General features: G+C 59.6%; 103 protein-coding genes and 1 pseudogene (2 of these 104 running past the window's edge). 37 read left to right on the top strand and 67 right to left on the bottom strand.

What is annotated here, in order from left to right:
* A protein-coding gene (mutS, locus tag J2Y86_RS23975) for a DNA mismatch repair protein MutS (RefSeq protein ID WP_253437270.1) crosses the window boundary here: on the top strand, positions 1 to 2,374 show its 3' portion. It extends 206 nt beyond the left edge of the window; the window shows 2,374 of its 2,580 coding nt (coding positions 207-2,580); its start codon lies off the left edge, out of view; it ends in the stop codon at positions 2,372 to 2,374.
* A gap of 143 nt (positions 2,375 to 2,517) precedes the next feature.
* Positions 2,518 to 2,841, top strand: coding sequence for a ferredoxin FdxA (gene fdxA / locus J2Y86_RS23970; RefSeq protein WP_054047139.1), 324 nt, complete (start codon positions 2,518 to 2,520; stop codon positions 2,839 to 2,841).
* 475 nt (positions 2,842 to 3,316) lie between these two features.
* Here the strand turns inward: fdxA and rpoS are convergent, their stop codons facing one another.
* The 8 genes from rpoS to J2Y86_RS23930 form a co-directional block, all read right to left on the bottom strand.
* Positions 3,317 to 4,324, bottom strand: coding sequence for an RNA polymerase sigma factor RpoS (gene rpoS, locus J2Y86_RS23965; RefSeq protein WP_008154012.1), 1,008 nt, complete (start codon positions 4,322 to 4,324; stop codon positions 3,317 to 3,319).
* 105 nt (positions 4,325 to 4,429) lie between these two features.
* Positions 4,430 to 5,287: a peptidoglycan DD-metalloendopeptidase family protein gene (locus J2Y86_RS23960; protein ID WP_253437267.1), complete on the bottom strand. Its 858-nt coding sequence runs from the start codon at positions 5,285 to 5,287 to the stop codon at positions 4,430 to 4,432.
* Between the two features lie 202 nt (positions 5,288 to 5,489).
* Complete coding sequence (locus J2Y86_RS23955; RefSeq protein ID WP_174602683.1) at positions 5,490 to 6,125, bottom strand: protein-L-isoaspartate(D-aspartate) O-methyltransferase; 636 nt, start codon at positions 6,123 to 6,125, stop codon at positions 5,490 to 5,492.
* Between the two features lie 38 nt (positions 6,126 to 6,163).
* A complete protein-coding gene (surE, locus tag J2Y86_RS23950) occupies positions 6,164 to 6,913 on the bottom strand; it encodes a 5'/3'-nucleotidase SurE (RefSeq protein ID WP_253437265.1) in 750 nt (249 codons plus the stop codon).
* Positions 6,901 to 7,959 carry a tRNA pseudouridine(13) synthase TruD gene (gene truD, locus J2Y86_RS23945; RefSeq protein ID WP_253437262.1) on the bottom strand — a complete coding sequence of 353 codons (1,059 nt, stop codon included), beginning with the start codon at positions 7,957 to 7,959 and terminating at the stop codon, positions 6,901 to 6,903. Before truD ends, surE begins: the two co-directional genes overlap by 13 nt.
* The gene (gene ispF / locus J2Y86_RS23940; protein ID WP_253437259.1) at positions 7,956 to 8,429 is read right to left on the bottom strand and encodes a 2-C-methyl-D-erythritol 2,4-cyclodiphosphate synthase; all 474 of its coding nucleotides are present in this window, start codon (positions 8,427 to 8,429) and stop codon (positions 7,956 to 7,958) included. The genes truD and ispF overlap by 4 nt, the downstream gene beginning before the upstream one ends.
* Before the next feature lie 43 nt (positions 8,430 to 8,472).
* The gene (gene fghA / locus J2Y86_RS23935) at positions 8,473 to 9,318 is read right to left on the bottom strand and encodes an S-formylglutathione hydrolase (protein ID WP_253437255.1); all 846 of its coding nucleotides are present in this window, start codon (positions 9,316 to 9,318) and stop codon (positions 8,473 to 8,475) included.
* A gap of 8 nt (positions 9,319 to 9,326) precedes the next feature.
* Positions 9,327 to 10,439 (bottom strand): S-(hydroxymethyl)glutathione dehydrogenase/class III alcohol dehydrogenase, encoded by a 1,113-nt coding sequence (locus J2Y86_RS23930; RefSeq protein ID WP_253437252.1) that lies wholly within the window; start codon positions 10,437 to 10,439, stop codon positions 9,327 to 9,329.
* Positions 10,440 to 10,546: 107 nt separating this feature from the next.
* Between J2Y86_RS23930 and J2Y86_RS23925 the strand changes: the two genes are divergently transcribed.
* Complete coding sequence (locus tag J2Y86_RS23925; RefSeq protein WP_253437249.1) at positions 10,547 to 11,443, top strand: LysR substrate-binding domain-containing protein; 897 nt, start codon at positions 10,547 to 10,549, stop codon at positions 11,441 to 11,443.
* 164 nt (positions 11,444 to 11,607) lie between these two features.
* Here J2Y86_RS23925 and ispD read toward each other — a convergent pair whose 3' ends face one another.
* The 23 genes from ispD to rpsB form a co-directional block, all read right to left on the bottom strand.
* Positions 11,608 to 12,315 (bottom strand): 2-C-methyl-D-erythritol 4-phosphate cytidylyltransferase, encoded by a 708-nt coding sequence (gene ispD / locus J2Y86_RS23920; RefSeq protein ID WP_253437245.1) that lies wholly within the window; start codon positions 12,313 to 12,315, stop codon positions 11,608 to 11,610.
* Positions 12,312 to 12,590, bottom strand: coding sequence for a cell division protein FtsB (ftsB, locus tag J2Y86_RS23915; RefSeq protein ID WP_008028992.1), 279 nt, complete (start codon positions 12,588 to 12,590; stop codon positions 12,312 to 12,314). Before ftsB ends, ispD begins: the two co-directional genes overlap by 4 nt.
* A gap of 172 nt (positions 12,591 to 12,762) precedes the next feature.
* The gene (gene eno, locus J2Y86_RS23910; RefSeq protein WP_008039408.1) at positions 12,763 to 14,052 is read right to left on the bottom strand and encodes a phosphopyruvate hydratase; all 1,290 of its coding nucleotides are present in this window, start codon (positions 14,050 to 14,052) and stop codon (positions 12,763 to 12,765) included.
* Positions 14,053 to 14,208: 156 nt separating this feature from the next.
* The gene (gene kdsA / locus J2Y86_RS23905) at positions 14,209 to 15,054 is read right to left on the bottom strand and encodes a 3-deoxy-8-phosphooctulonate synthase (protein WP_253437242.1); all 846 of its coding nucleotides are present in this window, start codon (positions 15,052 to 15,054) and stop codon (positions 14,209 to 14,211) included.
* Between the two features lie 5 nt (positions 15,055 to 15,059).
* Positions 15,060 to 16,691 (bottom strand): CTP synthase, encoded by a 1,632-nt coding sequence (locus tag J2Y86_RS23900; RefSeq protein WP_084322285.1) that lies wholly within the window; start codon positions 16,689 to 16,691, stop codon positions 15,060 to 15,062.
* A 274-nt stretch (positions 16,692 to 16,965) separates the two neighbouring features.
* Positions 16,966 to 18,294, bottom strand: coding sequence for a tRNA lysidine(34) synthetase TilS (tilS, locus tag J2Y86_RS23895; protein WP_253437238.1), 1,329 nt, complete (start codon positions 18,292 to 18,294; stop codon positions 16,966 to 16,968).
* A gap of 136 nt (positions 18,295 to 18,430) precedes the next feature.
* Entirely contained in the window at positions 18,431 to 19,378 is a 948-nt protein-coding gene (locus J2Y86_RS23890) for an acetyl-CoA carboxylase carboxyltransferase subunit alpha (RefSeq protein ID WP_253437235.1), read from the bottom strand.
* Positions 19,379 to 19,518: 140 nt separating this feature from the next.
* Positions 19,519 to 23,040: a DNA polymerase III subunit alpha gene (gene dnaE / locus J2Y86_RS23885; protein ID WP_253437232.1), complete on the bottom strand. Its 3,522-nt coding sequence runs from the start codon at positions 23,038 to 23,040 to the stop codon at positions 19,519 to 19,521.
* Between the two features lie 74 nt (positions 23,041 to 23,114).
* On the bottom strand, positions 23,115 to 23,741 hold the full coding sequence (gene rnhB, locus J2Y86_RS23880) for a ribonuclease HII (protein WP_253437229.1): 627 nt from the start codon (positions 23,739 to 23,741) through the stop codon (positions 23,115 to 23,117).
* An 11-nt stretch (positions 23,742 to 23,752) separates the two neighbouring features.
* A complete protein-coding gene (gene lpxB / locus J2Y86_RS23875) occupies positions 23,753 to 24,883 on the bottom strand; it encodes a lipid-A-disaccharide synthase (RefSeq protein WP_253437226.1) in 1,131 nt (376 codons plus the stop codon).
* A 2-nt stretch (positions 24,884 to 24,885) separates the two neighbouring features.
* Positions 24,886 to 25,662, bottom strand: a complete 777-nt coding sequence (lpxA, locus tag J2Y86_RS23870; RefSeq protein ID WP_214380969.1) for an acyl-ACP--UDP-N-acetylglucosamine O-acyltransferase — start codon at positions 25,660 to 25,662, stop codon at positions 24,886 to 24,888.
* Positions 25,659 to 26,099, bottom strand: a complete 441-nt coding sequence (gene fabZ, locus J2Y86_RS23865) for a 3-hydroxyacyl-ACP dehydratase FabZ (protein ID WP_008028982.1) — start codon at positions 26,097 to 26,099, stop codon at positions 25,659 to 25,661. Before fabZ ends, lpxA begins: the two co-directional genes overlap by 4 nt.
* 108 nt (positions 26,100 to 26,207) lie before the next feature.
* Entirely contained in the window at positions 26,208 to 27,263 is a 1,056-nt protein-coding gene (gene lpxD, locus J2Y86_RS23860; RefSeq protein ID WP_253437224.1) for a UDP-3-O-(3-hydroxymyristoyl)glucosamine N-acyltransferase, read from the bottom strand.
* Positions 27,264 to 27,266: 3 nt separating this feature from the next.
* Complete coding sequence (locus J2Y86_RS23855; protein WP_008028980.1) at positions 27,267 to 27,770, bottom strand: OmpH family outer membrane protein; 504 nt, start codon at positions 27,768 to 27,770, stop codon at positions 27,267 to 27,269.
* 45 nt (positions 27,771 to 27,815) lie between these two features.
* A complete protein-coding gene (bamA, locus tag J2Y86_RS23850; RefSeq protein ID WP_253437220.1) occupies positions 27,816 to 30,191 on the bottom strand; it encodes an outer membrane protein assembly factor BamA in 2,376 nt (791 codons plus the stop codon).
* A 75-nt stretch (positions 30,192 to 30,266) separates the two neighbouring features.
* A complete protein-coding gene (rseP, locus tag J2Y86_RS23845; protein ID WP_253437217.1) occupies positions 30,267 to 31,619 on the bottom strand; it encodes a sigma E protease regulator RseP in 1,353 nt (450 codons plus the stop codon).
* A 53-nt stretch (positions 31,620 to 31,672) separates the two neighbouring features.
* Positions 31,673 to 32,863, bottom strand: coding sequence for a 1-deoxy-D-xylulose-5-phosphate reductoisomerase (ispC, locus tag J2Y86_RS23840; protein ID WP_253437214.1), 1,191 nt, complete (start codon positions 32,861 to 32,863; stop codon positions 31,673 to 31,675).
* Positions 32,860 to 33,666: a phosphatidate cytidylyltransferase gene (locus tag J2Y86_RS23835; RefSeq protein ID WP_253437211.1), complete on the bottom strand. Its 807-nt coding sequence runs from the start codon at positions 33,664 to 33,666 to the stop codon at positions 32,860 to 32,862. The genes ispC and J2Y86_RS23835 overlap by 4 nt, the downstream gene beginning before the upstream one ends.
* Positions 33,666 to 34,421, bottom strand: coding sequence for a polyprenyl diphosphate synthase (uppS, locus tag J2Y86_RS23830; protein WP_253437207.1), 756 nt, complete (start codon positions 34,419 to 34,421; stop codon positions 33,666 to 33,668). The genes J2Y86_RS23835 and uppS overlap by 1 nt, the downstream gene beginning before the upstream one ends.
* Positions 34,422 to 34,434: 13 nt before the next feature.
* Complete coding sequence (gene frr, locus J2Y86_RS23825; RefSeq protein WP_007907979.1) at positions 34,435 to 34,992, bottom strand: ribosome recycling factor; 558 nt, start codon at positions 34,990 to 34,992, stop codon at positions 34,435 to 34,437.
* Positions 34,989 to 35,732, bottom strand: coding sequence for a UMP kinase (gene pyrH, locus J2Y86_RS23820; RefSeq protein ID WP_003172271.1), 744 nt, complete (start codon positions 35,730 to 35,732; stop codon positions 34,989 to 34,991). Before pyrH ends, frr begins: the two co-directional genes overlap by 4 nt.
* A gap of 210 nt (positions 35,733 to 35,942) precedes the next feature.
* On the bottom strand, positions 35,943 to 36,806 hold the full coding sequence (gene tsf, locus J2Y86_RS23815; protein ID WP_253437204.1) for a translation elongation factor Ts: 864 nt from the start codon (positions 36,804 to 36,806) through the stop codon (positions 35,943 to 35,945).
* Positions 36,807 to 36,998: 192 nt separating this feature from the next.
* Positions 36,999 to 37,736, bottom strand: coding sequence for a 30S ribosomal protein S2 (gene rpsB, locus J2Y86_RS23810; protein ID WP_003219330.1), 738 nt, complete (start codon positions 37,734 to 37,736; stop codon positions 36,999 to 37,001).
* A 372-nt stretch (positions 37,737 to 38,108) separates the two neighbouring features.
* On the opposite strand from rpsB, the gene map reads away from it, so the two are divergent.
* From map to J2Y86_RS23785, 5 genes are all read left to right on the top strand, one after another.
* Positions 38,109 to 38,891 carry a type I methionyl aminopeptidase gene (map, locus tag J2Y86_RS23805; RefSeq protein ID WP_253437201.1) on the top strand — a complete coding sequence of 261 codons (783 nt, stop codon included), beginning with the start codon at positions 38,109 to 38,111 and terminating at the stop codon, positions 38,889 to 38,891.
* Between the two features lie 39 nt (positions 38,892 to 38,930).
* Entirely contained in the window at positions 38,931 to 41,633 is a 2,703-nt protein-coding gene (locus J2Y86_RS23800; protein ID WP_253437199.1) for a [protein-PII] uridylyltransferase, read from the top strand.
* A gap of 176 nt (positions 41,634 to 41,809) precedes the next feature.
* On the top strand, positions 41,810 to 43,009 hold the full coding sequence (gene dapC / locus J2Y86_RS23795; RefSeq protein WP_253437196.1) for a succinyldiaminopimelate transaminase: 1,200 nt from the start codon (positions 41,810 to 41,812) through the stop codon (positions 43,007 to 43,009).
* A 372-nt stretch (positions 43,010 to 43,381) separates the two neighbouring features.
* The gene (locus J2Y86_RS23790; RefSeq protein ID WP_253437193.1) at positions 43,382 to 44,029 is read left to right on the top strand and encodes a hypothetical protein; all 648 of its coding nucleotides are present in this window, start codon (positions 43,382 to 43,384) and stop codon (positions 44,027 to 44,029) included.
* Between the two features lie 62 nt (positions 44,030 to 44,091).
* A complete protein-coding gene (locus tag J2Y86_RS23785; RefSeq protein WP_253437190.1) occupies positions 44,092 to 44,847 on the top strand; it encodes a M12 family metallopeptidase in 756 nt (251 codons plus the stop codon).
* Between the two features lie 12 nt (positions 44,848 to 44,859).
* Here J2Y86_RS23785 and J2Y86_RS23780 read toward each other — a convergent pair.
* Positions 44,860 to 45,039: pseudogene (locus J2Y86_RS23780) on the bottom strand (Na+/H+ antiporter); the annotation flags it as partial.
* A 124-nt stretch (positions 45,040 to 45,163) separates the two neighbouring features.
* Between J2Y86_RS23780 and J2Y86_RS23775 the strand changes: the two are divergent.
* The 4 genes from J2Y86_RS23775 to J2Y86_RS23760 all read left to right on the top strand — a co-directional run bounded on the left by J2Y86_RS23775 (position 45,164) and on the right by J2Y86_RS23760 (position 48,355).
* Positions 45,164 to 45,526, top strand: coding sequence for an ArsC family reductase (locus J2Y86_RS23775; protein ID WP_301308785.1), 363 nt, complete (start codon positions 45,164 to 45,166; stop codon positions 45,524 to 45,526).
* A gap of 33 nt (positions 45,527 to 45,559) precedes the next feature.
* Positions 45,560 to 46,594, top strand: a complete 1,035-nt coding sequence (gene dapD / locus J2Y86_RS23770; protein WP_253437187.1) for a 2,3,4,5-tetrahydropyridine-2,6-dicarboxylate N-succinyltransferase — start codon at positions 45,560 to 45,562, stop codon at positions 46,592 to 46,594.
* 148 nt (positions 46,595 to 46,742) lie between these two features.
* Positions 46,743 to 47,948, top strand: a complete 1,206-nt coding sequence (locus J2Y86_RS23765; RefSeq protein ID WP_253437184.1) for an aminotransferase class V-fold PLP-dependent enzyme — start codon at positions 46,743 to 46,745, stop codon at positions 47,946 to 47,948.
* Positions 47,945 to 48,355: a SufE family protein gene (locus J2Y86_RS23760; protein ID WP_253437181.1), complete on the top strand. Its 411-nt coding sequence runs from the start codon at positions 47,945 to 47,947 to the stop codon at positions 48,353 to 48,355. Before J2Y86_RS23765 ends, J2Y86_RS23760 begins: the two co-directional genes overlap by 4 nt.
* Positions 48,356 to 48,437: 82 nt before the next feature.
* Here the strand turns inward: J2Y86_RS23760 and tcdA are convergent, their stop codons facing one another.
* Positions 48,438 to 49,247: a tRNA cyclic N6-threonylcarbamoyladenosine(37) synthase TcdA gene (gene tcdA, locus J2Y86_RS23755; RefSeq protein WP_253437178.1), complete on the bottom strand. Its 810-nt coding sequence runs from the start codon at positions 49,245 to 49,247 to the stop codon at positions 48,438 to 48,440.
* A 277-nt stretch (positions 49,248 to 49,524) separates the two neighbouring features.
* Here tcdA and J2Y86_RS23750 point away from each other — a divergent pair, with 277 nt between their 5' ends.
* From J2Y86_RS23750 to J2Y86_RS23735, 4 genes are all read left to right on the top strand, one after another.
* Positions 49,525 to 52,116, top strand: coding sequence for a glycosyltransferase (locus tag J2Y86_RS23750; protein ID WP_253437175.1), 2,592 nt, complete (start codon positions 49,525 to 49,527; stop codon positions 52,114 to 52,116).
* A gap of 240 nt (positions 52,117 to 52,356) precedes the next feature.
* The gene (gene dapE / locus J2Y86_RS23745; protein ID WP_253437171.1) at positions 52,357 to 53,508 is read left to right on the top strand and encodes a succinyl-diaminopimelate desuccinylase; all 1,152 of its coding nucleotides are present in this window, start codon (positions 52,357 to 52,359) and stop codon (positions 53,506 to 53,508) included.
* Positions 53,508 to 54,317 (top strand): putative RNA methyltransferase, encoded by an 810-nt coding sequence (locus tag J2Y86_RS23740; protein WP_253437166.1) that lies wholly within the window; start codon positions 53,508 to 53,510, stop codon positions 54,315 to 54,317. The genes dapE and J2Y86_RS23740 overlap by 1 nt, the downstream gene beginning before the upstream one ends.
* A gap of 76 nt (positions 54,318 to 54,393) precedes the next feature.
* Complete coding sequence (locus J2Y86_RS23735; RefSeq protein ID WP_253437162.1) at positions 54,394 to 54,771, top strand: hypothetical protein; 378 nt, start codon at positions 54,394 to 54,396, stop codon at positions 54,769 to 54,771.
* A 137-nt stretch (positions 54,772 to 54,908) separates the two neighbouring features.
* On the opposite strand, the gene J2Y86_RS23730 is transcribed toward J2Y86_RS23735, so the two are convergent.
* Positions 54,909 to 55,118, bottom strand: a complete 210-nt coding sequence (locus J2Y86_RS23730) for a cold-shock protein (RefSeq protein ID WP_017336686.1) — start codon at positions 55,116 to 55,118, stop codon at positions 54,909 to 54,911.
* Between the two features lie 502 nt (positions 55,119 to 55,620).
* On the opposite strand from J2Y86_RS23730, the gene plsB reads away from it, so the two are divergent.
* The 3 genes from plsB to J2Y86_RS23715 all read left to right on the top strand — a co-directional run bounded on the left by plsB (position 55,621) and on the right by J2Y86_RS23715 (position 59,366).
* The gene (gene plsB / locus J2Y86_RS23725) at positions 55,621 to 58,122 is read left to right on the top strand and encodes a glycerol-3-phosphate 1-O-acyltransferase PlsB (protein ID WP_253437159.1); all 2,502 of its coding nucleotides are present in this window, start codon (positions 55,621 to 55,623) and stop codon (positions 58,120 to 58,122) included.
* Between the two features lie 115 nt (positions 58,123 to 58,237).
* On the top strand, positions 58,238 to 58,636 hold the full coding sequence (locus J2Y86_RS23720) for a YbaY family lipoprotein (RefSeq protein ID WP_253437156.1): 399 nt from the start codon (positions 58,238 to 58,240) through the stop codon (positions 58,634 to 58,636).
* A 40-nt stretch (positions 58,637 to 58,676) separates the two neighbouring features.
* On the top strand, positions 58,677 to 59,366 hold the full coding sequence (locus tag J2Y86_RS23715; protein WP_017336683.1) for a DUF4197 domain-containing protein: 690 nt from the start codon (positions 58,677 to 58,679) through the stop codon (positions 59,364 to 59,366).
* Positions 59,367 to 59,477: 111 nt separating this feature from the next.
* On the opposite strand, the gene J2Y86_RS23710 is transcribed toward J2Y86_RS23715, so the two are convergent.
* The 3 genes from J2Y86_RS23710 to J2Y86_RS23700 form a co-directional block, all read right to left on the bottom strand.
* On the bottom strand, positions 59,478 to 60,824 hold the full coding sequence (locus J2Y86_RS23710) for a Fic family protein (protein ID WP_253437153.1): 1,347 nt from the start codon (positions 60,822 to 60,824) through the stop codon (positions 59,478 to 59,480).
* A gap of 179 nt (positions 60,825 to 61,003) precedes the next feature.
* Positions 61,004 to 64,069 carry an efflux RND transporter permease subunit gene (locus tag J2Y86_RS23705; RefSeq protein WP_253437150.1) on the bottom strand — a complete coding sequence of 1,022 codons (3,066 nt, stop codon included), beginning with the start codon at positions 64,067 to 64,069 and terminating at the stop codon, positions 61,004 to 61,006.
* A 6-nt stretch (positions 64,070 to 64,075) separates the two neighbouring features.
* The gene (locus J2Y86_RS23700) at positions 64,076 to 65,176 is read right to left on the bottom strand and encodes an efflux RND transporter periplasmic adaptor subunit (RefSeq protein ID WP_253437147.1); all 1,101 of its coding nucleotides are present in this window, start codon (positions 65,174 to 65,176) and stop codon (positions 64,076 to 64,078) included.
* A gap of 93 nt (positions 65,177 to 65,269) precedes the next feature.
* Here J2Y86_RS23700 and J2Y86_RS23695 point away from each other — a divergent pair, with 93 nt between their 5' ends.
* Positions 65,270 to 65,914 (top strand): TetR/AcrR family transcriptional regulator, encoded by a 645-nt coding sequence (locus J2Y86_RS23695; protein ID WP_253437144.1) that lies wholly within the window; start codon positions 65,270 to 65,272, stop codon positions 65,912 to 65,914.
* 117 nt (positions 65,915 to 66,031) lie between these two features.
* On the opposite strand, the gene J2Y86_RS23690 is transcribed toward J2Y86_RS23695, so the two are convergent.
* Positions 66,032 to 66,814 (bottom strand): class I SAM-dependent methyltransferase, encoded by a 783-nt coding sequence (locus J2Y86_RS23690; RefSeq protein WP_017336679.1) that lies wholly within the window; start codon positions 66,812 to 66,814, stop codon positions 66,032 to 66,034.
* Between the two features lie 93 nt (positions 66,815 to 66,907).
* Between J2Y86_RS23690 and J2Y86_RS23685 the strand changes: the two genes are divergently transcribed.
* Positions 66,908 to 67,528, top strand: a complete 621-nt coding sequence (locus J2Y86_RS23685; protein ID WP_253437141.1) for an energy transducer TonB — start codon at positions 66,908 to 66,910, stop codon at positions 67,526 to 67,528.
* Positions 67,529 to 67,545: 17 nt separating this feature from the next.
* Here J2Y86_RS23685 and J2Y86_RS23680 read toward each other — a convergent pair whose 3' ends face one another.
* From J2Y86_RS23680 to ppc, 7 genes are all read right to left on the bottom strand, one after another.
* A complete protein-coding gene (locus J2Y86_RS23680) occupies positions 67,546 to 68,241 on the bottom strand; it encodes an extensin-like domain-containing protein (protein WP_253437138.1) in 696 nt (231 codons plus the stop codon).
* Between the two features lie 2 nt (positions 68,242 to 68,243).
* Positions 68,244 to 69,065, bottom strand: a complete 822-nt coding sequence (locus tag J2Y86_RS23675; RefSeq protein WP_253437135.1) for an isocitrate lyase/PEP mutase family protein — start codon at positions 69,063 to 69,065, stop codon at positions 68,244 to 68,246.
* A 33-nt stretch (positions 69,066 to 69,098) separates the two neighbouring features.
* The gene (locus J2Y86_RS23670) at positions 69,099 to 69,959 is read right to left on the bottom strand and encodes a DUF72 domain-containing protein (RefSeq protein ID WP_253437132.1); all 861 of its coding nucleotides are present in this window, start codon (positions 69,957 to 69,959) and stop codon (positions 69,099 to 69,101) included.
* Positions 69,959 to 70,264, bottom strand: a complete 306-nt coding sequence (locus J2Y86_RS23665; protein WP_150630839.1) for a hypothetical protein — start codon at positions 70,262 to 70,264, stop codon at positions 69,959 to 69,961. Before J2Y86_RS23665 ends, J2Y86_RS23670 begins: the two co-directional genes overlap by 1 nt.
* 259 nt (positions 70,265 to 70,523) lie before the next feature.
* Positions 70,524 to 71,198 (bottom strand): tRNA (adenosine(37)-N6)-threonylcarbamoyltransferase complex dimerization subunit type 1 TsaB, encoded by a 675-nt coding sequence (tsaB, locus tag J2Y86_RS23660; protein WP_253437130.1) that lies wholly within the window; start codon positions 71,196 to 71,198, stop codon positions 70,524 to 70,526.
* 87 nt (positions 71,199 to 71,285) lie between these two features.
* Positions 71,286 to 71,933, bottom strand: coding sequence for an adenylate kinase (gene adk / locus J2Y86_RS23655; protein ID WP_218437095.1), 648 nt, complete (start codon positions 71,931 to 71,933; stop codon positions 71,286 to 71,288).
* A 288-nt stretch (positions 71,934 to 72,221) separates the two neighbouring features.
* Entirely contained in the window at positions 72,222 to 74,852 is a 2,631-nt protein-coding gene (gene ppc / locus J2Y86_RS23650) for a phosphoenolpyruvate carboxylase (RefSeq protein ID WP_253437127.1), read from the bottom strand.
* Between the two features lie 202 nt (positions 74,853 to 75,054).
* Between ppc and J2Y86_RS23645 the strand changes: the two genes are divergently transcribed.
* The 3 genes from J2Y86_RS23645 to J2Y86_RS23635 all read left to right on the top strand — a co-directional run bounded on the left by J2Y86_RS23645 (position 75,055) and on the right by J2Y86_RS23635 (position 77,025).
* A complete protein-coding gene (locus J2Y86_RS23645) occupies positions 75,055 to 75,399 on the top strand; it encodes a pilin assembly protein (protein ID WP_084321934.1) in 345 nt (114 codons plus the stop codon).
* Between the two features lie 375 nt (positions 75,400 to 75,774).
* Positions 75,775 to 76,188 carry a DUF4398 domain-containing protein gene (locus J2Y86_RS23640; RefSeq protein WP_253437124.1) on the top strand — a complete coding sequence of 138 codons (414 nt, stop codon included), beginning with the start codon at positions 75,775 to 75,777 and terminating at the stop codon, positions 76,186 to 76,188.
* A gap of 45 nt (positions 76,189 to 76,233) precedes the next feature.
* Positions 76,234 to 77,025: an OmpA family protein gene (locus J2Y86_RS23635; protein WP_253437121.1), complete on the top strand. Its 792-nt coding sequence runs from the start codon at positions 76,234 to 76,236 to the stop codon at positions 77,023 to 77,025.
* A gap of 113 nt (positions 77,026 to 77,138) precedes the next feature.
* Here J2Y86_RS23635 and J2Y86_RS23630 read toward each other — a convergent pair whose 3' ends face one another.
* From J2Y86_RS23630 to J2Y86_RS23560, 15 genes are all read right to left on the bottom strand, one after another.
* Positions 77,139 to 77,468 carry a hypothetical protein gene (locus tag J2Y86_RS23630; RefSeq protein ID WP_253437119.1) on the bottom strand — a complete coding sequence of 110 codons (330 nt, stop codon included), beginning with the start codon at positions 77,466 to 77,468 and terminating at the stop codon, positions 77,139 to 77,141.
* Entirely contained in the window at positions 77,465 to 78,379 is a 915-nt protein-coding gene (locus J2Y86_RS23625) for an alpha/beta hydrolase (protein WP_253437116.1), read from the bottom strand. The genes J2Y86_RS23630 and J2Y86_RS23625 overlap by 4 nt, the downstream gene beginning before the upstream one ends.
* Positions 78,380 to 78,527: 148 nt before the next feature.
* On the bottom strand, positions 78,528 to 79,805 hold the full coding sequence (locus J2Y86_RS23620; RefSeq protein WP_253437113.1) for a flavohemoglobin expression-modulating QEGLA motif protein: 1,278 nt from the start codon (positions 79,803 to 79,805) through the stop codon (positions 78,528 to 78,530).
* Between the two features lie 35 nt (positions 79,806 to 79,840).
* Positions 79,841 to 80,395, bottom strand: a complete 555-nt coding sequence (locus J2Y86_RS23615) for a hypothetical protein (RefSeq protein ID WP_253437109.1) — start codon at positions 80,393 to 80,395, stop codon at positions 79,841 to 79,843.
* 149 nt (positions 80,396 to 80,544) lie between these two features.
* Positions 80,545 to 81,261 carry a TetR/AcrR family transcriptional regulator gene (locus J2Y86_RS23610; RefSeq protein ID WP_253437106.1) on the bottom strand — a complete coding sequence of 239 codons (717 nt, stop codon included), beginning with the start codon at positions 81,259 to 81,261 and terminating at the stop codon, positions 80,545 to 80,547.
* 102 nt (positions 81,262 to 81,363) lie between these two features.
* Positions 81,364 to 82,866 carry a lysine--tRNA ligase gene (lysS, locus tag J2Y86_RS23605; protein WP_253437103.1) on the bottom strand — a complete coding sequence of 501 codons (1,503 nt, stop codon included), beginning with the start codon at positions 82,864 to 82,866 and terminating at the stop codon, positions 81,364 to 81,366.
* Between the two features lie 102 nt (positions 82,867 to 82,968).
* Positions 82,969 to 84,064 (bottom strand): peptide chain release factor 2 gene (gene prfB / locus J2Y86_RS23600; RefSeq protein WP_139272976.1). Its coding sequence is split into 2 segments (ribosomal slippage): positions 82,969 to 83,991 and positions 83,993 to 84,064, totalling 1,095 coding nucleotides; the frame shifts between segments, so codons are not numbered across the junction.
* Between the two features lie 287 nt (positions 84,065 to 84,351).
* The gene (locus J2Y86_RS23595) at positions 84,352 to 85,353 is read right to left on the bottom strand and encodes a response regulator (RefSeq protein ID WP_253437100.1); all 1,002 of its coding nucleotides are present in this window, start codon (positions 85,351 to 85,353) and stop codon (positions 84,352 to 84,354) included.
* A 48-nt stretch (positions 85,354 to 85,401) separates the two neighbouring features.
* Positions 85,402 to 86,412 (bottom strand): chemotaxis response regulator protein-glutamate methylesterase, encoded by a 1,011-nt coding sequence (locus J2Y86_RS23590; protein ID WP_253437097.1) that lies wholly within the window; start codon positions 86,410 to 86,412, stop codon positions 85,402 to 85,404.
* Positions 86,409 to 88,718: a hybrid sensor histidine kinase/response regulator gene (locus J2Y86_RS23585; protein WP_253437093.1), complete on the bottom strand. Its 2,310-nt coding sequence runs from the start codon at positions 88,716 to 88,718 to the stop codon at positions 86,409 to 86,411. The genes J2Y86_RS23590 and J2Y86_RS23585 overlap by 4 nt, the downstream gene beginning before the upstream one ends.
* Complete coding sequence (locus J2Y86_RS23580) at positions 88,715 to 89,398, bottom strand: chemotaxis protein CheW (RefSeq protein ID WP_253437090.1); 684 nt, start codon at positions 89,396 to 89,398, stop codon at positions 88,715 to 88,717. Before J2Y86_RS23580 ends, J2Y86_RS23585 begins: the two co-directional genes overlap by 4 nt.
* The gene (locus tag J2Y86_RS23575; protein WP_253437087.1) at positions 89,395 to 90,663 is read right to left on the bottom strand and encodes a CheR family methyltransferase; all 1,269 of its coding nucleotides are present in this window, start codon (positions 90,661 to 90,663) and stop codon (positions 89,395 to 89,397) included. Before J2Y86_RS23575 ends, J2Y86_RS23580 begins: the two co-directional genes overlap by 4 nt.
* Entirely contained in the window at positions 90,660 to 91,196 is a 537-nt protein-coding gene (locus tag J2Y86_RS23570; protein ID WP_253437084.1) for a chemotaxis protein CheW, read from the bottom strand. Before J2Y86_RS23570 ends, J2Y86_RS23575 begins: the two co-directional genes overlap by 4 nt.
* A complete protein-coding gene (locus J2Y86_RS23565) occupies positions 91,196 to 92,818 on the bottom strand; it encodes a methyl-accepting chemotaxis protein (protein WP_253437080.1) in 1,623 nt (540 codons plus the stop codon). The genes J2Y86_RS23570 and J2Y86_RS23565 overlap by 1 nt, the downstream gene beginning before the upstream one ends.
* A 235-nt stretch (positions 92,819 to 93,053) precedes the next feature.
* Positions 93,054 to 93,776, bottom strand: coding sequence for a tellurite resistance TerB family protein (locus J2Y86_RS23560; protein WP_253437075.1), 723 nt, complete (start codon positions 93,774 to 93,776; stop codon positions 93,054 to 93,056).
* A gap of 186 nt (positions 93,777 to 93,962) precedes the next feature.
* Here J2Y86_RS23560 and J2Y86_RS23555 point away from each other — a divergent pair, with 186 nt between their 5' ends.
* The 8 genes from J2Y86_RS23555 to J2Y86_RS23520 all read left to right on the top strand — a co-directional run bounded on the left by J2Y86_RS23555 (position 93,963) and on the right by J2Y86_RS23520 (position 103,998).
* On the top strand, positions 93,963 to 94,877 hold the full coding sequence (locus tag J2Y86_RS23555) for a LysR family transcriptional regulator (protein ID WP_008072897.1): 915 nt from the start codon (positions 93,963 to 93,965) through the stop codon (positions 94,875 to 94,877).
* Between the two features lie 129 nt (positions 94,878 to 95,006).
* The gene (locus J2Y86_RS23550) at positions 95,007 to 96,464 is read left to right on the top strand and encodes a gamma-aminobutyraldehyde dehydrogenase (RefSeq protein ID WP_253437072.1); all 1,458 of its coding nucleotides are present in this window, start codon (positions 95,007 to 95,009) and stop codon (positions 96,462 to 96,464) included.
* Positions 96,465 to 96,546: 82 nt separating this feature from the next.
* Complete coding sequence (gene ydcS / locus J2Y86_RS23545; RefSeq protein ID WP_253437069.1) at positions 96,547 to 97,698, top strand: putative ABC transporter substrate-binding protein YdcS; 1,152 nt, start codon at positions 96,547 to 96,549, stop codon at positions 97,696 to 97,698.
* A gap of 190 nt (positions 97,699 to 97,888) precedes the next feature.
* The gene (locus J2Y86_RS23540) at positions 97,889 to 98,926 is read left to right on the top strand and encodes an ABC transporter ATP-binding protein (protein ID WP_253437065.1); all 1,038 of its coding nucleotides are present in this window, start codon (positions 97,889 to 97,891) and stop codon (positions 98,924 to 98,926) included.
* Position 98,927: 1 nt separating this feature from the next.
* Complete coding sequence (locus tag J2Y86_RS23535; protein ID WP_253437062.1) at positions 98,928 to 99,875, top strand: ABC transporter permease; 948 nt, start codon at positions 98,928 to 98,930, stop codon at positions 99,873 to 99,875.
* Positions 99,865 to 100,674 (top strand): ABC transporter permease, encoded by an 810-nt coding sequence (locus tag J2Y86_RS23530; RefSeq protein ID WP_253437058.1) that lies wholly within the window; start codon positions 99,865 to 99,867, stop codon positions 100,672 to 100,674. Before J2Y86_RS23535 ends, J2Y86_RS23530 begins: the two co-directional genes overlap by 11 nt.
* Before the next feature lie 177 nt (positions 100,675 to 100,851).
* Positions 100,852 to 102,276 (top strand): gamma-aminobutyraldehyde dehydrogenase, encoded by a 1,425-nt coding sequence (locus J2Y86_RS23525; protein ID WP_253437055.1) that lies wholly within the window; start codon positions 100,852 to 100,854, stop codon positions 102,274 to 102,276.
* Positions 102,277 to 102,510: 234 nt separating this feature from the next.
* The gene (locus tag J2Y86_RS23520) at positions 102,511 to 103,998 is read left to right on the top strand and encodes an APC family permease (RefSeq protein ID WP_253437052.1); all 1,488 of its coding nucleotides are present in this window, start codon (positions 102,511 to 102,513) and stop codon (positions 103,996 to 103,998) included.
* A 91-nt stretch (positions 103,999 to 104,089) separates the two neighbouring features.
* Here J2Y86_RS23520 and J2Y86_RS23515 read toward each other — a convergent pair whose 3' ends face one another.
* The gene (locus J2Y86_RS23515) at positions 104,090 to 104,647 is read right to left on the bottom strand and encodes a hypothetical protein (protein ID WP_253437049.1); all 558 of its coding nucleotides are present in this window, start codon (positions 104,645 to 104,647) and stop codon (positions 104,090 to 104,092) included.
* Positions 104,648 to 104,652: 5 nt separating this feature from the next.
* Positions 104,653 to 105,234, bottom strand: a complete 582-nt coding sequence (locus J2Y86_RS23510) for a ComF family protein (RefSeq protein WP_253437046.1) — start codon at positions 105,232 to 105,234, stop codon at positions 104,653 to 104,655.
* Positions 105,235 to 105,547: 313 nt separating this feature from the next.
* Here J2Y86_RS23510 and J2Y86_RS23505 point away from each other — a divergent pair, with 313 nt between their 5' ends.
* On the top strand, positions 105,548 to 106,060 hold the full coding sequence (locus tag J2Y86_RS23505; protein WP_253437043.1) for a BRO-N domain-containing protein: 513 nt from the start codon (positions 105,548 to 105,550) through the stop codon (positions 106,058 to 106,060).
* A gap of 159 nt (positions 106,061 to 106,219) precedes the next feature.
* Positions 106,220 to 106,504, top strand: coding sequence for a hypothetical protein (locus J2Y86_RS23500; protein ID WP_253437040.1), 285 nt, complete (start codon positions 106,220 to 106,222; stop codon positions 106,502 to 106,504).
* Between the two features lie 22 nt (positions 106,505 to 106,526).
* Here the strand turns inward: J2Y86_RS23500 and J2Y86_RS23495 are convergent, their stop codons facing one another.
* The gene (locus tag J2Y86_RS23495; protein WP_110966589.1) at positions 106,527 to 106,712 is read right to left on the bottom strand and encodes a hypothetical protein; all 186 of its coding nucleotides are present in this window, start codon (positions 106,710 to 106,712) and stop codon (positions 106,527 to 106,529) included.
* Between the two features lie 416 nt (positions 106,713 to 107,128).
* On the opposite strand from J2Y86_RS23495, the gene J2Y86_RS23490 reads away from it, so the two are divergent.
* The gene (locus tag J2Y86_RS23490; protein WP_253437037.1) at positions 107,129 to 108,754 is read left to right on the top strand and encodes a glucan biosynthesis protein D; all 1,626 of its coding nucleotides are present in this window, start codon (positions 107,129 to 107,131) and stop codon (positions 108,752 to 108,754) included.
* A 192-nt stretch (positions 108,755 to 108,946) separates the two neighbouring features.
* Here the strand turns inward: J2Y86_RS23490 and J2Y86_RS23485 are convergent, their stop codons facing one another.
* The 3 genes from J2Y86_RS23485 to J2Y86_RS23475 all read right to left on the bottom strand — a co-directional run bounded on the left by J2Y86_RS23485 (position 108,947) and on the right by J2Y86_RS23475 (position 112,645).
* The gene (locus J2Y86_RS23485) at positions 108,947 to 110,053 is read right to left on the bottom strand and encodes an NADH:flavin oxidoreductase/NADH oxidase (RefSeq protein WP_253437034.1); all 1,107 of its coding nucleotides are present in this window, start codon (positions 110,051 to 110,053) and stop codon (positions 108,947 to 108,949) included.
* Positions 110,054 to 110,334: 281 nt separating this feature from the next.
* Positions 110,335 to 112,044, bottom strand: coding sequence for a single-stranded-DNA-specific exonuclease RecJ (gene recJ / locus J2Y86_RS23480; protein ID WP_253437032.1), 1,710 nt, complete (start codon positions 112,042 to 112,044; stop codon positions 110,335 to 110,337).
* A 58-nt stretch (positions 112,045 to 112,102) separates the two neighbouring features.
* Positions 112,103 to 112,645 (bottom strand): YaeQ family protein, encoded by a 543-nt coding sequence (locus J2Y86_RS23475; RefSeq protein ID WP_007944886.1) that lies wholly within the window; start codon positions 112,643 to 112,645, stop codon positions 112,103 to 112,105.
* 137 nt (positions 112,646 to 112,782) lie between these two features.
* Here J2Y86_RS23475 and J2Y86_RS23470 point away from each other — a divergent pair, with 137 nt between their 5' ends.
* Both J2Y86_RS23470 and J2Y86_RS23465 read left to right on the top strand, forming a co-directional pair.
* Positions 112,783 to 113,982, top strand: coding sequence for a CaiB/BaiF CoA transferase family protein (locus J2Y86_RS23470; RefSeq protein ID WP_253437029.1), 1,200 nt, complete (start codon positions 112,783 to 112,785; stop codon positions 113,980 to 113,982).
* Positions 113,983 to 114,040: 58 nt separating this feature from the next.
* The gene (locus J2Y86_RS23465) at positions 114,041 to 114,901 is read left to right on the top strand and encodes a TIGR02285 family protein (RefSeq protein WP_253437026.1); all 861 of its coding nucleotides are present in this window, start codon (positions 114,041 to 114,043) and stop codon (positions 114,899 to 114,901) included.
* A gap of 175 nt (positions 114,902 to 115,076) precedes the next feature.
* On the opposite strand, the gene J2Y86_RS23460 is transcribed toward J2Y86_RS23465, so the two are convergent.
* Positions 115,077 to 115,343: the 3' portion of a DUF3509 domain-containing protein gene (locus J2Y86_RS23460; RefSeq protein ID WP_253437023.1), read on the bottom strand. Its footprint extends 18 nt past the window's final position; only the last 267 of its 285 coding nucleotides appear in the window; its start codon lies off the right edge, out of view; the stop codon is at positions 115,077 to 115,079.

The raw sequence follows: 115,343 nt of genomic DNA, 5'->3' as shown, positions 1-115,343 counted from the left end.
GTGTGGGATTCCTTACCACGCCGCGGAAGGTTACCTGGCGAAACTGGTGAAGCTCGGCGAATCGGTGGTGATCTGTGAGCAGGTTGGCGATCCGGCGACCAGCAAGGGGCCGGTGGATCGTCAGGTGGTGCGGATTATCACGCCGGGCACCGTCAGCGATGAAGCGCTGCTGGATGAGCGTCGGGATAACCTGATCGCGGCGGTGCTGGGTGACGAGCGCCTGTTCGGGCTGGCGGTGCTGGACATCACCAGCGGCAACTTCACCGTGCTGGAGATCAAGGGCTGGGAAAACCTGCTGGCGGAACTGGAGCGGGTCAATCCGGTGGAGCTGATGATCCCGGATGACTGGCCGAAGGATTTGCCGGCGGAGAAACGCCGTGGGGTTCGTCGTCGTGCGCCGTGGGATTTCGAGCGCGACTCGGCGCTGAAAAGTTTGTGCCAGCAATTCTCGACCCAGGACCTGAAAGGTTTCGGTTGCGAGAACCTGACCCTGGCCATCGGCGCCGCCGGTTGCCTGCTCAGCTACGCCAAGGAAACCCAGCGCACCGCCCTACCCCATTTGCGCAGCCTGCGCCATGAACGCCTGGACGACACCGTCGTGCTGGATGGCGCGAGCCGTCGCAACCTGGAACTGGACACCAACCTCGCCGGCGGTCGCGATAACACCCTGCAATCGGTGGTCGATCGCTGCCAGACCGCGATGGGCAGTCGCCTGCTGACCCGCTGGCTGAACCGCCCGCTGCGGGATCTGAAGGTTTTGCTGTCACGCCAGACCTCGATCACTTGCCTGCTCGACGGCTACCGTTTCGAAAAGCTGCAACCGCAGCTCAAGGAAATCGGCGACATCGAGCGGATTCTGGCGCGGATCGGTTTGCGCAATGCCCGTCCTCGCGACCTCGCTCGCCTGCGCGATGCTCTCGGTGCACTGCCTGAATTGCAAATGGCAATGACCGAGCTGGAAGCGCCGCACATCATTCAACTGGCCAAGACCACCAGCACCTACCCGGAACTGGCGGCACTGCTGGAAAAAGCCATCATCGACAACCCGCCTGCGGTAATCCGCGATGGCGGCGTGTTGAAAACCGGTTACGACAGCGAACTCGACGACCTGCAATCCCTGAGCGAAAACGCCGGGCAGTTCCTGATCGATCTGGAAGCACGGGAAAAGGCCCGCACCGGCCTGTCGCACCTGAAGGTCGGTTACAACCGCATTCATGGCTACTTCATCGAGTTGCCGAGCAAGCAGGCCGAATCGGCGCCGGCCGACTACATCCGCCGCCAGACGCTGAAAGGCGCCGAGCGTTTCATCACGCCGGAACTCAAGGCGTTCGAGGACAAGGCACTGTCGGCCAAGAGCCGCGCCCTGGCTCGCGAAAAGATGCTATACGAAGCGCTGCTCGAAGACCTGATCGCCCAGTTGCCACCGCTGCAAGACACCGCCGCGGCACTGGCCGAACTGGACGTGCTGAGCAACCTCGCCGAACGCGCATTGAATCTCGATCTGAATTGCCCCCGCTTCGTCGACGAGCCCTGCATGCGCATCAGCCAGGGTCGTCACCCGGTGGTCGAGCAAGTGCTGACCACGCCGTTCGTGGCCAATGACCTGAGCCTCGACGACAGCACCCGCATGCTGGTGATCACCGGTCCGAACATGGGCGGTAAATCCACCTACATGCGTCAGACCGCTTTGATCGTGTTGCTGGCGCACATCGGCAGCTTCGTACCGGCGGCCAGTTGCGAATTGTCGCTGGTGGACCGGATCTTCACCCGGATCGGTTCCAGCGATGACCTGGCCGGTGGACGCTCGACCTTCATGGTCGAAATGAGCGAAACCGCCAACATTCTGCACAACGCCACCGAACGCAGCCTGGTGCTGATGGACGAAGTCGGTCGCGGCACCAGCACCTTCGACGGTCTGTCCCTGGCCTGGGCCGCGGCCGAACGCCTGGCGCACCTGCGGGCTTACACCTTGTTTGCCACGCACTACTTTGAGCTGACAGTGCTGCCGGAAGCCCAGCCGCTGGTGGCCAACGTGCACCTCAACGCCACCGAGCACAAAGAGCGCATCGTGTTCCTGCACCACGTGCTGCCAGGGCCTGCCAGCCAGAGTTATGGCCTGGCCGTTGCGCAATTGGCCGGCGTGCCGAGCGAAGTGATTGTGCGCGCTCGCGAGCACCTGGGTCGGCTGGAAGCCACCGCGCTGCCCCATGAAGTGCCGAAGCCCGCCAAAGGCAAACCGGCCGCGCCGCAACAGAGCGACATGTTCGCCAGCCTGCCGCATCCGGTGCTCGATGAACTGGCCAAACTGGACCTGGATGACCTGACGCCGCGTCGCGCGCTCGAAATGCTCTATACACTAAAGACACGGATCTAACGCACTTGCCTGCAAGCTGTTAGAATCTCGCGCGGTTTGGGATGCTGCAGGCTAAATAGCCTGGTCTGCAGACTATCGCTCCCGAACCTGGCGACCCCAACGTGAAGGGGCTCCGCTGCCGCCGCCTGAGGAGAAAATTAGAAATGACCTTCGTCGTCACCGACAACTGCATCAAGTGCAAGTACACCGACTGCGTAGAAGTCTGTCCGGTGGACTGCTTTTACGAAGGCCCGAACTTCCTGGTGATTCACCCGGATGAGTGCATCGACTGCGCACTGTGCGAACCAGAATGCCCTGCCGTGGCCATCTTCTCTGAAGATGAAGTCCCGGAAGAGATGCAGGAATTCATTCAGCTGAACGTTGAGCTGGCCGAAATCTGGCCGAATATCACCGAGAAGAAAGAATCGATGCCCGATGCCGAAGAGTGGGATGGCGTCAAAGGCAAGATCAAAGACCTCGAACGCTGATTTTCCGCGCGTTCCCGAAAAGGCCCCTTGCGGGCCTTTTTGCTTTTCTGCAGGCAAAAAAAAGGGGCGGTTTGACCCGCCCACATTTTTTCCCTATTCCCTGTGTTCCTTTTCATCGTCCTGATGAATCGCGTCCTGCAATGTCCTTTCCCCTCATCCTTGAAGGGCGTGTCTGTCCGTCGACACAACCTGAATACTAGAGAATTCCCGGGCGAGCGCAATTGCCTTCCCAAGCCAAAACCGGCTGTCACATGCGCTTAACTTTTATAAATATCTATAGATATCAGCTAGATAAAACAAGTGAGAACAAACAATAGTCGTCTGCCAAGGTGTAAAAATAACGAACACTTACGAAAGAGTAAGCAAAGACTTACAACGCAAGACTACAAACCTGAGGTGATGTGCGACGCTTCAGCCAGGCAACAAAAAGCCCCGAACCAGTCGGGGCTTTTTGCTTGCTGCTCAAGCGATTGGCTTATTGAAACAGCGACTCGCTGGACAGACCATTCTTCTCCAGAATCTCCCGCAGACGTTTCAGGCCTTCCACCTGGATCTGTCTGACGCGTTCGCGGGTCAGGCCAATTTCCAGGCCTACGTCTTCCAGCGTGCTGCTCTCATGACCGCGCAGACCGAAGCGGCGTATCACCACCTCGCGCTGCTTGTCGGTCAGTTCCGAGAGCCATTGATCGATGCTCTGGGACAGGTCGTCGTCCTGTAGCAGTTCACACGGATCGGTTGGACGGTCATCGGTAAGGGTGTCCAGCAGGGTTTTATCCGAATCCGGACCCAGCGAGACGTCGACCGAAGAAACCCGCTCGTTCAGGCCGAGCATGCGCTTGACCTCGCCCACCGGTTTTTCCAGCAGGTTGGCGATTTCTTCGGGTGAGGGTTCATGATCGAGTTTTTGCGTCAGCTCCCGTGCGGCCCTCAGGTACACGTTGAGCTCTTTGACCACATGGATCGGCAACCGGATGGTCCGGGTCTGATTCATGATCGCGCGCTCGATGGTCTGACGAATCCACCAGGTTGCGTAGGTCGAAAAGCGGAAGCCACGTTCGGGGTCGAACTTCTCTACCGCCCGGATCAGCCCGAGGTTGCCCTCTTCGATCAGGTCCAGCAGCGACAAGCCACGATTGACATAGCGTCGGGCGATTTTCACCACCAGCCGCAGGTTGCTTTCAATCATGCGTTTGCGCCCGGCCGGATCGCCACTTTGCGACAAGCGTGCAAAGTGAACTTCTTCTTCGGGGGACAGCAGAGGGGAAAAGCCGATTTCATTGAGGTACAACTGCGTGGCATCGAGCGCACGCGTGTAATCGATGTACTTGTGTTGCTTTAACGAGGCGGAGTGTTTGGATTTGGCACGAACGGAAGGTGGAGCAGCCCCTTCATCATTCGACATCGAATCCGTACCGATGCCGGTCTCCATCAGGAGAACCTCATCGTCGATGTCAAACTCCGGCACTTCTTTACTGAGAGCCATTGTTATAGTCCTTTGGTGAGTTCGACCTCAGGCTCAAGCGGCGCCTCTATCCTTGGCAACGCTGGAGCCTGTTCCCTCTACGTGACGGAACAGGCTGGTAACAAATCAACGACGTGGCAGGAACTGCAGCGGATCTACAGGTTTACCTTGTCGGCGAATCTCAAAATGCAGTTTCACCCGGTCTGTACCCGTTGACCCCATTTCGGCAATTGTCTGTCCGACCTTGACCTGCTGCCCCTCCCGAACCAACAGCCTGCGGTTGTGACCGTAGGCACTGACGTAGGTATCGCTGTGTTTGATGATGACTAATTCGCCGTAGCCCCTTAAGCCACTCCCGGCGTATACCACCGTCCCATCAGACGCAGCTAAAACAGGCTGTCCCAAATCTCCGGCGATATCAATTCCTTTATTCAAACTACCGTTTGAAGAGAATTTTCCAATCAAGATGCCATTAGAAGGCCATCCCCAGCCGGTCGGGGCCGGGCCTGCCGGAGGCATCGGAGCGGGTGCCGGCTTGTTGGCGACGGACGGTGCAACCACCGTTGTCGTCGTAGTTGCGCCATTTGGCTGGCGCCGGATTACGGTGGTTTTACTCGATGACGAAGGCGATGAACTGGACGAACTGACCACCGCCGCCGGCGTTGAATCGGTGCGACCGTCAAAGCGAATCGTCTGACCCGGATGTATCGTGTATGGCGTAGGAATGTTGTTGCGCGCCGCGAGGGCTTTGTAGTCCCACCCGTAGCGAAAGGCGATCGAGAACAGGGTGTCTTTAGGTCGAACCACGTACTGACCCGTGGTCACTGCCGGACGCTGGGCGACGGCGTTGTTGCGATCGACGACGCGCACGTCGCTCGATTTGGTGCTGGAACAACCGACCAGCAAGGTACTCAAGACAAGGCCAGTCACCAGGCGCTGAAAGCTCGTTATACCCATTCGCTGCGCAATGACTGTGAGACTCACCCGCCGCTCCCTTTGTGGTGGCTGAAATGTTGAATTGCCGTACTCCCGGCATGAAGTGTCGCAAGTATAACGGGCTGTGCAGGCTTTACCTTTAATGAAGCGAAGCACACGTTTGCTACCTGACGATGAATCCCGTTTAACGGATCGACGCCGCTGTAAGACAGAGCCGATCGAAGAGAATTCACCGCGACGAAACAAATGCTCAGGCCAGAGGCCCGTTGAGCAATGGAACGAAACGTACCGCCCCCAGAACACGCCTGGAAAACCCGTGTTCTTCACGGATGATCAGCATCAACTGTTGAACCTCACCCGACCCGACCGGTATCACCAGTCGCCCTCCGGGCGCCAACTGGTCGAGCAATGCCTGAGGCACATCCGTCGCCACCGCCGTCACGATGATGCCGTTGTACGGTGCCAGCGCGGGCCAGCCTTCCCAGCCATCGCCCCAGCGGAAGACCACGTTGCGCAGGTTGAGGTCGACCAGGCGTTCCTTGGCCCGGTCCTGCAGAACCTTGATGCGCTCGACGGAAAAAACCCGCTCGACCAGTTGCGACAGGATCGCGGTCTGATAGCCCGATCCCGTACCGATTTCCATCACCTTGTCCAGCGGGCCCGCTTCCAGCAGCAGCTCGCTCATGCGGGCCACCATGTAGGGCTGGGAGATCGTCTGGTTGTTGCCGATCGGCAGCGCCGTGTCTTCATAGGCGCGGTGGGCCAGCGCCTCGTCGACGAACAGGTGACGCGGCGTGCGGCGGATCACTTCCAGCACCTTGGCGTTGGAAATGCCTTCCTCATACAACCGCTGGATCAGACGCTCGCGAGTGCGTTGCGAGGTCATCCCGATGCCACGATGCATCGGGTCTTGTTCACGAGCCATTAGCGCAATCCCTCCAGCCAGCCATCGAGGCTTCGGAAGGCATCATTGAAGGTGCGATCCAGTTGCAGTGGCGTGATGGACACATAGCCTTGCATCACCGCATGGAAATCCGTTCCCGGACCGCCGTCTTCAGCATCCCCGGCCGCAGCAATCCAGTAACCGGACTTGCCACGCGGGTCGACCACTTTCATCGGCGCCGCCGCGCGGGCGCGATGACCGAGGCGGGTCAGCTGGATTCCACGGATGTGGTCGAGCGGCAAATTGGGAATGTTCACGTTCAGTACCGTGCGCGGTGGCAGGTCAAGGTCGGCGTGGGCTTCCACCAGTTTGCGCGCGTAGTAAGCGGCTGTGGGAAGGTTATCGACTTGCCGTGAGACCAAGGAAAAGGCAAACGAAGGAAGCGCAAGGAAACGCCCTTCAAGCGCCGCGGCCACGGTGCCGGAATACAACACATCGTCCCCTAGGTTGGCGCCCAGGTTGATACCGGAAACCACCATGTCCGGTTCGCGTTCCAGCAAGCCGTTGAGGCCCAGGTGCACGCAATCGGTCGGTGTGCCATTGAGGCTGATAAAGCCGTTGGCCAGGGTCTGCGGGTGCAACGGACGGTCGAGCGTCAGCGAACTGCTGGCGCCGCTTTTGTCCTGGTCCGGGGCGATAACCACGCATTCGGTGTAATCCGCCAGCGCAGCATAAAGCGCGGCGAGACCGGGTGCGGTTACCCCATCGTCGTTAGAAATCAGAATACGCATGGGCTGTCCGTCTGCCCCACCGGCACCAGATCAACGAGCTCACGCACCAATACGGTGGCGAAGCATCCGGCCGGCAGGACGAATTCCAGTTGCAGAATGTCAGGCTCGGGATAATGCCACGTCAACCCACCAATGGGCAGTCGCAGGATGCGACGTTCGTGGCTCATACCGGCGTTAATCAACCAATCGCGCAGATCCGCTTCGCGCGCGGCGATTGCCTGCTCCAGTTCATGGACTGCGCCCGTCGCCGGCGAGTCACCTTCGCCCCACTGCGGGCCGGTCGGGTGCAGGTCGAGAATTGCCAGGCGCGGGTCGCTGCACTCGGCCTCACCGGCCGGAAAGAAGCTTCGGCTGTCGGTGAACGCCAACAGATCACCGACCTGCGCCTGCTGCCAGGTGCCATCTTCCACACGCGCTGCCAACACCTGGTTGAACAGAAAACTGCGAGCAGTAGAAAGCAAACGCGAACGGACGTTGCGCTGCTCCGGCAAGGCCTTGCGCGCGGCCCAGCCACGGGCGTCGACCACGTTGCCGCCGTCAAAGCCGAACCGCTGGGTGCCGAAATAATTGGGGATGCCTTGTTTGGCGATCAGTTGCAGGCGCGCTTCGATGGCCGCTTTGTCGCCCGCGAATTGCGTCAGGCGCAAGGTGAAACCGTTGGCCGAATGGGCACCGCGTTGCAGCTTGCGTTTATGTCGACCGGTCTTGAGGATTTTCAGCGTATCGTTTTCCGCCGACGACAAATCAGGATCGGCCTTGCCCGGCAGTTGCACGCTGAACCACTGGCGGGTCAGCGCCTGGCGATCCTTGAGGCCGGCGTAGCTGACAGTGCGCAATGGCACGCCCGCTGCCTTGGCAATTCGCCGTGCCGCTTCTTCGGTATTCAGTCCGCGTTTTTCCACCCAGATCCACAGGTGTTCGCCATCGCCACTGAGCGGGATGTCGAGCACTTCATCGACCTGGAAGTCTTCCGCCGTGGCTTTCAACACCGCGGTGCCGAGGGCTTCACCGTAGGCACGCGGGCCGAGCAATTGCAGTTCGTTCATGCGCGCAGCAACAAGGCTACGGAGTGGACAGCGATGCCTTCTTCGCGACCGACAAAGCCAAGCTTTTCGGTGGTGGTAGCTTTCACGTTCACTTGATCCAACTCAACTTGAAGATCCGCGGCAATCTGCGCGCGCATCGATTCGATATGCGGGGCCATTTTCGGCGCCTGGGCGACGATGGTGTTATCGACGTTGCCGACTTTCCAGCCCTTGGCGTGGACCAGTGCGACGACGTGACGCAACAGCACACGGCTGTCGGCGCCCTTGAATTTTGGGTCGGTGTCCGGGAAGTGCTTGCCGATATCACCCAGCGCAGCGGCGCCGAGCAAGGCATCGCTCAAGGCGTGCAGCAGGACGTCACCGTCGGAGTGAGCGAGCAGCCCGAAGCCGTGTGCAATGCGCACGCCGCCCAGAGTAATGAAATCGCCTTCAGCGAAACGGTGCACATCATAGCCGTGGCCAATACGCATAAAAAAACGCCCCGATTTTTGTCAGGGCGTGATTCTACCTGCATTAAACGCCTAGAGCGCGTCCGTGATGTTGCAAGTGGTCGTCGATGAAGCTGGCGATGAAGAAATAGCTGTGGTCGTAGCCCGGTTGCAGGCGCAACGTCAGCGGATGACCGGCCAGTTTGGTCGCTTGTTGCAAGGCTTCGGGCTTGAGTTGCGTGGCCAGGAAATCATCACGATCACCTTGGTCGACCAATAGCGGCAGCTTCTCGTCGGCCTCGGCGATCAACGCGCAGGCATCCCATTCACGCCATTTCGAACGGTCTTCGCCCAGGTAACGGGAAAAGGCTTTCTGACCCCACGGGCAATCCATCGGATTGTTGATCGGCGAAAACGCCGACACCGACTGATACCGACCCGGATTGCGCAATGCGCAGACCAGCGCGCCGTGGCCGCCCATGGAGTGACCGCTGATGCCGCGCTTGTCGGACGCAGGGAAATGGGCTTCGACTAACGCCGGTAATTCCTGCACGACATAGTCATGCATCCGATAGTGGCGCGACCACGGTTCCTGCGTGGCATTCAGATAAAACCCGGCGCCGAGACCGAAATCCCAGGCGCCATCCGGGTCACCCGGCACGTCGGGGCCGCGAGGACTGGTATCCGGTGCAACAATGATCAGCCCCAGCTCGGCAGCCATGCGCAGAGCGCCGGCCTTGTGCATGAAATTCTCGTCGGTGCAGGTCAGGCCGGACAACCAGTACAGCACCGGCAGCTTGCCGCCCTGCTCCGCTTGCGGCGGCAGGTACACGGCAAACACCATGTCGCAGCCGAGCACGTCGGAGCGGTGCCGGTAGCGTTTGTGCCAGCCGCCGAAGCTTTTCTGACAGGAGATATTTTCCAGGCTCATGGCGGACCTCAGAAATGGATGACGGAACGGATGCTTTTTCCTTCATGCATCAGGTCGAAAGCCTTGTTGATATCTTCCAGGCCCATGGTGTGGGTGATGAACGTATCCAGCGGGATTTCGCCGGTTTCGGCCATTTCGACATAGCTTGGCAATTCGGTGCGACCACGCACACCGCCGAACGCCGAACCGCGCCAGACGCGACCGGTGACCAACTGGAATGGACGGGTCGAAATTTCCTGGCCAGCACCGGCCACACCGATGATGACCGACTCGCCCCAACCTTTGTGGCAGCACTCAAGTGCGGCGCGCATCAATTGGACGTTGCCGATGCATTCGAAGGAAAAGTCGACGCCGCCATCGGTCATGTCGACGATGACTTCCTGGATAGGACGGTCGAAGTCTTTCGGGTTCACGCAGTCGGTTGCACCGAGCTGCTTGGCGATCTCGAATTTGGCCGGGTTGATGTCGATGGCAATGATCCGCGCCGCCTTGGCTTTGACTGCGCCGATCACCGCCGACAGACCGATGCCGCCGAGGCCGAAAATGGCCACGGTATCACCCGGTTTTACCTTGGCGGTATTGAGCACCGCACCGATGCCGGTGGTGACGCCGCAACCCAGCAGGCAGACTTTTTCCAGCGGTGCTTCTTTAGGAATCCTGGCGACGGAGATTTCCGGCAACACGGTGTACTCGGAGAACGTCGAGGTGCCCATGTAGTGGAAAATCGGCTGGCCTTTGTAGGAAAAACGCGTAGTGCCATCGGGCATCAGGCCTTTGCCTTGGGTCGCACGAATGGCTTGGCACAGGTTGGTCTTGCCCGACAGGCAGAATTTGCACTGGCGGCATTCCGGGGTGTACAGCGGGATGACGTGATCGCCGACCGCCACGGAGGTCACGCCCTCGCCGATGGCTTCGACCACCGCGCCACCTTCGTGGCCGAGGATCGACGGGAAGATGCCTTCCGGATCAGCACCCGACAGCGTGTACGCATCGGTATGGCAGACACCGGAGGCAACCACACGCAGCAGAACTTCACCGGCCTTGGGCATGGCAACATCGACTTCAACGATCTCGAGGGGTTTCTTGGCCTCGAAGGCAACGGCAGCGCGCGACTTGATCATGTGGATTCTCCAGTGAATAAAAACGAGACAGGGAGTGTAATACAGCGCTTTACGATGAATAATCCAGACAAAAGCAAAACATTATTGCCGCACAGGGATAATCCTAGATGTCCGAGAACCGTTGGGAAGGTATCGACGAATTCATCGCCGTGGCCGAGTGCAGCCAGTTCACGGCTGCCGCTGAGCGTCTTGGGGTTTCTTCTTCCCACATCAGTCGACAAATAGTGCGCCTCGAAGAGCGCCTTCAGACGCGACTGCTGTACCGCAGCACCCGTCGCGTCACGCTGACCGAAGCCGGGCAGACTTTTTTGCAGCATTGCCAGCGTTTGCAGGACGGCCGTGAAGAAGCGCTGAGAGCGGTCGGCGACCTGACCAGCGAACCCAAAGGCATGTTGCGCATGACCTGCGCGGTGGCGTACGGCGAGCGCTTCATCGTGCCGCTGGTGACACGCTTCATGGGACTTTATCCACAACTTCGAATCGATATCGAGCTGAGCAACCGGCAACTGGATCTGGTGCATGAAGGGCTGGACCTGGCGATCCGCCTCGGCCGCCTTCAGGACTCGCGGCTGGTGGCAACGCGGCTGGCGCCACGGCGCATGTATCTGTGCGCGTCACCGTCCTACCTGGAACGGTACGGTCGCCCACACAGCTTGTCGGAACTGAGTCGCCACAACTGCCTCATCGGCAGCTCGGATCTCTGGCAACTGGAACAGAACGGGCGGGAATTTTCCCAGCGAGTGCAGGGAAACTGGCGCTGCAACAGTGGGCAAGCGGTGCTGGATGCGGCGTTACAGGGTGTCGGGCTGTGTCAGTTGCCGGATTACTATGTGCTGGAATACCTGAAAAGCGGCGAACTGATTTCGCTGCTGGATGCTCACCAACCGCCGAACACTGCGGTGTGGGCGCTTTATCCGCAGCAGCGGCACCTTTCGCCGAAGGTGCGCAAGCTGGTGGATTACCTGAAGGAAGGGTTGGCCGAACGGCCGGAGTATCTGTATTAAATCGGCATCGCACATCAGTGAGCGATTTGTTATCTGAACTACCGCTTTCGCGAGCAAGCCCGCTCACACATTTGATTGTGGTTGGTCACCTATTTTGGGTCTGGCGCAGAACCAGTGTGGGAGCGGGCTTGCTCGCGAAAGCAATCTGACAGACACCACAGCAGTCAGCGGCGATTAGCCCAACGCTGGCGCAACCATTCGAGGTCTTCCGGGCGAGTGACTTTCAGGTTGTCCGCGCGCCCTTCAATCAGGCGCGGCGCCAAACCGGCCCACTCCATCGCCGACGCTTCGTCAGTGATAACCGCGTCAGCCACCAGGCTGTCGGCCAAAGCCCGATGCAAGGCGCCAAGGCGAAACATCTGCGGCGTATAAGCCTGCCAGATCACACTGCGATCCACGGTTTCAACGACGCGACCGTGCTTGTCGATTCGTTTAAGCGTATCGCGAGCAGGAACTGCCAACAGCCCGCCGACAGGATCATCCGCCAACTCACTGAGCAATTTGTCCAGATCATCACGGCTCAGATTGGGCCGTGCCGCATCGTGCACCAACACCCAATCCTCATCGTCAGCACCCAGCGCATGCAAATGCAGCAAGGCATTGAGCACTGACCCGGAACGCTCGGCGCCGCCGTCAACGCGTTGAATACGCGAATCGCCAGCGCACGCCAGGTTCGGCCAGTAAGGATCATCAACAGCAAGACTGACCACCAACCCCTTCAGGGAAGGATGATCAAGGAAACAGCCGAGGCTGTGTTCGAGAATAGTGCGCCCGCCCAGTTGCAAGTATTGCTTGGGACGGTCCGCGGCCATACGGGCACCGACGCCCGCGGCAGGAATCACGGCCCAGAAGGCCGGTAACGGGGAATTCATTGAGCCAACTGGTAAAGGGTTTCACCGTCCTTGACCATGCCCAACTCATGGCGAGCCCGCTCTTCAACGGTCTCCATGCCCTTTTTCAACTCACTGACTTCAGCGTCCATGACCCGATTGCGCTCAAGCAGCCCTTCGTTCTCAGCGTGTTGATCCGCGATCTGCTGAGTCAGCTCGGCCACTTGCGCCAGACTGCCATTACCCACCCACAGGCGGTATTGCAGGCCAGCCAGCAACAGGAGCAAGACGAGGAACAACCAATTGGGACTGCGCATCGAATATCAGGTATCCAGTGAAAAAAGACAGCCATGCCAAAACTTTGAAGCGTCTGATAGCACGAAGCCTGGAATATCCAGGCTTGTGCTCTTAAGGCATCAGATTAGTGGCAAATCCATCGTTGGCACGACTTTTCCGACACAATCCGGTGTCTTTTTTACCTTGTAGCAATCAGCCGCGGAACTCGCTGCGACCGTTGTACTTGGCTTTGCCGTTCAACTGCTCTTCGATACGCAGCAGTTGGTTGTACTTGGAAACGCGATCGGAACGGCACAGGGAGCCGGTCTTGATCTGGCCAGCCGAAGTGCCCACGGCCAGGTCGGCAATGGTCGAATCTTCGGTTTCGCCGGAGCGGTGCGAGATCACGGCGGTGTAACCGGCAGCCTTGGCCATCTGGATGGCTTCCAGGGTTTCGGTCAGGGTGCCGATCTGGTTGAACTTGATCAGGATCGAGTTGGCGATCTTCTTGTCGATGCCTTCTTTCAGGATCTTGGTGTTGGTCACGAACAGGTCGTCGCCCACCAGCTGGGTCTTCTCGCCGATCTTGTCGGTGAGGATTTTCCAGCCAGCCCAGTCGGATTCGTCCAGGCCATCTTCGATGGAGATGATCGGGTAACGCTCGGTCAGGCCTTTCAGATAGTCGGCGAAACCTTCAGCGGTGAACACCTGGCCTTCGCCGGACAGGTTGTACTTGCCGTCTTCGTAAAATTCGCTGGCCGCGCAGTCCAGTGCCAGGGTCACGTCGGTGCCCAGCTTGTAACCGGCGTTGGCCACGGCTTCGGAGATCACTTTCAACGCGTCTTCGTTGGATGCCAGGTTCGGCGCGAAACCACCTTCGTCACCGACGGCAGTGCTCAGGCCACGGGCCTTCAGAACGGCTTTGAGGTGATGGAAAATCTCGGTGCCCATGCGCAGACCTTCCGAGAAAGACTTGGCGCCAACCGGCTGGACCATGAATTCCTGGATGTCGACGTTGTTATCGGCGTGTTCGCCACCGTTGATGATGTTCATCATCGGAACCGGCATCGAGTAGACACCCGGGGTGCCGTTCAGGTTGGCGATGTGTGCGTACAGCGGCAGGTCCTGGTCCTGTGCTGCTGCCTTGGCCGCAGCCAGGGAAACGGCGAGGATCGCGTTCGCGCCCAGAGAACCTTTGTTTTCAGTACCGTCGAGCTTGATCATCGCGTGATCGAGGGCTTTCTGGTCGCTTGGGTCAGTACCTTTCAACAGGTCGCGAATCGGACCGTTGATGTTGGCGACGGCTTTCAGAACGCCTTTGCCCAGGTAACGGCTCTTGTCGCCATCACGCAGCTCGAGCGCTTCACGCGAGCCAGTGGAAGCACCGGACGGCGCGCAAGCGCTGCCGATGATGCCGTTATCGAGAAGCACGTCCGCTTCCACGGTGGGGTTGCCACGGGAGTCGAGAACTTCACGACCTTTGATGTCGACGATTTTTGCCATTGTTGTAAACACTCCAAAGTTGACGAAAACGACGCAGCTGAAGGAAATCTTTTATCGCCGGCAAGTGATGTGCAACGGGCAGACTTGCGGACGATAAGGCTCAGACCCGAGGGCCTGAGCAACAAATCGTGCGGTACTTTACCGGAGAAATGAGGATTACGCGGTTTCTACCGTCGGAAAACTCTTCACCAGTTCGTCCAAAGCTTTGAGCTGGGCCAGGAATGGCTCCAGTTTGTCCAGACGCAAGGCGCAAGGGCCGTCGCATTTGGCGTTGTCCGGATCCGGGTGGGCTTCGAGGAACAAACCGGCCAGCGACTGGCTCATGCCAGCCTTGGCCAGATCGAGGACCTGGGCGCGACGACCGCCAGCGGAATCGGAGCGACCGCCGGGCATTTGCAGCGCGTGGGTCACGTCGAAGAACACCGGGTATTCGAACTGCTTCATGATGCCGAAGCCGAGCATGTCGACGACCAGGTTGTTGTAGCCGAAGCTCGAACCGCGTTCGCAGAGGATCAACTGATCGTTACCCGCTTCCACGCACTTGTTCAGGATGTGTTTCATTTCCTGAGGCGCGAGGAACTGGGCTTTCTTGATGTTGATCACCGCACCGGTCCTGGCCATCGCGACCACGAGGTCGGTCTGGCGCGACAGGAAGGCCGGCAACTGGATGATGTCGCAGACTTCAGCGACGACCGCGGCCTGCTCAGGCTCGTGGACGTCGGTGATGATCGGCACGCCGAAGGCTTGCTTGATGTCCTGGAAAATCCGCATGCCCTCTTCCAGGCCGGGGCCACGGTAAGAGGCCACGGAGGAACGGTTGGCCTTGTCGAAGCTGGCCTTGAACACGTAAGGGATACCGAGTTTCTCGGTGACCTTTACGTATTCTTCGCAGACCTGCATCGCCATGTCGCGGCTTTCCAGCACGTTCATGCCACCGAAAAGCACCATTGGCTTGTCGTTGGCAATCTCGATATCGCCTACACGGATGATCTTCTGCGCCATCGGATTTACGCCTTCTTCTGGTGTTGAACCAAAGCTGCTTTAACGAAACCGCTGAACAACGGGTGACCGTCGCGAGGTGTCGAGGTGAACTCAGGGTGGAACTGGCAAGCGACGAACCATGGATGATCCGGGGCTTCAACCACTTCTACCAGCGCGCCATCACCGGAACGACCGGAGATTTTCAGGCCGGCTTCCATGATTTGCGGCAGCAGGTTGTTGTTCACTTCGTAGCGATGACGGTGACGCTCGACGATCACGTCCTTGCCGTAGCAGCCGTGAACCAGGGAACCCGGCTCCAGCAGGCAATCCTGCGCGCCGAGGCGCATGGTGCCGCCCAGATCGGAAGTTTCGGTACGGGTTTCGACGGCGCCGGTGGCATCTTCCCACTCGGTGATCAGACCCACGACCGGGTGACCGCTTGCACGATCGAACTCGGTGGAGTTGGCGTCTTTCCAGCCCATGACGTTACGAGCGAACTCAATCACGGCCACTTGCATGCCCAGGCAGATGCCGAGGTACGGAACCTTGTTTTCGCGAGCGTACTGGACGGCGGTGATCTTGCCTTCCACGCCACGCAGACCGAAGCCGCCTGGAACCAGGATCGCGTCAACACCTTCCAGCAGCGCGGTGCCCTGGTTTTCGATGTCTTCGGAATCGATGTAGCGCAGGTTGACCTTGGTGCGGTTGCTGATGCCGGCGTGACTCATCGCTTCGATCAGCGACTTGTAGGCGTCCAGCAATTCCATGTACTTGCCGACCATCGCGATGGTGACTTCGTGCTCAGGGTTCAGCTTGGCGTCAACCACGGCTTCCCACTCGGACAGATCCGCGCCGCCACATTGCAGGCCGAAACGCTCGACGACAAAATCATCCAGGCCCTGGGAGTGCAGGATGCCCGGGATCTTGTAGATGGTGTCGGCGTCTTCCAGCGCAATCACCGCACGTTCTTCAACGTTGGTGAACTGCGCGATCTTGCGACGCGAAGAGATGTCGATCGGGTGATCGGAGCGGCACACCAGCACGTCAGGTTGCAGGCCGATGGAACGCAGTTCCTTGACCGAGTGCTGGGTTGGCTTGGTTTTGGTTTCGCCGGCGGTGGCGATGTACGGCACCAGCGTCAGGTGCATCAGCATCGCGCGCTTGGCGCCGACTTCGAAGCGCAACTGACGGATGGCCTCGAGGAACGGTTGCGATTCGATGTCACCCACGGTGCCACCGATCTCGACCATCGCGACGTCGGCATCGCCGGCGCCCTTGATGATCCGGCGCTTGATTTCGTCGGTGATGTGCGGGATCACCTGGATGGTGGCGCCCAGGTAATCACCACGGCGCTCTTTGCGCAGGACGTGCTCGTAGACACGGCCGGTGGTGAAGTTGTTGTTCTGGGTCATGGTCGTGCGGATGAACCGCTCGTAGTGGCCCAGGTCCAGGTCGGTCTCGGCGCCGTCGTGGGTGACGAACACTTCACCGTGCTGGAACGGGCTCATGGTGCCCGGGTCGACGTTGATGTACGGATCCAGCTTCAGCATGGTGACCTTAAGTCCCCGCGCCTCCAGGATGGCCGCCAATGAAGCCGATGCAATGCCTTTCCCCAATGAAGAAACAACACCGCCCGTGACGAATATGTAGCGCGTCATGAAAAACCCTAGAAGTCTGCGTTAAAGCGGTCCGAGCCGCCGGGGAAAGCGAAGGAAGGCCGAAGCCCCCGATCACCTGCATTAATCACAGTGCACCTTTCAAAAAAACCGCCGCGTTGGGACAGACCGGGAGATGAAACACCGGTACGTTGCTCGCTACACATTTTTTGGAATCGCCCAGCAAAGACTGCTTGGTAATCGGCAACTCCTGCAATTCAGGCGAATCCACAGAAGTTGTATCAAGAAGGGAGCGTAGTCTACCGGAAAGCCCCTTTCAGCTCAAACCTTGATCTTCGTCCGGTGGCTGCCAATGCAAATTCCAGCCGTCCTGCACACTGCCATCCAGACCCCGCAGGTTGGCCACCGCCAGCAATTGCTCGCCTTGGAACAGCAGCGGCAATCTGCCACGGACGAACCCTGGAACCCCGCGCTCATTGAGCAAGCGCTTCAGGTCCCGATGGCCGCGAGCGGGCAGGTTCATGGCCTCGCCTCCCTCACGATAGCGGATATGCAGCGGACCTTCGGGGATTTTTCCGGTGAGCGTGAGGACGCCGTTGTCCGGCAAAACCAATGCTTGCGAGGGATCGGGCCATCTCCCGACGTCCGGTGCAGCTCTTAGCCAATGACTGGATAACCACCAGATGCGTCCGCCCGCCCGATGCAGCTCGCCATCCGCCAACCGCCAGATCGGACGGGCATCGCCGGTAGCATCCCGTAAATCCTCCCAACCCGACCAATGGTCACTGTCCGGCAGACGCGTCAGCGCGGCGAGCCAGTGACTCAGTGCATTTCGTTGGCGGGAATCGGACAGTTTCACAAGCGTCGACAGCTCAAGTGAAGGCACACCCAGCCAATCGAATTCACCGACGGTGCGGGCATGCGCCAGATCGATTTGCGCCAGTTCATCAAGCAACCCACGGGCCTCGCTCAGATGCGCGGCGCTGCGGGCCATGTTCGCCACGGCTTGAGGCCAGCGCCGGGTCATGACTGGAAACACCTGATGCCGCAGGTAATTGCGCGAGAATTGATGATCCTGGTTCGAAGGGTCTTCGATCCACCTCAACTGATGCTCGGTCGCGTAAGCCTCAAGTTCTGCGCGCGAGACATCGAGCAGCGGTCGCAGCAGATGCCCCCGACCCAACGGGCGCTGGCTCGGCATCCCCGACAAGCCTCTGACTCCTGCCCCACGCAGCAATCGGAACAACAAGGTTTCGGCCTGATCATCGCGGTGTTGCGCGGTCAGCAGCACTTCATGGGTTTGAGTCGCCTCGATGAACGCGCCATAGCGCGCATCCCGGGCCGCACGCTCAAGGCTGGCGCCGGGTTGAACCTGGACGCGAACCACCTGCAAAGGCACACCCAGCCCATCACAGACAGACTGGCAGTGTTCCGGCCACGCATCAGCCACAGCCTGAAGGCCGTGATGAATGTGTATGGCTTTGAGCTCGGGGAGGTTTTCGGTTTTTGCAAGATGGGCGAGAAGGTGCAGCAGGACGGTGGAGTCGAGACCGCCGGAGAAGGCGATACGCCAGGCCGGGGCGTTGCGCCACGGTTTCAGATTCAGCAAAAGCCGGGCAGACAGAGCAATCATGGGCTGACTCATATCGATCACTTCGCACAAAACAAATGTGGGAGCGGGCTTGCCCGCGAAGACGGACTAACACTCAACACATATGCTGACTGTTATACCGCTTTCGCGAGCAAGCCCGCTCCCACATTGAAGCCAAGGTCAGATCAGATCAGAGACCGTAGCTCATCAGACGCTCGTAACGACGGGCCAGCAGCGCCTCGTTATCGAACTTCTTCAACATCGCCAGTTGCGAGCTCAGCTCGGCACGGATCGATGCAGCGGCCGCAGCCGGATCACGATGAGCGCCGCCCAAAGGCTCGCCGATCACTTTGTCGACGATGCCCAGGCCTTTCAGGCGCTCGGCCGTGATGCCCATGGCTTCAGCGGCATCCGGTGCTTTTTCCGCGGTTTTCCACAGAATCGAAGCACAACCTTCCGGCGAGATCACCGCATAGGTCGAGTACTGCAGCATGTTCAGCTGATCGCACACGCCGATGGCCAGAGCGCCGCCAGAACCACCTTCACCGATCACGGTGGCGATGATTGGGGTTTTCAGGCGAGACATGACGCGCAGGTTCCAGGCAATCGCTTCGCTCTGGTTGCGCTCTTCAGCGTCGATGCCCGGGTAGGCGCCCGGCGTATCGATGAAGGTCAGGATCGGCATTTTGAACCGTTCGGCCATTTCCATCAGGCGGCAGGCCTTGCGGTAGCCTTCCGGACGCGGCATGCCGAAGTTGCGGCGAACCTTCTCGCGCACGTCGCGGCCTTTCTGGTGACCGATGATCATCACCGGCTGGTCATCCAGACGGGCGACGCCGCCAACGATGGCAGCGTCGTCGGAGAAGTGACGGTCGCCGTGCAGTTCGTCGAACTCGGTGAAGATGTGTTCGATGTAGTCCAGGGTGTATGGACGTTTCGGGTGACGCGCCAGACGCGCGATCTGCCAGCTGGTCAGCTTGCCGAAGATATCCTCGGTCAATGTGCTGCTTTTGTCCTGCAGGCGGGAGATCTCATCGCCGATATTCAGCGAATTGTCGTTACCGACCAAGCGCAACTCTTCGATCTTGGCTTGCAGGTCGGCGATCGGCTGTTCGAAATCTAGAAAATTCGGGTTCATAGGCGTCCGTCTAGGGTCGACGTCCAAGAGAGCTTGGGCCGGCCGGTTGTCTATTCGCGCCCTACCTTAAGGGACAGGCGCGTTCAGGTCGAGATTAAAAATTCAGGTCGAGATCAGGGCGTATGAAAGGCACCTGACCGTCAACGGTATTGGAGGAAGACGTTGTCTCGCCCGAACTGGTCACGCAGGGCTTGAATCAACGCATCCGCCGGGTCGATTCGCCAGGTCTCGCCGAACTGCAGCAAGGCCTTCGCATCGGGACTCGTGTATTCCATGGTAATCGGGCACGCACCGCGGTGACGCTTGAACAACTCACCCAGCCAGCGTAGCTGATCGCCCTTCAAATCCTTGGTCTGCAGCTTCAATCGCAGGCTTTCGGCCAGGTTGGTGCGCGCATCTTCCATGCTCATCACCCGCTTGACCCGCAAACGCAAACCACCGGAGAAGTCATCGTTGCTGACCTCGCCTTCGACCACCACCATGGCGTCAGTCTGCAACAGCGACTGCGCTGAATGGAACGCGTCGGCGAACAGCGAGGCTTCGATCCGGCCAGAACGATCGTCGAGGGTGATGAAACCCATCTTGTCGCCCTTTTTGTTCTTCATCACCCGCAGGGCGATGATCATGCCCGCGACGGTCTGTGTATCACGCGCCGGCTTCAAGTCGATGATGCGTTGACGGGCGAAACGGCGGATCTCGCCTTCGTATTCGTCAATCGGGTGACCGGTCAGGTACAGGCCCAGGGTGTCTTTTTCACCTTTCAGGCGTTCCTTCAGGGTCAGCTCTTTCGCCTTGCGGTGATTGGCGTAGACATCGGCGTCCGCTTCGACGAACAGCCCGCCAAACAGGTCGGCGTGGCCACTGTCGTGGGTGCGCGCGGTTTGCTCGGCAGCCTTGATCGCCCCTTCCATCGCATTCAGCAAGACTGCGCGGTTCTGGTCGATGCTCGCTTGATAGGCCTTCGGTTCGTCATGGAAATAGGGTCCCAGACGATCCAGTGCACCGCTGCGGATCAAACCGTCGAGCGTGCGCTTGTTGATTCGCTTGAGATCGACCCGGGCGCAGAAATCGAACAGGTCCTTGAACGGCCCATCCTGACGCGCCTCGGTAATGGCCTCGACCGGCCCCTCGCCCACACCCTTGATCGCGCCGAGGCCATAAATAATCCGGCCTTCGTCGTTTACCGTGAACTTGAACTCCGAAGTATTCACATCCGGCGCGTCGAGACGCAGCTTCATGGTGCGAATTTCTTCGATCAAGGTCACGACCTTGTCGGTGTTGTGCATATCCGCCGACAGTACCGCCGCCATGAACGGCGCCGGGTAGTGCGTTTTCAGCCACGCGGTCTGGTACGAAACCAGGCCGTAGGCAGCGGAGTGGGATTTGTTGAAGCCATAACCGGCGAATTTTTCCACCAGGTCGAAAATGTTACCGGCCAGGTCGGCTTCAATATTGTTGGTCTTGCAACCTTCAATGAAACCGCCGCGCTGCTTGGCCATTTCCTCGGGCTTTTTCTTACCCATGGCCCGCCGCAGCATGTCCGCACCACCGAGGGTGTAACCGGCCATGACCTGGGCAATCTGCATCACCTGTTCCTGATACAGGATGATGCCGTACGTCGGTGCCAGTACGGGTTTCAGACCTTCGTACTGGTAGTCCGAGTGCGGGTACGCAAGTTCGGCGCGACCGTGCTTACGGTTGATAAAGTCGTCAACCATGCCGGATTGCAAAGGGCCCGGACGGAACAGGGCCACCAGTGCGATCAAGTCTTCCAGGCAGTCGGGCTTGAGCTTTTTGATCAGCTCTTTCATGCCGCGCGACTCGAGCTGGAACACCGCCGTGGTTTCAGCTTTTTGCAGCAGCGTGTAGGTCGGCTTGTCGTCCAGCGGAATGAACGCGATGTCCAGCGGTGGTTCGTTGACCTTGGCGCGATCGCGGTTGATGGTTTTCAACGCCCAGTCGATGACCGTCAGGGTCCGCAGACCGAGGAAGTCGAACTTCACCAGGCCGGCGGCTTCAACGTCGTCCTTGTCGAACTGGGTTACCAGGCCATCACCGGCCTCGTCGCAATAGATCGGCGAAAAGTCAGTCAGCTTGGTCGGCGCGATCACCACACCACCGGCGTGCTTGCCGACGTTACGCACAACGCCTTCAAGCTTGCGCGCCATTTCCCAGATTTCCGCGGCTTCTTCATCGACCTTGATGAAGTCACGGAGGATTTCTTCCTGCTCGTAGGCTTTTTCCAGGGTCATGCCGACTTCGAACGGAATCATCTTCGACAGACGATCCGCCAGACCGTAGGACTTGCCCTGCACCCGCGCCACGTCACGGACCACAGCCTTGGCGGCCATGGAACCGAAGGTGATGATCTGGCTTACGGCGTTGCGGCCGTACTTTTCGGCCACGTAGTCGATCACCCGGTCACGACCGTCCATGCAGAAGTCGACGTCGAAGTCGGGCATCGATACCCGTTCCGGGTTAAGGAAACGTTCGAACAGCAGGTCATATTCCAGCGGATCGAGGTCGGTGATCTTCTGCACATAGGCCACCAGCGAACCGGCACCCGAACCACGGCCCGGACCAACCGGCACGCCGTTGCTCTTGGCCCACTGGATAAAGTCCATAACGATCAGGAAGTAACCCGGGAACCCCATCTGGATGATGATATCCAGCTCGAAATTCAACCGGTCGACGTAGACCTGACGCTTGGCTTCGTAGTCTTCGGTGGTGTCCCTGGGCAGCAGAACGCTGAGGCGATCTTCCAGACCATCGAAGGACACCTTGCGGAAATACTCGTCGATGGTCATGCCATCGGGAATCGGGAAGTTGGGCAGGAAGTGCGTGCCCAGCTTCACTTCAATGTTGCAGCGCTTGGCGATCTCGACGGTGTTTTCCAGCGCTTCGGGAATGTCGCTGAACAGCTCGGCCATTTCCTCGGCGCTTTTGAGGTATTGCTGATCGCTGTAATTCTTCGAGCGCCGCGGATCGTCGAGGGCGCGGCCCTCACCGATGCAGACGCGGGTCTCGTGAGCGGCGAAGTCTTCCTGCTTGATGAAGCGCACATCGTTGGTCGCGACCAGTGGCGCGCCGATTTTCTCCGCCAGGGCCACGGCGCCGTGCAGTTGTTCTTCATCGTTGGGGCGATTGGTGCGCTGGATTTCCAGGTAAAAGCGATCCGGGAACACCGCCATCCATTCGCGCGCGAGGTTTTCCGCTTCAGCCGGATTGCCGCTGAGCATGGCCAGGCCGATCTCGCCTTCTTTTGCCGCCGACAACATGATCAAGCCTTCGCTGGCCTCGGCTACCCACTCGCGCTCGATGATGACCGAGCCATTGCGCTGACCGTCGATGAAGCCGCGGGAAATCAGTTCGGTCAGGTTGCGATAGCCGACCGCGTTCATTGCCAGCAGGCTGATCCGGCTCAGGGCGTTGTCCGGATCCTTGTTCGACAGCCACAGGTCGGCGCCGCAGATCGGCTTGATACCTGCGCCCATGGCGGCTTTATAGAATTTGACCAGGGAACACATGTTGTTCTGGTCGGTAACCGCTACGGCAGGCATGTTCATGCCGACCAGGGTCTTGACCAGCGGCTTGATCCGCACCAGACCGTCGACCAGGGAATATTCAGTGTGCAGGCGTAGATGAACGAATGAAGCCGGCATAGTGATCCTGCGTTATGTCATGAAAACAACAAGGCCCGGATTGTACCGGGCCTTGGCGAAAACATCAGCTGCGACTAGCTCACGATCAGGTTTTCCCGGGCTTCATACGCGAGGCGCACCGGGGCGAACGAGCGACGGTGAATCGGGGTCGGGCCCAGACGGGCCAGTGCTTCCAGATGAACGGGCGTCGGGTAGCCTTTGTGACCGCCGATGCCGTAACCCGGATAAATCAATTCGAAAGCGGCCATTTCGCGGTCGCGGCTGACCTTGGCCAGAATCGATGCCGCCGCGATGGCCGGAACCTTGCCGTCGCCCTGCACCACCGCTTCGGCACGCATGGACAGTTTCGGGCAGCGGTTGCCGTCGATCATCGCCAGTTTCGGCTGGATGTGCAGGCCTTCAATCGCACGCTGCATGGCCAGCATGGTGGCGTGGAGAATGTTCAGCTCGTCGATTTCTTCGACTTCCGCACGTGCGATGCACCAGCTCAGGGCCTTCTCGCAGATTTCGTCGTAGAGCTTTTCGCGGCGGGCTTCGGTGAGCTTCTTCGAATCATTGAGACCGAGGATCGGACGGTTCGGATCGAGGATCACAGCCGCCGTCACTACGGCACCACAAAGCGGGCCGCGACCGACTTCGTCAACACCGGCAACCAGATCTTCGACTTCAGCGACCAAGGTGAAATCCAGCCCCATTTGCATGCTTGTTTTACTCATTGTACTTGGCCGATCAGCTTCAGCACTGCATCCGCAGCCTGGTTGGAGGCATCCAGACGCAAGGTCCGGTGAATTTCGTCGAAGCCACGTGTCTGCTCTTCGCCACCTTCGATCAAGGGCGACAGCGTCTGGGCCAGCGCTTCAACCGTCGCATCGTCCTGCAGCAGCTCGGGCACCAACAGGCGCTGGGCCAACAGGTTCGGCAACGAGACGTAAGGGCTCTTGACCATGCGCTTGAGAATCCAGAACGTCAGCGGTGCCAGGCGATAGGCAACGACCATCGGCCGCTTGTACAACAACGCTTCAAGGGTAGCCGTTCCGGAGGCGATCAACACCGCGTCGCAGGCAGCGAGCGCCAGATGGGACTTGCCGTCGAGCAGGGTCAGCGGCAAATCGCGACCCGCCAGCAACTCTTCAAGCTGCACGCGGCGCTGGGGACTGGCGCAAGGCATGACGAACCGCACGCCAGGACGCAAGGCACGCAGACGCTGGGCGGTATCGAGGAACAACGCCCCCAGCCGACCCACTTCGCCGCCGCGACTGCCGGGCATCAGCGCGACCAACGGTCCGTCCGGCAGACCGAGCTCGGCCCGTGCAGCGGCGCGATCCGCTTCAAGCGGAATCGCATCGGCCAGGGAGTGCCCGACAAACCGCACCGGCACGCCCTTCTCTTCATAGAATTTCGCTTCGAACGGAAACAGCGTCAGCATCAGGTCGCAGCCTTCGCGAATCTTCAGCACCCGCTTTTGCCGCCACGCCCACACCGACGGGCTGACGTAATGCACGGTCTTGATCCCGGCCTGACGCAGCTTGAGTTCGATATTCAGGTTGAAGTCCGGCGCATCGATACCGATGAACACATCCGGCTTCTCGGCGATCAGGTCGGCGATCAGCTTCTTGCGGCGCTTGAGCAACTCGCGCAGCCGACCCAGCACTTCCACCAGGCCCATGACCGAAAGACGTTCCATCGGGAAACACGAGGTCAGGCCTTCGGCCTGCATCAGCGGACCACCGACACCGATGAACTCGACCGCCGGATGCTGTGCCTTGAGCGCACGCATGAGACCGGCGCCCAGAATGTCACCGGAAGCCTCACCCGCCACCAGCGCAATACGCAGATTAGCCATGATTAACGCGTGATGCCGCGGGTCGAAGACTGGATGGAATCACGGAACACCGCGACTTCCGGAAACTGCGCCGAGGGTTCGGCCAGTTCGGCGAGCGCTTGCTCGACGGTCAGGCCCTGGCGGTAAACCACCTTGTAGGCACGACGCAAGGCGTGGATCGCGTCTTCGCTGAAACCACGGCGACGCATGCCTTCGAAGTTCATGCTGCGCGCTTCGGCCGGGTTGCCGAACACGGTGACGTAGGCCGGAACGTCCTTGCCGATGGCGGTGCCCATGCCGGAAAAGCTGTGGGCGCCAATATGGCAATACTGGTGAACCAGGGTGAAACCGGACAGGATCGCCCAGTCCTCGACGTGCACATGGCCCGCCAGCGCGGTGTTGTTGACCAGGATGCAGTGGTTGCCGATGACGCTGTCGTGGCCGATGTGGGCATAGGCCATGATCAGGTTGTGATCGCCCAGGGTGGTTTCCGAACGGTCCTGCACGGTGCCACGGTGAATCGTCACGCCTTCACGGATGACGTTGTGGTCACCGATGACCAGGCGGGTTTCTTCACCTTTGTATTTCAGATCGGGCGTGTCCTCGCCTACCGAAGAAAACTGGTAGATGCGATTGTGCTTACCGATTCGGGTCGGGCCCTTGAGAATCACATGCGGCCCGATCACTGTCCCCTCGCCGATTTCCACACCTGCGCCGACGATCGACCATGGGCCGACCTCGACGCCGTCGGCCAGGATGGCCGACGGATCGATGATTGCGCGAGGGTCAATCAAACTCATACTTTTTGTTCCGCACAGATGATCTCGGCCGAGCAGACTGGCTTGCCATCAACCGATGCCTGGCATTCAAACTTCCAGATCTTGCGCTTGCAGCTGATGAAGGTGGCTTCCAGGATCAACTGGTCGCCCGGCTTGACCGGCTGACGGAAACGCAGCTTGTCGGAGCCGACGAAGTAGTACAGGGTGCCATCGGCCGGTTTCACGTCAAGCATCTTGAAACCAAGGATCCCGGCAGCCTGGGCCATCGCTTCGATGATCAATACGCCTGGCATGATTGGATGCGCAGGGAAGTGACCGTTGAAGAACGGCTCATTGATGCTGACATTCTTGTAGGCGCGAATGCGCTTGCCTTCCACGTCCAGATCCACAACCCGGTCCACCAGCAGGAACGGGTAACGGTGAGGCAGGTATTCGCGAATCTCGTTGATGTCCATCATTTCGGGGGGAAGCCTATGTAAAGATTGGGAGCGCGCGACTGACGCGCGCCCCTCCAGCAAATCAAGGAGGCAGTCTAGCGGCTGTGCACACTTGATATGAAAATGGTATCAGCCATCTGATGAAGCATTACCGTCAGGGGTCACTTCCCCTGTCCGCTTTTCCAGCTGTCGCAGACGTCGCGCGATGTCATCGAGCTGACGGATGCGTGCCGCGCTTTTGCGCCACTCGGCAGCCGGTTGCATGGCTGTACCGGAAGAATAGGAACCCGGCTCGGTAATCGAGTGGGTCACCATGGTCATCCCGGTAATGAAAACCTTGTCGCAAATTTCGATATGCCCCACCAGCCCTACGCCACCGGCGAGCATGCAATGCTTGCCGATTTTGGTGCTGCCGGAAATGCCCACGCACGCGGCCATGGCAGTGTGATCACCGACCTGGACGTTGTGAGCGATCTGAATCTGATTGTCTAGCTTGACGCCATTACCGATGACAGTATCGGCCAGCGCACCGCGGTCGATAGCGGTATTCACGCCGATCTCCACATCGTCACCGACCAGAACACCACCGATCTGGGCGATTTTCTGCCAGATGCCTTTCTCGTTGGCAAAGCCGAAGCCTTCGCCACCCAGTACCGCACCGGATTGAATCACCACCCGCTTGCCGATGCGCACGTCGTGATACAGCGTGACTTTCGGGGCCAGCCAACCGCCCTCGCCAATCTCGCTGCGGGCACCGATAAAGCAGTGCGCGCCGACAGTCACACCTGCGGCAATGCGCGCTGCGCTTTCGATCACCGCAAAGGCACCAATGCTTGCAGCCGGGTCAACCACCGCATCTTCGGCCACAACGGCTGTCGGGTGAATACCGACAGCCGCTTTCGGCTTGGGATCAAACAAATGGGAAATCCGTGCATAAGCCAGATACGGGTCAGGCACGACGAGCGCATCCCCGGCAAAACCTTCGGCGTCAGCGGCTTTCAGCAACAAGGCTGCAGCCCGGCTGTCGGCCAGGTATTTACGGTATTGAGGATTTGCCAGAAAGCTCAACTGAGCTGGGCCAGCCTCTTGCAAAGTGGCTAGCCCAGTAATTTCCTTCTCCGGGTCGCCACGCAGGGTGGCGCCGAGGAACTCGGCCAACTGGCCGAGTTTTATGGTCGCTGTCATGGATTACTTCAGCTGATTCATGCGCTCGATAACCTGGCGAGTGATGTCGTACTGAGGTTTGACATCAATCACTGCGCCACGCTCGAAGACCAGGTCAAAAGCACCTTTCTTGATGACTTCTTCCACAGCACTGTCCAGTTTCGGCTTGAGCTGCTTCAGCATTTCACGGTCAGCAACGGCTTTGGCTTCGTTCAGTTCCTTTGACTGGAACTGGAAGTCACGGGCCTTTTGCTTGAATTCAAGTTCCAGACGCTCACGCTCGCCTTGCTGCATCTTGTCGCCGCCCGCCATCAGACGGTCCTGGATGCCCTTGGCACTGCTTTCCAGTGTCTTGAGCTTGGTCAGTTGCGGACCGAACTTCTTCTCGGCATCCACGGCGTATTTCTTGGCCGCATCGGATTCCAGCAGAGCCATCTGATAGTTCAGAACGGCGATTTTCATGTCGGCAAAAGCCGGACCTGCTACCAGTACGGTCGCCAGGAGAACCAATTGAGTCAACTTACGCACGATGCACTCCTACAAAATCCATTGTCGTTATCTTGGGTCAGACGCTTAGAACGTCTGGCCGAGGGAGAATTGGAACACTTGGGTTTCAGCCTCATCCGGTTTCTTGATCGGCATGGCCAACGCGAAACTCAGAGGACCCAGTGCGGTGACCCATGTCACACCTACACCGACAGAGCTGGCCATGTTGCTCAGGCTGATGTCGTTGCACTTGGTATTGGACGACGAACCGTTTGCATTGGTGGCGTCCTTGCACTGCGAGTCGAAAACGTTACCCACATCCCAGAATACCGAGGTACGCAGGGAGCGCTGATCCTTGACGAACGGCAGAGGGAACAGAAGCTCTGCACCACCCTGTATCAGGACGTTGCCACCAAACGGCAGTGGATCCTGGTCCGGATCGAACGCGGTCCCCGGGTTCGTGCCACGGCTAGGCGTACTACGCGGGCCCAGGGTGCTGTCCTTGAAGCCACGAACCGAGTTGAAACCACCAGCATAGTAGTTTTCATAGAACGGCAAGCCATCGGTTGAACCGTAGCCGTCGCCATAACCCAGTTCAGTGTGCAGGCGCACGGTGTAGTTATCAGACAATGGCTGGAACAACTGGCCACGGTAGTCGAGTTTGAAGAACGACAGATCACTGCCCGGTGTCGTGGTTTCCAGCACAAGGCTTTGAGAGTGACCACGGGTCGCCAGTACACCTTTGTTCAGGGTCGATTCGGACCAGCCGGCCGAAGCCTTGAAGTTCAGGTAGTTGTCGCCTTCCTTGTTAACGAAGTCGAAAATCTCGTCAACGGTGTACAGGCCAGTCTTGATCTTGTCCTGTTGCGCAGTCAGGCCGAAGGTCAGACGCGACGTTTCACTGATCGGGTAACCGACGCTCACGCCTGCACCCAGGCTGTCTACGGCATAGCTGGCTACGTCGACGTCCAGATCGTCATAGTCGGTGGTGCGATAGAATGCGTTGTAGCCCAGGCTCACACCGTCAGCAGTCCAGTACGGGTCGACATAACCGAAGTTATAGCGGCTCTGGTATTCACTGCGGGTCAAGCCGACGCTGACCTTGTTACCGGTACCCAGGAAGTTGTTCTGGGTGATCGAACCACCGAGGATCAGACCGGCGCTCTGTGCGAAACCGACGCTGGCAGTAATCGAACCGGAAGCTTGTTCTTCAACGCTGTAGTTCACGTCAACCTGGTCATCGACACCCGGTACAGCAGGGGTTTCGACGTTCACTTCTTTAAAGAAGCCCAGACGCTCAAGACGGGTCTTGGACTGGTCGATCAGGTAGGTCGAAGCCCAGCCACCTTCCATCTGACGCATTTCACGGCGCAGCACTTCGTCTTCGGACTTGGTGTTGCCACGGAAGTTGATGCGGTTGACGTAGGCACGCTTGCCCGGATCGACAGCGAACGTGATATCGACGGTGTGATCTTCATCGTGTGGCTGAGGCACGCCGTTGACGTTGGCGAAGGTGTAGCCCTCGTTACCCAGACGACGGGTGATCAGTTCGGACGTGGTGGTCATCAGCTTGCGCGAGAACACCTGGCCTTTCTGCACCAGCAGCAGGGACTTGACCTGGTCTTCAGGGACTTTCAGGTCGCCGCTCAGCTTGACGTCACGAACGGTGTACTTCTCGCCTTCGTTGACGTTGACGGTGATGTAGACGTGCTTCTTGTCCGGGGTGATGGATACCTGGGTCGAAGCGATGTCCATGTTGATATAGCCACGGTCCAGGTAGTAGGAACGCAGACGCTCCAGGTCACCGGAAAGTTTTTCACGAGCGTACTTGTCGTCGTTCTTGAAGAACGACAGCCAGTTGGTGGTCTTGAGTTCGAACAGGTCGATCAGGTCTTCATCAGGGAAGACCGTGTTACCCACCACGTTGATGTGCTGGATAGCAGCGACGGTGCCTTCGTTGATATTGACCTTCAGGCCGACGCGGTTGCGCGGCTGCGGCACCACTTCGGTGTCGACGGTAGCGGAGTAGCGACCCTGAGCGACGTATTGGCGCTGCAGTTCGTTACGCACACCTTCGAGGGTGGCACGCTGGAAGATCTCGCCTTCGGCCAGACCGGATTGTTTGAGGCCTTTCATCAGGTCTTCAGTGGAGATCGCCTTGTTACCCTCGATCTCGATACTGGCGACCGACGGACGCTCGACTACCGTGATGACCAGGACGTTGCCATCGCGGCCCAGCTGGATATCTTGAAAGAACCCGGTTTTGAACAGCGCACGAGTGGATTCCACCAGGCGACGATCATCCGCCTGTTCACCGACGTTCAACGGCAAGGCACCAAAGACGCTACCCGCGGAGACCCGCTGGAGGCCATTGACGCGAATATCAGAGATAGTGAAGGACTCGGCGTGAACTTCGGCGATCATCAATACGGTGAGAACCGCAGTTAGCAGCAGACGTTTCATGAAGTCCTTTCTTATTCCAACTGGCAATAAACAAACTGCCGCAAAATGCGGCAGATTCGCAATATCAGCGAAGTGTTACAGACGACCCAAATCATTGACCAGAGCAAGCAACATCACCCCGACCACCAAACTGATGCCGATCTGTATCCCCCAACCCTGCACCCGATCCGACAAGGGACGACCACGCGCCCACTCGATCAGATAAAACAACAAATGCCCCCCATCCAGTACAGGAATGGGCAACAAATTCAGAACTCCCAGGCTAATACTCAGATAAGCAAGGAAATTCAGGAAATCAGCGACGCCCGACTGGGCAGAAGCGCCCGCCACTTTAGCAATGGTTATCGGTCCACTCAAGTTTTTTACCGAGAGCTCGCCGAACAACATTTTCTTGAGTGAATCGAGGGTCAGTATGCTCATGGTCCAGGTGCGTCGAGCCCCCTCGCCAATCGCGGCCAAAGGACCGTAGCTGACCTCGCGAATCATCTCCGGTGGCCAGTCGATCGCTTTCACCCCAGCCCCCAGATAACCGCTGGGTGCCTTCTTCTCGCCACGAGCGGCCAGCGTCACAGGGATGTCGATTTGAGCACCATCACGCTCGACGCGCAGCATGATTTTGGTATCCGGTTGCGTACGGACGGTGTCGACCACTTGCTGCCAGTCATCCAGCGCCTTGCCATCAAGTGCCAGCAACCGGTCACCGGTTTTCAGGCCAGCCGCCTGCGCCGGACCTTTCGGGTCGAGCTCGGCCAGAATCGGCGGCAGTGCCGGACGCCAAGGGCGAATACCCAGCGAACGAATCGGATCCGGCTCGTCGGCGCCCTTGAGCCATTTATCGAGGACCAGCTCACGAGGCGAATCCGCCGTGGAACCCTGCTCGCGGACCTGCACCTGAAGCGAACCGCTCTCGCCAAGGCGACGAACCAGCTGCAGATTCACTGCACCCCAGCCCGACGTCGGCTCACCATCGATGGCGACAATTTCCTGACCAGGGCTCAAACCGGCCTTGGCGGCCATACTGCCGGACTCAACGGCACCGATGACAGGCCGAACCTGCTCGCTGCCGAGCATGGCGAGCACCCAGAAGAAAATCATCGCCAATAAAAAGTTGGCAATCGGTCCCGCCGACACAATTGCGATGCGCTGACGGACGGATTTGCGATTGAAGGACTGATCGAGCTGATCGGCCGGCACTTCGCCTTCGCGCTCGTCGAGCATCTTCACGTAGCCGCCCAGCGGGATCGCGGCGACAACGAACTCAGTGCCTTTCTTGTCGTGCCAGCGCAGCAATGGCATGCCGAAGCCCACGGAGAAGCGCAGCACTTTGACCCCACAGCGACGCGCGACCCAGAAATGGCCGAATTCGTGGAAGGTGACCAGCACGCCCAGGGCTACCAGGGTGCCGACAATCATATAGAGCGCGCTCATCTACTTTCTCCGCAATCCTATCCAGTGCTGCATGGGCCAACGTGTTGCAGCACTTACCGCCCGTGACGACTCAACCATTGTTCGACCAGGACTCGCGCTTTCGCGTCAGCCGTGAACACCGCCTCGAGATCATTCACCGCAACCACAGGCTCGAGATTCAAGACCTCTTCGATGATACTCGCGATTTCCAGATAGCGAACCCGCCCGTCGAGAAAGGCCGCGACGGCCACTTCATTCGCCGCATTGAGCATGGCGGGCGCGCTATTGCTCGCCTCGGCAGCCTGACGCGCCAGTCGCAGACAAGGAAAACGCTCTTCATCGGGCGCCTGGAAGTCCAGGCGTGCGATGGCGAACAGATCCAGGGGGGCGACCCCCGAATCGATACGCTCCGGCCAGGCCAGGGCGTTGGCGATCGGTGTGCGCATGTCGGGATTGCCCAGCTGAGCCAATACCGACCCGTCGACGTAGTCGACCAGCGAATGAATCACACTCTGCGGGTGAATCACCACTTCCACCTGGGACGGCTTGGCGTCGAACAGCCAGCAGGCCTCGATCAGCTCGAGCCCCTTGTTCATCATGCTCGCCGAATCCACGGAAATCTTGCGCCCCATGGACCAGGTCGGGTGCGCACAGGCCTGCTCAGGCGAAACATCGGCCAGCTCAGCCAAAGGCGTCTGTCGGAACGGACCGCCAGAGGCTGTCAGCAAGATCCGACGAACCCCCACCGCCCCGAGCCCACGGGAAAAATCCTGTGGCATGCACTGGAAAATCGCGTTGTGCTCGCTGTCGATCGGCAGCAGCACCGAACCGCTTTGGCGTACGGCCTGCATGAACAGCGCGCCGGACATCACCAGCGCTTCTTTATTGGCCAGGAGAATTTTCTTCCCGGCTTCAACGGCCGCCAGGGTCGGACGCAAGCCCGCCGCACCGACGATAGCCGCCATGACCGTATCGACGTCAGGGTCGGACGCGACCTGACACAGGCCCTCCTCCCCCACCAGCACGCGAGTCGACAGACCGGCTGCACGCAAATCGTCCTGCAAGACCCGGGCGGCGTTCTGCTCTGGCACGACGGCGAACCGTGGCACATGCCGGACGCAAAGCGCGTGCAACTCGCTCAGACGCGTGAAGCCGCTCAAGGCAAAAACCTGATAACGCTCGGGATGACGGGCAATGACGTCGAGTGTGCTCAGACCGATCGAACCGGTCGCACCCAGAACGGTAATCTGCTGTGGGCGGCTCACGGTGCCGCCATCCACAACAGCACAGCGAATACAGGGATCGCAGCCGTCAGACTGTCGATGCGATCCAGCACACCACCGTGACCGGGCAGCAGATTACTGCTGTCCTTGATCCCCGACTGGCGCTTGAACATGCTTTCGGTGAGGTCACCCACCACCGAGACGAACACGATAATTGCCGCACCGATCAAGCCTTTGAAAAGCTGGGCAACCGTCCAGTCGCGAACCAGGCCGACAATCACGGTGATGACCAGGCTCAGCGCCAGGCCGCCATACACGCCTTCCCAGCTCTTGCCGGGACTGACCAGCGGCGCCAGTTTGCGCTTGCCGAAAGCCCGACCGGAAAAGTAGGCGCCGATATCGGCACCCCAGACCAGCACCATCACCGCCATGATCAACCAGTTGCCCAACGGCTCCTGCTTGATCTGCACCAGGCCTTGCCAGGCCGGCAACAGGATCAGCAGCCCGATCACCAGCTTGCAAGCAGCACTGGACCAAAGCTCGCTGGAGCGCGGATAAGTCAGAACCAGATACGTCGCCACGCCCCACCAAAGCACCGAGGCGCCTAACACCCAAGGCGAGAGACCCGGCAGGATGTACATGACAAACAACATCAACGCGACGACCGCTGCGTAGGCGACGCGAATCGGTTGAGCGGCGAAACCCGCCAGGCGCGCCCATTCCCAGGCACCGAGGGTTACGACAAACCCGATGAACAGCGCAAAGCCGGAACCTTCGAGCAGGAAAAACCCGCACAAGGCAATCGGCAGCAGTATCAGCGCGGTGATGATTCGTTGTTTAAGCATTAAACCCGGGCTCCAGCCTCGACCTGCTCGCTCGTTTTACCGAAGCGACGCTGACGAGAAGCGAAATCGGCCAGCGCAGTGCGCATGGCGTCGTGTTTGAAGTCCGGCCAGAACAGGTCGGAGAAGTACAACTCGGCGTAGGCCAGTTGCCACAACAGGAAGTTACTGATGCGGTGTTCGCCACCGGTGCGGATGCACAGGTCCGGCAACGGCAGGTCACCGGTGGCCAGGCAGGTTTGCAACAGTTCCGGGGTAATGTCTTCCGGACGCAGATGACCGGCCTGAACTTCCCGAGCCAGACGCTGCGCGGCTTGCGCGATGTCCCACTGACCGCCGTAGTTGGCGGCGATCTGCAGGACGAAGCGATTGGCGCCCGCCGTCATGGCTTCAGCCTCGCGCATGGCGGCCTGAAGCTCTGGATGAAAGCGCGAACGGTCGCCAATGATGCGCAGACTGATGTTGTTTTCGTTGAGGCGCTTGGCCTCGCGACGCAATGCCTTGAAGAACAGGTCCATCAAGGCACTGACCTCATCGGCCGGGCGCTGCCAGTTCTCGCTGGAGAAGGCGAACAAGGTCAGTACCTCGACCTTGGCCTCGGCACACACCTCGATCACTGCACGAACCGCATCCACACCCGCTTTATGCCCGGCGACACCCGGCATAAAGCGTTTTTTCGCCCAGCGATTGTTGCCATCCATGATGATCGCGACATGGCGCGGCACCGCGGACGGCGCAATCTGCTTGGTCTTTTCCATGAAAACGCGACCCTTATACGGCCATCAGGTCTTTTTCTTTCTGCGCCAGATTCGCGTCGATTTCAGCCACGTACTTTTTGGTCAGATCATCGATCTCGCCAGTAGCGCGACGCTCTTCGTCTTCGCTGATTTCCTTTTCCTTGACCAGATCCTTGAGCTGGCTGTTCGCGTCACGACGGATGTTGCGCACGGCAACACGGGCATCTTCCGCGACATCACGAGCCTGCTTGGTGAAGCCCTTGCGGGTTTCTTCGGTCAGGGCCGGCATGGAGATCAGCAGCAACTCACCAAGGTTGGTCGGGTTGAGGTTCAGACCCGCGCTACCGATGGCTTTGTCGACAGCACCGAGCATGTTGCGCTCAAAGGCGACGACTTGCAGGGTACGAGCGTCCTTGACGGTGATGTTCGCCACTTGCTTGATCGGAGTGTCGGAACCGTAGTACGGCACCATCACGCCTTCCAGAATGCTCGGGTGCGCCTGGCCAGTACGGATACGGCCGAAGTTGTGCGCCAGCGATTCGACGGATTTCTTCATGCGCTCTTGAGCGTCTTTCTTGATTTCGTTGATCATTGTTGGCCTTCCTCGATCAGGGTCCCTTCAGCGCCGCCATGCACGATGTTCAGCAGGGCGCCGGGCTTGTTCATGTTAAATACGCGCAACGGCATCTTGTGGTCGCGGCACAGGCAAATGGCCGTCAGATCCATCACGCCCAGCTTGCGATCCAGTACTTCATCGTAGGTCAGATGATCGAACTTCTCGGCATGCGGGTCCTTGAATGGATCTGCGGTGTAGACACCATCGACCTTGGTCGCTTTCAGCACGACGTCGGCGTCGATTTCGATCGCACGCAAGCAGGCTGCCGAATCCGTGGTGAAGAACGGATTGCCGGTACCGGCCGCGAAAATCACGACTTCCTTGGCGTTCAGGTGGCGCATGGCTTTGCGGCGATCATAGTGATCAGTCACGCCAACCATGGAGATGGCCGACATCACGATGGCCGAGATATTGGCACGTTCCAGTGCGTCTCGCATGGCCAGGGCGTTCATCACAGTGGCCAGCATGCCCATGTGGTCGCCCGTGACCCGATCCATGCCGGCTGCGCTCAGCGCTGCACCACGGAACAGGTTGCCGCCGCCGATCACCAGACCGACCTGAACACCGATGCCGACCAGTTGGCCGACTTCCAGCGCCATGCGATCCAGAACTTTCGGATCGATCCCGAACTCTTCCGAGCCCATCAGGGCCTCGCCGCTAAGCTTGAGTAGAATGCGTTTATAGCGAGCCTGATAACCACTGCCCTGCTGAGCCATTGCGAATCTCTCCTGCGGCGTATTTTAAAAATTCTTTGCGAGCTGTTTACAGCTGGCGTTCACTCTAGCTTGGCACTGCTTCAGCGCCATCGGAACATGGCTTTGTAAGCCAGTTCCGAAGGGAAACCAATAAAAAATTGGTACCCCATCTGAAAAGAGGCTGCGCGCGTAAGCGGGCAGCCTCTTCAGGGCGACAGTTAAAAAACCGTCTTATTGCTTGGCGGCAGCCAGCTGGGCAGCAACTTCTTCAGCGAAGTTGTCGACCGGCTTCTCGATGCCTTCGCCTACTTTGAAGTAGGTGAAGGAAACGATTTCAGCACCGGCTTTCTTGGCCAGTTCGCCAACCTTGATTTCAGGGTTCTTGACGAACGCCTGCTCAACCAGGCTCGCTTCGGCCAGGAACTTGCTGATACGGCCTTTGACCATGTTTTCAACAATGTTTTCTGGCTTGCCTTTGATTTTTTCTTCGTTCAGCTGCAGGAACACGGCTTTTTCGCGTTCGATAGCTTCAGCAGAAACTTCCGATGGCAGCAGGAATTCAGGGTTGCTCGCCGCTACGTGCATGGCGATGTCTTTGGCCAGCTCAACGCTGCCGCCCTTCAGAACAACTGCAACACCGATCTTGTTGCCGTGCAGGTAGCCACCAACAACATCACCTTCAACGCGAACCAGGCGACGGATGTTGACGTTTTCGCCAACCTTGCCGACCAGGATCAGGCGATCGGCTTCTTGAGCTTCGATCAGCGGAGCAACGTCAGTCAGTTTGTCAGCGAACGCTTTTTCAACGCTGGAAGCGACAAATGCCTTGAAGTCGTCCTGCAGAGCCAGGAAGTCGGTCTGCGAGTTCACTTCCAGCAGAACGGCGGTTTTACCGTCTTCTTTCAGAGCGATAGCGCCTTCAGCAGCTACGTTGCCTGCTTTCTTGGCAGCCTTGATGGCGCCGGAAGCACGCATGTCATCAATGGCTTTTTCGATGTCGCCGCCGGCCTTGGTCAAGGCCTTTTTGCAATCCATCATGCCTTCGCCAGTACGCTCACGCAGTTCTTTAACCAACGCTGCAGTAATCTCTGCCATTTCAAAATCCTCTTGGATAGGTTTTCAACCATTCCACCCGATCAAACGGGCGTTCAATTCTTCCCGAACCACCCTTGTTAGCAGCTGCAGGTTACAAATGCTGTAAATGCGCCACCGGACAAATGGTTTTCGAGGTGGCAAAAAGGGGGCCAAGCCCCCTTTTTGCTTACTGAGTCAACGCCGAGGCGTCAATTACTCAGCTGCTGCTACCGGAGCTTCTTCAACGAACTGCTCGGTGCCGCCAGCAACGTGGTTGCGACCGCGGATGACTGCGTCAGCCATCGAACCCATGTACAACTGGATAGCGCGGATTGCGTCATCGTTGCCTGGGATGATGTAGTCAACGCCTTCCGGGCTGCTGTTGGTATCGACTACGCCGATAACCGGGATGCCCAGCTTGTTGGCTTCGGTGATCGCGATGCGCTCGTGATCAACGTCGATAACGAACAGAGCGTCTGGCAGACCGCCCATGTCCTTGATACCACCCAGGGAACGATCGAGCTTCTCAAGATCGCGAGTGCGCATCAGCGCTTCTTTCTTGGTCAGCTTGGCGAAAGTACCGTCTTCGGCTTGTACTTCAAGGTCACGCAGACGCTTGATGGAAGCACGGATGGTTTTGAAGTTGGTCAGCATGCCGCCCAACCAGCGGTGATCGACGTACGGCGAACCGCAACGTGCTGCTTCTTCAGCAACGATCTTGCCAGCGGAACGCTTGGTGCCGACGAACAGAATCTTGTTTTTGCCCTGGGCCAGACGCTCTACGAAAGTCAGAGCTTCGTTGAACATTGGCAGGGTTTTTTCAAGGTTGATGATGTGGATCTTGTTACGCGCGCCGAAAATGTACTTACCCATTTTCGGGTTCCAGTAACGGGTCTGGTGACCGAAGTGCACACCGGCCTTCAGCATATCGCGCATGTTGACTTGGGACATGATAGTTCCTTAATAAGTCGGGTTTGGCCTCCACGTATCCCAATGACCAACCAGCAGCATCAGCTGAAGGCACCCAGGTCATCGTGTCGACACGTGTGTGGATTTAAGCCTTTCGGGGTATCCCCGGAAAGCGGCGCATTTTATATCACAAGGCTCGCAAAAACGGAACCCGGATTCTCAATTCCTGACGCGCGCCTTTATCCGCGCCCTTGGAATCCCTCAAGAATGCGCCTATCTATAGAGAGAAGCGATGCACAGAGGCTCAGATTTGCGCTGATCGTCTGTTAGAATCGCGTTTTTCAGGGCGGCGCGACCAATCGCACATTGCCCATTCCGTGTTAGCAAGCGCCATCGAGCGCAGAGAGAGCCTGTATGACCGTCACCCTCAAAACCCCGGAGGACATCGCAAAAATGCGTGTCGCCGGCAAACTGGCCGCCGATGTGCTGGAAATGATTGCTGAACACGTCAAGCCAGGCATCACCACTGAAGAACTGGACCGCATCTGCCACGACTACATCGTCAACGTGCAGCAGGCCATTCCTGCCCCGCTCAACTACAAGGGCTACCCGAAGTCGATCTGCACCTCGATCAACCACGTGGTCTGCCACGGCATTCCGAACGAGAAGCCATTGAAGGACGGTGACACGCTGAACATCGACGTCACCGTGATCAAGGATGGCTACCACGGCGACACCAGCCGCATGTTCCACGTCGGCACCGTGCCGGTCTGGGCCGAGCGCCTGTCGCAAGTGACCCAGGAATGCATGTACAAGGCCATCGAAATCGTCAAACCCGGCTGCCGTCTGGGCGACATCGGTGAAGTGATTCAGAAGCACGCCGAAAAGAATGGTTTCTCGGTGGTTCGCGAGTTCTGCGGCCACGGCATCGGCAAGGTGTTCCACGAAGAGCCGCAGATCCTGCACTACGGCCGTGCCGGCACCGGCATGGAACTGAAAGCCGGCATGACCTTCACCATCGAACCGATGATCAACCAGGGCAAGGCCGACACCAAAGTGCTGGGCGACGGCTGGACCGCGATCACCAAGGATCGCAAGTTGTCGGCGCAGTGGGAGCACACACTGGTGGTGACCGAGACCGGTTACGAGATCTTCACCTTGCGCAGCGATGACACCATCCCGCGCGTATCGGCCTGACCCGCGCCGCTCCCAGCCTACAGAAAGGAAAGCCAATCGATGCCGCAGGTGGATCCCGAACTCTTCGACCGTGGCCAGTTCCAGGCTGAACTGGCCCTGAAGGCCAGCCCGATCGCGGCTTTCAAGAAGGCGATCCGCCAGGCTCGCGAAGTCCTTGACGGGCGCTTTCGCAGCGGCCGGGAGATTCGCCGGCTGATCGAGGATCGCGCCTGGTTCGTCGACAACATCCTGCAAAAGGCCTGGGAGCAATTCGACTGGAGCGAAGACGCCGACATCGCGCTGGTCGCGGTCGGTGGCTACGGTCGCGGTGAGTTGCACCCTTATTCCGATATCGATCTGCTGATCCTGCTGGACAGCGCCGACCACGAAATTTTCCGTGATTCCATCGAGCGTTTTCTGACGCTGTTGTGGGACATCGGCCTGGAAGTCGGTCAGAGCGTTCGCTCCGTCGACGAATGCGCGATAGAAGCCCGCGCCGACCTGACGGTTGTCACCAACCTGATGGAAAGCCGCACCATCTGCGGCCCCGAGCGTTTGCGCCAGCGCATGCTCGACGTCACCAGCACCGCACACATGTGGCCGAGCAAGGACTTCTTCCTGGCCAAGCGCGCCGAGCAGAAAGCCCGGCACCACAAATACAACGACACCGAGTACAACCTGGAACCCAACGTCAAAGGCTCGCCCGGCGGACTACGGGATATCCAGACGATTCTGTGGGTGGCCCGGCGCGAGTACGGCACCCTGAACCTGCGGGCACTGGCCGGGGAAGGTTTCCTGGTCGAAAGCGAAAATGCCCTGCTGGCCTCCTCCCAGGAATTCCTGTGGAAAGTTCGCTACGCGCTGCACATGCTCGCCGGTCGTTCCGAAGACCGCTTGCTGTTCGACCACCAGCGCTCGATTGCCGGCCTGCTGGGTTTCGAGGGCGATGACGCCAAACAAGCCATCGAAAACTTCATGCAGCAGTATTACCGGGTGGTCATGAGCATCGCCCAGCTCAGCGACCTGATCATCCAGCACTTCGAGGAGGTCATCCTCGCGCCGGAAGATGAAGCGCCGCCGCAACCGATCAACTCTCGGTTCCAGTTGCACGACGGCTACATCGAGGCGCGCAACGACAACGTATTCCGCCGCACGCCGTTCGCCATGCTCGAGATCTTCGTGCTGATGGCCCAGCAACCGGAAATCAAGGGCGTGCGCGCCGATACCATTCGTCTGTTGCGGGAAAACCGCCATCTGATCGACGATGATTTCCGCAACGACATTCGCAACACCAGCCTGTTCATCGAGCTGTTCAAGTGCAAGATCGGCATCCACCGCAACCTGCGCCGGATGAACCGTTACGGCATTCTCGGGCGTTATCTGCCGGAATTCGGCTTCATTGTCGGGCAGATGCAGCACGACCTGTTTCACATCTATACGGTCGACGCGCACACCCTGAACCTGATCAAACACCTGCGTAAGCTGCAATACACGCAAGTGTCGGAAAAATTCCCGCTGGCCAGCAAGCTCATGGGCAAGCTGCCCAAGCCTGAACTGATCTACCTTGCGGGTCTGTACCACGACATCGGCAAGGGCCGGCACGGCGATCACTCGGAAATCGGCGCGGTGGATGCCGAGGCCTTTTGCCAGCGCCACCAATTGCCCGTGTGGGACAGCCGCCTGATTGTCTGGCTGGTGCAGAACCACCTGGTGATGTCGACCACCGCCCAGCGCAAGGACTTGTCCGACCCGCACGTGATCCACGACTTCGCGCAGATCGTCGGTGACGAAACCCGCCTCGATTACCTGTATGTGCTGACCGTCGCCGACATCAATGCCACCAACCCGACGCTATGGAACTCCTGGCGCGCCAGCCTGCTGCGCCAACTCTACACCGAGACCAAGCGAGCGTTGCGCCGCGGCCTGGAGAACCCGGTGGATCGTGAAATGCAGATCCGCCAGACCCAGAGCGCCGCCCTGGATATTCTGGTACGCGGCGGGAACGACCCGGACGATGTCGAACAGTTGTGGTCGCAACTGGGCGATGATTATTTCCTGCGCCACACCGCTGGCGACGTGGCCTGGCACACCGACGCGATCCTGCAGCAGCCGGCTGATGGCGGGCCTTTGGTGCTGATCAAGGAAACCACCCAGCGCGAGTTCGAGGGCGGTACGCAAATCTTCATTTATGCACCGGACCAGCACGACTTCTTCGCCGTGACCGTGGCGGCGATGGATCAACTGAACCTGAACATTCACGACGCCCGGGTCATCACGTCCAGCAGTCAGTTCACCCTCGACACCTATATCGTGCTCGACACCGATGGCGATTCGATCGGCGATAACCCGGCACGGGTCAAACAGATCCGCGAAGGCCTGACCGAAGCCCTGCGCAACCCGGACGATTACCCGACGATCATCCAGCGTCGGGTGCCGCGTCAGCTCAAGCATTTCGCGTTTGCGCCACAGGTGACGATCCACAACGATGCCCAGCGTCCGGTGACCGTGCTGGAGCTCAGCGCACCGGATCGGCCGGGCTTGCTGGCGCGGATCGGTACGATCTTCCTGGAGTTCGACCTGTCACTGCAGAACGCCAAGATCGCCACCCTCGGCGAACGTGTGGAAGACGTGTTCTTCATCACCGACGCCAATAACCAGCCATTGTCCGACCCGTTGCTGTGCAGCCGCTTGCAGGATGCGATTGTTGAACAGCTGACTGTCAGCAATGAACCCGATATCAAGTTGTCGCGAATCAGTATCTGAATTAACAAATTTCCCCCTGTGGAATCGAGTCTGTGTGGTGAGGGGATTTATCCCCGTTCGGCTGCGAAGCAGTCGTAAACGCGGTTTAACTTTGAAATGCCGGGGCCGCTTCGCGCCCCAACGGGGATAAATCCCCTCGCCACACAGGCTCGCCCCCACATTGAAAGAGGCCCCCGATGAACAACGCTCTGACCCAGCTCCAGCCCTACCCGTTCGAGAAGCTCCGCGCCCTGCTCGGCAGTGTCACGCCAAACCCGGACAAACGCCCTATCGCGCTGTCCATCGGCGAGCCGAAACACCGTTCGCCAAGCTTTGTCGCCGAAGCCCTGGCAAGCAATCTGGATCAGATGGCCGTGTACCCGACCACCCTCGGCATCCCGGCCCTGCGTGAAGCTATCGGCGCCTGGTGCGAACGCCGCTTCAACGTCCCGAGCGGCTGGCTCGACCCGGCGCGCAACGTGCTGCCGGTCAACGGCACCCGTGAAGCGCTATTCGCCTTCACCCAGACCGTGGTCAACCGCGGCGACGACGCGTTGGTGGTCAGCCCGAATCCGTTCTATCAGATCTACGAAGGCGCGGCGTTCCTGGCCGGGGCCAAGCCGCATTACCTCCCGTGCCTGGACGAAAACGGCTTCAACCCGGACTTCGATGCCGTTTCCCCGGACATCTGGAAACGCTGCCAGATCCTGTTCCTCTGCTCGCCAGGTAACCCGACCGGCGCGCTGATTCCGGTTGAAACCCTGAAGAAACTGATCGCCCTGGCCGACGAATACGATTTCGTGATCGCCGCCGACGAGTGCTACAGCGAACTGTACTTCAACGAACAAACCCCGCCGGCCGGCCTGCTCAGCGCCTGTGTGGAACTGGGCCGCAAGGATTTCAAGCGTTGCGTGGTGTTCCATAGCCTGTCCAAGCGTTCCAACCTGCCGGGCCTGCGTTCGGGTTTCGTAGCCGGTGACGCCGACATTCTCAAAGGCTTCCTGCTGTACCGCACCTATCACGGCTGTGCGATGCCGGTTCAGACCCAACTGGCCAGCGTGGCCGCATGGAATGACGAAGTGCATGTGCGGGCCAACCGTGCGCTGTATCGCGAGAAGTATGATGCGGTGCTGGAAATCCTCAGCCCGGTGATGGATGTACAGCGTCCGGATGGCGGCTTTTACTTGTGGCCGAACGTTGAAGGTGATGACGAAGCCTTCTGTCGCGACCTGTTCGTCCAGGAACATGTGACTGTGGTTCCGGGCTCTTACCTGTCTCGGGAAGTTGATGGGTTCAATCCGGGTGCTGGCCGGGTGCGGATGGCGCTGGTTGCGCCATTGGCTGAATGCGTGGAAGCAGCAGAGCGTATTCGCGCGTTTATTACCCGCAAGCAGTAATCCATGAAGCCGTGCCAGATAATCTGGCACGGCAACTTTCAATACATGGCCAACATCAATACAACCAACCCTGCCACCCAACAAGACACCGAAACCCTTATAAAGTCATATTGTTCGCCAAGTGCAATGCCGCGAACTTACCAACACCAAGTAACACACACTTCAAGCCTTCCACTTTACGAAACAACCCCTCTACACTAAATTCTATCTTCCGCACGAAAATCTATGCCATCCAAAAATACAACAAGGAAGTTTGATCATGTATATCAATAAAAATCACGCCACAACTGCGCCCGAAAACCTCGAAGCGCTCTACAACTTTTCAATAAAAGAGCAAACAACAAATCATATTACCCCAGGAGCTTCAGAATAATGTGGACCAAGAATAATCCTTCCAAACTATGGACTCCCGGACGCACTCTTCGCATTGCCTTTCTTAATGGCACCAGAGAATTCAAGGAGGCAACCATCTCTGCTGCCAACAACTGGCTGCCGCATATCAATTTACAATTCGATTTCGTCGAAGGTGAAGAAGGCGACATCCGCATACTCAGCGAGGAAGGAACTTTCTCATCACTCATCGGCACAGATGCATTGTTATCTATAGATGGACCGACCATGAAGCTCTGGCCTCACTCAGCCAACCAAGCACGCTACTTCGCAGCCAATGTTATGCATGAGTTCGGTCATATGCTGGGGGCAGAACACGAGCAGACTAACCCTACAGCAAACATCCCTTGGGACAAGCCGGCCATTTATCAACAACACGGGTTATCCGACGATCCTGACGGAGACAACTACCAAGCCAGTGTGACGCGCAAAAGACTGCACCAATGGTACCTTGATCGCGCAGACGCCAGCGAAAGCATTTATTCAGAGTACGACCGAAAGTCAATCATGCACTACACCATCCACCAATCCTGGACGGTAGGCGACTTCCAGATTTTTCCTAATCTTTCTCTCAGTGAAAAGGACAAAGCGTTCATGAACGAGGCTTACCCTTTTCCCAGCACTCTTTGATCAAATAAAAACACCCGCTTCACGCCAGGCCCACCGAAAAACAAAACCAAGGAAGGCAACACATGAACCAATTCAAACATTGCAACACCAACAAAACTTACGATCCGCTCAACTCTTATTCTGTTGCAATCAACGAACGCCCCAGCAATGGAGCGATGAGCAGTGGTCGTCGAAATAAAAGAAGTGTCGGGGAACACACCAAGTATTGGAGCGTTGGAAAGACCCTCAAAGTACTTGTATACAAACTTGACGAGCATTCGTTCGAAGCCGTAAAAAACGGAGCTAGCAAATGGCTGCCATACATCAATCTGAATTTCGAATTCATTGAGATGGATGAAAAGGATATCAATGCTACGGATGAATTTCTGGGTGATATCCGAGTAGACTTCCAGCCATCTTTCAATAACGCTGGAAGTTCGGCCGTAGGGACCGACTCACTCGCGGGGCACGCCCACGATCCATCGATGACGTTAGGGACTAACGTTTCTTCTCCCGATTACGAGAGCCTCATCACTCATGAGTTCGGCCACGCATTAGGCCTGGACCATGCACATCAACATCCCGACGCAGAAATACCTTGGGACCGGGAAAAAGCATATGTCCACTTCGAGAACTCTGCCAACTTTTCCAAAGCTCAAGTTGACGCGAATGTTTTCCCCCTTGAGCGCGTGCCTGGTCGGACCTACGCACCCTACGATCGATATTCAGTGATGCATTATCAAGTCCATAACGAGCTCACCGTGGGTGACTGGGAGCAACCTCTAAACAAAAACATCAGCGAAGGTGACATCGCGTTCATGCGCCAGATTTATCCATAACCTTCTTTAGCGCTATTTCATTGCACCCCGATTGACTTCAATCAGATCCAGCTCCCCACATACTTCCCGCAACACGTCATCACCCATCGGGTGATGACGGCCGAGTGGGTACAACTCCAGGTGCTGCGCCCGCAGCGCCTTCAAACGCGGCCGCCGTTCCAGCAAATCCATCTGGAACGCCAGCACCTCGCTTCAACTGGAAACACCTCCCACATAGAATTGGCGGTAGCAAAACGACCACGGCCAACGCGAAACCGTCCGGTCATGGCATAATCCTTCACCTTTTTTTTCCAGCACCTGCAAAGGGGGCAATTCCTTGACCGTTTCAAGCAAAACGTTGCACCTTTTCGGCATCAAAGCCTGCGACACCATGAAAAAGGCGCGCACCTGGCTCGATGAACACGCTGTCCACTATGACTTTCACGATTACAAAACGGCCGGAATCGACCGTGAACACCTGACCCAATGGTGCGACGAGCACGGCTGGCAAGTGGTGTTGAACCGTGCAGGCACGACCTTTCGCAAGCTCGACGACGAACGCAAAGCCGATCTCGACCAGCCGAAAGCCATCGAACTGATGCTCGCACAACCCTCGATGATCAAGCGCCCGGTGCTCGATCTCGGTGACCGAACCCTGATTGGCTTCAAGCCAGATATCTACGCGGCAGCGCTCAAGTAAGCCCGCCCGTTCAATTTTGTTAGAGGTATTTCCATGTCTACTACCCCGTTCAGCCTGGCCTTTGGTGTCGGCACTCAAAATCGTCAAGGCGCGTGGCTGGAAGTGTTCTACGCACAGCCATTGCTCAATCCTTCGGCCGAACTGGTCGCGGCCATCGCGCCGATTCTGGGTTATACCGAGGGCAATCAGGCCATCGCATTCACTACCGCCCAGGCCTCGCAACTGGCTGAAGCCGCCAAAGGCGTCGACGCTGCCCAGGCTGCCCTGCTGACCCGCCTGGCCGAGAGCCACAAGCCGCTGGTCGCGACCATTCTGGCTGAAGACGCGCAACTGACTTCCACGCCTGAGGCTTACCTCAAGCTGCACCTGTTGTCCCATCGTCTGGTCAAGCCGCACGGCCTGAACCTGGCCGGCGTGTTCCCGCTGCTGCCGAACGTCGCGTGGACCAGCCAGGGCGCGATCGACCTCGCCGAACTGGCCGAGCATCAACTGGAAGCCCGTCTGCGGGGCGAGCTGCTGGAAGTGTTCTCGGTGGACAAGTTCCCGAAAATGACCGATTACGTGGTACCGGCCGGCGTGCGTATCGCCGATGCGGCGCGTATTCGTCTGGGCGCCTACGTTGGCGAAGGCACCACCGTGATGCACGAAGGTTTCGTCAACTTCAACGCTGGCACCGAAGGCCCGGGCATGATCGAAGGCCGCGTTTCCGCCGGTGTCTTCGTCGGCAAGGGTTCGGACCTGGGCGGCGGTTGCTCGACCATGGGTACCCTGTCGGGCGGTGGCAACATCGTGATCAAGGTCGGCGAAGGTTGCCTGATCGGCGCGAATGCCGGTATCGGTATCCCGTTGGGCGACCGCAACACCGTTGAGTCGGGCCTGTACGTGACCGCCGGCACCAAAGTGGCGCTGCTGGACGAGAACAACAAGCTGGTCAAGGTCGTGAAGGCCCGCGAACTGGCCGGTCAGCCTGACCTGCTGTTCCGCCGCAATTCGGAAACCGGTGCCGTGGAATGCAAAACCCACAAATCGGCGATCGAACTGAACGAAGCGCTGCACGCTCACAACTAAGCAGAGCGTCAACGATCACCTGCACTTGTAGGAGCGAGGCTTGCCCGCGAAGGCGTTCTACCTGACGCACCGCTTTCGCGAGCAAGCTTCGCTCCTACCAGTCAGGGTCTGGCGTACACCTCGCCCATGTTTAGCAGGGCCCGACACCATGATGATTCCATCTCCCTGGCGCGCCGACTTTCCAGCCATCGCCGCTCTGCAACGGCAAGACCAGACCTACCTGGACAACGCCGCCACCACACAAAAACCTCAAGTCCTGCTGGATGCACTGGCGCATTACTACGCCAATGGCGCGGCCAACGTGCATCGGGCGCAGCACCTGCCCGGCGCGCATGCCACCCAGGCGTTCGAGGACAGCCGCAGCAAAGCCGCTCACTGGCTGAATGCCGGCGATAGCGGAAAGATCATCTTTACCCACGGCGCGACCTCCGCGCTGAACCTCCTGGCCTATGGCCTGGAGCACCAATTCAATCCGGGCGACGAGATTGTCATCAGCGCCCTGGAGCACCACGCCAACCTGCTGCCGTGGCAGCAACTGGCCCACCGTCGCGAGTTGAAACTGGTGATCCTGCCGCTGGATACCGACGGTTTGATCGACCTCGATGCCGCCGCCTCGATGATCGGTCCGCGCACGCGCTTGCTGGCGGTCAGTCAGTTGTCCAACGTGCTCGGCGCCTGGCAACCGCTGCCCGCCTTGTTGGCGATGGCGAAGGCACACGGCGCCTTGACCGTGGTCGATGGCGCCCAAGGCGTGGTCCATGGTCGGCATGACGTGCAGGCGCTGGGTTGCGACTTCTATGTGTTTTCCAGCCACAAGCTCTACGGTCCCGATGGCCTGGGCGTGTTGTTCGGGCGTCATGAAGCGCTGGAACAACTGCGCCATTGGCAGTTCGGCGGCGAAATGGTGCTGGATGCGGATTACCAGCACGCACGCTTTCGCCCGGCGCCGCTGGGGTTCGAGGCGGGCACGCCACCCATTTCCAGTGTGATCGGCCTTGGGGCGACGCTGGATTACCTCGCCGGTCTTGATCAGGACGCGGTCTCGGCCCATGAAGCGGCGCTGCACGACTATTTGTTGAAAGGCCTTGCGGCCCGCAACGGCATCCGGCTGCTGGGCAAACCGCAACTGGCCCTGGCAAGTTTTGTCGTCGAGGGTGTGCATAACTCTGATCTGGCGCATTTGCTGACGGAACAGGGAATCGCGGTGCGCGCAGGTCATCACTGTGCCATGCCGTTGCTGAAAAGCTTTGAACTGGCTGGAGCGATTCGGGTGTCGTTGGCGCTCTACAACGATTCCGAAGACCTGGAACGGTTCTTTGAAGCGCTGGATCAGGCGCTGGAGTTGTTGCGATGAGCCTCCCCGCAGATGCCATCACGGCACTCGAGACCTTTCAGGCTGCCGCTGGCTGGGAACAACGGGCGCGGCTGCTGATGCAATGGGGCGACCGACTGCCTGCGTTGAGCGATGGGGATAAGGGCGAGGCCAACCGCGTGCATGGCTGTGAAAGCCAGGTGTGGCTGGTGGGCTCGCTGCAGGACGGTCATTGGCTGTTCAGCGCCAGCAGCGATGCACGCTTGATTCGCGGGTTGGTGGCGTTGTTGCTGGCGCGGGTCAACGGGTTGTCAGCGGTTGAGTTGCAGCAGGTGGATTTGCCGGAGTGGTTCAGTCAGTTGGGCTTGTCCCGACAACTATCACCATCGCGGAGTAATGGCCTCAATGCTGTGTTACAGCGGATGAATGAATTGGCCGCGCCCCTGTAGGAGCGAGGCTTGCCCGCGAAGGCGTCGTACCCGACACACCGCTTTCGCGGGCAAGCCTCGCTCCTACAGGTTTTGTATCGGGTCAGGCAGGTTTAACCCGATCCGCCGGCCGCCGCACTCCCGCCACAATCTTATCCACAGCCTTGGTCGCCGCGACCATGCCAAACGTCGCCGTTACCATCATCACTGCGCCAAACCCGCCGGCGCAGTCGAGCTTCACGCCATCCCCGACAAAACTCTTCTGCAGGCAAATGCTGCCATCCGGTTTCGGGTAGCGCAGCTGCTCGGTGGAAAACACGCATGGCACGCTGTAATGACGGGTCACGGTGCGGGAGAAGTTGTAGTCGCGGCGCAGGGTCGAACGCACCTTCGAGGCCAACGGGTCGTTGAAGGTCCGGTTCAGGTCACAGACCTGAATCAGCGTCGGGTCGATCTGCCCTCCCGCCCCGCCGGTGGTGATGATCTGGATCTTGCGGCGTTTGCACCAGGCGATCAGCGCAGCCTTGGCGTTGACGCTGTCGATGCAGTCGATCACGCAATCGATGTTCGGGGTGATGTACTCGGCCATGGTGTCGCGGGTAACGAAGTCCGCCACCGCGTGCACCGTGCAGTCGGGATTGATTCCGCGCAGACGCTCGGCCATCACCTCGACCTTGGGTTTGCCCACAGTGCTATCCAGCGCGTGCAGCTGACGGTTGGCGTTGCTGACGCAGACGTCGTCGAGATCAAACAGGGAAATCTCGCCAACACCGCAACGGGCGATGGCTTCCGCCGCCCAGGAACCGACGCCACCGACGCCGACGATCGCCACGTGGGCCGCGCGCAAGCGCTCAAGCCCTTCGATGCCATACAAGCGGGCGATGCCTGCAAACCGCGGATCTTCTGTACTCATGACCATTACCCCAAAAACCGGCGCGCATTATAGGGCCGTCGGCGGCCAAGAGCACCTTTGGGCTATGAACGGGCGTCGTCACCTCATTATTCAGCCTGCACAGAACCAAGATTTAACCTACAAGGTCCAACGAAAGAACTTAAGCCGAGTTGGATTGCCCAACGTCCGGCTTTTCCCTGTCCGCTGTACGGTCAGGGAAAGCACGGTGTAGGATGCGCGCCCCTTGGCACTCGCCGACCGTAACTTCGTTCCACAGCCTTTGGAACCCGAAATAGCCATGTCATCGCGTAAATTTGGACTCAACCTGGTCGTGGTGCTCGCCATCGCAGCCTTGTTTACCGGCTTCTGGGCGCTGATCAATCGCCCGGTCACCGCCCCCAACTGGCCCGAACAGATCTCCGGGTTTTCCTACTCGCCGTTCCAGCAAGGCCAGTACCCGCAGAAAGAGCAGTACCCGACCGACGATCAAATGCGTCGCGATCTGGAGATCATGAGCAAGCTGACGGACAACATCCGTACTTACTCGGTCGATGGCACCCTCGGGGACATTCCCAAGCTGGCTGAAGAGTTTGGCCTGCGGGTCACCCTCGGGATCTGGATCAGCCCGGACCTGGAACGCAACGAGCGCGAAATCACCCGCGCCATCGAAATCGCCAACTCCTCCCGCAGCGTGGTTCGTGTGGTTGTAGGCAACGAGGCGATTTTCCGTAAGGAAATTACCGCTGCGGAACTGAGTGTGATCCTTGATCGCGTCCGTGCCGCCGTCAAGGTGCCGGTCACCACGTCCGAGCAATGGCACGTCTGGGAAGAACACCCGGAACTGGCCAAGCACGTCGACCTGATTGCCGCGCACGTCCTGCCTTACTGGGAATATGTCCCGGTGGACAAGGCTGGCCAATTCGTCCTCGACCGCGCCCGCGACCTGAAAAAGATGTTCCCGAAAAAACCGCTGCTGCTTTCGGAGGTTGGCTGGCCGAGCAACGGCCGCATGCGTGGCGGCACCGATGCGAGCCCGGCAGATCAGGCGATTTACCTGCGCACGCTGGTGAACAAGCTCAACCGCCAGGGCTTCAACTACTTCGTGATCGAAGCGTTTGACCAGCCGTGGAAGGCCAGTGACGAAGGTTCGGTGGGCGCGTATTGGGGCGTGTTCAACGCCGCGCGTCAGCAGAAATTCAACTTCGAAGGCCCGGTGGTCGCGATTCCGCAATGGCGCGTGCTGGCCATCGGATCGGCTGTGCTGGCCTTGCTGTCCCTGACCTTGCTGATGATCGACGGCTCGGCCCTGCGTCAACGTGGCCGCACTTTCCTGACCTTTATCGCGTTCCTCTGCGGTTCGGTATTGGTGTGGATCGGTTATGACTACAGCCAGCAGTACAGCACCTGGTTCAGCCTGACGGTCGGATTCCTGCTCGCACTCGGCGCGCTCGGGGTCTTTATCGTACTGCTGACCGAGGCGCATGAACTGGCCGAAGCGGTCTGGACCCACAAACGCCGGCGCGAATTCCTGCCGGTGGTGGGCGACTCGGACTACAGGCCGAAAGTCTCGATTCACGTCCCTTGCTATAACGAGCCACCGGAGATGGTCAAACAGACCCTCAACGCCCTGGCCAACCTCGACTATCCGGATTTTGAAGTCCTGATCATCGACAACAACACCAAGGACCCGGCGGTCTGGGAACCGGTGCGCGATTACTGCGCAACCCTCGGCCCGCGCTTCAAGTTCTTCCACGTCGCACCGCTGGCCGGTTTCAAGGGCGGCGCGCTGAACTACCTGATTCCGCACACCGCCAAGGATGCCGAAGTGATTGCGGTGATCGACTCGGATTACTGTGTCGACCCGAACTGGCTCAAGCACATGGTGCCGCACTTCGCCGACCCGAAAATCGCCGTGGTGCAGTCGCCGCAGGATTACCGCGACCAGAACGAAAGCACGTTCAAGAAGCTTTGCTATGCGGAATACAAAGGCTTCTTCCACATCGGCATGGTCACCCGTAACGACCGCGACGCGATCATCCAGCACGGCACCATGACCATGACCCGGCGCTCGGTGCTCGAGGAGCTTGGCTGGGCCGACTGGTGCATCTGTGAAGACGCCGAACTGGGCCTGCGCGTGTTCGAGAAAGGTTTGTCGGCCGCGTACTACCACACCAGCTACGGCAAAGGCTTGATGCCCGATACCTTTATCGACTTCAAGAAACAGCGTTTCCGCTGGGCCTACGGTGCAATTCAGATCATCAAGCGTCACACCGCGAGTTTGCTGCGCGGCAAGGACACCGAACTGACCCGTGGCCAGCGCTACCACTTCCTCGCGGGCTGGTTGCCGTGGGTCGCGGACGGCATGAACATCTTCTTCACCGTCGGCGCGCTGTTGTGGTCGGCGGCGATGATCATCGTGCCGCAGCGCGTCGACCCACCGTTGCTGATTTTCGCGATCCCGCCATTGGCGCTGTTCGTGTTCAAGGTCGGCAAGATCATCTTCCTTTACCGTCGCGCGGTTGGCGTGAACCTGAAGGATGCGTTCTGCGCGGCGCTGGCCGGTCTGGCGTTGTCGCACACCATCGCCAAAGCGGTGTTGTACGGCTTCTTCACCAGCAGCATTCCGTTCTTCCGCACGCCGAAAAACGCCGATAACCATGGCTTCTGGGTGGCGATTTCGGAGGCCCGTGAAGAGGTATTCATCATGGTGTTGTTGTGGGGCGCGGCGCTGGGGATCTTCCTGGTGAACGGGCTGCCGAGCAACGACATGCGCTTCTGGGTGATCATGTTGCTGGTGCAGTCGCTGCCGTACCTGGCGGCGCTGATCATGGCGTTCCTGTCTTCTCTGCCGAAACCGGCTGTGGCGGCTGAAACGGCACCGGCAGTCTAAATCTCTGCAGATGCACTAAACGGCGGCCAATGGCCGCCGTTTTGCTTTAAGATAACCGCCATTTTGTGCGCACCTTGGCGGGACTCGGTTTAACGGCCGAACTCAGTACCTGTGGGAGCGGGCTTGCTCGCGAATGCGATGTAACAATCAACATTTACATTGACTGACACACCGCGTTCGCGAGCAAGCCCGCTCCCACATTTAGCCCGCGCCCATATTCAAGCTTCCGGAGTTTTTTCCATGACGGCCCACGCCGACCTTTCGCCGACCCTTCAACTCGCCATCGACCTGATCCGCCGTCCATCCGTGACGCCGGTCGACGCCGATTGCCAGAAGCAGATGATGCAGCGCCTGGGCGATGCCGGTTTCATGCTGGAACCGATGCGCATCGAAGATGTGGATAACTTCTGGGCGACCCATGGCAAACACGACGGCCCGGTGCTGTGCTTCGCCGGTCATACCGACGTGGTGCCGACCGGTCCGGTAACGGCCTGGCAGATCGAGCCGTTCAACGCGCTGATCGACGAACACGGCATGCTCTGCGGCCGTGGCGCGGCGGACATGAAAGGCAGCCTTGCGTCCATGACCGTGGCCGCCGAGCGCTTTGTCGCCGACTACCCGGATCACAAGGGCAAAGTCGCGTTCCTGATCACCAGCGACGAAGAAGGCCCGGCGCATCACGGCACTAAAGCGGTCGTCGAGCGCCTCGCAGCGCGCAAGGAGCGCCTGGACTGGTGCATCGTCGGCGAACCATCGAGCACCACGCTCGTGGGCGACGTGGTCAAGAACGGTCGTCGCGGCTCCCTCGGCGCCAAACTGACCGTGCACGGCGTGCAAGGTCACGTGGCCTATCCGCACCTCGCCAAGAACCCGATCCACCTCGCCGCCCCGGCGCTGGCCGAACTGGCCGCCGAGCATTGGGACCACGGAAATGATTTCTTCCCGCCGACCAGTTTCCAGATTTCCAACGTGAATTCCGGCACGGGCGCGACCAACGTGATCCCGGGTGACCTGGTGGCGGTGTTCAACTTCCGTTTCTCCACCGAATCCACCGTGGAAGGCCTGCAGAAACGCGTCGCCGATATTCTCGACAAGCATGGCCTGGACTGGCACATCGACTGGGCGCTGTCCGGCCTGCCGTTCCTCACCGAACCGGGCGCGTTGCTGGATGCCGTGGCGTCGAGCATCAAAGACATCACCGGTCGCGATACCAAGGCGTCCACCAGCGGTGGCACCTCCGACGGTCGCTTCATCGCCACCATGGGTACACAAGTGGTCGAACTGGGCCCGGTCAACGCGACGATCCACCAGGTCAACGAGCGCGTACTGGCCGCCGACCTCGATGTGCTGACCGAAATTTACTACCAGACCCTGATCAAGTTGCTCGCCTGATGCTCGCCTGCCCGATCTGCAGCGAACCGCTGAACGCGGTGGACAACGGCGTGGCCTGCCCCGCCGGGCATCGCTTCGACCGTGCGCGCCAGGGTTACCTGAATCTGTTGCCGGTGCAGCACAAAAACAGCCGCGACCCTGGGGATAACCTGGCGATGGTCGAAGCCCGTCGCGACTTCCTGAACGCCGGCCATTACGCGCCGGTCGCCAGGCGCCTCGCTGAACTGGCGGCTGAATATGCGCCGCAGCGCTGGCTCGACATCGGTTGTGGCGAGGGTTACTACACCGCGCAAATCGCCGAGGCCTTGCCCAACGCTGACGGTTACGCGCTGGACATCTCCCGGGAAGCGGTCAAACGCGCCTGTAAACGCAACCCGCAACTGACCTGGTTGATCGCCAGCATGGCGCGGGTGCCGTTGGCGTCTGGCAGTTGTCAGTTTCTCGCCAGCGTGTTCAGCCCGCTGGACTGGGAAGAAGCCAAGCGCTTGCTCAGCCCCGGCGGCGGCTTGATGAAAGTCGGGCCGACCAGCGGCCATCTGATGGAATTGCGCGAACGGCTGTACGATGAAGTGCGTGAGTACACCGACGACAAGCATCTGGCCTTGGTCCCGGAAGGCATGGCTTTGCAGCACAGCGAAAACCTGGAATTCAAACTGACGCTCGCAAGTGGTCAGGATCGCGCCAACCTGTTGGCCATGACGCCCCACGGCTGGCGCGCCAGCGCCGAACGCCGGGCGGCGGTCATCGACCAGGTCGAGCCGTTCGAGGTCACCGTGTCGATGCGTTACGATTACTTCGTACTTCAATAATTTTTTGGTCTTGAGCAACGGCTTGAGGCCGGCTAAATCCGCGAATGGATTTTTCAGACCCGCAGTGAGGACATCCATGCGCCAACCCGATATCGAGATTTACCTGAAAGACGCCGACGTCGACTACAAGGCCATCGCCACCTGGCTCGGCGAAGCGTTGGGCCCGTGCACCGACTGGGTTCAGAAAGGCCAGACCTACAAGTGCAAGGCTGGCAACGTGCCGGTCACCTGGTTGCCGAAAGCCGTAGGAAAATGGAACAGCCTGTACCTGGAAAGCGACCAGACCCCGTGGGAAGACGACATCGCCTGCGCCCGCGCCGCGTTTGCCGCGCTGAACGTTGAAGTGCGTTGCGCACCGGGCAGCTGGGTCGAGGAAGAAGGTGAAGAGACAGCGGATCGCTGGATGCGCATCAGCGCCGATGGTGAAGAAGAGATCACCTGGAAAACGGTTTAACAACAGTACGCAATCGAATGTGGGAGCGGGCTTGCTCGCGAATACGGTGTGTCAGTCAATATAAACTTGGACTGACGCACCGTATTCGCGAGCAAGCCCGCTCCCACATTTGGTTTTGCGTAATCTGAAGGGTGGATTTACAGCCCCACCACATCCTCAGCCTGCAACCCCTTCTCGCCCGTCACCACCGCATACTCGACCTGCTGACCTTCGGTCAGCGACCGGTGGCCTTCACCGCGAATCGCGCGGTAGTGCACGAACACATCTACCCCGTCCGCACGCTGAATAAAACCGTAGCCCTTGGCGTCGTTGAACCACTTCACGTTGCCGGTTTCACGTGTTGCCATCTGTTCATACTCCTTTTTTATTATTGATCGGGCTTTTCGCAGGAAAGCCTCGGGAACATTGCTTGCACTGAGAGGTGCCACTATCTGGCCAGTGCGGGCTCGCCGAGTATATGACAGACGTGAAAACTCTCAACTCAACTTTACTTAGCCGCTTTTTTGCCGATTTTCGACGAATCCGGCACACTGGGGGGTGTTCTCAATTAGTTTCCGCCCCGCGCCGGGTCTGCTGTTGCGCAGGGCAAGGCGCGAGAAGCGTGGTTTGGTCATTCCAAATAAGCTTCGAGCAACGCAGCCCTGCACAACAGCAGGCCCGGCCCTTCGGGTTGTGCCTAAAAGCGGGCCAGGCTGCGTTGCAGGCCTTGGAAAGGGAACAACCATTCCCAGCGGCCTGCGCCTTGCCTGGCCCGCTTTTAGGCGACAACGCGGTGTGGAAACTAATTGAGAACACCCCCCACGCCCGCCCGAGCAAACGCTCGGTTTTATTCACTCATGCAGATGCCGTATGACCCGTTCCCCGTTCCGCCGTCTTGTGTTTGGCACCCTGCGCCGACTGCTCTATCTCTGGGTTCGCTCCGAGACGATCAACCAGTCGTCGTTCACCCTCAACCTCGACCGCAGTCGTCCGGTGTTCTACGTCCTGCAAAACCCTTCGCTGACCGACCTCGCCGTGGTCGACACCGAGTGCAGCAAGGCCGGCCTGCCCCGCCCGGTGCTGCCCGTGTCGGTGGGTAATCTGCTGGAACCCGCCGCGTTCTTTTACCTGACGCCGGAGCCTGACTGGCTCGGTCGCCAGGACAAGCGCGGTGCGCCGCCGACCCTGACCCGCCTGGTCAGCGCCCTGAGCCAAAATGCCGCCGAAGACGCGCAGATCATTCCGGTCAGTGTGTTCTGGGGCCAGTCGCCAGACAGCGAATCGAGCCCGTGGAAACTCCTCTTCGCCGACAGCTGGGCGGTCACCGGACGGCTGCGCCGCTTGCTCAGCATCATCGTGCTCGGGCGCAAGACCCGCGTGCAGTTCTCCGCGCCGATCCACCTGCGCGAATTGATCGACCACAACAAGGGTCACGAGCGCACCGTGCGCATGGCCCAACGGATTCTGCGGGTGCACTTCCGCAACCTCAAAGCCGCGGTGATCGGCCCGGACATTTCCCACCGCCGCAACCTGGTCAAAGGCCTGCTCAATCAACCGCTGGTCAAGCAAGCGATCCTCGACGAAGCCGAACGGGAAAACATCTCCCCGGAGAAAGCCAAGGCCCAGGCCTTGCGCTACGGCAACGAGATCGCCTCGGACTACACCTACACCGCCATCCGTTTTCTGGAAGTGGTGCTGAGCTGGTTCTGGAACAAGATCTACGACGGGATCAAGGTCAACCACATCGAAGGCGTGCAGAAAGTCGCCCAGGGTCACGAAGTGATCTACGTGCCGTGTCATCGCAGCCATATCGACTACTTGCTGCTGTCCTACTTGCTGTTCCGCAACGGCTTGACCCCACCGCACATCGCCGCCGGGATCAACCTGAACATGCCGGTGATCGGCAGCCTGCTGCGCCGTGGCGGCGCGTTCTTCATGCGCCGTACGTTCAAGGGCAATCCGCTGTACACCTCGGTGTTCAACGAATACCTGCACACCCTGTTCACCAAAGGTTTCCCGGTCGAGTATTTCGTCGAGGGCGGCCGCTCACGCACCGGGCGCATGCTGCAACCGAAAACCGGGATGCTGGCGATCACCCTGCGCAGCTTCCTGCGCTCCTCGCGCATGCCCATCGTGTTCATTCCGGTGTACATCGGTTATGAGCGCGTGCTGGAAGGCCGGACCTACCTTGGCGAACTGCGCGGTGCGAGCAAGAAGAAAGAATCGATCTTCGACATCTTCAAAGTCATCGGCGCCCTCAAGCAGCGTTTCGGCCAGGTGGCGGTGAACTTCGGTGAGCCGATCAAACTCGCGGAATTCCTCGACAGCGAGCAGCCGGACTGGCGCAAACAGGAGCTCGGTCCGCAGTTCAAACCGGCCTGGCTCAACGAAACCACCAACCGCCTCGGCGAGAAAGTCGCGCAGCATCTGAACGAAGCGGCGGCGATCAATCCGGTCAACCTGGTGGCGCTGGCGTTGCTGTCCACCAGCCGACTGGCCCTGGATGATCGTGCCATGGCACGGGTACTGGACTTGTACCTGGCACTGCTGCGCAAGGTTCCGTACTCGCCGCACACCACGCTGCCGGAAGGTGACGGGCGCGCGCTGATCGAGCATGTGAAGGACATGAATCTGCTGTCCGAACAAAGTGATGCGCTCGGCAAGATTCTGTACCTGGACGAGCAAAACGCCGTCCTGATGACCTACTACCGCAACAACGTGCTGCACATTTTCGCGCTGCCGGCGTTGCTCGCGAGTTTCTTCCAGAGCGCCTCGCGCATGAGCCGCGAACAGATCCTGCGCTACACCCGCGCACTGTATCCGTACCTGCAATCGGAGCTGTTCATCCGTTGGTCGCTGGACGAACTGGATGCCGTGATCGACCAATGGCTCGACGCATTCGTCGAGCAGGGTCTGTTGCGTTTCGAGAATGATGTCTACCTGCGTCCGGCGCCGAGTTCGCGACATTTCGTGTTGCTGACCCTGCTGTCGAAGAGCATCGCCCAGACCCTGCAACGCTTCTACATGACCGTTTCCCTGCTGCTCAACAGCGGCCAGAACAGCGTCAGCGCCGAAGAACTGGAAGACCTCTGCACCGTCATGGCCCAGCGCCTGTCGATCCTCCATGGCCTCAACGCCCCGGAGTTTTTCGACAAGAGCCTGTTCCGGCACTTCATCCAGACGATGCTGGACCTCGATGTGCTCAAGCGTGACGAAGCGGGCAAGCTGAGCTACCACGAGTTGCTCGGTGAACTGGCTGAAGGCGCGGCGAAGCGGGTGTTGCCGGCGGAGATTCGTTTGTCGATCCGTCAGGTGGCGTTGCATCGCAGTGAAGACGCGGCGGATCTGGCCACCACACAGCCCGAGGCCTGATGCAAAACAACTGTGGGAGCGGGCTTGCTCGCGAAGGCGGTTTAACATTCAACACCTGTGTTGTCTGACACACCGCCTTCGCGAGCAAGCCCGCTCCCACATTCGGAGATATCCAATGAAAAAACTCTCTCTATTGGCCATGACCGCTTTGCTCGGAGCCTGTCAGTCGATGCAACCTGCCGCCAAAACCAGCCTCGATGGCGAAGTCTTCTACCTGCAACGCATCGCCCTGCCCCCGACCGCCACCCTGAGCGTCAGCTTGCAGGACGTGTCTCTGGCCGACGCCCCCGCCATTGTGCTCGACGAACAGAAAGGCCCCGTCAAAGGCCAGGTGCCACTGCCATTCCATCTGAGTTACGATCCGGCACAGGTCAAACCCGGCCATCGTTACTCAGTCAGCGCGCGTATCGAAGTGAATGGCCAACTGATGTTCATCACTACCGAACACCACGCCGTGCAACTCGATGGCAGCGATCCGCAGCCACTGAAAATCCGTGTAGACGCCGCCCGTTGATTTTATTTTTTGAACATTTTTTATGAACAAGGAAGCCGCCATGTTCCGCCCTACCCTTCGCTTCGCCGGCCTGTGTGCAGGCTTGATGATTTCCGCCAGCGCGATGGCATTGTCGCTCAGTGACCTGTCGCAAAAAGACGCCACCGGCGGCCTCAAGGATGCCCTGACCCAAGGCGCGCAACTGGCCGTGAAACAACTCGGGACACCGGGCGGGTTCAGCAACAACCCGGACGTGAAGATCGAACTTCCGGGCAAGCTGGGCAAGGTCGCCAGCAAGATGAAGCAGTTCGGCATGGGCGACCAGGTCGATCAACTGGAAACCAGCATGAACAAAGCGGCGGAAACCGCCGTGACCCAGGCCCAACCGATCCTCGTGGACGCGGTGAAAAAAATGTCCGTTGAAGACGCCAAGGGCATCCTCAGCGGCGGCAATGATTCTGCGACCCAATACCTGAACAAAACCAGCCGCGAACAGATCCGCGCCAAGTTCCTGCCAATCGTCAAGCAAGCCACCGACCAGGTGGGCCTGGCCAAGCAGTACAACTCGTTCGCCGGGCAAGCCGCGACCATGGGCGTGATCGATACAAAAAATGCCAACATCGAAAGCTACGTCACCGAACAGGCACTGAACGGCTTGTTCGAGATGATCGGCAAACAGGAAGAAACAATTCGCCAGAATCCTGCTGCGGCGGCGACCAGTCTGGCGAAAAAGGTGTTTGGTACGCTTTAAGCTTCAGCGCAAAACCTGTGGGAGCGGGCTTGCTCGCGAAAGCGGTGTGTCAGTCGATATCAACCTTGACTGACACACCGTTTTCGCGAGCAAGCCCGCTCCCACAATGGATCACGTCGTTGATCCAGATCGCAGGAAAAAGACCCACTCACGTCCCATCTTGCGCTTCTCGAACACCTTCAACGTGACCAGCCCATTCAAAGTGGCCGACGCGGTGTTGTAAGAGCAATCCAGATTTTCCTTCACATTGACCGCCGTGAATTCCTTGGCCATTCCGCTCTTGGCCACCTGGAATACCGCCCTTTGCTTCTCGGTCAATCGCTCAAAAAAACCGGACTCCAGCAACCAGCGATCAAAGCTGTCGGCGTACGCCAGACTTTTCCGATAAGCCTCGGTAAAACCGCTAACAGCCCGCAGGATGACCGCACACTGAAAGTCGATGAAATACGTCAGATCGAGGTCATCCGTTTCTGTGTTCAAGTAAGACCGCCCGTATTTCACCGGCGCGTTGCGTAACAGAATGCTGATCGCAATGTAGCGAAACGCCGAGAAGTCATTCTTGAACATGAACCAGTAGAACAGCGCCCGCGCGACCCGGCCATTGCCATCGCGAAAGGGGTGCTCGTAGCCCAGCGCAAAATGCAGGGCGATGCCTTTGATCAGAGGATGAAGGTACTCCGGTTGTTCGGGATCGTTGTGAGGCTGGTTGATCCTCGTCGACAACACTCGCAACCGTGACACCAGCCCTGCTGCGGGCGGCGGCGTGTGCACGGTGTTGCCCTCGCCGTCCTGCACCACCACGTCATCGTTGTCCCTGAACTGCCCCGGCGAATATTGCGCATCATCGATGCCTTCGACGCCCACCCGGTGCATGGCTGAAATCAGGTCGACGCTCAGGGGTTCATAACGCTTTTCCCAGGCGAAGTTCATCATTTTGTAATTGCCAATCACCATTCGCTCGTCCGGCGTGCGCGGCAGGCGTTTGCGCTTGAGCATGTCCTTGGCCACCCGCGTAGTCGTCGCCGCGCCTTCGAGTTGACTGCTGCTGATCGCTTCGTCTTCGATCAGATCGTTGAGCAGATAACTGAAGTGCGCATGCTCGCCGATCTGGCTGGTCATGAACTCCAGCGCGGCCGTCGTCGCTTGTCGATCGACGGCGGAGATGGCTTTCTGCGCTAGCGGTGTAAGCACAAAGTTGCCCCACTGAAGTGGCTCGCCCAAAGGCAAAAGGCTTGAGTACTGCGCAGTTCGGGCTTTCTTTACCAGCGCCCAGCACAGGCTCGAATCCAGCCCCGGTGCCCAGCGGTGGCGCAACTCGTTGAACGGTCGATAGCGCCCTTGATCATCCAGCGGCTTAAGGAGGGCGAGGTAATCCGACAGGCGCTCTTTGTGGGGAGACTTCCCCAACAGGTCGAACACCGGATCGGTCCGACCCTTCAGCCTCGGTGGCTTTTTCATTTTGCTGTCTCAAAACCTCATGAAACCGAGGCTTGAGTACAGCATTCAGGTCCCTCTGACTCAATATCAGAGGTTTCTGAAATAGATGTAGGAGCGAGGCTTGCCCGCGAAAGCATCACCTCGCTTTGACTGATCGACCGAGGTGATGCTTTCGCGGGCAAGCCTCGCTCCTACATGGGTCAGGTCGTTTCGTTTTTTATGCGGAACCACGCCGCATACAACGCCGGCAAAAACAGCAGCGTCAACGCCGTCGCCACGATCAACCCACCCATGATTGCCACCGCCATCGGCCCGAAAAACACGCTGCGTGACAGCGGGATCATCGCTAATACGGCGGCGAGCGCGGTCAGCACGATCGGCCGGAAACGACGCACCGTGGCCTCGATGATCGCCTGCCAGGGTTTGAGCCCGGCGGCGATGTCCTGCTCGATCTGGTCCACCAGAATCACCGAGTTACGCATGATCATCCCGGACAGCGCGATGGTCCCGAGCATGGCCACAAAACCAAACGGCTGGCGGAACACCATCAGGAACAGGGTCACGCCGATCAATCCCAATGGCGCTGTCAGAAACACCATCACCGTGCGTGAGAAACTGCGCAGTTGCAGCATCAGCAACGTCAGCACCACCACGATGAACAGCGGCACGCCGGCCTTCACCGAGTTCTGCCCACGGGCCGAGTCCTCCACGGTGCCGCCGACTTCCAGCAAGTAGCCATCAGGCAGTTCGGCGCGAATCGGATCGAGCGTCGGCATGATCTGCTGCACCAGCGTCGCCGGTTGTTCCTTGCCGTAGATGTCAGCGCGAATCGTCACATTCGGCAAGCGGTTGCGGTGCCAGATGATGCCTTCTTCAAAGCCGTATTCCAGCGTCGCGATTTGCGACAGCGCCACGCTGCGACCGTTGTCGGTCGGCACCGCCAGGCTTGGCAGCAACGACAGTTCGGTGCGCTCATGCAACGTGCCGCGCAGGAGGATTTCGATCAACTCGTTGTCTTCGCGATACTGGCTGACACTCGAACCGGTCAGCGAGCTCTGCAGGAACTTCGATAGATTCGCCGTGCTCACGCCCAAGGCTCGCGCGCGATCCTGATCGACGTTCAGATAAACGACTTTGCTCGGTTCTTCCCAGTCCAGATGGACGTTGACCACGTGGGGATTTTCGCGAACCTTGGCCGCCACTTTGCGGGCCAGGGCACGGACTTCCTCGATGTGCTCGCCGGTGACCCGGAACTGCACCGGGTAGCCGACCGGCGGGCCATTTTCCAGACGCGTCACCCGCGAACGCAGGGCTGGAAACTGTTCGTTGAGCGTTTCGATCAGCCAGGTCCGCAGGGTCTCGCGGTCCTCGATGGTCTTGGCCAGGACGACAAACTGGGCGAAGCTCGCCGCCGGCAATTGCTGATCCAGCGGCAGGTAGAAGCGCGGTGAACCGGTGCCGACGTACGCTACGTAATTGTCGATGCCGGCGTGATCCTTCAGCAAACCTTCAAGTCGTTTAACCTCGTCGGCCGTGTTGCTCAGCGAAGCGCCTTCGGCGAGTTTCAGATCGACCATCAATTCCAGCCGCCCCGAGGCCGGGAAGAATTGTTGCGGCACAAAACGGAACAACACGATGGAGGCAATGAACAACACCACCGTCAGCGCGATCACCGTCTTGCGCCACCGCACGCACCATTCCACCAGACGTCTGACACGCTCATAGAACGGTGTGGCGTAAGGATCCGGTTGGCCGGTGCCGTGTTTCGCCGCATGAATCTTCGCCAGATCCGGTAGGAGTTTTTCCCCCAGATACGGCACGAAAACCACGGCGGCAATCCAGGATGCCAACAACGCGATGGTCACCACCTGAAAGATCGAACGCGTGTATTCGCCGGTGCCCGATTGCGCGGTGGCAATAGGCAGGAAACCCGCGGCCGTGATCAGCGTGCCGGTGAGCATCGGGAACGCGGTGCTGGTCCAGGCGTAACTGGCCGCCTTGATCCGGTCGAAGCCCTGCTCCATTTTGATCGCCATCATTTCCACGGCGATGATCGCGTCGTCCACCAGCAAGCCCAGCGCCAGCACCAGCGCACCGAGGGAAATCTTGTGCAGGCCGATGCCGAGGTAATACATGCAGGCGAAGGTCATCGCCAGCACCAGCGGAATCGCCAGCGCCACCACCATGCCGGTGCGCACACCGAGGGAAAAGAAGCTCACCAACAGAACGATGGCCAAGGCTTCCACCAGCACTTGTACAAACTCACCGACTCCGGTTTTCACCGCAGCGGGTTGATCGGACACCTTGCGCAGCTGCATGCCCGCCGGGAGATTTTTCTGGATTCGGGCGAACTCGACTTCCAGCGCCTTGCCCAGCACCAGAATGTCGCCACCGTCCTTCATCGCCACGGCCAGGCCGATGGCGTCTTCCGCCATGAAGCGCATGCGTGGCGCCGGTGGATCGTTGAAACCGCGACGAACGTTCGCGACATCGGAGATGCGGAACGTACGATCACCGACACGGATAGGGAAGTTCTTGATCTCTTCGACCGTCTGAAAATTCCCCGAAACCCGTAGTTGCAATCGCTCGCTGGTGGTTTCGAAGAAGCCAGCCGTGGACATCGCGTTCTGCTCTTCAAGCGCCTGCTGCACCGCGGCCAACGGCAAGCCGAGGGTGGCGAGCTTGACGTTGGAGAGTTCGATCCAGATCTTCTCGTCCTGCAACCCGAGCAAGTCGACCTTGCCCACATCCTTGACCCGTTGCAGCTGAATCTGGATACGGTCGGCGTAGTCCTTGAGCACTGCGTAATCAAAACCGTCGCCGGTCAGCGCATAGATATTGCCGAACGTGGTGCCGAATTCGTCGTTGAAAAAAGGCCCCTGAATACCCGGTGGCAAGGTATGACGAATGTCGCTGATCTTCTTGCGCACCTGATACCAGAGATCCGGAATCTCCACCGAGTGCATGGAGTCACGCGCGACGAACGTCACCTGGGACTCACCCGGTCGGGAGAACGAGACAATGCGCTCGTACTCGCCGGTTTCCATCAGTTTCTTTTCAATACGTTCGCTGACCTGGCGCGACACTTCCTCGGCGGTCGCCCCCGGCCAGTTGGTGCGGATCACCATGGCCTTGAAGGTGAACGGCGGGTCTTCGCTCTGGCCGAGCTTTGTGTAGGAAAGCGCGCCGACAATCGCCAGCAACAGCATCAGGAACAGTACGATCTGGCGATTACGCAGCGCCCATTCGGAAAGATTGAAACCCATCGGGGATTACTCCTTGTCCGCCAGATTGACCACGCGGTTGGAGCGATCCACCGGGCGCACTTGCTGTCCGTCATGCAGCACATGGACACCCGCGGCTACCACCCAGTCGCTGGCGTTCAGGCCTTCGAGCACCGGCACGGTTTTCTCGCCGAATGCACCGACCCGGACCGGGGCTTTTTTCAGGGTGTTGTTGGCGCCAAGGACCCACACGTAGGTGGCGCCGTTTTCGGCGGTAAGGGCCGACAGCGGCACCGACAGCGACACAACATCGGCGGTCTGGATGAATACCCGGGCGCTCTGGCCGAGTTCGGCCGGGACTTTGCCGGCCGTGAACGCAATGCGGGCGGCGAAGGTGCGGGACTTGGGATCGGCGGCGGGTGACAGCTCACGGATGCGCCCGGCGAACTTTTGATCGGGTTGCGTCCAGAGCTCCACCGACACCGGCTGACCGACCTTGAAACGACCGAAGCTCTGCTCCGGCAGGCTGATCAACACTTCGCGCTCGCCATCGGTGGCGAGGGTGAATACGGTTTGACCGGCGGCGACGACTTGCCCGACTTCCACCGCCCGCTTGGCCACGACACCGTCCTGAGGCGCACGCAGCACCGCGTAGCTGGCCTGGTTGGTAGAGACGTTGAATTCGGCCTTGATCTGCTTCAGGCGCGCTTCACCGGATCTGTAGAGGTTTTCGGAATTGTCGTACTGGGAACGGCTGACCATCTGACGGTCCATCAGGGTCTTGTAGCGATCGCGCTCGGCGCGTACGAGATTGAGATTGGCTTCGGCAGCCGCTACCTGGGCGCGGGTGGCTTCCAGTTGCAGGCGCACGTCCTGGGGATCGAGTTCCGCCAAAGGCTGGTCGGCCTTGACCCGCTGCCCTTCTTCGACCAGTCGTCGGCTGACTTTGCCACCAATGCGAAAGGCCAGGTCCGGCTCGTAGCGAGCACGGACTTCACCGGGGTAGCTTTCCATCGCCTGAGCCGAAGGCTCTGGCTGCACGACCATGGCCGGGCGAACAGTGACTTGCGGCGCCTCTTCGTGACCACACGCAGACAATAAAAACGCCAGACTGACTGGCAATGCGAGGGGCAAGGCATAGCGGAACATGGTGAAGGACCTTTCGCTAATGGTGCTTGGAATAATTATACTGACCAGTATGTTATTAATAGCAAACTCACCAGTCCAGTATTAAAAGCGAATATGCCGAACAATCTTTCAGCACCCAATGGTCCAGGTCGCCCCAAAGATCTGGCCAAGCGCCAGGCCATCCTCGACGCGGCGAAAATCCTGTTTCTGAGCAATGGTTATGCGAGCACCAGCATGGACGCCGTTGCGGCGGAAGCTGGCGTGTCGAAGCTGACCGTCTACAGCCATTTCAACGACAAGGAGACCCTGTTCTCCGCCGCCGTGGTGGCCAAGTGCGAAGAGCAATTGCCTACGCTGTTTTTCGAATTGCCCGACGGCATCTCAGTGGAAACGGTGCTGTTGAACATCGCGCGTGGCTTTCATCACCTGATCAACAGCGATGAATCGGTGAACCTGCACCGGTTGATGATGACACTGGGGAGCCAGGACCCGAAGCTCTCGCAAATCTTCTTCGAGGCCGGACCGGAGCGCATGCTGCATGGCATGGAGCGGTTGCTGAACAAGGTGGATCAGAGCGGCGCGTTGAGCATCGACAAGCCCCGTAACGCGGCGGAGCACTTCTTTTGCCTGCTCAAGGGCGCGGGGAATTTTCGCTTGCTGTATGGCTGTGGTGAGCCGTTGACCGGGGATGCGGCCGAGGAACATGTGCGGGAAGTGGTGGGGTTGTTTATGCGGGCTTATCGGCCAGAGACAGTCTGATAATTATTGGTTGTCCGGTCTGGCCCCTTCGCGAGCAAGCCCGCTCCCACATTGGATCTGCGTCGTATGGAGATCAAATGTGGGAGCGGGCTTGCTCGCGAAGCAGGCGACGCGGTCTTAAGGCTTCAGCGCCTTCTTCGGATAAATATCATACCGACTGGATTTCCCGTCCAGCGCATGGCTCGGCTTCGGCCCCGCAATGCACGGCGCCTTGCGCGGACGCTTCACCACCACTCGATGGCTGGCCAAGGCCAGCGCGGCCTCCAGCAACGCGGGTGCATCCGGGTCATCCCCCACCAACGGCCGGAACAGGCGCATTTCCTTCTTCACCAGCGCGGTTTTCTCACGGTGGGGAAACATCGGATCGAGGTAGATCACCTGCGGCGGCTCGCCCTCCCAGTTGCGCATGACCTCGATCGAGTTGCCCTTGAGCAAACGCATGCGCGCCACAATCGACGCCACGTCGAAATCTTCCGCGCCGCGGGCCAAACCATCCTCAAGCAACGCGCCGATCAACGGCTGGCGTTCGATCAGGCTCATCTCGCAGCCCAGGCTCGCCAGCACGAACGCATCTTTGCCCAGCCCCGCCGTGGCATCCAGCACCCGCGGGCGCACGCCCTGCGCAATGCCAACAGCCTTGGCGATCATCTGACCGGTGCCACCGCCGAACAACCGGCGATGAGCCGCGCCACCCTCGACGAAGTCTACCCGCACCGGCCCCGGCGCGTCCGGCCCCAGCTGCTGCAACTGCAAACCCTGCTCGCCCACCTGCAAGGCAAACTCGCCATCAGTGACCTGCAAAGGCAGGCCCAGGCGTTCAGCCCATTGCTCGGCCTGTGGCTGAAAAGCCGTGCCCAGGGCCTCGACATGGATGCGGCAAGCCGCCGGTTGCTCAATCATGGGAAAACACGCTCAAAAAATTAATGATCGGCAAAAACGGCCGATAACAAAACTAACGAGCATTTTGCCAGAGCTGAGCGTCGACCGAGAAAAATGTCAGCCATTCAACCCACATCGATAGGTTACATCTCGCCCCACGGCGATTTTGGCCTGCGAAACTCCCAAGCACTGAGCGGCGTCAGTCACCTGTGGCAGGATTTTTTTGCCCAGGCCCTGGCCGATCAGTCGGGCGATGTGGTGCCGGCTTCTCTCGATTTCCCAGCGGTCGATCTCGAGAGCCCGGTCGAACCTACGATTGGCAGTGAGCTACTGGCGCACATCGTTTCCCAGCGTGAATGCGACGTGAAGGAAACCGAGGTCAAGCCACCCGAGCCGCTTTTCCTGCCGATTGCCGAATTCGAAATGGAACTGGCCGACAAGCCGTTCCCACCGTTCCCGGCAGAAGAAATCGTCGCTCAGCAGAAACAGCAGGACTTCGAAAGCGGCTGGGTTCGCCCGATCGTGCTGACCAATGGCCAGGCGCTGCCTGTGCCAGGCGCTGCACCGCAACCGCGCCCACTGCACCTGCCGATCGCCGAATTCGAAATGGACCTGCTGGACAAGCCCTTCCCGCCGTTCCCGCCCGAAGAACTTGCCGAGCAACAGAAGAACTTTGATTTCGACATCGGCTGGGCGCGCCCGATCGTTCTGCAGAACCTGCGCATCGCCGCCTGACCTTCAATAGCAAGCCCTCAGCGACAGACCCACCACGGCCCGACATCCACGTGAAAATGATTGCGATGGGCGGCGTTGTAGTCCGGACTCAACACCACACTGAACACGTCGCAGGCGCCGTCGCGGACCTGGCGTAAAAACCGCGCGTCCTGATTATCCTTCGGCCAATCCTTGAGCACACTGATGGAACGCCCGTCCGCCAGGCGGAAACCGGCGATATCCAGCGCATCGGCCGTGGCATGCTGGCTGCGCCTGCCATTCTCACGGCCGTAGACGTTGCGACAGGCAAAGCTGCCGAGATGGTCGACGCGGGTGACCGCTTGCCCATAGACCGCCTGCGCCGCCGGCTGCAACGCGTGATGCTCGAACAGGGCAAACGACACCGCCAGGCGGCAACTGGCGAGGAAGCTGCTGCTCAATGCGACGTCGCCGCCCTGCACGCGCAAGGTGTCGTTCAACGGACACTTTGCGTCAGGACTGTCGGCTTGAGGGGCGACGCGTAATCCGGAACTGCTCAGGGCTTGCTCGCACAGTTGCGGATCATCGCGCAGCCGCATCAGTTTGTAGCGGGTCAACAGGTTCGGTTCGGCCTTCACGTCCAGCGGCGCCCACGGGTTCCACTGCGGCGGCAGCGAAATCCAGCCACGCCAGACGCTCACGCCCGCCACGCCGACCATCAGCACCAACACCAGCATTACCCGCAAAAACCGCATTGTCAGCCTTTGAACAATTGGTTGGCCTGCGCGTACGGCATCGACCGCGACGTAAAGTTGAAGGTGCCCGTGGTCTTTATCTCTTGGGCCGCGCGGAAGAATTCGCCATACGCCGCCAGGGCCAGCGCCGAACCGACGCTGATGCGTTTGACGCCCATTTCGCTCAACTGCTCGACCGTCAGTTTGAGCCCGCCGGACATCAACACGTTCACCGGCTTGGGCGCCACGGCGCGGACCACCGCCAACACGTCCTCAGCGCTGCGCAGCCCCGGCGCGTACAACACGTCGGCGCCCGCTTCGGCGAAAGCCTGCAAACGGCGAATCGTATCGTCCAGATCGGGATTGCCATGCAGGAAGTTCTCGGCCCGAGCCGTCAGCGTGAAGGGGAACGGCAAACTGCGAGCCGCTGCGACGGCGGCTTCAACACGCGCCACCGCATGCTCGAAGCAGTAAATCGGCGCGTCTGCACGCCCCGTGGCATCTTCGATCGAACCGCCAACGGCACCTGCTGCGGCGGCTTGCAAAATGCTTTGCGCACATTCGACCGGATCGTCGGCGAAACCGTTTTCCAGATCGACCGCCACCGGCAGATCGGTAGCCGCGACAATCGCCCGAACGTTCGCCAGCGTATCGTCCAGCGTCAATGCGCCATCGGGGCGTGCGTTGGAGAAGGCATAACCGGCACTGGTGGTCGCCAGCGCCTCGAAGCCCAGGCTGGCGAGCATTTTCGCCGAGCCGGCGTCCCACGGGTTGGGAATGACAAAAGCCCCGTCGCGTTCATGCAGCGCTTTGAACGCCTGGGCTCGAAGGGTTTGCGCATCCATTGGCAGGCTCCTGAAAAAGGCAGGGAATCCGCCTCAGAGCAGGCCAAGTTGCTCGGCGGCGGGCTCTCTGTATAGCTCAGGCAGCGGCGGCAAGCCAGGCAAACGCAGCATCAGTTTTGCGTGAAAACGTTGCGCCAGTTTTGCGGCCAACAGATTGTCGGCGGTGTGCAGGAAGATATACGGCGTGCGGCCCTCTTCGATCCACAGGGCGATTTTTTCGACCCAGGGCACCAGGAACGGATCGTTGGCTTCCAATTGCGGATGGCCAATGAAGCGCACTTGCGGGAACCGGGTGAACGCCGCCGGACGGGGCGGAACCCTGGGTTTCTTCGATTGGGCGTGGAGTACGGAAGGATCGGTCGAGGTGCAACTGAACAGCGCACGCGGATCGAGGCAGATACGTTCGACACCGCGATCCAGCAGCAGACGATTGAGCGAGCGCTCGGCATCACCCTTGGCGAAGAAATCGTCATGCCGCACTTCGATGGCCAGAGGCCGGTCCACCGCGTCGATAAAACCCGCCAGCTCGTGCAGTCGTTGGGGAGTGAAGCTTTTCGACAGCTGCAACCATAGCGGCGAGACTCGCTCACCCAAGGGGCTGAGCAGTTGCAGGAACGTTTCGGTGGCGGTCAGCTGTTCGCGCAAGTCACCGCCGTGGCTGATGTCGCCGGGGAATTTGGCGGTGAAGCGAAAATGTTCGGGCATGGTCTCGGCCCAGCGCTGCACGGTGCTGGCAGCCGGGCTCGCGTAGAAGGTCGTATTGCCTTCCACGGCATTGAATACTTGAGAATACAGATTAAGAAAGTCGGAGGTTTTCGCGTCTTGCGGATAGAGGTAATCGCGCCAGGCGTTTTCACTCCAGGACGGGCAGCCGAGGTAATAAGGCAGCTGCATCAGATGTACAGGTCGAGGCCCAGTACATCCGAATCCCAATCGACGAAACCGGCCGTGCTGAGGTAGCTGGCCAGGGCCATCGCTACGCTTTTGCTCATGGCGCGGTGGTAAATCATGTCTTGTTGACGCGCGGGGAGATTGCTCAGGCGCTGCGCAGAGGCTTTGGCGGCGCGAGCGGCCAGTTGCTCTTCCGAAGGAAATTCCAGCTCACCCTCGATATCGACGGATTCGTCCTCAACCACATGCCCTTTGCGAGGCTTGCGCTTGATGGGGTAGGACTGAGAGGAAAGGCCGTCTATACGCATAAAGTCATGCTCGGTATCGATGATGGCAGTCTAGTGGCACATAACCCACTTCGCAAACCGCCGAGTGATAACTAGAACACAGAAAAGCGAAAAGGTTTAAAAGCGGGGGGATAAAACGACGATTGGTTACATCTGTTGGATCGCCATCGCTGGCAAGCCAGCTCCCACAGGTTTTTGCGTTGCTCACACCTTTTGATTCCGACACGAATCCTGTGGGAGCTGGCTCGCCAGCGATTGGGCCAACTCGGTGCTGGCTGATTTAACGCGCTTTCGGGGTCGCAACCTTGTCGCGCAGATAAACCGGCTGTGCCTCATCCGCCACGATCGCTTCACCGCGTGCCCAGGCAAATTGCGCCAGGGTCAGCAGGTCTTCGGCGTGGGGCAACATACCCGCATCCTGCCCCATCAGGCTGACGGCAATGCGATCGGCATAACCCCAACCGGTGCCCGCGCCAAACCAGTCGCCGCTGGCATCGGCAGGCAACGCTGCCGCTTCCGGCGGCAACACGGCTTCTTTGCCGACCAGTCGCATCTCCCCCGCCGTTTCACGGTAGCAACCCCAGTACACTTCATCCATGCGCGCATCGATGGCTGCCGCGACCTGACTCACGCCATGTTCGCGATACGCCCGCTGCGCCAGCACGGCAAGGTTCGACACCGGCAACACCGGGCGATCCAGCGCAAACGCCAGGCCTTGCACCACGCCAATGGCAATCCGCACCCCGGTGAACGCGCCCGGCCCACGGCCAAAGGCAATCGCATCGACCGCTTGCAGGGTCGTCCCGGCATCGGCGAGCAATTGCTGGATCATCGGCAACAGCTTCTGCGCATGCAGGCGCGGGATCACCTCGTAATGGCTCGTGACTTTGCCGTCATGCAGCAAGGCAACGGAGCAAGCTTCGGTCGCGGTGTCCAGGGCCAGCAAGGTGCTCATCGATGTTTCCGTAAGAGAGGGTCAGAAAAAGTGCGCCAGTATAAACAACTACGGCCCGCAAGCGGGCCGTAGAAGAACAAGCGGTGATCAGTTCAGCGCTTCGAGCACCTTGCCGGTGATCGCTTCAACCGAGCCAACACCTTCGATGTGGCTGTATTTCGGTTTGCCCTGAGCAGCGGACAACTCCTGGTAGAACTTCACCAGAGGCTCGGTTTGAGCGTGATAGACCGAGAGACGATGACGCACGGTTTCTTCGGTATCGTCTTTGCGCTGTACCAGCTCTTCACCGGTGATGTCGTCTTTGCCAGCGATTTTCGGCGGGTTGTAGACGATGTGGTACACGCGACCGCTGGCCTCGTGAACGCGACGACCGGCGATACGCTGGACGATGTCTTCGTCCTTGACGTCGATTTCCACAACGTGATCCAGCTCGACCCCGGCCTTCACCAGGGCTTCAGCCTGGGGAATGGTGCGCGGGAAACCGTCGAACAAGAAGCCGTTGGCGCAATCCGCCTGGCTGATGCGTTCCTTGACCAGATTGATGATCAGGTCATCGGAAACCAGGCCACCGCTGTCCATCACGCTCTTGGCGATCAGGCCCAGCTCGGTGCCGGCCTTGACCGCGGCACGCAGCATGTCGCCGGTGGAGATTTGCGGGATGCCGAACTTTTCGGTGATGAACTTAGCCTGAGTACCTTTACCGGCCCCGGGAGCTCCCAGCAGAATGACGCGCATCGATGTGCTCCTCAATTTTTTATATAGATAACAACGGATTCGCCTCGTGGGGCCAATCTCAAAAACAGGGTCGTGACCGCCCAAACGGCCAAAGGCTGATCAAGATACACAGCAGGCCCGGACCACACAAGCCGCCGAAAGTCGGAGAAACCCGCGCCTTGCGTGACCCTGCGACGGGGTACCCCAAGTCGCAACCCCATCATTAACTGTCGCCTGGCAGCACTTTCCGGCCCTGCGCAAACCGGCACTCCACGCTCGCGCCGAGTGCCCGGACCCACGACAAAAACCTTAGCCGGTATTTCGCAAACCGGCGGCAATCCCCGCCACAGACACCAGCAACGCCTGTTCTACCGGGCTGCCCTGCGCCACTTCCTGCTGTCGCGAACGCGCCAGCAACTCGGCCTGCAATAGATGAAGCGGGTCGAGGTAGGTGTTGCGCAAGCGAATGAATTCGAGGGTGTCTGGGCTATGTGCCAGTAGCTGAGACTGACCGGTCAACCCCAGGACAACCGCACAAGCCTGCGACAATAGGTCGCGTAAATGCGCACCCAACGGCAGCAGATCCGGCTCGACCAACCGCTCATCATAGGAGCGGGCGATGTCGGCGTCGGCCTTGGCCAGGACCATTTCCAGCATATCGATGCGCGTGCGGAAGAACGGCCACTGCTCGCGCATCTGCCCCAGCAGTTCACCTTCGCCACGCTCCAGCGCCTTGCTCAGCGCCGCTTCCCAGCCGAGCCAGGCCGGCAGCATCAGCCGCGTCTGGGTCCAACCGAAGATCCACGGGATCGCCCGCAGGCTTTCGATTCCGCCGGCACGGCGTTTGGCCGGGCGACTGCCCAGTGGCAGGCGTCCCAGCTCCTGCTCCGGCGTGGACTGACGGAAATACTCGACGAATTGCGGATTTTCCCGCACCACGGCGCGGTAAGCGCTGACACCGTCTGCCGCCAATTCGTCCATCAAGTGGCGCCAGGCGGGTTCCGGTGGTGGTGGCGGCAGCAAAGTCGCCTCCAGCACGGCGGCGAGGTATAGATTGAGGTTTTGCTCGGCGATGTCCGGTAGTCCGAATTTGAAACGAATCATTTCGCCTTGTTCGGTGGTGCGGAACCGCCCCGCCACCGAACCCGGCGGCTGCGACAGGATCGCCGCGTGCGCCGGGCCGCCGCCACGGCCCACGGTGCCTCCGCGACCGTGGAACAACAGCAACTCCACTTGCTGCTCGCGGCAAATATCCACCAGACGCTCCTGCGCCCGGTACTGCGCCCAGGCCGCCGCGGTGGTGCCGGCGTCCTTGGCCGAGTCGGAATAACCGATCATCACTTCCTGCGGCCCTTGCAGGCGCGCGCGATAACCCGGCAGCAGCAACAGTTTTTCGATCACCGGGCCAGCGTTATCGAGGTCGGCGAGGGTTTCGAACAGCGGCACCACGCGCATCGGTCGCAACACGCCAGACTCTTTGAGCAGCAGTTGCACGGCGAGCACATCGGAGGCGGCGCCGGCCATGGAGATCACGTACGAACCGAGCGAGGCACCCGGCGCGGCTGCGATTTCCCGGCACGTCGCCAGCACTTCAGCGGTGTCGGCGGAGGGTTTGAAGTACGCCGGCAGCAACGGACGACGGTTGTTCAGCTCGCGCATCAGGAAGGCGATGCGCTCCTCTTCGCTCCAGTCTTCGTAGCGACCGAGGCCGAGGTAATCGGTGATTTCAGTCATCGCCGCCGAGTGTCGCGACGAATCCTGACGCACATCGAGACGCACCAGGAACAGGCCGAACGTCACGGCCCGACGCAGGCAATCAAGCAGCGGCCCATCGGCAATCACGCCCATCCCGCACTCGTGCAGAGACTGGTAACAGAGCTCCAGCGGATCGAGCAGGTCGCGATTGTTTTGCAACACATCGGCGGGCGCCGGCGTCGCGGTCGTCAAGGCCGCATGTGCCCAGTTACGGGTGGCGCGCAGGCGTTCACGCAATTGTTTAAGGACGGCACGATAGGGTTCGGCGCTATCGCCGGCCTTGGCTTTCAGCGCGTCGCTGGCCTGTTGCATCGACAGTTCGGCCGCGAGGTGATCGACATCGCGCACGTACAAATCAGCAGCCATCCAGCGCGCCAACAGCAACACCTCACGGGTCACGGCAGCCGTCACGTTGGGGTTGCCGTCGCGGTCGCCGCCCATCCACGAAGCAAAGCGAATCGGCGCAGCCTCCAGCGGCAAATGCAGGCCGGTGGCGTCATGCAGGGCTTTATCGGCCTTGCGCAAATAGTTCGGGATCGCTTGCCACAGCGAATGTTCGATCACCGCGAAACCCCATTTGGCCTCATCCACGGGCGTCGGGCGGGTGCGGCGGATTTCTTCGGTATGCCAGGCTTCGGCGATCAGGCGCTGGAGCTTCACGTGAATCTGCTCGCGCTCGGCGCTGGTCAGGTCGCGATGGTCCTGAGCGGCGAGTTGCGCGGCGATGGCATCGTATTTCTGGATCAGCGTGCGACGCGCCACTTCGGTCGGGTGAGCGGTCAACACCAGCTCGATTTCCAGTCGCCCCAACTGCCGCGCCAGTGATTCGGCACCATGGCCTTCGGCAAGCAGGCGCGCGAGCAATTCGGGCAGCACACGCGCCTCGAACGGCGCGGGCTGCGATTCTTCGCGGCGGTGAATCAGCTGATATTGCTCGGCGATGTTGGCGAGGTTGAGAAACTGGTTGAACGCCCGCGCCACCGGCAGCAATTCGTTTTCGCTCAACTGGTTGAGGCTGGCGCTCAGCTCGGCGTCCATCGAACCGCGACGGTCAGCCTTGGCGCCCTTTCGGATCTGCTCGATCTTGTCGAGAAACCCGTCCCCGTACTGCTCACGAATGGTATTGCCCAACAGCTCACCCAACAGGTGAACGTCCTCGCGCAAGCGTGCATCAATATCGGTCATCAGCCGTTCTCCAGCGAAAAATCCGGTTTGCTTCGTGGGTTCAAGAGTGCCGCCGTGAAGCGTTTCTTACAAGCAGACGACGAAGGGACTTTAAACCTTGAGCCCGCAAGCTAGTCTGAAGAGTAAGCCGTACAACGGCTTTCGCCGGCCATGACCGGAGACTTATCCTGCCTGCCACGAGCAGGCGCGCAATGAGGTTTTTATGAAAATCCGCGAGCTTGCCCATCACTGGGAAGAAAACGCCAAGGGTCGCCTGACCGACACCGGCTACGCGATCCATCTGGATGTGGAGGCCGCCGCACGACTGGCGGCGATCATCGAGATGTACCCCAAGCGGCACCCCGAAGAACTGCTCGGCGAACTGATCGGCGCTGCGCTGGAAGAGCTGGAAAAGAGCTTTCCGTATGTGAAAGGCTCGACCATCGTGGCCACCGATGAAGAAGGCGATCCGCTGTACGAAGACATTGGACCGACTCCGCGTTTTCTCGCGTTGTCCCGTCGTCATTTGCATGATTTGTCATCCAGCGAAGACAAGCAGAAGCACTGAATTCACCTCTGGACCTGTGGGAGCGGGCTTGCTCGGGAAGGCGGTGTGTCAGCCAACAGAGCTGTTGACTGACACACCGCCTTCCCGAGCAAGCCCGCTCCCACATCAGGTCGCATAACCCTTCAGCAATTGCGTATTTCCGCACCTTGAAAAGCCCGGGAATACCGTCTCACATTGCCAAAGTTCCCGATTTAGAGCCTTGTCCATTCGGTCAATGTTTTTTCCGGCGATAGGCCATCTTCTCTGAACTTTTAAAAAAAGCCTTGGGTCGTAACCAGTAACCACGCCTGGGACGGCCGTTTCAAAACGCTTCGAAATTTGATGGTTGCGGCTCCTTGCCCAGGATGGATTTTTAGTTGTTCAGGAGTTTTTCCAATGGAGTTGAAGACCATGAAAATCAGCACTGCCAAGTCCTCGTTCAATCACCTGCGCGGTCTGAAAATGGCTGCTTTGGCAATCGGCACCAGCTTCGTTCTGGCCGGTTGCGCCGGTAACCCGCCGACCGAGCAATACGCTGTGACCCAATCAGCCGTGAACAGCGCCGTCAGCGCCGGCGGCACCGAGTTCGCAGCGGTTGAGATGAAGTCCGCCCAGGACAAGCTCAAACAAGCCGAAATCGCCATGCACGACAAAAAGTATGACGAAGCCAGAATGCTCGCGGAACAGGCCGAGTGGGACGCTCGCGTCGCCGAACGCAAAGCCCAGGCGATCAAAGCCGAACAAGCGGTAAAGGACTCTCAGAAAGGGGTTCAGGAACTGCGTCAGGAAAGCCAGCGCACCGTGCAATAAGCGCCGCCACGACGTACTTCTTTCTCGACTTAAAAGGACGAAACCATGAATCGCAAACAATTGATGATCCCTGCCCTGCTGGCCGCAAGTGTTGCACTGGCTGCTTGCTCGACGCCGCCCAACGCGAACCTGGAACAGGCCCGCACCAACTACAGCGGCCTGCAAGCCAACCCGCAGGCGAGCAAAGTCGCAGCGCTTGAAACCAAGGACGCCAGCGATTACCTGGACAAGGCCGACAAGGCTTATCTGGACAAGCAGGACGAGCATACGGTCGACCAACTGGCCTACCTGACCAATCAGCGGGTTGAAGTGGCGAAACAAACCATCGCCCTGCGCACCGCTGAAGCCAACCTGAAGAACGCGTCCGCACAACGCGCCCAGGCTCGCCTGGATGCTCGCGATGCGCAGATCAAGCAGTTGCAGGACAGCCTGAACGCCAAGCAGACCGATCGCGGGACGCTGGTGACCTTCGGCGATGTGCTGTTTGCCACTGACCGTGCCGACCTGAAATCCAGCGGTCTGGTGAACATCAACAAACTGGCGCAGTTCCTTCAGGAAAACCCGGATCGCAAAGTGATCGTCGAAGGCTATACCGACAGCACCGGTACAGCGTCGCACAACCAGTCGCTGTCCGAGCGTCGCGCCGGTTCCGTGCGCACGGCGCTGGTGAAGATGGGCGTTGATCCGGCGCGCATCGTTGCTCAGGGGTATGGCAAGGAATACCCGGTCGCGGAAAACTCCAGCGTCTCGGGCCGGGCGATGAACCGTCGGGTGGAAGTAACCATTTCCAATGATAACCAGCCGGTGATCCCGCGTTCGGCGATCAGCTCGAACTAGGCTTCACGCCGTAACACAAAAGCCCCGCCTGAGTTGATCAGGCGGGGCTTTTTAAATCTGGCGATCACTTAACCTCTGTGGGAGCGAGCCTCTGTGGTGAACGCAAGATCGGGTTACTGCTCCAGCTTCTGCGGCGTTTCCTCACCCATGCAACGCACCGCTTTTTTCCGGTCGTTGATCAGCACGCCGCTCAGGCCTTTCTGTTCGGTATCGAACAGCACCAGCACGCCATCGATGCACTGCGCCACCTGCGCCGCAGGCTCCAACGACACTTTGTAGTCTTCACCCGGCACGGTCTTGAGCATGGTGAACTCGTTGAGCAGCAACGCATCCTCGGGCTTGGCGAAGTGCAGGTAGCCGTACCACCACAAGGCAGCGACGGTGCCGAGGATGCTGCAGATACCGGTGATGATCAGCGGGATGGCGTTACGTTCTTCACTCATTGCGGGCTCTCTGGTGGTTCATCTTCTGAATTCGGGGGTGCCGGGTAATTGGGGATTTCACCCAGTCGGCGCAGGCCGTTGAAATGCTGCGGGTCATCGAGATAACGCAACATCACTTTGCGCCAGACCGGGTCGGCGAACGTCTGCACATGACCGCCACGGGTCAGTTGCAGCACCCGCGGGGGCGGCGCAGCTTGATACAGACGGATGCCGTTGGAAAGGGGAACGATCGGATCGTCGATGCTGTGGTAGATCAGTTTCGGCACGCCGTTGAGCTGCTCCATGGAGTGGATCGCGCTGTCGCCGTCCGGCACCAGCCACGACAACGGCACCTGGAACGCCCAGGTCAGCCAGGAGTGGCTGAGGGCGAACTGGCCGATGCTGCGATAACTGGCAGGCACGCCGTCGAGGACAAAGGCCTTGAGTTGTTTCTGGCGTTCGGGGTGTTGCACCAGGTAGTGCACAGCCATGGAGCCGCCGAGGCTTTGGCCGAGCAGGATCAGCGGTTTGCCTTTGACCTCCGGCGCCTCGTCGAGCCACTTGAACGCGGCGTCGATGTCCTGATAGATCGCCGGCAAACTCGGTTCGCCTTCGGACAAACCGTAGCCGCGATAATCGATCAGCAGTACCTGATAACCCTCTTCCGGCAACCACCAGCTACCGCCCAGGTGCATGGGTAGATTGCCGCCGTTGCCGTGCAGGTGCAGCACCGTGCCTTTGACCTCGACACCTTTTTTCGCCGGCAGCCACCAGCCGTGCAGCTTGAGGCCGTCGGCGGTGGTGAGGGTTATGTCGCGGTATTCGAGCTTGGCTTTTTCCGGGGTGAACAACTGGCCGGGCTCGGGGTAGAACAGCAGAGAGCTGCAACCGCCGAGGGTCAGGAGAAGGCAGAGGATGCCGAGGATTCTCATCCGTTGAAACCTCGCGAAATAAGGTTGGAACACAGGTCAAATGTGGGAGCGGGCTTGCTCGCGAAAGCTGTGTGTCAGACAACAAAGATGTTTGATGTTAAACCGCTTTCGCGAGCAAGCCCGCTCCCACATTTTGACCGCGTTATCGTTAGAGGATGTTGGAGTAATCCGCTTCGATCCGGTCAAGGCTCAGGTGGTTCAGGAAGTTGGAGAAGCACATCCACGCCGACAGCGCATTCATGTCGCGGAACTGTTCCGGTAAATACTTCGGTGGCACCACCAACCCCTCATCGACCAATTGGCGCAAAGTGCGCATGTCTTCCAATGTGGTCTTGCCGCAAAACAGCAGCGGCACTTGCTCAAGCTTGCCTTTGCGCACGGCCAACTGAATGTAGTTGTAAACCATGATAAAGCCCTTGAGGTAGGACAAGTCTTTGGTAAATGGCAGACCATTCGGCACCGAACCGCGGAAAACCCGACTGGCGTTGCCGTAGCTTTCCGCCATTTCAAAGCCCTGTTCGCGGAAGAACTCGAAGATCTGCAGGAAGTCCGCGCCCTCCTCCACCATGTGAATGGCGCGGGTGCGGTTGGTCAGTTTGCGCAGGCGGCTCGGGTAGGAGGCGAAGGTGATGATTTCCATCAGGATCGCCAGGCCTTCCTGGGTCACCGTCGACGAGGGTGGACCTTTGGACAGGAAGGTGCAGATCGGCTGGTTCAGACCGTTGAGCGTGGTGCCGACATGCACCAGCCCTTCATGGACTTCAAGGGCGCGCACGTCACGCTCGTTGAACATCGCGTCGGTGCGGATCTTGATGTAGTCGGCGCCCGCCGCGGCATCGGCAACGATCCCGTCAGACTCGAACACCCGGATGGTTTCCTCGGCCTCGCCAAACACCTTGCTCAACCGGGTTTGCAGTAGATTCACTGCGTCCTTGGCGGTAAGGGTTTTCGGTTCGTCCTTCAGGTCGCCACGGCCATCGATGTTGTTCAGGTAATCGGAGAGCATCAGGCCCAGGTCGGACAGGGTCGGGTCACCCGCGTGAAACGCATCGGACGCCGCGCCGTACAACTCTTGGGAAATCAGCCCGAAATCCTCGGTGCCACGCGCTTCGAGCATGCGCACCACCATCCGGTATTCCTTGCACATGCGGCGCATGATCTGGCCGACCGGGTTGAACTGGCCGAGCTGACGGGTGATGTCACGCTCGATGTTCTGGAACTCCAGCTTCACTTTGCTGGAATCGAACGACAGCGGCCGATTGAGGTAGTAATCGCGGTCCACCGCCGGCATTTCCTTGCCCTTGCCCTTGAGGAACCCCTTGCGGATGCTGTCATCCCACTTCACCGCATCCAGGACGCGTATCGGCGTCTGCGCCAGCACAATGCGATCGGACAAAATGCGTATCGACTGCTGGTAATCGTCCACCCGAAACTCCTGTAGAAAAACCGTTATGTGCTGGGTTATTTGGCTTTGGCCAGGCGCTGATAGCGCACGGCCTCGACGAAGACATCGGAATTGGCCGGATCGTCGAGGTAAGCGAAGACTTGGTCCATGTGGGTGTTGATCAGCACGCCGTCGCCATCGTCAGTCTGAAAACCCTCGCCGCTGAGGACTTTCTGCCCCAGGGCCTGGTTGATCTGCTCGAGGTCGAGGTTGTAGACCACCAGTTCATGCTTGTCGGTGAGTTCGAAACCGGCAATGGTGAAATGCCCGCCGAATTGCGCCGGCACCTTCGCCGACAGGTACCAGCGACTGCCATGGCGTGAGACGGTAAAGGGATAGGCTTCGCGTTCCTTGGGTTTGGCCTTGAAGTAGCTGACCGCCTGATAGCGATTGTCGCCGATGCGCGTCAGCTCCAGGTTCATCGGCTCGCCCCAGGCGTTGGTGCTGGTCCATTTGCCGAGCAATCCCTTGGGCGCGGGGTCGCTCGTGGGCAGTGGCTCCTTGAAGGTCACCAGGCAGCCACTAAGCAGCAGGAACGACAAGGCGATCACAACGACGCGCCAGGCTTTCATTCAACACTCCCTATGAACACAAGTCCCCGAATGGTCACTACCTCCTGTAGGAGCGAGGCTTGCCTGCGAAGGCGTTGTGTCAGTCAACATAACTGTTGAATGTTAAACCGCCTTCGCGGGCAAGCCTCGCTCCTACAGGGGATACGGGGCTACACCGACGCCAATACCAAATGCATGTACCGCGTCAGGATGCCGAGCATTTCGGCTTCGGCGGCAGGCTCGGCTTCGTTGAGCAGGCCCTGATATTCCATCCGTCCGATAATCGCCGTCAACACTTTGGCATCTTGTTGGGGTTCACGGGAACCCAAAACCTGAAAAAGCTGACATGTGCCTTGCAGGAGAATCTGTTGATGCGAGCGCACCAACTCGGCCAGGCGGGGGTTGAGCAACGCTTCCTGACGGAACGCTTGCTCGGCCATCAGGTGTTCGCGGCGGTTGATCAGTTGCCGATGAACATAGTCCGCCATCAACCGCGCAATATCGTCCGCCAGTTGCGAGCGCGACTCGGCACTGCCGTCGCCGCTGACGACCATCTCGCGCAGCAAGCCTTCATTGTTCACCCACAATTTGGCCATGAACGCCGCGCTGCGCTCCACGTATTGGGCGAAGGTATCGGTGAGCAGGTCATCGATGTCCTTGAAATAGTAGGTGGTGGCCGACAATGGCACACCGGCTTCGGCGGCGACCGCACGATGACGCACCGCCCGCACGCCCTCGCGCACGACAATGCGCATGGCGGCATCGAGAATGTCCTGTCGACGCTGCTCGCTGCCCTGTCGGCTGGCCTTGCGGCCCTGGTACTGAACACTTTCAGCGACCGCAGTGGCGACACCCGCTGCACCTTCTAGAGCCATTGCGCGATTCACGGCAGGTATTCCTCTCTTACTTCAAAAGTAACCAATTGATACGTTTGTACCAGACAGGCAATAAAAAGCCGCCCATTTCAGGCGGCTTTTTAGTTGAAACACTTACGCTTGCGGCCGCATGTGCGGGAACAGGATCACATCGCGGATCGACGGTGAGTTGGTCAGCAACATCACCAGGCGGTCGATGCCGATCCCTTCACCCGCCGTTGGCGGCATGCCGTACTCCAGCGCGCGAACGAAGTCGGCGTCGTAGTGCATGGCTTCGTCGTCGCCGGCGTCCTTGTCGGCCACCTGCGCCATGAAACGCTCGGCCTGGTCTTCCGCGTCGTTCAACTCGGAGTAGGCGTTGGCGATTTCACGGCCGCCGATGAACAGCTCGAAACGGTCGGTGACGTTCGGGTTGTCGTCGTTACGACGGGCCAGCGGCGACACTTCAAACGGGTATTGAGTGATGAAGTGCGGCTGCTCCAGCTTGTGCTCGACCAGCTCTTCGAAAATCATCACCTGCAACTTGCCCAGACCTTCGAAGCCCAGCACCTTGGCGCCGGCCTTCTTGGCGATGGCGCGCGCCTTGTCGATGTCATTCAGATCATCGGCCGTCAGCTCAGGGTTGTACTTGAGGATCGAGTCGAACACCGACAGGCGCACGAACGGTTCGCCGAAGTGGAACACCTTGTCGCCGTAAGGCACGTCGGTGCTGCCCAGAACCAGCTGCGCCAGCTCGCGGAACAGTTCTTCGGTCAGGTCCATGTTGTCTTCGTAGTCGGCGTACGCCTGGTAGAACTCCAACATGGTGAATTCAGGGTTGTGACGGGTCGAAACGCCTTCGTTGCGGAAGTTGCGGTTGATCTCGAACACTTTCTCGAAGCCGCCAACCACCAGACGCTTGAGGTACAGCTCAGGCGCGATACGCAGGAACATTTCCATGTCCAGCGCGTTGTGGTGCGTTTCGAACGGCTTGGCCGCCGCGCCACCCGGGATGGTTTGCAGCATCGGCGTTTCGACTTCGAGGAAGTCACGCTTCATCAGGAAGCTGCGGATGTGCGCAATCACTTGCGAACGCACGCGGAAAGTCTGGCGCACTTCTTCGTTGACGATCAGGTCAACGTAACGCTGGCGATAGCGCTGTTCGGTATCGGTCAGGCCGTGGTGCTTGTCCGGCAGCGGACGCAAGGATTTGGTCAGCAGGCGCACGCTGGTCATTTCAACGTACAGGTCGCCCTTGCCGGAACGGGCCAGGGTACCTTCGGCGGCGATGATGTCGCCCATGTCCCAGGTTTTCACCGCAGCCAGGGTGTCTTCGGACAGGGTCTTGCGGTTGACGTAGACCTGGATGCGACCGGTCATGTCCTGGATCACCATGAACGAACCACGGTTGAGCATGATGCGACCGGCAACCTTGACCGGGATTGCAGCCTCTGCCAGCTCTTCCTTGGTCTTGTCCGCGTACTGTTTCTGCAGGTCATTGCAGTAGTTTTCGCGGCGGAAGTCGTTCGGGAAGGCATTGCCCTTGGCGCGCTCGGCAGCCAGCTTTTCCTTGCGCAGGGCGATCAGGGAGTTTTCTTCCTGTTGCAGGGCTTGCGGGTCGAGTTCTAGGTCGCTCATGTCTTTAAAAATTCCATCACAGGTTCGTTGCCCCCGGCTGTCGCCGGGGTTCGCGGGCAAGCCTCGCTCCTACAGGGGCATGACACCCCTGTAGCGCGTGCCTTAAAGCCCTTGTTTCAGGCTGGCCACCAGGTATTCGTCGATGTCGCCGTCGAGCACCTTGTCGCAGTCGCTGCGTTCGATGTTAGTGCGCAAATCCTTGATTCGCGACGCATCGAGTACGTAGGAGCGAATCTGGTGACCCCAGCCGATATCCGACTTGGTCTCTTCCAGGGCTTGCGAGGCGGCGTTGCGTTTCTGCACTTCCTGCTCGTACAAGCGCGCCCGCAACATTTTCATCGCGGTGTCTTTGTTGGCGTGCTGGGAGCGTTCGTTCTGGCAGCTGACCACGGTGTTGGTCGGTACGTGGGTGATACGTACGGCCGAGTCGGTGGTGTTTACGTGCTGACCACCGGCACCGGAGGAGCGGTAGGTGTCGATGCGCAGGTCCGACGGGTTGATGTCGATTTCGATGTTGTCATCGATTTCCGGCGACACGAACACGGCCGAGAACGAGGTATGACGGCGGTTGCCGGAGTCGTACGGGCTCTTGCGCACCAGACGGTGCACGCCGATTTCGGTACGCAGCCAGCCAAAGGCGTATTCGCCCTTGATGTGCACGGTAGCGCCCTTGATCCCGGCGACTTCACCGGCGGACAGTTCCATGATGGTCGCGTCGAAACCGCGTTTGTCAGCCCAGCGCAGGTACATGCGCAGCAGGATGTTGGCCCAGTCCTGGGCCTCGGTACCGCCGGAGCCGGCCTGGATGTCCAGGTAGGCGTTGTTGGCGTCCATTTCACCGCTGAACATGCGACGGAATTCGAGTTTTTCCAGGGACTCGCGCAGGCGCTCGACTTCGGCGGCGACGTCATCGACGGCGGCCTGGTCTTCTTCCTCTGCGGACATCAGCAGCAGGTCTTTGGCGTCGGCCAGGCCGGTGTGCATTTCGTCGAGGGTTTCGACGATCTGCGCCAGCAGCGAACGCTCGCGGCCCAGTTCCTGAGCGTACGACGGGTTGTTCCAGACAGACGGATCTTCAAGCTCGCGATTGACTTCAGTCAGACGCTCATGCTTTTGATCGTAGTCAAAGATACCCCCGAATAGTTTCGGAGCGCTCGGACAGGTCCTTGATACTGTTAAGGATCGGGTTGATTTCCATGGCGGGCAGCACTCGTTGGCGAACTTTTGAAAGCCGGCGAGTATAACGTAATCAGACTGTCACGGCAGCCCGCCTGGCGGCTTTAGCGGCGAATGATTAAAGCAAACGCCGAGTAAATCTGTGGCGAGGGGATTTATCCCCGTTGGGTCGCGAAGCGACCCCAGTGTCCGGCCAAACAGACTGAACTGTCAGGATTTGCGACTGCTTCGCAGCCGAACGGGGTAAATCCCCTCGCCACAGGTTTTTTTGCCAACCTGAGGATCTGTATTCGCAAACCTGGTCGGGGGTTACTCGATACCCACCTGATTACGCCCATTGTTCTTCGCCAGGTACAGCCCCTTGTCCGCCGCCGAGATCAATTGTCGGCAATCGCCGCCCGGTTGCGGGGTCATGGTCGAGAGGCCGATGCTGATGGTCAGGCTTGATCCCTCGGTCGGGAAAATGTGCGGGATCTTCAGCGCGGCCACGGTCTGACGCAGCTTTTCCGCCACCAGGCGTGCGCCGCCCGGCGTGGTGTTTGGCAGGACCAGCGCAAACTCTTCACCGCCATAACGGGCCGGCAGGTCCGAGGGCCGGGCGCTGGCGTCACGGATGGCTGTAGCGACCTTGCGCAGGGCTTCGTCGCCTTCGAGGTGGCCAAAGCTGTCGTTGTAGGACTTGAAGTAGTCCACATCGATCATCAGCAACGACAGTTGGCTCTGATCACGCAACGAACGGCGCCACTCCAGCTCCAGGTATTCGTCGAAGTGACGGCGGTTCGACAGCCCCGTCAGGCCGTCCGAGTTCATCAGCCGTTGCAGCACCAGGTTGGTGTCGAGCAATTGCTGCTGGCTGACCCGCAACGCGCGGTACGCCGCGTCGCGCTGCAGCAGGGTCATGTAGGAGCGCGAGTGATAGCGAATGCGCGCCACCAGCTCGATGTTGTCCGGCAGCTTGACCAGGTAATCATTGGCCCCGGCCGCGAAGGCCGCGCTTTTGATCAGCGGGTCTTCCTTGGTCGACAGCACAATGATCGGAATGTCCTTGGTCGCCGGGTGATTGCGGTACTCGCGCACCAGGCTCAGGCCGTCGAGGCCGGGCATGACCAGATCCTGGAGGATCACGGTCGGCTTGATCCGGATGGCCTGCGCAATCGCCTGATGCGGGTCGGCGCAGAAGTGGAAGTCGATGTTTTCTTCATTCGACAACCCGCGGCGCACCGCTTCGCCGATCATGGCCTGATCGTCCACCAACAACACCATGGCGGCATTTTCGTCGGTTTTGAAGCCGTCGAGCTGTAAGTCATTCATGTGCGGTCACCTGAGTACTGCCTGGACCAGGATTGCTGCTAAGCGTAGTCATTTGGCGAAAATCTCCAGCAATCGTGGCGCTATTCTGTCCAGCGGGCGAATCTCCACAGCCGCGTCGATGGCCGCTGCCGCTTTCGGCATGCCAAACACCGCGCTGCTTTGTTGGTCCTGAGCGATGGTCAGGTAGCCCTGTTGACGCATGAGTTTAAGCCCCTGCGCGCCATCGCGCCCCATCCCGGTCAACAAAACACCCACGGCATCGCCGTTCCAGTAACTGGCCACGCTCTCGAAAAACACATCGATGGATGGCCGATAGATCTCGTTGACCGGTTCGGCGGTGTACGCCAGCGTGCCGTTTTTCAACAGGCGTATATGGTGGTTGGTGCCGGCCAGCAATACGGTGCCCGGCTGCGGAGGCTCACCTTCCTGGGCCAGGCGCACGTTCAGGCCGCTGGCACTGCTGAGCCATTCGGCCATGCCGGCGGCGAACACCTGGTCGACGTGCTGCACCAGCACGATAGCCGCCGAAAAATCTCGCGGCAGCCCCTTGAGCAGGACTTCCAGCGCTGCCGGTCCGCCGGCGGACGAACCGATGGCGATCAATTTTTGCCGGGAGCCCGAGTGGCGCAACGGACTTGGCGCGGGTCGCACTCGATTGCCCTTGTCGCCGATCAGCCAGCTGATGTTCAGGATCTTGCGCAGTAGCGGCGCCGCGGCTTCCTGGGCATTGCCGGCACCGATCGCCGGTGTATCGACCACATCCAGCGCCCCATGCCCCATGGCTTCGAACACCCGGTGCACGTTCTGCTGGCGGTCGACGGTGACAATCACAATGGCGCACGGCGTCTCGGCCATGATCCGCCGGGTCGCCTCGACACCGTCCATCACCGGCATGATCAGGTCCATCAGGATCAGGTCCGGGGTGTTTTCCACACAACGCTGCACGGCCTCGGCCCCGTTGGCGGCGACCCAGATCACCTCGTGCGCCGGCTCAAATGCCAAGGCGCGGCGCAAAGCCTCTACCGCCATGGGCATGTCGTTGACGATTGCGATTTTCATGCCCGCGCTCCTCCGATGAGCTCAACCACTGCATCAAGCAGGGCGTCGTCATGAAAACTGGCTTTGGCTAGATAATAGTCGGCCCCGGCGTCCAGTCCACGACGACGGTCTTCTTCACGGTCTTTGTAGGACACCACCATAACCGGTAGCGATTGCAATCGATTGTCCCGGCGCAATAAAGACACCAATTCGATGCCGTCCATGCGCGGCATGTCGATATCGGTGATCAGCAGATCGAAATCCTCCGAACGCAGGGCGTTCCAGCCATCCATGCCATCCACCGCCACGGCCACGTCGTAGCCGCGATTGAGCAACAACTTGCGCTGCAACTCGCGAACGGTCAGCGAATCGTCGACCACCAGCACCCGTTTGCGCGCCGCTTCGGGCGCCTGGTTACTGTGACGGGCAATGCGCTCCAGGCGACCGGTATTGAGCAGTTTGTCCACGGACCGCAGCATGTCTTCGACGTCGACAATCAGCACCACCGAACCGTCGTCGAGCAAGGCGCCAGCGGAAATGTCCTGCACTTTGCCCAGACGTTCGTCCAGCGGCAGAACCACCAGCGTACGCTCACCGATAAACCGCTCGACCGCGACGCCGTAGATTGCATCGCGCTCGCGGATGACCACGACCTTGAGGGTTTGCTGACTGTTCTGACTCGCCGGGCGCTGGAGCAACTGGCTCGCGGCGACCAAGCCGATATGCCGGCCTTCGTACCAGAAATGCTGACGGCCCTCGACCTGCACGATGTCCGCCGGCTCCAGGTCGCACATGCGCTCGATGTGCGCCAGCGGAAACGCATACGCCTCGTCGCCGACTTCCACCACCAGGCTGCGCACCACCGACAGCGTCAGCGGCACTTCGAGGTGGAAGCGGCTGCCCTCGCCCGCCGCCTGCTCCAGCACCACCGCGCCGCGCAACTGACGAACCATGTGCTGAACCGCGTCCAGCCCGACGCCGCGTCCGGACACTTCGGTGACCTTGTCCCGCAGACTGAAGCCCGGCAGGAACAGAAACGTCAGCAGTTCCTCTTCGCTCAACTGCGCGGCGGTGTCCGGCGGGGACAACTGGCGCTCGATGATGCTGCGCCGGACCTTTTCCAGATCGACGCCGTTGCCGTCATCGCTCAGTTCCAGTACCAGCAGACCGGCCTGATGGGACGCGCGCAAGCGGATCAAACCTTCTTCCGGCTTACCGGCCAGCAGCCGTTGCTCCGGGGATTCGATGCCGTGATCGACGGCGTTGCGCAGCAGGTGCGTCAGCGGCGCTTCGAGTTTTTCCAGGACGTCGCGGTCGACCTGGGTTTTCTCGCCCTCGATCTCCAGCCGTACCTGTTTGCCGAGGCTGCGCCCGAGATCGCGGACCATGCGCACTTGCCCGGTCAGCACATCGGCAAACGGCCGCATGCGACAGGCCAGCGCCGTGTCATACAACACCTGCGCCCGTTGACTGGCCTGCCAGGCGAATTCATCCAGTTCGGCGTTTTTCTTCACCAGCAATTGCTGGGATTCCGCCAGCAACCGGCGCGCATCGTCGAGGGCTTCCCGGGCCTCCAGGCTCAATGTGTGCTCTTTGAGGTGGATGTTGAGGTTTTCCAGCGCCCGCAGGCCGTTGTTCTGCGTGCGCTTCAGGCGCTGCATGGTGGCCAGGTGCGGTTTTAGCCGCAGGGTTTCCACCAGGGATTTGCTCGACAGATCGAGCAGGCTGTTCAAGCGCTCGGCCGTGACCCGCAGGACACGTTCACCGTTTTCGGTGGTGCGTTTGGTGTTACGCGGTGCGACGGGGTCAGCCGGCACGTCGGGTGTTTCTGCCGCGACAAGGATCGGCTCGATTTCCGGAGTCAACAGTTCGGCGGATGGCACTTCTGATGCCGCCATGAACGGCGCAATCGGCGTGCTGATCGGCGCGGCGAGTGCCAGCGGATCGAGCAAGCGCGCCATCAGCGCCACATAGCCCTCGATATCCGCAGGCGCCAGTGTGTTGTTCGGCGTGGCGATGCGCATCAGCAAATCGGTGCCTTGCAGCAAGGCATCAATGTGCTCGGGCCGCAGATACAACCGGCCTTCCTGCGCACTGACCAGGCAATCTTCCATCACGTGGGCGACGCTGACCCCGGCATCGACCCCGACGATCCGCGCCGCACCCTTGAGCGAGTGGGCCGCGCGCATGCACGATTCGAGGTGATCGGCCTGGGTCGGATCGCGTTCAAGCGCCAGCAGCCCCGCGCTCAACACCAGGGTCTGGGCCTCGGCTTCCAGGCTGAACAGTTCCAGCAAAGAGGCGTCGCGCATTTGCTCGGGGGTCATGTCAGGCTCCGGGTCACGGCGGACAGCAGCTGTTCTTCATCCAGCCAACGCAGGCTGCGACCTTTGAATTGCAACACGCCACGGGTGTATTTGGCGCTCGCCTGGCTGCCGGAGCGGGACGCCGCGTCGAGGGTGCGTTCGTCGATGGCATGAATGCCGTCGACTTCGTCCACCGGCACCACCACCGGCCCACCGTGGGCGGCAATGATCAACATGCGCGGCATCACGCGCGCGCCGGAAGCCACGCTGCCGGTGGCGTCCATTCCCAGCAGTTCAACCAGCGAAAGGCACGCGACCAGCGCGCCGCGCACGTTCGCCACGCCGAGCAAGGCCCGGGAGCGCTGGTGCGGCAGGGAATGGATGGCTTGCAGCGGCGCCACTTCCACCAGACTGCGAGTGGCCAGGCCCAGCCATTCTTCACCGAGGCGAAACATCAGCAGTGAGCGGGTTTTCACATCGCTTTCGACCGCAACCGAGACTTGCCCGCGGTCTTCCTGCTGCAATGCGTAGCGGTCGAGCAACCGCGTGGCGGCGGCCGAATACACCGCGCAATTGCGGCAGTGAATGTGCTCGCTCAGCAGCGGGCAGGACTTGTCGCCGTGGATACCGATGCGGTTCCAGCAATCGTCGATGGCCTGGGCATCTTCATGGGTGAGGCTAAAGGTGTCGGCGGCGTTCATCGTTTGCGCTCACTGTCTGCGCGCTCGCTGCGGGCGGCGCGGTCCTGCAATCGTCGGGCGCCCGCCGTGTCGCCCTGGGATTGCAGCAAGGCCGCCAGGTGCATCAACGCGTCGGGATGTTGCGGTTCGAGGTACAACGCCTTGCGATAGAACCCTTGGGCTTCGAGGGCACTGCCGGCGACATCGCTCAGCAGTCCCAGCCAGTAAAACACCTGGGCCACCGGTTCATGGCTGCGCAAATAACTTTCGCACGCGGCGCGGGCATCGGCACTTTTGCCTTCGTTGGCCAGCGCGGCGATGTTGGCCAGCAACGTGGCAGCGTCCGGGTTGGCAGCTTTCGTCACCACCGGCAGCGGCGTCACGGTTGCGAAAGGCCGGTTGCGCACGGGGGGTGGCGTCACGCTGCGCACCGGCTGACGCGCCGGCAGCGCTGTTGGCACAAAGGCCGGCACAGGTTCAGGCGCCGGTGCGCTCTGACGACTGAAAGCGAACGACTGGGGGATGCCAATCGAACGCATGCCGAAGCGCCCCAGCAAACTGCCTTCGGCCGGGCCGATAAACAGCACGCCGTCGACATGGGTCAGGCGCTTGAGCACTTCGAAGACTTGTTGTTGAGTCGGCTGATCGAAATAGATCAGCAGGTTGCGGCAGAACACGAAGTCATACGGTGGTTCGTTGGCCAGCAACGCCGGATCCAGCAAATTGCCGACCTGCAAACGCACCTGCTCCAAGACTCGCTCGCTGAGGCGGTAGCCATCGTCCTCAACACTGAAATGCCGCTCGCGGAACGCGATGTCCTGGCCACGAAACGAGTTCTTGCCGTACAGCGCGCGCCTGGCTTTTTCCACCGACAGCGGGCTGACGTCCATGCCTTCGACTTTGAACTGGTGCGGCTTGAGTCCGGCATCCAGTAACGCCATGGCGATGGAATACGGTTCTTCGCCGGTCGAACACGGCAGGCTGAGGATTCGCAGCGCGCGCATGTTGTTGATGTCGGCCAGTCGTTTGATCGCCAGTTTCGCCAAGGTGGCAAAGGATTCCGGGTAACGGAAAAACCAGGTTTCGGGAACGATCACTGCTTCGATCAGCGCTTGCTGCTCATCCCGCGAGCCCTGCAAGGTGTGCCAGTATTCATCGGCCGTCTGCGATCGCGATGCGCTGCTGCGCTGGCGCACGGCACGCTCGATGATCGCCGGGCCCACCGAGGTCACGTCGAGGCCGATGCGTTCCTTGAGAAAATCAAAAAACCGCTGATCGCTGCTCATGGCCGCTCCTCAAGCATCGCCAGATTCAGTGGCGGAGACGGAAACAGCAGTGCGCGAACCTGTTCATCCAGCAGGTCGGCGACGCGTACCCATTGCAGCAAACCTTGCGCATCTTCACGAACAGGCCCGAGGTAAGGCGCCTGGCGATTGTCGAGGCCATAAGGCTGAAAATCTGCCGGGTTGCAGCGCAGCGTGTCGGTCGCCTGTTCCAGGATCAGCCCGAGCAACCGCGTTTCAGCGCGTTCATCCGCACGGTAATTGACCAGCACCAAACGCGTGCTGGTGCGGGCCTGAGCCGGCAAACCGAACGTCAGCGCACTGAGGTCGATCACCGGCACCACCGCGCCGCGATAGGCGAACACCCCGGCGACCCAGTCCGGCGCGCGGGGAATCGGCTTCAACGGCAGACGCGGCAGCACTTCCGCCACCTCGGTCGCCTGCAAGGCATAGCGCTCGCTGCCGATGCGAAACAGCAGAAACAACGCCTGCATCGCCGGTTTCACGGCGATGGATTTGGCCGTGAGTTCACTCATCAGACTTTGAATCGCGAAACGCCGCTACGCAGCCCGACGGCCACCTGGCTCAGCTCGTCGATGGCGAAACTGGCCTGGCGCAGGGACTCGACGGTCTGACTGCTGGCATCGCCCAACTGCACCAGCGCGTGGTTGATCTGTTCGGCACCGGTGGCCTGGGCCTGCATGCCTTCGTTGACCATCAACACCCGCGGCGCCAGCGCCTGCACCTGATGGATGATCTGCGACAACTGCTCGCCGACCTGCTGCACCTCGGACATGCCGCGGCGCACTTCTTCGGAGAACTTGTCCATGCCCATGACCCCGGCCGACACCGCCGACTGGATCTCGCGCACCATCTGCTCGATGTCGTAAGTGGCCACGGCGGTCTGGTCCGCCAGACGCCGCACCTCGGTGGCGACCACGGCAAACCCTCGGCCGTATTCACCGGCCTTCTCGGCTTCAATGGCAGCGTTCAGCGACAGCAGGTTGGTCTGGTCCGCCACCTTGACGATGGTCACGACCACCTGATTGATGTTGCCGGCCTTCTCGTTGAGGATCGCGAGTTTGGCGTTGACCAGATCCGCGGCGCCCATCACTGAGTGCATGGTCTCTTCCATCCGCGCCAGGCCCTGCTGCCCCGAACCGGCGGCCACCGAGGCCTGATCGGCAGCGGTGGAAACTTCGGTCATCGTGTGCACCAGATCACGCGAGGTGGCGGCGATTTCACGGGAGGTCGCGCCGATTTCTGTGGTGGTGGCGGCGGTTTCCGTGGCAGTGGCTTGTTGTTGCTTGGAGGTGGCGGCGATTTCGGTGACCGACGTCGTGACCTGCACCGACGAGCGCTGAGCCTGGGACACCAGCGACGTCAGCTCGGTCATCATGTCGTTGAAGCCGGTTTCCACCGCGCCGAACTCGTCCTTGCGCTCCAGGTTCAAGCGACTGCTGAGGTCGCCGGTGCGCATGATTTCGAGGATCTGCACGATGCGGTTCATCGGCGCCATGATCGCGCGCATCAGCAACAGACCGCAGAGGCCGGCGGCCAATACCGCCACCAGCAGGGAAATGCCCATGATGACTTTCGCGGTGATCACGGCGTCATCGATGTTCGCGACATCGACATCTGCCACCGCTTTGTTTTCGCGAATGATGTCATTGAGCTTCATGCGACCTGCGGTCCAGGCCGGGGTCAGTTGCTCGTTGAACATCTTGATGGCTTCGACCTCCTGGTTACGCTTGTGCAGGTCGAGCACCGCGGCCAGGATGTTGTGGTAGTTCTCATGGAGCTTTTCGAAGGTGGCGTACTCGACCTTGTCTTCATCGGTCGTCACGGTTTCCTGATATTTGCTCATCTGCTCTTGCAGACGCGCTTGATAGGTTTTGAATTTTTCGGCCTCTTCAGCGCTAAAACCCTGCCCTTCTTTCAAGCCGAGCATTTCCTGGGTTTGCAGGTAAGTGTCTACCCAGGCGCTACGCACCATTGAGCTGTAATACAAGCCGGGTAACGCGTCTTCGCGAACGCTGGCTTCGCTCGTTTCAATCTTCAGCAACCGTGAATACGAGACGATGACCATCAGCAGCATGATGGCGATAATTACCGCAAAGCTCGCCAAAATGCGTTGGCGCAACGTCCAGTTCTTCACAGTCAGTCCTCGGGGCCATTTCAAATGCTGGGGAGTATAGCCGAGGGCGGTGTTTCATTTATAAGACGGATGCGTGGCGCTTCTCATTGCGGCGAAAAACCATAAATAACGTGGTGGGGCTGATGACGCCATCGCGGGCAAGCCTCGCTCCTACAAGGTCGGCGTCGGTCAAGAAATTTGTAATCGACGCCGACCCTGCAGGAGCGAGGCTTGCCCGCGAAAGCGGTCTTGAGGCTTACATAGCAGCCTGGCGCACCTGTTTTTCCAGCTCGGCCTTGAGGCCCGGATCCAGCTTCAGCTGACGGGCGAGTTCATCCAGGTAGGACTTCTCCATGAAGTTCTCTTCGTCCACCAGCATCACGCTGGCGATGTACATCTCGGCGGCCATTTCCGGGGTGCTGGCGGCCCGCGCCACATCGGTTGGATCGAGCGGTTTGTTGAGTTCGGCGTGCAGCCAGTGTTGCAGCTCCTGATCGTTGTCGAGTTTGGTGAACTCGCCTTCGATCAACGCCCGTTCGCGCTCATCGACATGGCCGTCAGCCTTGGCCGCGGCCACCAGCGCCTTGAGAATTGCCTGACTGTGTTGCTCGACCTGGGCGGCCGGAACGCGGTCCACCGTTTGCGGTTCGCCCCGAGATGCAGTGCCCTGCTGGGCCTGCCAGTTACCGTAGGCCTTATAGGCAATGACACCCAATGCCGCGAGGCCACCGTAGATGGCCACTTTACCGCCGACCTTGCGAACCTTCTTGTTGCCGATCAACAGGCCCATGGCGCCCGCCGCCAGTGCGCCTCCACCGGCGCCCGAGAGCAAACTGCCGAGGCCGCCCGAGCCACCGCTGCCGCCGAGCAGCCCACCCAGGCCGCCGCTGGATGCCTTGTTCTGTGCTCCACCCGCCTTGTTCTGCAGCAGGTCCTGGCCGGACTTGAGTAGTTGATCGAGTAATCCACGGGTAATCATTTTTGCCACCTCCACGAAAGGGGTTTACAGACACTTAAGGCCACCAGCCTAGATCGAAAGTGCCCGGCCCTTCCCGGCGAGAGTGCTTCCGGATGTTGCTCATCTCCTGTAACGCTAAAAAGCCCATCGATAAAAAAGATATACACTCGAGTGAATCTATAAAAACCGCCCACCGGGTAATTCTTCATGATGACGTTGCGTCAGATCCGCCATTTCATTGCCGTGGCCGAGACCGGCTCGATCTCGGCCGCCGCGCAAACCGCGTTCATTTCCCAATCGACACTGACCCTGGCCATCCAGCAACTGGAGCAGGAAATCGGCGTCGGGCTGTTCAACCGTCATGCCAAGGGCATGACGCTTACCCACCAGGGCCATCAATTCCTACGCCAGGCGCACCTGATTCTGGCGACGGTGGACAACGCCAAGCGCAGCCTGCAACAAAGCACCGACCAGGTCGCCGGGCAATTGATCATCGGCGTGACCAGCCTCGTCGCCGGTTACTACCTCGCGGATTTGCTCACCCGCTTTCAACGCGCCTACCCCAACGTCGAGATCCGCGTGATGGAGGACGAGCGTCCGTATATCGAGCACTTGCTGGTCAGTGGCGAGATCGATGTCGGCGTGCTGATCCTCTCCAACCTCGAAGACCGCCACGCCCTGCAAACGGAAGTGCTGACCCATTCGCCTCATCGGTTATGGCTGCCGGCCCAGCATCCGCTGCTGGAACACGACAGCATCAACCTCGCCGACGTCGCTCGTGAGCCGCTGATTCAACTGAACGTCGATGAAATGGACCGCAACGCCCAGCGCATGTGGTCGGCGGCGTCGCTTCAACCGCGCATTACCCTGAGAACCGCCTCGACCGAGGCGGTGCGAAGCCTGGTGGCCGCCGGATTGGGCGTGTCGATCCAGCCCGACATGACGTACCGCCCATGGTCATTGGAGGGCGACATCATCGAAGCGCGGCCAATCGCCGACCTGAGCCAGACCCTCGACGTCGGCCTGGCCTGGCGCCGAGGCACGGCGCGCCCGGCATTGGTGGACCCGTTCCTGACCGTGGCACGCGAGCAACCCCACGGCGGGCGCAAGCCATCTATTTAATCGAACGCCACCTTCAGTATTTAGTATTTGTCGACCTCGGGTCCGGGCACTAGTCTTGGTGCATCTATAAGACGGCCGGCCCCAGTCACAGGGAGCAGCATGGCCACACAAGAAAAGAGATCCCGAAAAATGGCTGGCGCGCAGACCCCGTTGTTCACCGCGTTGTTGATCGATGGCGAACTGGTCGCGGGCCAGGGTTTTGTCGAACCGATCCTCAACCCGGCCACGGGTGAGGTGCTGACGCATATCGCCGAAGCCAGCACCGAGCAAGTCGAAGCCGCGATTCTCGCCGCTCACCGTGCGTTCGCCGGTTGGTCGCGGACCACCCCGCAGCAGCGCTCGAACCTGCTGTTGGACATCGCCAACGCCATCGAAAAACAAGCCGACCTGCTCGCCCGCCTCGAATCCCTGAACTGCGGCAAACCCTTGCACCTGGCGCGACAGGACGACTTGAGCGCGACGGTCGACGTGTTCCGCTTCTTCGCCGGTGCCGTGCGCTGCCAGACCGGCCAGCTCAGCGGCGAATACCTGCCGGGTTACACCAGCATGGTGCGCCGCGATCCCATTGGGGTTGTAGCGTCCATCGCGCCGTGGAACTACCCGATCATGATGGCCGCGTGGAAAATCGCCCCCGCCCTCGCCGCCGGCAACACCCTGGTGTTCAAACCGTCCGAGCACACACCGCTGTCGATCCTGGCCCTGGCGCCAGCGCTGGCCGAGATCCTGCCGCGCGGCGTGATCAACATCATTTGTGGCGGTGGTGAAGGCGTTGGCAGCCACTTGGTCAGCCACCCGAAAATCCGCATGGTGTCGCTGACCGGCGATATCGTCACCGGGCAAAAAATCCTCCAGGCCGCCGCAAAAACCCTCAAGCGCACGCACCTCGAACTCGGCGGCAAGGCGCCGGTGATCGTCTGCAATGACGCGGACATTCAGGCCGTGGTCGAAGGCGTGCGCACCTACGGTTACTACAACGCCGGCCAGGACTGTACCGCCGCCTGCCGGATTTACGCACAGGCCGGGATTCATGACCGACTGGTGGCCGAACTCGGCGCGGCGGTCAGCAGCCTGCGTTTCGCCGGCAAACGCGATGCCGACAATGAAATCGGTCCGTTGATCAGCACCCGCCAGCGCGACCGCGTGGCCAGTTTCGTCGAACGCGCTCTCGGCCAGCCGCACATCGAGCGGGTGACCGGCGCGGCCGTGCATTCCGGCGCTGGCTTCTATTACCAGCCAACGTTGCTGGCCGGTTGCAAACAAAGCGATGAAATCGTCCAGCGCGAAGTGTTCGGACCGGTCGTGACGGTGACCCGTTTCGATCAACTCGAGCAAGCGGTGGACTGGGCCAACGACTCGGAATACGGCCTCGCGTCGTCGGTCTGGACCCAGAACCTCGACAAAGCCATGCAAGTCGCCGCGCGTTTGCAGTACGGCTGCACCTGGATCAACAGCCATTTCATGCTGGTCAGCGAAATGCCCCATGGCGGCTTGAAACGCTCGGGCTACGGCAAAGACCTCTCCAGCGATTCGCTTCAGGACTACAGCGTGGTGCGGCACATCATGGCGCGCCACGGACAGCATCTCTGACTACGCTAATAACAAGCCGCTAACGGCATGCTTCACCACGTTCACAACTGCCCCGACCATAATTAAAGAAGAGGGAATTCCCATGTTCGTGCACAAGACCGCACTGCTCAGTGCAATCACCACCGCGCTGTTGGCCAGTGCCAGTATCCAGGCCGCCGAACCGCTGAAAGCCGTCGGTGCCGGCGAAGGTCAGCTGGATATCGTCGCCTGGCCCGGTTACATCGAACGTGGTGAAAGCGACAAGGCCTACGACTGGGTGACCGATTTCGAAAAAGAAACCGGCTGCAAAGTGAACGTGAAAACGGCCGCGACTTCCGATGAGATGGTCAGCCTGATGTCCAAGGGCGGCTACGACCTGGTGACCGCGTCGGGCGATGCGTCGCTGCGATTGATCGCCGGCAAGCGTGTGCAGCCCATCAACACCGCGTTGATTCCGAACTGGAAGAATATCGATCCGCGTCTGAAGGATGGTCCGTGGTACGTCGTCAACAAACAAACCTACGGCACTCCGTATCAGTGGGGTCCGAACGTGTTGATGTACAACACCAACGTCTTCAAGACGGCGCCTGACAGTTGGGGCGTGGTGTTCGAGGAACAGAACCTGCCGGACGGCAAGTCCAACAAGGGCCGGGTCCAGGCTTACGACGGTCCGATCTACATCGCCGATGCGGCGCTTTACCTCAAGTCCAAGCGTCCGGAACTGGGGATCAAGGACCCGTACCAGCTCAACGAAGAACAATACAAAGCCGCGCTGGATCTGCTGCGCAAACAGCAGCCCTTGATCCACCGCTACTGGCATGACGCGACCGTGCAGATGAGTGACGTCAAGAACGAAGGCGTCGTGGCGTCCAGCACCTGGGGCTACATGGTCAACGGTCTGGTGGTGGACAAGCAGCCGGTCGCCTCGGTCATTCCAAAGGAAGGTGCAACCGGTTGGGCCGACACCACCATGCTGCACGCCGACGCCAAGCACCCGAACTGTGCCTACAAGTGGATGGACCATTCGCTGCAGCCGAAAGTCCAGGGTGACCTGGCCGCCTGGTTCGGTTCGTTGCCGTCGGTTCCGGCGGGGTGCAAAGAGAGCGAATTGCTCGGCGCCGAAGGCTGCAAGACCAACGGTTTCGACCAGTTCGACAAGATCGCCTTCTGGAAAACCCCGCAGGCTGAAGGTGGCAAGTTCGTGCCGTACAGCCGCTGGACCCAGGATTACATCGCAATCATGGGCGGTCGCTGATCCAAGAGTTGACGCTGATCCCATTGTGGGAGCGGGCTTGCTCGCGAAAGCGGTGGGTCAGCCAACATCAATGTTGAATGTGATGACCCTTTCGCGAGCAAGCCCGCTCCCACATTTGATCTGTATTCCCCTGTGGGAGCGAGCCTGCTCGCGAAGCTTTTAAAGATTCTGTTTTTCGGAGCACCGCACCATGACGCTTGCAGTCCAGTTCACCAACGTTTCCCGTCTATTCGGAGAAGTGAAAGCCGTAGACCGGGTTTCCATCGACATCCAGGACGGCGAGTTCTTTTCCATGCTGGGCCCTTCCGGCTCGGGCAAAACCACGTGTCTGCGCCTGATCGCCGGTTTTGAACAACCGAGCGCAGGTTCCATCCGCATTCATGGCCACGAAGCCGCCGGGCTGCCGCCGTATGAGCGTGACGTCAACACAGTGTTTCAGGACTACGCGCTGTTCCCGCACATGAACGTACTCGACAACGTGGCCTACGGTTTGAAAGTCAAAGGCGTCGGCAAAACAGAACGCCGCACACGCGCCGAAGAAGCCCTCGACATGGTCGCCCTCGGCGGCTACGGCGAGCGCAAGCCGGTGCAACTCTCCGGCGGTCAACGCCAGCGTGTGGCCCTGGCCCGCGCTCTGGTCAATCGCCCTCGGGTGCTGCTGCTCGACGAACCCCTCGGCGCACTCGACTTGAAGCTGCGCGAGCAAATGCAGAGCGAACTGAAAAAGCTGCAACGCCAGCTCGGTATCACCTTCATCTTCGTCACCCACGATCAGACCGAAGCGCTGTCGATGTCTGACCGCGTGGCCGTGTTCAACAAGGGCCGCATCGAGCAGGTCGACACGCCGCGCAACCTCTACATGAAACCGGCGACCACCTTTGTCGCGGAATTCGTCGGCACCTCCAACGTGATTCGCGGTGATCTGGCGCAGCAGCTGAGCGGTAATCCACAGCCGTTTTCGATTCGCCCGGAACACGTGCGTTTCGCCGAAGGCCCGTTGGCCAGCCACGAAATCGAAGTCAGTGGTTTGCTCCACGACGTTCAGTATCAGGGCAGCGCCACGCGCTATGAACTGAAACTGGAAAACGGCCAGACCCTGAACATCAGCCAGGCCAACAACCAATGGCTGGACGTCAGCGCGCAGCATCAGACCGGGCAACGCCTCAGCGCACGCTGGGCGCGGGAAGCGATGATCCCGCTGCACGACACCGTTGCCGGCGGGGTGTGAGATGACCAGCGTGGCTCTCCCTCAAACCCCGGCCAGCGGTTCGCCGTTGCGCAGGTTTTCCAACCTGCTGTATCGCCGACCGAATTTTTACCTGACGCTGCTGCTGGTGCCGCCGCTGCTGTGGTTCGGCGCGATCTACCTCGGTTCGCTGCTGGTGCTGTTGTGGCAAGGCTTCTACACCTTCGACGATTTCACCATGGCGGTCACGCCGGACCTGACCCTGGCGAACTTCGCCGCGCTGTTCCAGCCCTCGAACTTCGACATCATCCTGCGCACCCTGAGCATGGCCGTTGTCGTGTCGATCGCCAGCGCCGTCGTCGCGTTCCCGATTGCCTACTACATGGCGCGCTACACCACGGGCAAAACCAAGGCGTTTTTCTATATCGCGGTGATGATGCCGATGTGGGCCAGCTACATCGTCAAGGCTTACGCCTGGACCTTGCTGCTGGCCAAGGGCGGCGTGGCGCAGTGGTTCGTTCAGCACCTCGGACTGGAGCCGGTCTTGCAGTTCGTGCTGGGCATTCCGGGCGTGGGCGGAAGTACCTTGTCGACCTCGCACCTGGGGCGCTTCATGGTGTTCGTCTACATCTGGCTGCCGTTCATGATCCTGCCGATTCAGGCCTCACTGGAACGTCTGCCGCCATCGCTGCTGCAAGCCTCCGCCGACCTCGGTGCCAAGCCGCGCCAGACCTTCATGCAGGTGATTCTGCCGCTGTCGATTCCGGGCATCGCCGCCGGTTCGATCTTCACGTTTTCGCTGACCCTGGGTGACTTCATCGTGCCGCAACTGGTGGGCCCGCCGGGGTACTTCGTCGGCAGCATGGTGTACGCCCAGCAAGGCGCGATCGGCAACATGCCGATGGCCGCGGCCTTCACGCTGGTGCCGATTGTGTTGATCGCCATTTACCTGACCATCGTCAAACGACTGGGGGCTTTCGATGCACTCTGAAAAAGCTTCTTTAGGCCTGAAAATCGCAGCCTGGGGCGGGTTGGTGTTTCTGCACTTCCCGATCCTGATCATCTTCCTCTACGCCTTCAACACCGAAGACGCGGCGTTCAGCTTTCCGCCCAAGGGTTTCACCCTGAAGTGGATCGGCGTGGCGTTCTCGCGGCCGGACGTGCTCGAAGCGATCAAGCTGTCGCTGCAGATCGCTTCCGTTGCGACGTTGATCGCGCTGGTGCTTGGCACGCTGGCATCGGCGGCGTTGTACCGGCGGGACTTCTTCGGCAAGCAAGGCATCTCGCTGATGCTGATTTTGCCCATCGCGTTGCCGGGGATCATCACCGGGATCGCGCTGCTGGCGACGTTCAAGACGCTGAGCATCGAGCCAGGGATGTTCACCATCATCGTCGGCCACGCGACCTTCTGTGTGGTGATCGTCTACAACAACGTCATCGCCCGGTTGCGCCGCACTTCGCACAGTTTGATCGAAGCCTCGATGGACCTCGGTGCCGATGGCTGGCAGACCTTCCGCTACATCGTCCTGCCGAACCTTGGCTCGGCGCTACTCGCCGGCGGCATGCTCGCGTTTGCGCTGTCGTTCGACGAAATCATCGTCACCACCTTCACCGCCGGCCATGAACGCACCCTGCCGCTGTGGCTGCTCAACCAGCTGAGCCGCCCACGGGATGTGCCGGTGACCAACGTCGTCGCAATGCTGGTGATGATGGTGACCATGCTGCCGATTCTGGGTGCGTATTACCTGACCCGTGGTGGCGAGAGCGTCGCGGGCAGCGGCGGGAAATAACTGACAACGACTACTCACTGTAGGGACCGGATCAAATGTGGGAGCGGGCTTGCTCGCGAATGCGGTGTGTCAGCCAGCATCAATGTTGAATGTTAAACCGCATTCGCGAGCAAGCCCGCTCCCACATTTGGGCCGGTTCCTTCAGAAGAAAACAACAGTTCCGAAGAGGACAGAACCATGCAAACCCAACTCCTGATCAACGGCCAACTGCTCGACGGCGAAGGCCCCGCTCAACCGGTGTTCAACCCGGCCCTCGGTCGTGTGCTGGTGGAAATCAACGAAGCCAGCGAAGCCCAGGTCGATGCCGCCGTGCGCGCCGCCGACGCCGCCTTCGACAGCTGGTCGCAGACCCCGCCGAAAGAGCGCTCGCTGCTGCTGCTCAAACTCGCCGACGCCATCGAAGCCCACGGCGAAGAACTGGCCAAGCTCGAATCGGACAACTGCGGCAAGCCCTACAGCGCCGCGCTGAACGACGAGATCCCGGCGATTGCCGACGTGTTCCGTTTCTTCGCCGGTGCCAGCCGTTGCATGAGCGGATCGGCCGGCGGCGAATACCTGGCCGGGCACACCTCGATGATCCGCCGCGATCCGGTGGGCGTGATCGCCTCCATCGCGCCGTGGAACTACCCGCTGATGATGGTCGCCTGGAAAATCGCCCCGGCCCTCGCCGCCGGTAATACCGTGGTGCTCAAGCCGTCGGAACAAACCCCGCTGACCGCCCTGCGCCTGGCGCAACTGGCGTCGGAAATTTTCCCGGCCGGCGTGCTCAACCTGGTGTTCGGCCGTGGTCCTACCGTCGGCAGCCCGCTGGTGACTCACCCGAAAGTGCGCATGGTGTCGCTGACCGGCTCGATCGCCACCGGCTCGAACATCATTTCCAGCACCGCCGACAGCGTCAAACGCATGCACATGGAACTGGGCGGCAAGGCCCCGGTGATCATCTTCGACGACGCCGACATCGACGCGGCAGTTGAAGGCATTCGCACCTTCGGTTTCTACAACGCCGGCCAGGACTGCACCGCCGCCTGCCGCATCTACGCGCAGGAAGGCATCTACGACAGATTCGTCGAGAAGCTCGGCGCGGCGGTCAGCAGCATCAAGTACGGGTTGCAAGATGATCCGGCGACCGAACTGGGGCCGCTGATCACCGCGCAGCACCGTGACCGCGTGGCCGGGTTTGTCGAGCGCGCCGTGGCGCAATCGCACATCCGTTTGATCACTGGCGGCAAGGCAGTCGAAGGCAACGGCTTCTTCTTCGAACCGACGGTGCTGGCCGACGCGCTGCAGGACGACGAAATCGTTCGCCGCGAAGTGTTCGGGCCGGTGGTCTCAGTAACCAAATTCACCGATGAAGCGCAGGTGCTGGGCTGGGCCAACGATTCGGACTACGGCCTGGCGTCGTCGGTGTGGACCGCCGATGTCGGCCGCGCGCATCGGATGTCTGCGCGCTTGCAGTACGGCTGCACCTGGGTGAACACCCACTTCATGCTCGTCAGCGAAATGCCCCACGGCGGTCAGAAATTGTCCGGCTATGGGAAGGACATGTCGATGTACGGGCTGGAGGATTACACCGTTGTTCGGCATGTGATGTTCAAGCACTAAAAGCTTCGCGAGCAAGCCGGCTCCTACAAAGGTTTTTGTGCACGACGCGGACCTGTGGGAGCTGGCTTGCCAGCGATGGCGTCAACTCGGTTTCAGGGCCGAAACCGGCAACACGCACCACCAGGTTTCAACGCAGACAACCAAAACAATAACCACCGATCCGGGCAGCGCCGCCAAGGCCCCGCCACGGTTTCGGACATCCGAAATCTGCCGATTTTCCGGAGCTAACACACCATGAGCGCAATCCCCGAACTCTCCGCAGCCGCTGCCGACAGCGATGCCGAGCAACTCCGCAAGCTGGGTTACACCTCCAACTTCAACCGCAGCATGAGCCTGTGGGAAAACTTCGCCCTGGGCTTCACTTACCTCTCGCCGGTCGTAGGGGTTTATACCCTCTTCGGCCTGTGCCTGGCCGCCGGTGGTCCACCGATGTTCTGGGCCTATCTGCTGGTCGGTTGCGGCCAGTTGCTGGTGTGCCTGATCTTCGGTGAAGTGGTCTCGCAGTTCCCGATTTCCGGTGGTGTCTACCCATGGGCGCGCCGCCTGGTGGGCAAGCGCTGGGCGTGGATGGTCGGCTGGATCTACTCCATCGCCCTGTGCGTCACCATCGCCGCCGTTGCCGTCGGCGCCGGACCTTATCTGGCTGCGATGATGGGCTTCGAACCGAACAACAACACCAACATCGTCATCGCCCTGGTGCTGACGCTGTTCGCCACACTGGTCAACCTCAGCGGCACCAAAGTGCTGGCGCGTATCGCCATGTTCGGCTTTCTCTGCGAGTTGGTCGGCGCTGTGATCGTCGGCGTTTACCTGCTGATTTTCGAACGTCATCAGCCGATCAGCGTGTTGTTCAACACCTTCGACATCAGCGTGGACGGCTCTTACCTGCCGGCGTTCCTCACCGCCTCGCTGGCGGGCATGTTCCTGTACTACGGCTTCGAAGCTTGCGGCGACGTGGCCGAAGAAACCCCGAACCCGAGCAAGCAAATCCCGGTGGCCATGCGCATGACCATCTACATCGGCGGCATCGCGGCGATGTTCGCCTGCCTGGCACTGATCCTCGCCGTGCCGGACATGCAAGCCGTGATCAACGGCACCGACAAAGACCCGGTCACCACCATCCTCAACAACGCCTTCGGCCCGGTCGGTTCGAAAGTGGTGATGGGCGTGGTGATGATTTCCTTCATCTCCTGCGTCATCAGCCTGCAAGCGGCGGCGAGTCGTCTGCTGTATTCCTACGCCCGGGATGAGATGGTCATCGGCAGCTCACTGCTGAAGAAGATTTCTCCTACCACCCAGGTTCCGGTTGCTGCGCTGTTCGTCTCCGGCGTCCTGCCGGCGCTGATCATCATCCTTGGCTTCTTCCTGCAAGACGCGGTGGCCACTATCGTCAGCTTCGCCGCCATCGGCATCTATCTGGCGTTCCAGATGATCGTCCTCGCCGCGCTCTATGCCCGCCTGAAAGGCTGGAAACCGAGTGGCAAATTTACCCTCGGCGCTTGGGGTTGGGCGGTGAACATCGGCGCGCTGGTTTACGGCGTCGGCGCCATCATCAACATGGCCTGGCCGCGTACACCGGATGCGGCGTGGTACATCAACTATGCGATGGTGTTAAGTACCGCGATCGTGATTGGGTTGGGGCTGCTATATATGTGGATTGCCAAGCCGTATGACCATGGTACGGCGCCGGCGGGGGATGCTTGGAAGGTTGGTCGGGAATAGGTCGACCGGTGTCGGGCTAGTCAGATAAAAACTCCCCCTTCTCGTCTTTAGAGGAGGGGGATATATCGACGATCATCACTTGATAAAAACGTTAGATAAATAACTCCGCCTGATCCTGCTTCAATAAAGAGATGCGATCAAAAAGTTTAATTTTCGCATCTGCTTTTTGTTTAGCGTGATCTGACATAACCGAAACCAAATCCTCAAGCTGGCTTACACTACCAACCACCTTAAAAGATTTTTCTTTATTGACAAAAACCAGCGATTTTTTCTTTCGAGACAACAATTCAATTACATTACTCAGCGTGCCCGTGCTTTTTGCATCCCATATCATCAAGCCGTAATCTGCCGCCTCAGCCATAACAATATCTTTCGCGGTAAAAAAGGCTCGCGACCCTTCGGCATGCTTGGTCGCCACCGATCTTGCCGGCCATTCCCCAAGATTGTTTCGGGGGTTGGCGCCACTACAATAAATAGTTGTTTTAGAGAGCGACAGACTCAACAGATATTCTTGAATAGAAGTATCAACTCCCCCTGCATCACCAACCAAAATATCGAACTCCGACGCAACAATATTATCGATACGCTCTTTAACCTTTGGATCAAGGTGTTTTATATTAATAGAGCCAGCAATGAATACTGTTGTCATTTAGTTCACTTCCAAGTTAATGCCGCCACGTAAATTCTCCCTACTTTTGGATACTCACGTAAAACAGCACAGGCTGCGTCCATCGACGCTCCACTGTCAAACAAATCATCGACGACCAAAACATTCCAGCAACCAGCACTCTTAATTTCATCATTGACACTGAAACTCGCCCCAATCGCAGCGACTTTTTCAGCTTTGGAATGCAGGTCCTTTAGCGATTTCCCCGTAGGTGCCTTACGGAGCAAATCCGAGAATACAGGCTTTCCGATAATTCGCCCTAACTCCACGGCGACCTCCGTGACTGGCTGACGTGGGCGTACATTTGAGGCTGGCATAGGAACGACGAATCCGACTTGAGCCAGCTTAGGAAAAACATTAGTCGCTACAGCTTGAGCAAGGGGACCCACTTGACTCCAGTCCTTCTGGTATTTGAGTTGGTAGGTCGCCTCTCCTACCTCGGTACGATGATTCTCAAAACGCGGGTTTCCATGCTCATCGTCCCCTAGAAAGGTACTACTTAGCATGTGCTTGTCCAGCACCCATCCCTGATCCCAAGGACCGTTTATCTGTTTGAGGGTTACTTTCAAGGCATTCTCCATTTCAAAGCCTGACGTTGAGCACCGAAAACTTCATGGCGCTCTGTGACCATAGGCAATGAAAAAGGAATGACACCGCTCGACCGCAAAAACAGGAAATTCCTACAGATCGAGCTTTCTGCAAAAAGCACTGATTCCTACAACACGCGGCGTCAGAGAAGACTTGGCGCCGCGAGCGCCTGACCGATAGGCTTTATCCCGACGCTGCAAAATCAGCGGCCCGGTGTCGAAGCCGGAATACAATCAATACGGCGCAACCGCGCTCCTCTGAGTGGCGGCTCCCTTTTCAACTTGGAGTCGAAAAATGATTACGCACGCTTCAAATACATCTGAAAGTCATCGCAATTTCATCCCAACCATCTTCCCCCGCCACAACCGTTTCCTCCACGCCGTCATCCAAGCAAACCAAGCCTGGTTCTGTGTCCACGACCTGGGACGTTTGATGGGCCGCCCGCTGGACCAGCGACTCACCCAAAAACTCGATCCCGATCAGCGTCGATATGTCTGGCTGCTGAAGAACGGCAAAACCGTCGAATCACTCATGGTCAGCGAATCTGGAATGTACGCATTGCTGGTCCACCATTTCATCCCGGAAAACCGCAACCTGCGCCAATGGCTGAGTAACGAAGTCATACCTGCGCTGCGTGAATCAAACGCTGCATCAGTCGAAAACACTCCAAGTCTGAGTTCGTTGCAATGGGGCGGGCTCTCGGTGCCGCTGCTGCATTGGCAACATTCCGCCTGGATCAAGTGGCGGGACATGCCTGATCTGGTGCAGGCACAGCGGCCGTTCCCGATCATGGGTACCTGTAGCTGAAGATAACGCGATACCTGTAGGAGCCGGCTTGCTGGCGATGGACTGAAGCGCGCCGCTTCGAATCAGAAAGCACGCGTTATCGTTAACGACCATCGCCAGCAAGCCGGCTCCTACACAAAAGACCGTGCCCACGTTGATAATCAAGTAGGTTTCCAAACAGTGAAAAAGCACCAAGTCAAAGGGGCAGACCTCACAGTCTGCCCCTTTGATTTGGTGCAATTTTTCAACCTCCCGAACGTGCGATCTACAACCATGGATAAACCACGCTTCACCAGCCAAAGCATTGCCGAAGTGATCCCAAGTGATAGCGCTTTTGCAGAAAACTATCTGCAACAGACCATCAAGCAGGAAAACATCGCGGCTCATTACCAAGCCATACAGCTGGGCATCGCCGACGCCGACGCAGGCAAACTGATCAACTTGGCCACCGTGAAAGCCAAATAGCTTTCACGGTAACCACCTCGACTCAAAACCGCGAAACACTCCGCATCGCATCCACCAGATACCGCATCGCGATCCGGTCACTCTCCGACAGCTCGCGATACCGTTCCACCAGTTTCATCTCCTCGGAATTAAGCCGACGCCTTCGCCGCCCGATGCCCAGGCAAGGGAAGATTCCCAACATTTCGGTGATGCCTTGTACTTTCGACATGGACGATGTCCCTCTCTACGTCAAAAAAGAAAACTTCAGAAACCGCATCGCCCTGCCCTTTTTCAGCGGTCATCTCGTGCCAACCGAATCCCACCGGCCTGAGGGCAGAAACCGGTCATGCCCATAGAATAGAAACTATCCGGGCGGTGAAAAGCGGTTTTTAGAGTAATTAGTCGAAAAAAGCAGAAACGCCCTATAAATCAGAAAGCTCTGTGGGAAACGTTTCCGGAAATGTCTTGTTTCATAGCGATGCCATTGCCACGCCATCAATCATTTTTGCTCTGCGACCGAACGGTTTAAGCTATTTGGCATCTGTTTAAAGTCCGTTGCGTTTGGCCGAAGGCATGTCCGAACCTCCATTTCTGATCCAGCACGTGCCAGGAACGGCGCGGGATTGTTCACGACAGGTTGTACTTATGCACCGCAGGAATTTGCTCAAAGCGTCCATGGCCATCGCTGCCTACACCGGCTTGTCTGCCTCCGGCCTGTTGGCCGCGCGGGCCTGGGCCGGTAATGGCACGGCTGATGGCGAGGCTCAGGCCTTCGATTTCGAAGCCCTGAAAATCCAGGCCAAGCAGCTTGCCGGCAACCGCTATCAGGACACCAAGCAGGTGCTGCCGCCGACCCTGGCGACCATGACCCCGCAAAATTTCAACGCGATCCGCTACGACGCCAATCATTCCTTGTGGAAGGATGTGAAAGGTCAGCTGGATGTGCAGTTTTTCCACGTCGGCATGGGTTTCAAGCAGCCGGTGCGCATGTACAGCGTCGATCCCAAGACGCGTCAATCGCGCGAGGTGCACTTCCGCCCTTCGCTGTTCAACTATGAAAAAACCACGGTCGATACCAAACAGCTCACGGGCGACCTGGGCTTTTCCGGGTTCAAGCTGTTCAAGGCCCCGGAGCTGGACCGGCATGACGTGTTGTCGTTCCTCGGCGCCAGTTATTTCCGCGCGGTAGACGCCACGGGCCAGTACGGTCTGTCGGCCCGTGGTCTGGCGGTCGATACCTACGCGAAGAAGCGTGAGGAATTCCCGGACTTCACCAAGTTCTGGTTCGAGACGCCGGACAAGGACAGCACCCGTTTCGTGGTGTACGCCCTGCTGGACTCGCCGAGCGCGACCGGTGCCTACCGTTTCGACATCGATTGCCAGGCCGAACGCGTGGTGATGGAGATTGACGCTCACATCAATGCACGCACCGCCATCGAACAACTGGGCATCGCGCCGATGACCAGCATGTTCAGTTGCGGCACCCATGAACGGCGCATGTGCGACACCATTCACCCGCAGATCCACGACTCGGATCGCCTGGCCATGTGGCGCGGCAACGGCGAGTGGATCTGCCGTCCGCTGAACAACCCTGCGACCCTGCAATTCAACGCCTTTGCCGACACCGACCCGAAAGGTTTCGGGTTAGTACAGACCGATCACGAATTCGCCAACTATCAGGACACGGTCGACTGGTACAGCAAACGTCCGAGCCTGTGGGTAGAACCTACAACCGCGTGGGGTGAAGGCTCTATCGATCTGTTGGAAATTCCTACAACCGGCGAAACCCTCGATAACATCGTCGCGTTCTGGACCCCGAAAAAACCGGTCGCCGCCGGCGATTCCCTGAATTACGGCTACAAGCTGTACTGGAGCGCTTTGCCGCCGGTCGGCACGCCGCTGGCGCGGGTCGCCGCGACCCGTTCGGGCATGGGCGGCTTCACTGAAGGCTGGGCGCCGGGCGAGCATTATCCCGAGGTGTGGGCACGACGCTTTGCCGTGGACTTCACTGGCGGTGGTCTGGACCGTTTGCCGGAGGGCACAGGTATCGAGCCGGTGGTGACGTGCTCCAACGGTGAGGTCAAAGACTTCAACGTGCTGGTGCTCGATGACATCAAGGGCTACCGGATTACCTTTGACTGGTTCCCTACCAACGACAGCGTTGCACCGGTGGAACTGCGGTTGTTTATTCGCACCAATGACCGGACGCTGAGCGAGACCTGGTTGTATCAGTACTTCCCGCCGGCGCCGGAGAAGCGAAAGTACACCTGATAGTAAAGGGTTGACCGGGCCGGCCCCTTCGCGAGCAAGCCCGCTCCCACATGGGTTTGGTGAACACCGAAAATCCACTGTGGGAGCGGGCTTGCTCGCGAAAGCGGCCTGTCAAACAACAAGCTTCCCCCACCTGAAAATGCAAAAAGCCCCGGTCAACCCGACCGGGGCTTTTTGCTTTTACCACCTCACTCAGTCACGCAAATCCGACTCATGAATCGGCTGATCCCGATGCGTCGCACGTTGATACTGCGCCGGCCAGATCGCCTTGTGCCCTCCCAGGTCGTCATCGGCATGCAACGGCCAGTACGGATCGCGCAGCAGCTCACGGGCGAGGAAGATGATGTCGGCCTGACAGGTGCGCAAAATGTGCTCGGCCTGCGCCGGTTCGGTGATCATTCCTACCGTGCCGGTCGCAATGCCTGACTCCTTGCGCACACGTTCGGCGAAGCGGGTTTGATAACCGGGACCTGTAGGAATTTCCGCGTTGGCCGCCGTGCCGCCCGACGACACATCGATCAGGTCCACACCCAGGTCTTTGAGACGCCGCGCCAGTTCAACGGTTTCATCAGGATTCCAGCCGTCCTCCACCCAATCGGTGGCCGACACCCGCACAAACACCGGCAACTCCTCTGGCCACACCGCGCGCACCGCTTCGGTGACTTGCAGCACCAGCCGAATTCGATTCTCGAACGAGCCGCCATATTGATCGCGCCGCTGATTGCTCAAGGGCGACAGAAACTGGTGCAGCAGGTAACCGTGGGCGGCGTGGACTTCGACGACTTTGAAACCGGCGGTCAGCGCGCGTTTCGCCGAGTCAACGAACGCCTGAATGACCTCGGCGATCTGGCCCTCATCGAGCTGCTTCGGCGGTGTGTGTTGCGGGTCGAACGCAATCGGCGAAGGCCCGACGGGGGTCCAGCCGCCGTCTTCAGGCTTGACGCTACCGTGCTTGCCAATCCACGGCCGATGCGTGCTGGCCTTGCGCCCGGCGTGGGCCAGCTGAATGCCGGCGACAGCCCCTTGGGCGGCGATGAAGCGCGTGATGCGTTGCAGGGGTTCAATCTGTTCGTCATTCCACAAGCCGAGGTCTTCAGCGGTGATGCGCCCATCGGCGGTGACGGCAGTGGCTTCGGTAAAAATCAGACCGGCGCCGCCGACAGCACGGCTACCTAGGTGGACCAGGTGCCAGTCATTGGCCAGGCCATCGACGCTGGAATACTGGCACATCGGTGATACGGCGATGCGGTTGAGCAGGGTCAATTGGCGAAGGGTATAGGGTTCAAGCAGCAGACTCATGGGGCACCTCTCGTCTCAGTGGGCAGGCTCCAGGGTTCTGTTTGAAAAGTCGACGAGTGACAGGAAAAAGGTGCAGCACCCGCCCCCGCGGGCAAAAAATTGACAAGACGTCACAAGGATTATCAAGCAGTGCTTAGAGCCTAGTCGACAATGGGGGATGAGGGAGGGTTCCGAGAGATTCGGCGTGTGGGAAATCGCTTTCGCGGCCAAGCTTCGCTCCTACGGTACAGGTGATCCCGTAGGAGCCAGCGGTGCGGCGATCCGACTTGCCCGCGAAGGGCTCAACGCGGTTCGATGTGGGCAATCATCAGCTGAACCGTCTCATTTCCGCGAAACTCGTTGAGGTCGAGCTTGTAGGCCAATTCGACCCATTTGATGGTCGGGTTCGGCCAGATATCGCGGTCAATTCCGAAAGCAATGCCGTCCAGCTTCACCGAGCCGCATTCGCTTCTCAGCACCACTTTCAGATGCCGTTCGCCAACGACGCGTTGTTCGACCAGCTGGAACACGCCATGAAACAACGGCTCCGGGAAGTGTTGCCCCCACGGACCGGCATGACGCAGCGCACGGGCCAGTTCGAGGTGAAACTCCTCGACCGCCAACGTCCCGTCCGACAACAGGCGCCCGGTCAGGTCTTCCTCGCGCAATTGCCTACGCACTTCAGCGTCAAAGGCTTCAGCGAACAACGGAAAATTCGCCTCCGGCAAGGTCAAACCCGCCGCCATGGCGTGGCCGCCGTATTTGCTGATCAGGTTTGGATGCTGTGCCGCCACCACGCTCAAGGCGTCACGAATATGGAAGCCCTGCACCGAACGCCCCGAGCCCTTGAGCATGCCGTCGCCTGCATCGGCGAAGGCGATCGTCGGACGGAAATAACGCTCTTTCATACGCGAAGCGAGGATTCCGATGACGCCCTGGTGCCACTCGGGATCGAACAGGCACAGGCCGAACGGCATGGATTCCACCGGCAAGTCCTTGAGCTGAGCCAGCGCCTCGCGCTGCATGCCTTGCTCGATGGATTTGCGGTCCTGGTTCATGCCGTCGAGCTGAACGGCCATTTCCCGGGCGAGTCCGGCATCTTCAGTGAGCAGGCATTCGATGCCCAGGCTCATGTCATCCAGCCGCCCTGCCGCGTTCAGGCGCGGGCCGACGATGAACCCGAGGTCGGTCGAGGTAATGCGCGTGTGGTCACGCTTGGCGACTTCGAGGATCGCCTTGATCCCCGGTCGTGCGCGTCCGGCGCGAATTCGCTCCAGCCCCTGATGCACCAGAATCCGGTTGTTGGCGTCCAGCGGCACCACGTCGGCGACGCTGCCCAGCGCCACCAGATCCAGCAACTCACCGATATTCGGCTGCGGTTTGCTCTCGTACCAGCCGAGGCTTCGCAGACGCGCGCGCAGGGCCATCAACACGTAGAAAATCACCCCGACGCCGGCCAATGCCTTGCTCGGAAACCCGCAACCCGGCTGATTCGGATTGACGATGGCGTCGGCCAGCGGCAGTTCGTCGCCGGGCAAGTGGTGGTCGGTGACCAGCACCTGAAGGCCTGCCTTTTTCGCAGCAGCGACGCCTTCGACGCTGGAGATGCCGTTATCCACGGTGATCAGCAACTGCGGTGTGCGGGTCAGCGCCACCTCGACGATTTCCGGGGTCAGGCCGTAGCCGTACTCGAATCGGTTCGGCACCAGATAATCAACGTGAGCCGCGCCCAACAATCGCAGGCCCAGCATGCCCACGGTACTGGCCGTCGCACCGTCAGCGTCGAAGTCGCCGACGATCAGAATCCGTTGCCGCTGCTCCAGCGCCGTCACCAGCAAATCCACCGCGGCATCGATGCCCTTGAGCTGCTGGAACGGAATCAGCCGCGCCAGGCTCTTGTCCAGTTCAGCCTCGGACAGCACGCCCCGCGCCGCATACAAGCGGGTCAGCAGCGGCGGCAGATCACCGAGGAATGGCAGGGTGTCGGGCAACAGGCGAGGTTCGATGCGCATGGGGTGACAGGTGCTTCTCTTGAATACGTAGGATAAAACCGGATGTCGCGGTGAAAAATCAGCCGCGTTCGCCGCTCAGCCACTGCAACTGAACTTCGTGCTGACCACGGTCGTCGGTGACGAAAATCGTCCCTTCGCTGATCATCACGTCCCACTTGATAACGCGGGGCATGTCTTTGGCCAGGGTTTCCAGGACTTCCTGAGGAACCGCGGCGATGTGCACGTTTTTCAGGTTCTTGATCGCCGGGATCACTTTGGTTTCCCAGACGCGCAGGCTGCCGTAGGCCAGCAGACTGGTGCGCTCGGTGCGACGCGAGCACCAGGTCAGGCGATCGGCGTCTGGCTGGCCGACTTCAATCCAGTGCAGAACACGGTCGTCCAGGCTCTTTTCCCACAGGGCCGGCTCATCCACGTCTGACAGACCACGGCCAAACGACAGCTGCTCGTTGTACCAGAAGGCGTAGGCCAACAGACGCACGGTCATGCGCTCTTCGGTTTCCGAAGGGTGACGGGCGATGGTCTGCTTCACCGTCTCGTAAACGCTGCGGTCGAGGTCGGTGAGGTTCAGTTCAAACTTGTAGGTCGTGGACGGCTGGGCCATGAACGGGCTTCTTGATACGTGGAAAGGCGGCAAGTCTAACCGATGCGGCACGCTTCGCGGCCATCAACCTTGAGCGACTGACAGCGGGCTGTGCTAAAACGCTTTATCAGCCAAGCCTTTGTCCTACAGGATCCAGCATGCCGTTTACCGCCAAACCACTCTCAGGCCTGAAAGTCATTGAATTGGGCACCTTGATCGCCGGGCCGTTTGCCTCGCGCATTTGCGGCGAATTCGGTGCCGAAGTGATCAAGATCGAGTCCCCCGACGGCGGCGATCCGTTGCGTAAATGGCGAAAAATGTATGAAGGCACTTCGTTGTGGTGGTTCGTTCAGGCGCGTAACAAGAAATCCCTGACGCTGAACCTGAAACACCCGGACGGCTTGGCCATTCTGAAAAAGCTGCTTGGTGAAGCGGACATCCTGATCGAGAATTTTCGCCCCGGCGTGTTGGAAAAGCTCGGCCTGGGCTGGGAAGTCTTGCACGCACTGAACCCGAAACTGGTGATGGTACGCCTCTCGGGGTTCGGCCAGACCGGGCCGATGAAGGATCAGCCGGGCTTTGGCGCCGTCGGTGAATCCATGGGCGGCCTGCGCTACATCACCGGGTTTGAAGATCGACCACCGGTGCGCACCGGGATTTCCATCGGCGATTCGATTGCCGCGCTCTGGGGCGTGATCGGCGCATTGATGGCCTTGCGTCATCGCGAGGTCAACGGCGGTCTGGGTCAGGTGGTGGATGTGGCGCTGTACGAAGCGATCTTCGCCATGATGGAAAGCATGGTCCCGGAGTTCGACGTGTTCGGTTTCATACGCGAACGCACCGGCAACATCATGCCGGGCATCACGCCCTCCTCGATCCACACCAGTGCTGATGGCAAACATGTGCAGATCGGCGCCAACGGCGATGCAATTTTCAAACGCTTCATGCTGATCATCGGCCGCGACGATCTCGCCAATGATCCGGCGCTGGCCAGCAACGACGGGCGTGACAGCCGTCGCGACGAGATTTATGGGGTGATTGATCGCTGGGTCAACTCGCTGCCGCTGGACGCCATCATCGAACAGTTGAATCAGGCCGACGTTCCCGCCAGTCGGATCTTCAGTGCCGAAGACATGTTCAATGATCCGCAGTACCTGGCGCGGGAAATGTTCCTGAAGGCGAAGCTGCCGGACGGCAAAGATTTCAAGATGCCGGGAATCGTGCCGAAACTCTCAGAGACACCCGGCAGTTCGGAATGGGTCGGGCCGCAGTTGGGCGAACACAATGCGCAGGTACTCAACGATCTTGGCTACGACAAGGAACAGATCGCAAAGCTGCGTGAAGACGGGGCCATCTAGGCTGAAGCGCCTGCTTTCGCTGCTCATCACCGACGGCCTGTCGCGCAGAGGGAGGGTCATGTGCGCGTTCGCGGTGATGATTTTGCTCATCGGTCCGACCCCATCGGCGATGGCACAGCCCAAGGAAACCATGATCTGGCTGTTGCGGGATCTCCCCCCGCTGACGATTTTCGAAGGACCGAAAAAGGGTCAGGGCGTCATCGATCAATTGTTGCCACTGCTGATCGCCGGCATGCCGCAATACAAACACACCTTGCTGCGGGTCAATCGCGCCCGCGCCTTGCAAATGCTCCACGAGCCGTCCCTGACGTGCGATGCCGCGTTGAACCGGAGCAAGGAACGCGAGCGCTGGATCGCCTTTTCCATTCCGGTGTTTCGGGCCATGAGTAACGGCGTGGCCGTGCGGCGCGTAGACCGCGAGACGCTCGCTCCCTTCATCCAGGACGGTGAGCTGGATCTGCTTGCCTTCCTGGCTAGCGGCGAAAAGTTGGGTATTGTTGCCGAGCGCAACTACGGTGAGTACCTCGACGCGCTGCTCAAACAGGCGCCGCCTGATTCGCTCACCCCCCATTACGGCAATGACGCCCTCGGCAGCCTGTTGCAAATGCAACGTTTGGGGCGCTTGCGACTGCTGTTGGGATACCGTCCGGAAATCCGCTACCAGGCTCAGCAGCAAGGGATCGCCGAGGATGATTTTCAGTTCTACCCGATTCGCGGCGCGGAAAAATTCCTGTCGGGTTACATCGGCTGTACCGACACGCCCATGGGCCGACAGGCAATCGTCGAGATCAACCAGTTGCTGCGCAAACTGCCCCATGAGCGATTGAGCGAGGCGTACGCGGCGTGGCTGGACCCGGAAAGTCGTAGCGCCTATCTGGAGGAATCCAGGGCGTATTTCGAACAACAGGCGCAGGAATGACAAATCGCGGGCAAAAAGAAACCCCGAGAAGTGGGGAGACGACTCGGGGTTAAACGTGGTCTACAAAAAGACCAGTGGCAGCACGACTACAAGCACCGGAGCACAATGCTTGATCCTGCTGTTACATCCTCTGACTGACCTTGGGCCCGTAAGGTTCCCATAAAAAATAATTCACTTACGCCCGACTCAGGATCTTGTCCTGTGCGGCGTTGCGCAACGCTGCGATTACGCAGGGTTCCAGGCGTCCTTCGGCAATCATCAGATCGCGATGCAACCCGTCGACCACATCCGTGAGCAGACGTTTGTCGCTCAACTGAGCCTGATTGAATTCCCGTTCGACCACGATGGCGCCGGTCGAGCTCTTCAGTGTCACCAGGCATTCGCCATGGGCGCCCGACGGGGTCAACGTCACCTGGTACGGGCTTAGAGCCTCTTCGAGCAA

Source organism: Pseudomonas migulae, assembly GCF_024169315.1.
Classification (GTDB): Bacteria; Pseudomonadota; Gammaproteobacteria; order Pseudomonadales; family Pseudomonadaceae; genus Aquipseudomonas; species Aquipseudomonas migulae_B.
Note: the sequence above shows the minus strand (reverse complement) of the source record. Positions and strands in the feature narration are given on the sequence as shown.

Bases quoted from the DNA above. Each gene is read 5' to 3' on its own strand.
- fdxA (WP_054047139.1), top strand. From the start codon at position 2,518: ATGACCTTCGTCGTCACCGACAACTGCATCAAGTGCAAGTACACCGAC.
- rpoS (WP_008154012.1), bottom strand. From the start codon at position 4,324: ATGGCTCTCAGTAAAGAAGTGCCGGAGTTTGACATCGACGATGAGGTT.
- J2Y86_RS23955 (WP_174602683.1), bottom strand. From the start codon at position 6,125: ATGACCTCGCAACGCACTCGCGAGCGTCTGATCCAGCGGTTGTATGAG.
- surE (WP_253437265.1), bottom strand. From the start codon at position 6,913: ATGCGTATTCTGATTTCTAACGACGATGGGGTAACCGCACCCGGTCTC.
- truD (WP_253437262.1), bottom strand. From the start codon at position 7,959: ATGAACGAACTGCAATTGCTCGGCCCGCGTGCCTACGGTGAAGCCCTC.
- ispF (WP_253437259.1), bottom strand. From the start codon at position 8,429: ATGCGTATTGGCCACGGCTATGATGTGCACCGTTTCGCTGAAGGCGAT.
- fghA (WP_253437255.1), bottom strand. From the start codon at position 9,318: ATGAGCCTGGAAAATATCTCCTGTCAGAAAAGCTTCGGCGGCTGGCAC.
- J2Y86_RS23930 (WP_253437252.1), bottom strand. From the start codon at position 10,439: ATGATCAAGTCGCGCGCTGCCGTTGCCTTCGAGGCCAAGAAACCCCTC.
- J2Y86_RS23925 (WP_253437249.1), top strand. From the start codon at position 10,547: ATGTCCGAGAACCGTTGGGAAGGTATCGACGAATTCATCGCCGTGGCC.
- ispD (WP_253437245.1), bottom strand. From the start codon at position 12,315: ATGAATTCCCCGTTACCGGCCTTCTGGGCCGTGATTCCTGCCGCGGGC.
- ftsB (WP_008028992.1), bottom strand. From the start codon at position 12,590: ATGCGCAGTCCCAATTGGTTGTTCCTCGTCTTGCTCCTGTTGCTGGCT.
- eno (WP_008039408.1), bottom strand. From the start codon at position 14,052: ATGGCAAAAATCGTCGACATCAAAGGTCGTGAAGTTCTCGACTCCCGT.
- kdsA (WP_253437242.1), bottom strand. From the start codon at position 15,054: ATGGCGCAGAAGATCATCCGTGTAGGCGATATCGAGATTGCCAACGAC.
- J2Y86_RS23900 (WP_084322285.1), bottom strand. From the start codon at position 16,691: ATGACGCGCTACATATTCGTCACGGGCGGTGTTGTTTCTTCATTGGGG.
- tilS (WP_253437238.1), bottom strand. From the start codon at position 18,294: ATGAGTCAGCCCATGATTGCTCTGTCTGCCCGGCTTTTGCTGAATCTG.
- J2Y86_RS23890 (WP_253437235.1), bottom strand. From the start codon at position 19,378: ATGAACCCGAATTTTCTAGATTTCGAACAGCCGATCGCCGACCTGCAA.
- dnaE (WP_253437232.1), bottom strand. From the start codon at position 23,040: ATGCCGGCTTCATTCGTTCATCTACGCCTGCACACTGAATATTCCCTG.
- rnhB (WP_253437229.1), bottom strand. From the start codon at position 23,741: ATGCAAATGGGGCTGGATTTCACCTTGGTCGCTGAAGTCGAAGATCTG.
- lpxB (WP_253437226.1), bottom strand. From the start codon at position 24,883: ATGGCTAATCTGCGTATTGCGCTGGTGGCGGGTGAGGCTTCCGGTGAC.
- lpxA (WP_214380969.1), bottom strand. From the start codon at position 25,662: ATGAGTTTGATTGACCCTCGCGCAATCATCGATCCGTCGGCCATCCTG.
- fabZ (WP_008028982.1), bottom strand. From the start codon at position 26,099: ATGATGGACATCAACGAGATTCGCGAATACCTGCCTCACCGTTACCCG.
- lpxD (WP_253437224.1), bottom strand. From the start codon at position 27,263: ATGACAGCGACCATAAAACTCGGCCAGTTGGCCGAGTTCCTCGGCGCC.
- bamA (WP_253437220.1), bottom strand. From the start codon at position 30,191: ATGAAACGTCTGCTGCTAACTGCGGTTCTCACCGTATTGATGATCGCC.
- rseP (WP_253437217.1), bottom strand. From the start codon at position 31,619: ATGAGCGCGCTCTATATGATTGTCGGCACCCTGGTAGCCCTGGGCGTG.
- J2Y86_RS23835 (WP_253437211.1), bottom strand. From the start codon at position 33,666: ATGCTTAAACAACGAATCATCACCGCGCTGATACTGCTGCCGATTGCC.
- uppS (WP_253437207.1), bottom strand. From the start codon at position 34,421: ATGGAAAAGACCAAGCAGATTGCGCCGTCCGCGGTGCCGCGCCATGTC.
- frr (WP_007907979.1), bottom strand. From the start codon at position 34,992: ATGATCAACGAAATCAAGAAAGACGCTCAAGAGCGCATGAAGAAATCC.
- pyrH (WP_003172271.1), bottom strand. From the start codon at position 35,732: ATGGCTCAGCAGGGCAGTGGTTATCAGGCTCGCTATAAACGCATTCTA.
- tsf (WP_253437204.1), bottom strand. From the start codon at position 36,806: ATGGCAGAGATTACTGCAGCGTTGGTTAAAGAACTGCGTGAGCGTACT.
- rpsB (WP_003219330.1), bottom strand. From the start codon at position 37,736: ATGTCCCAAGTCAACATGCGCGATATGCTGAAGGCCGGTGTGCACTTC.
- map (WP_253437201.1), top strand. From the start codon at position 38,109: ATGACCGTCACCCTCAAAACCCCGGAGGACATCGCAAAAATGCGTGTC.
- J2Y86_RS23800 (WP_253437199.1), top strand. From the start codon at position 38,931: ATGCCGCAGGTGGATCCCGAACTCTTCGACCGTGGCCAGTTCCAGGCT.
- dapC (WP_253437196.1), top strand. From the start codon at position 41,810: ATGAACAACGCTCTGACCCAGCTCCAGCCCTACCCGTTCGAGAAGCTC.
- J2Y86_RS23790 (WP_253437193.1), top strand. From the start codon at position 43,382: ATGTGGACCAAGAATAATCCTTCCAAACTATGGACTCCCGGACGCACT.
- J2Y86_RS23785 (WP_253437190.1), top strand. From the start codon at position 44,092: ATGAACCAATTCAAACATTGCAACACCAACAAAACTTACGATCCGCTC.
- dapD (WP_253437187.1), top strand. From the start codon at position 45,560: ATGTCTACTACCCCGTTCAGCCTGGCCTTTGGTGTCGGCACTCAAAAT.
- J2Y86_RS23765 (WP_253437184.1), top strand. From the start codon at position 46,743: ATGATGATTCCATCTCCCTGGCGCGCCGACTTTCCAGCCATCGCCGCT.
- J2Y86_RS23760 (WP_253437181.1), top strand. From the start codon at position 47,945: ATGAGCCTCCCCGCAGATGCCATCACGGCACTCGAGACCTTTCAGGCT.
- tcdA (WP_253437178.1), bottom strand. From the start codon at position 49,247: ATGAGTACAGAAGATCCGCGGTTTGCAGGCATCGCCCGCTTGTATGGC.
- J2Y86_RS23750 (WP_253437175.1), top strand. From the start codon at position 49,525: ATGTCATCGCGTAAATTTGGACTCAACCTGGTCGTGGTGCTCGCCATC.
- dapE (WP_253437171.1), top strand. From the start codon at position 52,357: ATGACGGCCCACGCCGACCTTTCGCCGACCCTTCAACTCGCCATCGAC.
- J2Y86_RS23740 (WP_253437166.1), top strand. From the start codon at position 53,508: ATGCTCGCCTGCCCGATCTGCAGCGAACCGCTGAACGCGGTGGACAAC.
- J2Y86_RS23735 (WP_253437162.1), top strand. From the start codon at position 54,394: ATGCGCCAACCCGATATCGAGATTTACCTGAAAGACGCCGACGTCGAC.
- J2Y86_RS23730 (WP_017336686.1), bottom strand. From the start codon at position 55,118: ATGGCAACACGTGAAACCGGCAACGTGAAGTGGTTCAACGACGCCAAG.
- plsB (WP_253437159.1), top strand. From the start codon at position 55,621: ATGACCCGTTCCCCGTTCCGCCGTCTTGTGTTTGGCACCCTGCGCCGA.
- J2Y86_RS23720 (WP_253437156.1), top strand. From the start codon at position 58,238: ATGAAAAAACTCTCTCTATTGGCCATGACCGCTTTGCTCGGAGCCTGT.
- J2Y86_RS23715 (WP_017336683.1), top strand. From the start codon at position 58,677: ATGTTCCGCCCTACCCTTCGCTTCGCCGGCCTGTGTGCAGGCTTGATG.
- J2Y86_RS23710 (WP_253437153.1), bottom strand. From the start codon at position 60,824: ATGAAAAAGCCACCGAGGCTGAAGGGTCGGACCGATCCGGTGTTCGAC.
- J2Y86_RS23705 (WP_253437150.1), bottom strand. From the start codon at position 64,069: ATGGGTTTCAATCTTTCCGAATGGGCGCTGCGTAATCGCCAGATCGTA.
- J2Y86_RS23700 (WP_253437147.1), bottom strand. From the start codon at position 65,176: ATGTTCCGCTATGCCTTGCCCCTCGCATTGCCAGTCAGTCTGGCGTTT.
- J2Y86_RS23695 (WP_253437144.1), top strand. From the start codon at position 65,270: ATGCCGAACAATCTTTCAGCACCCAATGGTCCAGGTCGCCCCAAAGAT.
- J2Y86_RS23690 (WP_017336679.1), bottom strand. From the start codon at position 66,814: ATGATTGAGCAACCGGCGGCTTGCCGCATCCATGTCGAGGCCCTGGGC.
- J2Y86_RS23685 (WP_253437141.1), top strand. From the start codon at position 66,908: ATGTCAGCCATTCAACCCACATCGATAGGTTACATCTCGCCCCACGGC.
- J2Y86_RS23680 (WP_253437138.1), bottom strand. From the start codon at position 68,241: ATGCGGTTTTTGCGGGTAATGCTGGTGTTGGTGCTGATGGTCGGCGTG.
- J2Y86_RS23675 (WP_253437135.1), bottom strand. From the start codon at position 69,065: ATGGATGCGCAAACCCTTCGAGCCCAGGCGTTCAAAGCGCTGCATGAA.
- J2Y86_RS23670 (WP_253437132.1), bottom strand. From the start codon at position 69,959: ATGCAGCTGCCTTATTACCTCGGCTGCCCGTCCTGGAGTGAAAACGCC.
- J2Y86_RS23665 (WP_150630839.1), bottom strand. From the start codon at position 70,264: ATGCGTATAGACGGCCTTTCCTCTCAGTCCTACCCCATCAAGCGCAAG.
- tsaB (WP_253437130.1), bottom strand. From the start codon at position 71,198: ATGAGCACCTTGCTGGCCCTGGACACCGCGACCGAAGCTTGCTCCGTT.
- adk (WP_218437095.1), bottom strand. From the start codon at position 71,933: ATGCGCGTCATTCTGCTGGGAGCTCCCGGGGCCGGTAAAGGTACTCAG.
- ppc (WP_253437127.1), bottom strand. From the start codon at position 74,852: ATGACCGATATTGATGCACGCTTGCGCGAGGACGTTCACCTGTTGGGT.
- J2Y86_RS23645 (WP_084321934.1), top strand. From the start codon at position 75,055: ATGAAAATCCGCGAGCTTGCCCATCACTGGGAAGAAAACGCCAAGGGT.
- J2Y86_RS23640 (WP_253437124.1), top strand. From the start codon at position 75,775: ATGGAGTTGAAGACCATGAAAATCAGCACTGCCAAGTCCTCGTTCAAT.
- J2Y86_RS23635 (WP_253437121.1), top strand. From the start codon at position 76,234: ATGAATCGCAAACAATTGATGATCCCTGCCCTGCTGGCCGCAAGTGTT.
- J2Y86_RS23630 (WP_253437119.1), bottom strand. From the start codon at position 77,468: ATGAGTGAAGAACGTAACGCCATCCCGCTGATCATCACCGGTATCTGC.
- J2Y86_RS23625 (WP_253437116.1), bottom strand. From the start codon at position 78,379: ATGAGAATCCTCGGCATCCTCTGCCTTCTCCTGACCCTCGGCGGTTGC.
- J2Y86_RS23615 (WP_253437109.1), bottom strand. From the start codon at position 80,395: ATGAAAGCCTGGCGCGTCGTTGTGATCGCCTTGTCGTTCCTGCTGCTT.
- lysS (WP_253437103.1), bottom strand. From the start codon at position 82,866: ATGAGCGACCTAGAACTCGACCCGCAAGCCCTGCAACAGGAAGAAAAC.
- J2Y86_RS23595 (WP_253437100.1), bottom strand. From the start codon at position 85,353: ATGAATGACTTACAGCTCGACGGCTTCAAAACCGACGAAAATGCCGCC.
- J2Y86_RS23590 (WP_253437097.1), bottom strand. From the start codon at position 86,412: ATGAAAATCGCAATCGTCAACGACATGCCCATGGCGGTAGAGGCTTTG.
- J2Y86_RS23585 (WP_253437093.1), bottom strand. From the start codon at position 88,718: ATGACCCCCGAGCAAATGCGCGACGCCTCTTTGCTGGAACTGTTCAGC.
- J2Y86_RS23580 (WP_253437090.1), bottom strand. From the start codon at position 89,398: ATGAACGCCGCCGACACCTTTAGCCTCACCCATGAAGATGCCCAGGCC.
- J2Y86_RS23575 (WP_253437087.1), bottom strand. From the start codon at position 90,663: ATGAGCAGCGATCAGCGGTTTTTTGATTTTCTCAAGGAACGCATCGGC.
- J2Y86_RS23570 (WP_253437084.1), bottom strand. From the start codon at position 91,196: ATGAGTGAACTCACGGCCAAATCCATCGCCGTGAAACCGGCGATGCAG.
- J2Y86_RS23560 (WP_253437075.1), bottom strand. From the start codon at position 93,776: ATGATTACCCGTGGATTACTCGATCAACTACTCAAGTCCGGCCAGGAC.
- J2Y86_RS23555 (WP_008072897.1), top strand. From the start codon at position 93,963: ATGATGACGTTGCGTCAGATCCGCCATTTCATTGCCGTGGCCGAGACC.
- J2Y86_RS23550 (WP_253437072.1), top strand. From the start codon at position 95,007: ATGGCTGGCGCGCAGACCCCGTTGTTCACCGCGTTGTTGATCGATGGC.
- ydcS (WP_253437069.1), top strand. From the start codon at position 96,547: ATGTTCGTGCACAAGACCGCACTGCTCAGTGCAATCACCACCGCGCTG.
- J2Y86_RS23540 (WP_253437065.1), top strand. From the start codon at position 97,889: ATGACGCTTGCAGTCCAGTTCACCAACGTTTCCCGTCTATTCGGAGAA.
- J2Y86_RS23535 (WP_253437062.1), top strand. From the start codon at position 98,928: ATGACCAGCGTGGCTCTCCCTCAAACCCCGGCCAGCGGTTCGCCGTTG.
- J2Y86_RS23530 (WP_253437058.1), top strand. From the start codon at position 99,865: ATGCACTCTGAAAAAGCTTCTTTAGGCCTGAAAATCGCAGCCTGGGGC.
- J2Y86_RS23525 (WP_253437055.1), top strand. From the start codon at position 100,852: ATGCAAACCCAACTCCTGATCAACGGCCAACTGCTCGACGGCGAAGGC.
- J2Y86_RS23520 (WP_253437052.1), top strand. From the start codon at position 102,511: ATGAGCGCAATCCCCGAACTCTCCGCAGCCGCTGCCGACAGCGATGCC.
- J2Y86_RS23515 (WP_253437049.1), bottom strand. From the start codon at position 104,647: ATGACAACAGTATTCATTGCTGGCTCTATTAATATAAAACACCTTGAT.
- J2Y86_RS23505 (WP_253437043.1), top strand. From the start codon at position 105,548: ATGATTACGCACGCTTCAAATACATCTGAAAGTCATCGCAATTTCATC.
- J2Y86_RS23495 (WP_110966589.1), bottom strand. From the start codon at position 106,712: ATGTCGAAAGTACAAGGCATCACCGAAATGTTGGGAATCTTCCCTTGC.
- J2Y86_RS23490 (WP_253437037.1), top strand. From the start codon at position 107,129: ATGCACCGCAGGAATTTGCTCAAAGCGTCCATGGCCATCGCTGCCTAC.
- J2Y86_RS23485 (WP_253437034.1), bottom strand. From the start codon at position 110,053: ATGAGTCTGCTGCTTGAACCCTATACCCTTCGCCAATTGACCCTGCTC.
- recJ (WP_253437032.1), bottom strand. From the start codon at position 112,044: ATGCGCATCGAACCTCGCCTGTTGCCCGACACCCTGCCATTCCTCGGT.
- J2Y86_RS23475 (WP_007944886.1), bottom strand. From the start codon at position 112,645: ATGGCCCAGCCGTCCACGACCTACAAGTTTGAACTGAACCTCACCGAC.
- J2Y86_RS23470 (WP_253437029.1), top strand. From the start codon at position 112,783: ATGCCGTTTACCGCCAAACCACTCTCAGGCCTGAAAGTCATTGAATTG.
- J2Y86_RS23465 (WP_253437026.1), top strand. From the start codon at position 114,041: ATGTGCGCGTTCGCGGTGATGATTTTGCTCATCGGTCCGACCCCATCG.